We start from the raw sequence: 113,225 nt of genomic DNA on the forward strand, positions 1-113,225 counted from the left end.
GTTGACCCCCTCACCACGGGTTTCTCCCCGGCCCCCCTTGTGTTTTTTAAAAACCCAAAAACTTTCGCCCCCCCCCTGGGCCCCCGGGCGGCCCCGCCCGCCACTCCGCCATCCGATACCCCGAATCGGAGCATCGTGACAACTCGTAACAAATTAGACCAGTGGTCGTATTTCGAGGAGCGAGGTCTGGCGGAGAGGTTTGAATGCTCGTGGGTGGAGGCGCCCGACTACCGTACGGTGGCCGCCGCGCTGCGGGCGGAGAAGGACACACTCGCCTGCGACCTGGAACAGGCGCGGCGATGGTATCGCGCCTATTCAGAAGAGGACCTCGTCTGGGTGTCCGAGCAGAGCCCCGGCTGGGTCAAGATGTTCGCCGTGTCCGGACTATCCCCTTGGCGCGCCCTCCCTTCGCTCCCGCAGCCCGGCGGGCGGGCCTACCACCTGTCCTACTACGCGGGCGAAATCACCGAACCGATCTATTTCAACGGGAACGAGTGGGAGGACACCGTCCCCGACGATCACTGGGACCGTCCCAGACAGGAGGGAGCAGATCTCGTCGGCTCTCCCGTTATCGCCCAGGAGATGAACTTCTACCTCGCCGCGCTGGCCTACACGACCGGCCGCTTCATCGACAACACCTGGTTCACCACACCAGGACTGCTCTGCCGCATCTCGAAAGGTACCTGGCCCCCGTGACCGACCAGTGGGAACACCTGCGCGGCGCCGGACTGGGCCGCGGATTCACCGGCACCTGGGTCGAGTCAGGCGACACCGATACCGTGGCCACCCTGCTCGGCGCCGACCTTACCTCCCGCCAGGACTGCGACCTCGCCACCGCCATGGCCCACTACCGGCCGACGGCCTTCACCGAACGCATCTGGACCGGCCCCCACACCGACGACTGGACCCACGCCCTGACCATCAGCGGCCCGCCCCCGGTGACCACCAGCCTGACGGAAGCGGGCCTGCGTTTCCTCCAGATCCGCACCTTGGACACCCATGTCCATGACCTCCTGTACGGCGATGGCATCACGACCGCCCGGGCGACTCAACGCTGGTACGGCGAGGTCATCACCGACCCCGGCTCCATGATCGAACCGTACCTCCGGGAAGCCGGACCACCCACACACATCCCGGAGACCGTGCACTCCGGATCCTCGGCCACCGAACCCGAAGACCACGGACGGACCTGCCTGAAGTCCTATCTTCTAATCGCTGGGCGCATAAGCGGCCGCTTCATCGACCGTGAATGGCTAAGCGAAAGAAGAAGCCTCTACACCGTCCAGTTGCGGGCTTGTAACCCGTAACGTGCAAAGCTGGTCTTGGTTGCTTCACCTGATGCGGCTCGGGCACAGTGAATGCTTTTCATCCTCACGCTGCCTGCGCAACTCGGTTGTTCTGAAGGACTGCGATGGCCTTGCACAGGTGACCGGCCTTGCTGGGGCTGCAGCGGAGTTGCGGAGGAATTTCCAGCTTTTGAGCTGGGCGTTGGCGCGTTCGCCGGGGCCTGCGCCTGCCGATAATTACGTCCACCCAGGTCATGGCTTTGAGAGGGCTTCTCGTGGCGTACGCGAGTCCGGTCACCAGGGAGACGGAAGCGCGTACGGCAGGATGATCCGCTGTGCTTCTTCGCCTGGCCTACCTCACCGTCACGAACACATTCGCCGCGGCTGCGGTTGCTCCCCATGAGCGATCGGGACAAGGACGTGGAGATACTCGCCCTGCGGCACCAGATCACCGTCCTTGAACGCCAGCTAGGCGCCGACACCAGAGTGAGATTCGCTCCGGAAGACCGGGCCTTTCTCGCCGCTCTCCTGGCCTCGCTGCCCCGCGAGGTCCTGCGTCGGCTACGGCTCCTCGTCCGGCCGGACACCGTCCTGCGCTGGCACCGCGATCTGATGCGACGGCGTCACGCCCGCACCTGCCGACCGAAGCGACGGTGGGCGCCCGCCCACCGTCCGCTCCATCCGCGCTCTCATCCTGCGCCTGGTTCGGGAGAACCCCGGCTGGGGCTATCGGCGGGTGCACGGCGAGCTCACCACGCTCGGCATCAAGGTCGCACCGTCCACAGTGTGGGAGATCCTCAAGCAGGCCGGTCTTGATCCGGCGCCCGAGCGGGCGTCCACCACCTGGGCCGACTTCCTGCGCTCGCAAGCCGACGCCCTGCTGGCCGCCGATTTCATCGAAACCGTCACTCTCAGCGGGCAACGCCAGTACATCCTGGCGGTCATCGAGCACGCCACCAGGCGCGTCCGGGTGCTCGGCACCACCACTCACCCAAGCGCGACCTGGGTCATCCAAGCGATCAAGAATCTCGTGATGGATCTGGACGATGCGGGCTGCCGGGCGCGCTTTCTGCTCCGAGACCGGGATGGGAAGTTCCCGGCCCTCATGGACGAGGTCCTCGCCGAGGCCGGCATCAAGACCGTGCTCATCGGCATCCAGATGCCGCGCATGAACTCGATCATGGAGCGATGGGTGCAGTCCTGCCGTCACGAGCTTCTCGACCGCTGCCTGATCTGGAACGAACGACATCTTCTGCACGCCCTGCGCGAGTACGAATACTTCTACAACCAGCACCGAGCCCACCAAGCTCTGAACCAAGCGGCCCCGCTGCGCACCGTGCCCGATCCGATCACGGATCCAGAGCGAATCATCGACCTGAATATCCGCCGACGAGACCGGCTCGGCGGCGTCCTCCATGAGTACTCACAAGCGGCTTGACCTGCATGGATGGAATTTTCGGCAGGCGCAATGTTCCGTGAAGAGTGGCACAGGGCTGCTTCGGGCCGCCTCCCGCTGCCTACAGGACGACCAGGCCGATCATGCAAAAGACCAGGTCAACCCGTGGATTGCCTGGTCTCGATGGCGCGCCCTGCAGGATTCGAACCTGCGACCGTCGGATTAGAAGCAAGATCCTTTAGTGTCGCGGAGTGTCATTTGATGCTAGTTCGTGCCACCTCTGCGTACATAGCGTGTCAGACGGTGCCGGGCCCTGACGACGCGTGACGGGGCATACGAGCACGCACCGAGCACGGCTGACGCCCTAATTCGATCATCATAGGTGGCGCCACGCTGAGACCGCCCCCAGCGCAAGCCGACACTACGTACAGATGACGGTCAACGTGCTCGGCGCGTGCTCTAACGCCTGGACGCTCCATCGCATGCCCCCAAGCAGGTCGTTGGCGGCGCAGTTCTGATTGATCATCAGGTTGTCACCGATGTCGATGACCACGGTCGCCGCGTCGACGTCCCACATCGAGGGAGCGCCGCTCAAGGCATCTGGCGAGCGCGCAGCCGACCCGCACTTGACCTCGAGGCTGAAAGGCGGGAGTTACGGAGGCTTGAGAGTCAGGCTGGTGGCAGCGGTGAAGCGAGGTTGGCCAGGCTGCGCTTGAGCGCTGACCAGACCTGCTCCACCAGGTTCAGCTCCGGCGCGTAGGCGGGCAGTTGGAACACAGTCGGGCAGGAACGGCGGGGCTGGATGCAGGCGGCCATCGCCTTGGACAGGTGCCGGCAATCGTTGTCCCACACCAGCACGATGGCACCGCGAAACTGGGCGAGTGCGGCATCCAGTAGACCGGCGTACTGACGGGGGCCAAAGCCTTCGACCTCACCGGAGCGGCCGCGTTGCAGCAGCGTCCGGAATATCAGCCGGGTGCGGCGCCTGGGCTTGATGCAGATCAGCCCGGCCATGCTCACCCGCCCATAGCGCTTGTGGAGTTGGCCCGGTTTGGTGGACACCTGATCTCTGGGGAACCCTGGTTCCCGGAAGAAGGAGTCTGCTGTGCCGAACAACTATCCGCCGGAGTTTCGCCGGCAGATGGTGGAGCTGGTGCGCGCGGGACGGACGCCGGAGGAGTTGGCCAAGGAGTTCCAGCCCTCCGCGCAGTCGATCCGTACCTGGGTGCGTCAGGCTGACCTGGATGACGGCCGCCGTCAGGACGGGCTGACCAGCGCCGAGAAGGAGGAGCTGGACCGGCTGCGGCGCGAGAACAAGATCCTGCGCGAGGAGAAGGAGATCTTGCGTAAGGCCGCGGTTTTCTTCGCGCGGGAGACGGATCTGCCGAGATGAAGTTCCGGCTGATCCATGCGGAGAAGGACCACCACGAGGTCTCCCTGCTGGCCCGGGTGCTGGGTGTGTCGCGCCAGGGCTACTACGCCTGGGCCGCTCGCCTGCGGCGTGGCCCGTCGGCACGGGCCCGGCGCGACGCCGAGCTGACCCAGCAGATCCAGCGGCATCACCAGGCTTCGGATGAGATCTACGGTGCGCCGCGCATCCACGCCGACCTGCGCGAGATCGACGGGGAGCGGGTGGGCCGCAAGCGGGTGGCCCGGTTGATGCGCGCCGCCGGGCTGGCCGGGGTGAGCAGGCGTAAGGGTTGCCGCACCACCATCACCGACCACCGTGCTGCATCCGCGTCCGACCTGGTCAAACGCCGGTTCACCGCCGATGAGCCGAACCGGGTCTGGACGGCCGACATCACGTACGTGCCGACCTGGCAAGGCTTCGTCTACCTGGCGGTGGTGCTGGATGTGTTCTCCCGCCGGATCGTCGGCTGGGCGATGGCCGATCACATGCGCACCGAACTGGTGACCGACGCGCTGGCAATGGCGATCCACCAGCGCCGCCCGCAGGCCGGGGTGATTCATCACAGCGATAAGGGCAGCCAGGGCGGATTCAACTGGTCGTCGCAACACCTTGATCCCCGAGGAGGGGTGTTGTGGCGCAGGGAAGAGCACGTGCGGCGCTTCAGGCCGGTCGTCCGCCGCTTCAATCACCGGGACGGCCGCCGGTCAATCGGCGACAGGAGCGGCAGTGTTTCTGGCGGTTGATCGCCGAGGGGCTGCAGAGCGAGGCGGCCGCCGTCGCGTGCGGCGTGTCGATGCCGCTGGGACCGCGGTGGTTCCGTGAGGGTGGCGGCATGCCGCCGATCAGCCTGGACCCGCCATCGGGCCGGTACCTGTCCTTCGCCGAACGCGAGGAAATCGCCATCCTGCGGGCCCAAAAGTGCGGGGTTCGGGAGATCGCCCGCAGCTTGGGGCGGGCCCCGTCGACGATCTCGCGGGAGCTGCGACGCAACGCGGCTACCCGCGGCGGCCGCCTGGATTACCGGGCCTCGGTCGCGCAGTGGCACGCCGACCGGCAAGCGCGCCGGCCCAAGCGGTGCAAGCTCGCCATCCACGATCGGCTCCAGCAGTACGTTCAAGACCGGCTCGCCGGCCACGTAACCAGCACGGACGGCAGCATTGTGCCAGGCCCGCAGACCCGCTGGATGGGACGGCGCCATGGACGTCGCCAGGACCGGCGCTGGGCGACATCGTGGAGTCCGGAGCAGATCGCCAACCGGCTCCCCATCGACTTCCCCGAGGACGACACGATGCGGATCTCGCACGAGGCCATCTACCAGGCCCTCTACATTCAGGGCCGGGGTGCGCTGCGCCGCGAGCTGACGGCCTGTCTGCGCACGGGCCGTGCGCTGCGGGTGCCCACGGCCAGAACTCGCCAGCGCGGGAAGAACTTCGTCACCGAGGAAGTATTGATTAGCCAGCGGCCCGCCGAGGTCGCTGACCGAGCCGTGCCCGGGCACTGGGAAGGCGACCTGGAGCGCCACGAGGCGCCATGCAACCGAGCGGAGGTGAAAGGACTCCGCCGCTGTGCTGTCGCAGCAGCGTAGCGAAGCTGGGGGCAGGCTGATCCGGGGAACGCCGGTGAGGCTGGCAAGCAGCCCCGACAACGACGGGACGGGCCAGTACTACCGGATGGCCTGGGCCCGGCAAGCGAGACGGGAAGGTGGACGAGAGGAACCAGCGCTGTCACGCCCCTTAAATTTCCCGCCAGCTCGAAATCCGGTGGATCTGGGCTGGATCGCGGTGCGCACCCGTCCCCTCATCACGGGGCGGGGAACTCCTGGGCCGGTATGGAGGTCGCCGGTCGGGAGGCCACGGTGAATGTCTGCGGCGTAGCCGTGGCGAGATCGCAGGGGTATAGCTGGCCACCTCACCCGACGATCGGTTCATGGTGAACGTGGGAACCACCCTGGGGTTCCCGTCTGCGCCCGGCCATCCAGGCCGGGTGCAGCGGGTTGGCGCGTTGTCCGCCGACGGCCGCGGGGTGGGGCGGAGGACCCGTAGTAGTCCGGGCCGGGGAAAGCCCGTGCACATGTCGAAGGGGTCCAGCGGGTTCATGCACGCAACGTACTGCAAGGGACGGAGACGCTGGTGAATACCGGTGAGCCATGGCCCGACCCGTTCTGGGCGGCGCTACGGGTACGACGGATGCAGGCCAAGCTGCACCTGTGGGCGACCAACGATCCTGGTCGCCGGTTCGATGATCTGTACAACCTCATTCATCACCCGGATTTCCTCGCGGTTGCGTGGGAGCGGGTGAGCGGCAACAAGGGCGCGCGCTCGCCGGGAGTGGACCGGGTTATCCCGGCTGCTATCGGCGGCGAGGCCGAGGTCACGGCGTTCCTGAATGATATGCGTGAGCAGCTCAAAGCTCGCACGTTCACTCCGTTGCCGGCCCGGGAGCGTTTGATTCCCAAGGCCGGTTCTCCGGGGAAGTTCAGGCGTTTGGGCATCCCGTCCGCGATGGACAGCCTCGTGCAGGCGACCCTTGTGCTGGTGCTGGAACCGATCTTCGAGGCGGACTTCAAGCCGGTCAGTTACGGTTTCCGCCCGAAGCGTCGGGCTCAGGACGCGATCGACGAGATCCACGCTTTCGGCTCCCGGAACTATCACTGGGTGTTCGAGGCCGACATCGCGGCGTGCTTCGACGAACTGTCGCACTCGGCGATCCTGGATCGGGCGCGGCAGCGGATCGAAGACAAACGGGTCCTGGCCCTGGTCAAGTCCTTCCTCAAGGCGGGCATTATGTCCGAGGCGGGGCAGGTCGAGGGAACGGCATCGGGCACGCCGCAGGGAGGCATCGCCTCGCCGCTGCTGGCCAATATCGCCTTATCGGCGCTGGATGAGCACTTCTGCGCCAAGGACGACCACGGCACCCGGTGGCAGCGAGAGAAGCACCGCAAGAACGGCGGGGCCTACTACCGGATCATCCGCTACGCGGACGATTTCGCGATCATGGTATGCGGTTCCAAGGCTCACGCGGACGCGCTCTGGGCGGAGGTCTCCGACGTGCTCGCCCCGCTGGGGCTGCGCTTATCGGAGTCCAAGACCCGCGTGGTCCACCTGGACGAGGGGTTCGACTTCCTGGGTTTTCACATCCAGCGACGCACCAAGAGGGGAACCGGGAAGAAGACCGTCTACACCTACCCATCAAAGAAGGCACTGCTTTCGATCATGGCGAAAGTGCGGGCGCTCACCGGCAGATCACGGCACCTGACGCTCGAAGCCTTGCTGCGCCAGCTCAACCCGGTGCTGCGGGGATGGTGCACCTACTTCCGGCACGGGGTCTCCAAAGCGACGTTCCACTACCTCGACGCCTACGCCTGGCGTCGGGTTGCGGCATGGCTGCGCAAGCGACACCTCGGGATCATCTGGAAGGAGCTCTACCGGCGCTTCCTGACCGGCAGGCCAGGCAACCGACCGGCGGAGAACGGGATCGTCATGTTCGACACCATGCAGGTCGAGGTCACTCGTTACCGATGGCGCGCGAACAACATCCCGACACCATGGACGAGCCTCCTGGAGGCAACAGCCACCAGCTGACACGGGGACTCGTGGAGCGCCGGATGCGCGGAAACGCGCATGTCCGGTGCGGAGGGCGGGCCGGGGAAACGGGCCAGGAGAGATCCAGGAACCGCGCCCCGGTCCGACCCCTACATCATCGGCCTGGACCGCTCCGCGATCGGCACGCTGGTGGAGCGCACCACCAGATACACCATGCTGCTGCACCTACCCCCGATGGACGGCCACGGCGACGGCCCGCGAGCCAAGAACGGCCCGGCGCTGGCCGGGCACGGCGCGCAGGTCGTCCGCGACGCCATCGCTTCCACCATCATCACCCTGCCCGAACATCTGCGCAGGTCACTGACCTGGGATCAGGGATCGGAGATGGCCCAGCACGCCCAACTCCGCATCGACACCGGTCTGGAGATCTACTTCGCCGACCCGCACAGCCCCCTGGCAACGCGGCACCAACGAGAACACCAACGGCCTGCTTCGCCAATACTTCCCCAAGGGAACCGACTTGAGCAGGCACGCTCGAAGCGACCTCGACGCCATCGCCGCCACCCTCAACGCCCGCCCCCGCAAGAGTCTCGGCTGGAGAACCCCGGCCGAAGCCTTCAACGATCATCTAAACTCGCTCCTGAACAGCAGCGTTGCGACGACCCCTTGAACTCAAGCAGTACACCTCGATCGCCTTCGGCCAGCGGTGTGAGCAGGCCGGAGTGCGCCCGTCGACAGGGCGGACCGGGACGTGCTTCGACAATGCGATCACTGAAAGCTTCTTCGCCTCGCTGGAGTGCGAACTCATCGACCGGCGCACCTTCCACACCAGGTCAGAAGCCGAACGGGCCGTCTTCAGCTATATCGAAGGGTTCTACAATCCACGCCGCCGCCACTCCGCCAACGGCTACTTCAGCCCCGCCGAATATGAACGCCGCCACGCGCTCAAGAACGCCCAAGATCTCGACTATGCTGCCGCGTAGTCGCAAGCCCTGATGTGTCTACTGAACCGGGGCAACTTCACTTGACCCGCATGAATGCAATTTTCGGCAGGCGCAGATTCATCGAGATCAGACAACGCATCTTATTTATGGGCCCTACGGGCTTCGTTGCGTACATCACCAGCCACTGATTAAGCTCCTCGCTCCGCAGGGATGAGGGGAAGCGAGGTATCGCAGTCCGATACTTCGAGAATCAGAACCGCGCAGTCTCTTATATCCTCGACATCATCAAGATAATTGGCTTCATTTGGCCGAAGGCTTGCGAATGTCACACTCCCCGTATATAGGTCATCGTCTCGAGAGTCATCAACGCGACAAATTGAAATGTACGCCTCCATTGGCGGATGACCGGTCATTGTTCTCAGCCCAAAGAGCGCCATTCTAGCGAACGCATATCCCCTCCTGGCAAGCTCCCTTGCGCGCTGGACACCAGTACTCGAGAGGTCGATATCTGGTATCCCGCGACCGTTAACGCTGGCCTCATATCCGGCCACATCGCCAGGAGAACAATGAGGACCGAAGTAGCTCGATTTGAAGGATCTGAGCAACCAGGCACCCGTTTCATCGCGCATCCATCCTTCACGAAGAGATGCCCAATAGGCCTCAGGAATATCTTCCAGTGAAGCGCCTTCCAGAATCGCCTCCGTGGCAATATCACCGAACATCGAATTATAGCGCATTCATAAACTCCGATCGAAGATTCTCTGACCAACTCGACGGATCAGCATATCTCGCCAAGCGTGGCGAGGCCTTTAGCGATCCCTCTCCGAAATTCCGGAAACTTCTTCTCAAGCTTTTTTTTCAAACTACTTGGCATCCCATCGAACTCTCCAGTCTCAAAATTGTACAGATACTTCGCCTCAGTCGCTTGGTCTTGGAAGTGGATTTGTCCTGCCCGTTGACCTGGATTTGGATTCTCGACATCGATCCTATAAGGGCCATGCAGCCAAGTCGTCCTACTTGTAACTTTGGTGCCATTGGCGCCAATCATGCCGGGATCGTCATTGTGGACGAGGACGTTAACGTCCCCTACTCCGACATGGTAGGTATGGATGTCGGCGATGGACAGGTTGTAAACCTTTTGTGTTGCAGTCCATCGCTTCACATGGGCAACTTGAATCCATGTGCCAGCAGCGGTACGCAACCACGATCCCGGCTCAAGGTAGGTTGCGTCGACCCAATTCCGCAGGGAAGGCACCCAGAAGGGATGACCACTTGTCGCTACGATTGATGCTTCACTTGCCCCAGCCTCAGGTTCACCATGGAGAGTGATCTGAACCAGGTGTTTCACGCCAGCGCCGCTAATTGTGTTGGTGACTTCTTTTGCCACCGTCTTCCCGTTTACAGGATCTGCGGCTAGGACATAATCGCCGATCTGAATCTCTTCGATGGGCTTACGATTGCCATCAGCCATAAGTACAAGAGTTTGTGCAGCGAAACTATTGCAGGCTTTAGCCGCACCACGTAGGGCACTGACGACCTTCGGGAAGAATTTCGCGAGCTTGCCTATTCCCTTGGCAGCAGCTCCTCCTGGCAGTAAGTTGACGATCATCATCAGGCACGAGATTCCCCCCTGCGCGCTGCAGGCTTGTACGTCTCCCCAGAAGAAGTCGCTAACTCCCTTGAGAAGTGTCCAGAACCATTTGCCTTCAGCCGTCAAATCATTTTGATATTGCACTTTGAGCGCTGCAAACTCATCCGCTTTGATCCCTAGCTCATGCTGCCATTCCTTACACCAATACTTGGTTGAATCACTAAGCATATCGGCGAAGCATGTGTTGTAGAACGCTTGAGCTTTAATCACCGCTTTCGCAGCATTACGCAAGGCTTCACATTGCTCTTTAGACGTTCCGCCCGGACACTTTGATTCACCGACGGACTTGTCCGCAAGTAACTCGCCCTTCGAATTCACCTGGACGTGCGGGTCTTTGAGCCAGGACCAAATGGCCTCTGACTGTTCTACACTGAGCCCGTTCTCGTAGATGGCGTTGATAAGATAGTTTATTTTATTTTCGCCGGCTTCAAAGAATCCCTTCGGCAGGTACATCCCATTGGGCAGGTGACCCCTTCTTTTCATGTCTTCTTTGGTCATGACGAGAAGGAAGCCGTATTCGACGTTGTCAGTGCAGGTGATGCATGGGCCGTATACGCCGCCGGACCAGTCGTGTCCCAGGGTGTTGCCGGTGGTGCCGTTGCGGTTGTAGAGGTCTTCGAGTTCTCCTGGGCGGGCGCTGGCGGAGGCGGGGACGGCGGAGTGGCCGCTGGGGTCGATTCCGGTGAGGGGTGAGGCGTTGGCGTAGGTGTAGCGGTTGGCTTGGACGGAGGGGCTGGGTTCCAGCGTCATGGTGTCGCGGCTGGTGAAGGTGCCGGTGCCGGGCTGGTACCAGCGGGCGTGCATGTTGACTTTGCCGGTGTCCGGATCGGTGTATTCGCCCTGGTAACCAAGGTTGCTTCCGCTCCCGGTGTGGGCGGTGGTTTCGCCGAAGGGGTCGTAGGCGGTGGAGCTGGTCAGGGCGGTGCCGGTGTGGGTGGCGACGAGGTCGCCGTGCAGGTCGCTCATCGCGGCGACGGCTGGCGCGGTGCCTTCTTGGATGCCGAGGAGGGCGCCGAAGGGGTCGCGGCTGTATTTGGCTTGGATGCTGCCGTTGGCGCTGATGGCGGCAAGGTCGTTGCTGAGGCCGGCGTACAGGTGGGTCTGTCTGGTGGTGCCGGTGATGCGAGAGGTGACGCGGTCGAAGGGGTCGTAGGCGTAGAGGCTGTCGCCGTCGGCGATGAGCCGGTCGAAGGCGTCGAAGGTGAGCTGGGTGGTGGTGCCGTTCTTGGTTTGGGAGGCGAGGGTGCCGCGCGGGGTGTAGGTGTAGTCGGTGCCGTCGCCGGTGGTGAGGCGGTTGCGTTCGTCGTAGGTGAAGGTCTTGTTGCCGGCCTTGGTGCGGTTGCCTGCGGCGTCCCATTCGTAGGCGGTGGTGGTTCCGCCGGGGGCGGTCCAGGAGGTGAGCCGGTTGGCGTGGTCGTAGGTGTAGGTGTTGGTGCCGGCGCCGGCCAGGCCGGTGGTGGTCTTGGTGGTGAGGTTGTCGTCGAGGTCCCACCCGTAGGTGATCTTCGCCAGCTCGGTGCCGGTGCTGCTCTTCAGGGTTTGGGAGGTGTTGCGGCCCAGGTCGTCGTAGCCGAAGGTCTGGGTGTTGGCGGGGTTGGCGGAGGTCAGGCTGGTGACGCGGTTGGCCTTGTCGTAGCCGTAGGTGTAGGTGCGGCCGGTGACCGGGTCGCCTGCGGTGGCCAGGCGGCTGGCGTCGTCCCAGGTGAAGGTGGCGGTGCCGGTGGCGTCGACGCGCTGGGTGAGGTTGCCGGCGGCGTCGTACGTCATGGTGGTGGGCGGTTGCGTCGGCTGGGTGAGTTTGGCCAGCAGGCCGCGGTCGTTGTACTCGAGGGTGGCCTCGCCTGCGGTGGTGAGCCTGCCGGCGGGGTCGTAGCCGAAGGTGCGCTGGGCGGTGGCCGCGCCGCCTCCGCTGCCGTCCTCCTGGGTGAGGCGGCCGAGATGGTCGTAGGCGCGGGTGATGGTCACGCCGCCGGGCTGGCGGATGCCGGTGTTGTTGCCGGCCTGGTCGTAGATGTAGGTCCAGGTACGGTCGGCTTCGTCCGGGTGCTGGCTGGTGGCGGGTTCGGTGACCTTCTCGACGAGGTCGAGGCTGTTGTAGGTGGTCCAGGTGGTGTTGCCGCGGCCGTCGGTCAGCTTGGTGCGGGCGCCGGCGGCGTCGTAGCCGAAACGGGTGACGATCTCCTGGCCTGCGGAGACCGGTTCGGTGAGCGTGGTGAGCCGGTTCAGCGCGTCGAAGCTCTGCTGGACGGTGTGCTGTTCGGCCGATGTCTGCCTGACCGGGTTGCCGGCCAGGTCATAGCCGACCTTGACCGAGCGCAGCACCGTACCCGGGTCGTTGACGCTCGCCAGCTTGAGGTCTTTGACCTCGGTCGGCCGTCCGGCCAGGTCGTAGCTGGTCTCGGTGGCGGCCAGGGTGGCGTCGATGACCCGCAGCTGGCGGCCGGCCAGGTCGTAGGTGCCGCGGGTGGTGTTGTTCGCGGGGTCGGTCGTGGCGGTGACCTCGCCGGCGGCGTTGGGCGTGTAGGTGGTGGTCTTGCCGCGCGGGTCGACGGTCGTGGTGAGCATGCCGGCGTTGTTGTAGCTCATCGTGGTCGTGTGCGCGACCGTGGCAGGCAGACGTTCGATCGTCCGCTCGGCGACCTTGCGGCCGAGGTCGTCGTAGTCCGCTTCGACCCGGGCGCCGTTGGGATCCACGCTGGCTCGTTGCTCGCCCGCCTCGTTGTACTCGGCGATCCACACACCGCCCGGCCCGGACGGACCGGGATCGGTCTGGCGCACCGCATTGCCGAGCGCGTCGTAGTCCGTCGTGGTGGTGTAGCCGCGAGGGTCGGTGGTGGAGACGCGGCGACCGGCCGCATCGTAGGCGTGCGTGATGGACGGGGTGAGCGCCGTACCGCCGGGAGGGGTGTAGGCGGGCATCGTCAGCTTCACCGCGCGACCCGCCTTGTCAAAAGCGGTCGTGACGGTACGGCCCTCGGCATCGACGGTGTGCGTCTGGTTGCCGAAGGTGTCATAACCGGCCCGGGTCGTCGGACGGACAGCCGCCGTGTCCGTGCGCGCCTTGTCCACCTGAACGCTGGGCGCCTTGGTCTCGATCAAGCGGCCGAGCGCGTCGTAGGTGCTGGTGGTGGTGTAGTCGGCCGCGCTGGCGCCGTCGGCGTTGCCGCGCGGATCGATGACGGCGACGGGCAGGCCGCGGTCGTCCACCGTCCAGCTGGTGATCACGTCCTGATCGCCGTTCTCGATCGTCTCCCGGGTCTTGATGCCGGCCGCGTTGTAGGTGTAGCTGGTGCTTTCCTCGCGAGTGCTGCCCGCCCCGGTGCGCAGCACCTTCGTGGTGAGGTTGTTGGCGTCGTAGGTGTAGGCGGTCTTGCGCTTGACCCCAGACGGATCCAGGGTGGACGAGGTCAGCCGACCGGCCGCGTCGTAGACGAAGTCGGTGCCGGTGACTCCGCCCCCGGTCACCTTCTTGGTGAGGTTCCCGGCCTCGTCGTAGCTGTTCTCCTCCAGCACCACGTCCACCGGGCTAGAGCCGCCGTTGAGTTTGGCGTCGTCAGCGGTCGCCCGATAGAGCAGGTCGCTGTCGTGATAGCTGTAGGCCGTTCTGCGGCCCATCACGTCGACCTTCACGGCCAGACGGCCCGCGGGGTCGTAGGTGTACGACTCCAGTACGAGGTCCTTGGCCGGTGTCGGGTTGACCGGGCTACCGGTCCAGTTCTTCAGCATCACCGTGGCCGGCTCGCCGCGCTCGGTGTAGGTGAAGGCGAGGACCGAGCCGACTTCGTTGGTGACGCTCGACTCCAGACCGAGGCTGTTCCAGGCGGTCCGGACCACGCCGCCCTCAGCGTCGGTGACACTCTCCTCGCGGCCGTGCGCATCATAGGTGTAGGTGATCGTGCGCGCCGCATCGCCGCCGGTCAGGTCCGTGACCGTTCCCGTCAGCTTGCGGCCGTCGGCGTCATAGGTGTACGTCGTCCTCGCCGTGTGCGTGACATTCGTGATCTCGTTCTTCACGCCCGGCGCCGTCTGAGTGGCCAGCCGGCCGGCCGTGTCGAAGGTGAAGCTGGTCTTGACGCCGCCGGGGTGGGCGTCGGAGATCTGGGTCTGGGAGGTGACGCGGCCGAGCGCGTCGTGCTCGTAGGCGGTCACCAGGCCGGCCGGGTCCGTCTGCTCGGCCAGGTCGCCCGCGGCCGTGTAGCGGAGGGTGGTGCTGTTGCCCTTGGCGTCGGTACGGGTCTTGACCAGCCCGGCCGGGGTGTTGCCGCCTCCGGCGGCGGGTTCGCTGCCGTCGGTGTAGGCGGTGCTGGACGAGCGGCCATTGGGGAAGTCCGGCGTGGCAGGGGTGGTCTGCTTGGTCTGCTCGCCGAAAGCGTTGTATTCGTAGGTGGTGGCGTAGGTGTTGTCGCTGGCGGAGGAGGAGCGGCCGTCGCGGAAGGCGGTGACCCGGTCGTTGCGCGGGTCGAACTCGTCGTCCTCGTTGACGTGGTAGTTCCAGTAACGCTCGTTGATCGATTGGGCGCCGGGGACGGGGAAGAAGCCGCCGCACGACAGGGGTGGTTCCTTGTCGTCGTTGGCGCCGCGGCATTGCCCGGAGTAGAGCAGGTTGCCGCGTTCGTCGTACCCGGTCAGCGCGAAGATGTTGTTCGGATTCTTCACCCAGGACGGGTAGCCGTCGGCGTCGTAGCCGTAGGTGGTCTTGTGCCCGAGTTGGTCGGTATAGGCGGTGATGCGGTAGCCGCGCCAGGCATCGTGCTCCAGCTTGACGTCCTTATTAGCTGGATCGGTCAGCGTGACGATCGAGGAGCCGGTCTCGCGGTCGATCTCGCTCGGTTCGCCGATCTTGTGCAGGCCGCCGTGCTCGTCGGTATGCGTCAGCAGCCGGTCCCTGCGTCCGTCGTAGGTGTTGTCCGCCCAGATGCGGCCTGACGGCAGGGTGATCTTCGACAGCAGATGCGGTGCGGCCAGCCGGGCCGCGTAGTGCTTGCTCACATCCGCCACGCCGAGCGGGCGGTCGTAGAGGGCCAGCTCGTCGATCTGGCCGGTGAACCCCCACTGGGTGTAGGTCAGGTCACCGGGGCCGAGCGGTTTGCTGGCCGGCCAGCCCGTGTGGGTCAGGCCGTGGCCGATCGTGGTGTAGGCCATCCAGTTGTGGTCGATCTTGCCGTTCAGCGACCCGACGGCGGTCCCGTCCAGATACAGCGTCTGGCTGTTGCCCGACCCGGCCAGCACTGCGTGATGCCATTGCCCGTTGTTCACCGCCGCCGAGGTGGTGATGGGAGAGACGATCATGTCGCCGGCGGAGTTGCGGGCACGCCACTGGCCGCGCAGCTTGCCGTCGGTGCCGACGTACAACACCGGCGCTCCATCCGGCGGGAACAGCGTGCCGGTCGGCGGGGGCGGCTCCACCGCGGTGTAGGCCAGCACACCCGAGGAGGTGGTCTTGAACCACAGCTCCAGCGACAGCTGATCGTCCAGACGGGGGATGACGCTGTCCGGCAGCTGGACGAACGACTGCCCGGACAAGCCGACCGCGGTGTCCGTCGAGCCAGCCAGCGCGCCCTGCTGTTCGAAACTCAGCCCGCCGTAGTCGGCCCTTCCGGCCCCCCACCCGAAGTCACGCAGCAGCAGGTCGTCCCCGTCCGGCACGCAGAAGATGGGGTTGATCTCGCAGTTCGGATCGGTGGGCGTAGGAGTGGGAGCGGGCGCGGTGTACGGGTCGCCCAGCCGCCAATAGCCCACCGGCTCGTCGTCCTCGACCAGGCCACGGTATTGCGAGCCGGTGCTGTAGGTGTAGGTGGTGCAGTTCGGCGCAGCCCCCGGCCGGCACGCGGTCGCCAGCTTGTCCCCGTCATAGGTGTAGCTCCACCGAAGTGGCGCGCCGTCGACCGCGTCCGTGGCCACGTCGGACACGTGCCCGCCGCTCCAGGTGAACGTCAGCGACCGGCCGCCTGTCCCGGTCACTGTGGCCAGCTTGCCGTCGCTGCCGTAGCTGAGTTCCTGCGCCCGGCCGCGAGCGTCCACCACTCTCGTCAGCCGGCCTTGTGCGTCGAAGTGGTAGACGGTGGAGCTCTTGTCCATCAGCTTCCACCCGCCGGCCGGCACCACGCCCAGCGTGGCATGCATACCCGGCGGCGGCTGGAAGGTGCCGTCCCCCTTGGCGCCGAACCGCAACCGGCGCCCATCGGGGTAGGTCACCAGCAAAGTGGCGCTCGACTCGGCCACGATCCGCATGTCGAACCGGGTCGACCAGCCGGCACCGAACAGGCTGTCTCGCCGCGCGTCCATACTGTTGTACGTGCGCACCACCGACAACGCCGGCCCCGCCGACGGCACCGAGGCGTCGACCACCGTGGAGGTGTAGTTACCCGACACGGCCTGGAACTCCTGACCGGCCTGGTCCCGCGTGGCCAGCTGCGAACCGATCGCCGGCTGCCGCACCCCGGTCACGAACGTGCGATACGCCGAGGTGACCGAGGCCCCGCTCGCATCAGTGACCGCCACCTTCCAGGCGAAGGTCGCGCCCCACTTCAACTCCCCAGCCGGGACCGTCCACGCATGCACCCCCGGCGCCAGCTGCCCGGACGACGCCACCGGCCCATGCCACGTGCCATCAGGATCCTGCCGCAGACACCACAGATCGAACTCCGCCTCCGAAACCACCCGCGGATCATCTGTCGGAGCCTGACAAACCGTGAAGTCATACCGGTACGGCGCCCTGCCACCCTCCGCATGCGCCCGCAGCGTCGGCGTCGCCGGCACCGTCCTGGCACCGTTCAACGGCCACATGTCCGTCACCCTCGGCGCGGCCGCCACCGCCGCGTCCTGCGCCTCAACCCGCACCGCACCCGGCGGCAACCGCCGCCCATCAGCACGCGCACTCTGCACGGCCAGCCTGCTCTGCGAACGCGGAGCCCAATCCGGCTCATTCAGCCCTGCAGGCGGCCTCTTCTTCCCAACGTCACGCTTGCCCTGCACCGCAGGCGAAGCCATCGTCACATCCGCAGACACCACCGACGGCAAACCTTCACGGCCCACCCCCCTCTGCTGGGGTGGGGTCTGCCATATGCCTTGTCCAGTTACGGCTGCCACGCTCTGGGAACCGGCCACAGCAGGCAACGCGACTGCCTGCACCAGCCCCGGCAGCAGCGCCACCAACACCACAACCCGCGCGGCTAACCAACGACGACCCGAACGATTCCACGCCAAATACCGGCGCATACGCCGTCACGCTCCCTAACCACAACGAGGACACCCACCACGGGGGGCGCCAAACGTCGCTCCACCCCACCCGGCGGGCCGATCCCGACTCGTGCGGCTCAGGAGCACTTGATCAAACGGACAGAGCGTAACTTTTGTAAGATCACCCGACAAGAGCGACTTCAGTGATCGAAAAGAACGGAATGCGACGTTCCTGAACCGTGCGGTAACAGCGCGGCCAAAACCCCTGAGCTGTTGGTATCGAGCGGCTGTGCGGTCTCTCCTGGTATCCCGCAACCAGACTCTTCATCCGGCGTCGATCAAGTGTGAGCAAAGCAGTCGTCCACAACCTCGCTTAAGACCACCGTTGGATCACGCCGCCGCGCCTGGCTCCATCACGAGGCCATCACAATCCGTGCTCATACGGAAACCCTCCGACATGAAAGTCCGATGTCCCATCAGACAAGAGGGGGCTAGAAGATGAACAGCACCCAACCGGGATAAGCCGTCATCGACGTGGAAACCACAGGCCTGCGTCCGTCATGGCACGACCGGATCATCGAGGTCGCCGTCGTCCTGCTCGACCCGACCGGACGCATCACCGCCGAATGGGGCACCCTGGTCAACCCCGAACGCGACCTGGGACCACAGCGCATCCACGGCATCACCGGCGCCGACGTCCGCCACGCGCCCGCCTTCAAAGACATCGCTGGCACACTCACCGACCTCCTGCGAGGCGGCGTCCCCGTGGGCCACAACCTCCGCTTCGACCTTGGGTTCCTGCACTACGAATTCGCCCGGACCGGTCCCCCGATCCCTGACCTCGACACCATCGGCGTCTGCACGATGACCGAGGCCCTGCGCTTCCTGCCCGCCGCCCCCCGTACCCTCGCCGGCTGCTGCGCCGTCGCCGACATCCCGCTCGACGGTCACCACGACGCGCTCATCGACGCCCGAGCCACCGCCGAACTGTTACGCCACTACCTCAAGATCGCCCACCCCGACTCACCATGGACCCACCTCCTTCGCACCGCCACCACACTCCCCTGGCCGACCATTCCACACACCGCCACCACCCCCGTCCGACGAGGCGTGTCCGCCGAACGCGACACCCACTTCCTCGCCCGCATCCTGGATCGGCTACCACGCGCCTCCGACACCATCCGCACCGACCCCTACTTCGCGCTGCTCGACCACGTCCTGCTCGACCACCACATCTCGGCCACCGAAGCCGACGCCTTGATCGCCATGGCCGCCCAACTCGACCTCAGCCGCACAGAAGCCATCCGCCTGCACCACGAATACCTGAACGCGCTCGCCCAAGCCGCCAAAGCCGACGGCATCGTCACACCCACCGAACGCCACGAACTCGGCCTCGTCGCCACCCTGCTCGATCTCCCACCGACAGCGGCCGAAACCGCACTGGCCTCAAGCCACGCACCCCACCACCCCTCCACCGCCGGCTTCCGTCTCCAACCCGGTGATCTCATCGTCTTCACCGGCGAAATGACAGGCGGGCGAGAAGCATGGGAGGAGCAGGCACGCCAGGCCGGCTACGTCCCCCACTCCAACATCACCAAACGCGTCCGACTGCTGATCGCCGCCGACCCCGACTCGATGTCCGGCAAAGCCCGCGCCTACGGCATCCCCATCGTCACCCCGGACGCCTTCACACGCATGAGCACCTCAGCCGACCGCCAGAACCTGTAGCACGCCTCGCCATGCCATCCCCACCGAATGAGCTTCTCCCATATCCTGAATACTTGACCTGACCGATCGCGTGCCCTCATAGCTACGTCCGTGCTGGGGGCAGCCCGTAGCGGCTGACGGCCAGGTACGTCTCCGGCGTCGCTGCTTCGAGAAGCCCCTCGTCGCTTTCCAGGTCGAGTTCTGGCTCCTGGGGACGGCGCAGCAGATCACTCCAGTCGCTTGTCACTCCCCGCTCGTAGGCGTCGCGTAGCCGGGGGCGCAGCCAGGGGCGGGCCTCCTCTTGCTGCTCGCGGAAGATCCGCCGCTGGGTGAGTCTCTGTTCTTCCTGAGCCTCGTCGCTGAGTTCCTGGACATCGGGCGACTGGTCCTCGGCACGCAGTCCCGGGGTGCGCTGGGCGATAGCAAGATCTTCCTCGCGAAGGCGCTCGCAGGCGGCGAACAGCTTCCTGGACATGCCGAGGCGAACCTCCGTTCCGGGGATGCGGCAGGTGAGGAAGTCATCGAGGCCCATGGAACGGATACGGGCGCGAAGAGTATGCCGCTCGGTGCGGGGCGCAGCTCTGCGGGCTTCGGCTCGCATGGCATGGGTGAGGTCGTCGTCTTCCAGGGGCGTGGTCAGCCCGGTGCGCCGCTGGCGGGACGCGCGATCGGCGGGAACGGGTACGGTGCGCAGTTGCGAGGCGGGAGCGGAGCGCAGCGCCAGGTAGGTGAGCATTTGGGCGCGGGCCGCGCCGATGAGCGCGTCGTCGCTGTCGCCGAGACGGTCTTCGAGATTGCCCGGGCCGACCCCTGGCTCGTCGCCGAGGTCGAATCCCGCTGGGGTGAGCGGCGACTGTCCGGCGTGCCGGTAGTGATCAATGGTGAGGAAAAGATCGTCTCCGGGCCGCACGGACGCTCCGACCAGGACAATTCGATGGGCGTACGAGCTGAGGATCTTGCTGCCGGCAGCCAGTTGCGCCCACCCCTTGCGGAGCGCGCTGAGGCCCACGTCGCCACCCTTGGCCTCGATCAGCCAGTACCGGCCCTCTGCCTGGTGCCGCCCCCATAGGTCGGGCAGCCTCACCTTCGGATCCTTGAACGTGCTATGCAGAGCAGAAATCGGGCCGCCCAGTTCGAGATGCTCTGTCTGATCGAGGCCCAGCAGTGAGCGGCAGGCCCACTCGGTCATCGTCATACCCAGCCGGTAGGCAGCCGCGTTCTTCGCGCTGCGCTCAGTGCCGTACGCGTACACCGGGTTCAGAGTCAGGCGCCGGCCCTTGGTGCCTCGTACGGGATACTGAGGCTGGACGTCGTGCATGCCGAGATAGGCGTACAGCGGAGAAACCCGGGCGACGAGTTCCCCGTGCGCATACCGCGGCTGATTCTGCAGGTGCGGGGTAACGTCGCGGCCAACCTCAACGGCGGCCTTGATGATCTCCCGCCAGGTGGTGGTCGAGACGTACCAGCCGTCGGTCGCCGGGAACCCGCCCGACCCCGCCCACGGCTTGTGCACGGCCGTCCGCCACTGCCTCCTAGGCTTCCTCGCAGGCCCGTTACGGAAGAGAACCGGTACGTCGAAGCTGTCGTCATAGGTAAGCGGTGGCTCATCGGGAACGTGCGCGGGGATCATATAGATCACTCTGGCACGGCTGGATCGCTTCCGGCGCCGGGTAGAGAGTTCCCGGCGAGAGCCATTCAGTTGGCCTTGGGAGTAGGTGTGGAGCTCGAGACCTCGAGCACTTCAAGCGCAGAACCCTTCCTCCGGTAGGAAGTAGGGACTGTGGGGCATCGAATGGCCGTTCGGGTCACCCGAAGATCACGTATCACGATTTTGTCGATGGCTTACGCCGTCACTCGGCGTCTATTGCCTTAGGTGACCACCACCAGGTCGTGCTGAACGCCGGTAGCACCCCTCGCCGCCCTGACCGACTCGCCCAAACAACGAATCGACCCTTCTGAAGGTCATCGAAGCCTGTCTGCCGTTTGAACCGCCTGCGCAACGTCAGCCAGTCGCAGAACGCCCTGAAAGCCCGCCAACAGGCCGTCGACTGTACGACGAGCTGACCATATACATACCTGAGGTCACCCCGATCGAGTTCGAGCCCTGGCTGGCTTGTCTGTCATCGCCCACCGTGGGGGTGGAGGTGGGACAGATGCCAAAGACTCGTGTGCAGGTCAGCAGGCGATGCGGCTGTGTGGATGCGGAAACGGGACGTCAGCGAGGGGTGACGTGTCCGCGTCTGCCGATGGATGACGATCACGGCAGCTGGTATTTCTCGGTCCAGGTGCGCGGTCTGGACGGGCAGCGACAGCGCGTCCGTCAGGGTGGTTACGCCGACCCCGAGGAAGCACAGGCGGCAGGCCGAGCCGTGGCCACTGCCGACCGCGACGGCGCGGGAGCCGCCGGATGCACGCTCGGGCAGTGGCTGACCCGCTGGCTGGCCACCAAGGACGCCCTGCGGCCGTCGACTCGGCAGGGCTACGCTGCACATATCCGTCTCTACCTCATCCCCCAGTTGGGACGGATCCTGCTCCAGCAGCTCACCTCCCGCGACGTCAACGGACTGCTCGCGACGCTCGCGTCCCGTCCCTCGCCGACCGGCCGCCGATTGTCACCCGACACCGTGGTGCGAATCCACGCCACCTTGCGGACCGCGCTGAACGCCGCGATGCGCGCCCGGCTGATCCCCATCAACCCGGCCAACGGCGGCGAACTCCCCCACCCCCGGCGACCGCATCCAGTCGTCTGGACCGCCGGGCGGACCGCCCGATGGCAGCAAGCAGGAGAACGTCCGGCGGTGGCGGTCTGGACCGAACAACAGCTCGCGACCTTCCTGGCCAGCGTCGCGCAGGACCGCCTGTATGCCGCCTGGTGGCTGGCCGCGCTGCGCGGCCTGCGCCGCGGTGAGCTGGCCGGGCTGCGCTGGACGGACGTCGACCTGCAGGCCGCCGAGCTGACGGTGACGCAGCAGCGGGTGCACGCCGACGGCCAGGTCGTGGTCGGGCCACCAAAGAGCGCCGCTAGCTGCCGGGTGGTGGCCCTGGACGCGGAGACCGTACGGGTGCTGACCCGGCACCGCGAGCGGCAAGAGGAACTGAGCGCAGCAGCCGGCACCCGCTGGCAGGACTCGAAATACGTGTTCACCACCACGGACGGCGCGCCGCTACGGCCTGATTACCTCACCGGCCGGTTCCGCCGGCTGGTGGCCGCCTCCGGACAACCGCCGGTCCGGCTGCACGACCTGCGACACGGTGCCGCGACGCTGGCGCTGGCCGCGCACACCGATCTGAAGGTGGTGCAGGCCATGCTCGGGCACGCCAGCATCGTGCTCACCGCCGACACCTACGTCTCGGTGCTGCCCGAGGTGGCCCACCAAGCCGCCCGGGAAACGGCCCGACTGGTGCTGCGAGCAGCCTCCAAGCTCGACCAAGGGCTCAGCGGCTGACTCAGCTTTGCCTCATATTTGCCCCATGCCGCGCCAGTGAGCGGGCGCGGCTGGAGTTTCCGCTGGTGAAGTGGCGCGCCCTGCAGGATTCGAACCTGCGACCGTCGGATTAGAAGTCCGATGCTCTATCCAGCTGAGCTAAGGGCGCTCCCGCCTTATTGTGCATGATCCGGCGACATGTCACGTACATGTTTTCGTCGTGTCAGTCTGTCAGGCCGGTCACACCCCACATGAACAGCGTCCCCAGCACCTTACGGGGCCAGGACGTCGAGGGTGGGCGCGGTGGCGGGCGTTGCCGTAGAAGGAGATGATCTTGTACGGGTGGAAGCCGTCCGTGAAGTCGTGAGCGACTACTCCTATCGTCACGGTGACGGTCAGGGGCGTGTCCGTCTGGTGGGCGGCGCCGATGGCGGTTCCGTCCAGGAGGCTGTGGGCGATCAGGGCTGAGCCGGCTGTGAGGTCGACGTCGGCGTGGTGGTGGCGGTGGGTGGCGTAGTCGGTTTCGGACCGCATCGGCCGGCACCGCCGCCTTGTCCTCGGCTTCGCCGTCGGCGTCATGCTCGGCGTGGCGACCAGACCGCAGAGCTGGGTCATTAGGAACGTTGCCGGTGGCAGCGGGAGCGGCGTGAAGCGCCAGGCTGGCAAGGGCGCGGGGGCGACGGGGAGGGTTGGAAAAGGCTGGGCGGACGCGGGGCGAATGGGTCTAAGCTATTTCGCCATGGTCGCGACGCTCCTGCATGAGATTCCCCTGCAGGGCGGGGACGTGACAGACGGGGTGGTGCGCGTCGGTGACACCGTGCGCAGACCGGCCAGTACGTCGACGCCCGCCGTGCACGCCCTGCTCAGACACCTGGAAGCGGCCGGGTTCGACGGCGCCCCGCGGGTTGTGGGGATGGATGGGCTCGGTCGGGAGATTCTCACCTATCTGCCTGGTACGACCGGGTTGCGGGTTGAGAGTGTGAGTGATGAGGCGTTGGCGGGGCTGGCGCTGCTGGTGCGGCGGTTCCATGATGCTACGGCCGGGTTTCCGCTCACGATGGAGGGGTGGGAAGGGGGGTCTAATGATGATGCGGCGCCGGAAGTGATCGGGCATTGTGATTTAACGCCGGATAATGTGATTTTTCGGGCCTCGGCCCCGGCCCGGACCTCGTTCGAGTCCGCGTCCTCTTCGGGCTCGGGCTCCCTGGCGGCGGCGGGTGGTGGGCCGTACGCGATGATTGACTTTGATTTGGCTCGGCCTACTACGCGGCTGTTCGACATCGTCACTACTCTGCGGCATTGGGCTCCTATTGCTGATCCCGTTGATCGGGCTCCGCTGCTGCGTACGGTTGATGTGGGTGCGCGGTTGCGGTTGTTCTGTGACGTTTACGGGGTTTCTGCTCGTGAGCGGCGGCGGCTGCTCAGCCTGGCCAGGCTGCGGTTTCATCGTTCGTACGCCGTCATGCGCACCCGCGCCACGGCCGGAGGGAACTGGGCGAAGATGTGGGCGGGTGGCGCCGGGGCGCGGATCCGGCGGGCGGCCGCATGGCTGGATGTGCACGAAGATGAGCTTCATGCCCATCTGGTATGACCCTCTGGGGCTCGCCCTCGGCGTTGCCCTCGACCGGCTGATCGCCGATCCGCGTAGTTCCGTCCATCCTGTTGCGTTGTTCGGGCGGGGCGCGGCGAAGCTGGAAGCATCCCTGTACAAGGACGATCGGGCCCGGGGGGTGTTGCACGTCGCCGTGTGTGTCGGTGGTTCGGCTGCGCTGGGTGTGGTGGCGATGCGGTACGCGCCCAATCGGGTCGTGCGTACGGCCGTGACCGCTGTCGCGACCTGGGCGGTGCTCGGGGGCACGACGCTCGCCCGGGAGGGCGACTACCTGGCCGATGCGCTTGAGGGTGCCGATCTGGAACGCGCCAGGGCCCGGCTCCCCCACCTGTGCGGCCGTGACCCCAGCCGGCTGGACGCGGCCGAGGTGGCGCGGGCTACGGTCGAGTCGCTGGCCGAGAACACCTCGGACGCCGTCGTGGCGCCGCTGTTCTGGGGGGCCGTGGCGGGGGTGCCTGGGTTGCTGGCGTACCGGGCGATCAACACGCTGGACGCCATGATCGGGCATCACTCCCCCAGGTACGAGCGGTTCGGCTGGGCCGCCGCCCGGCTCGACGACGTCGCGAACTACGTGCCGGCCCGGCTCACCGGGGCGCTCACCGTGCTGACCGGGCCTGATCCCGGGCAGGCGCGGGCCGTGCTGCGCCGGGACGGGCACCGGCATCCCAGCCCGAACGCGGGGCGGTGCGAGGCCGCGTTCGCCGGCGCGCTCGGGGTGCGGTTGGGTGGGACGAACGTGTACGCGGGCAGGGTGGAGGAGCGGCCGACGATGGGGGACGGCCCCAGGCCGGCGGTCAGGGACATCCGGCGCGCCGTGCGGTTGACGCGGGCGGTGGGGTTGGCGGCGGCCGGGGTGGCCGTGGTCACCGCCTGGGCCCTCCGTCGGAGGTCACCGACGGGCTGACGGCCCGGGCGCTGCCCGCACGTCCGTGAAACGGTCCCCCCATGGCGCCGTTTCTTCACCACCACTGTCAGCCCTGCCGGCGCGGCTCACATGATGCGGTTGAGGTTGAGGGTGAGCCAGATCACGAACAGCGCTATGACCGTGATTCCGATCATCGACTTCGCCGCATTGTGCGCGACGACCTTTCTGGCCGTCACCTGCTTGGCGCTCTGCTTCCAGACCTGACGCATGATGATCATGTTCTGGAAGCGCCGCCCCAGGGCGAAGACGGCGAGCCCGATGAGAATGAAGAGAATGACGCGTCCATCGGCAGGTTCCACGGAGATCCCCCCTCGTGGTCCTTGATCTGCTAATCCCCCCGAAAGATATGAGAACACAGAATACTCGGCCGACAGCGGTTTGTAATTGCCTTTATCGCTCGAGGTCGACCACGATCGGCGCGTGATCGGACGGGCCTTTCCCCTTGCGGGCCTCGCGATCGACGTACGCCGACCGCACCTGCCCGGCCACGTCCGCGCTCGCGTACACCAGGTCGATGCGCATGCCCTTGTTCTGATGGAACATCCCGGCCCGATAGTCCCAGTACGTGTAGGGATGCGGGCCTTTCATCGGTGTCGGCACCACGTCCGTCAGGCCGAGGTCGCGCAGCTCGGCCAGGGCCCGCCGTTCGGGGGGCGTGACGTGGGTGGAGCCTGCGAACAGGGCGGGGTCCCACACGTCGGCGTCCGTCGGCGCCACGTTGTAGTCGCCGCAGGCCACCAGCGGCCCGGCGGCCAGCTCGGGGGCGAGGGCGTCGCGCAGGGCGGCGAACCAGACGAGTTTGTACGCGTAGTGGGGTGAGTCGACGGTACGGCCGTTGGGCGCGTACAGGGACCACACCCGGATCCCGCCGCAGGTCGCGCCGATGGCCCGGGCTTCGGGGCGGGCGGCGCCGGTGCTGTCGAGCTCGCCGAAGCCGGGTTCGCCGGGGAAGCCGAGCGTGACGTCCGTCAGCCCGGCTCTGGACAGGAGCGCGACGCCGTTCCAGCGTCCGTCGCCGTGGGCGGCGGCGGTGTAGCCCAGCTCGCCCACCTCCGCCGCGGGGAACGCCTCGGCGGCGCACTTGGTCTCCTGGAGGCACACGATGTCGGGCCGAACCGCGGCGAGCCATTCGAGCAGGCGGGGCAGCCGTGCCTTGACCGAGTTCACGTTCCAGGTAGCCAGGCGCATTCCCCTAGCCTGCCACCGGCCCGGCCTGTGCATGGGAGCCACCCCGCGCTGAGGGGCTGTCGGCCGCCAGGCGGCTCAAGCGGACGACCGGCGGACGACCGGGATCCTGGCTCCGTCTTCGAGCACGTCGACGGGCCGAGCACGCGGATGTCCATCCCGACCCGACCCCAGTGCGTCAGACCGCCTTCATCAGCGCCAGGGAGACCTCTTCGAACAGGCCGCCGACGCCCTGGTCGAGGGCGGCCTTGGCGTGCCGCGCGGCGTCCAGGGCGTTGCCCGCGGCGCTGGGCGAGTCCTCGACGACCATGCGCAGCTCCAGCTCCAGCGGGGAGGCGCCGAAGCCCACGCCGTCCAGCCGGATGTAGGCGACCTTGCGATCGTCCATGAAGGGCAGGTATTGAGCGCTGACGTGGGTGGGCGTCCCGGCACCGGTGGACTTGGTGGCCTTCTTGCTCTTCATCCGCTCGGCGTCCTCCAGGTTGACGAAGTCCATGTTGCCGCCGGCCAGCAGCTGGTGGCCGGCGGTGAGGTGGACTCCGCTCGCCGTCAGGGCCTCGACCAGCGCCCGGTGCACCAGCGTCGCGCCGAACGAGCTCTTCAGGTCGTCGCCCACCAGCGGCAGCCCGGCCGCGGCGAAGCGGGCGCGCCATTCCGGCGAACGGGCGAGCACGGCCGGCATGCAGTTCACGAACGCGCATCCGGCCTCGACGGCGGCCGCCGCGTACAGCTCGGTGGCCCGCTGCGCGCCGGTGGGCAGGAAGTTCAGCACGACGTGGCTGCCGGTCCGCCTGAGGTGGGCGGCGACCTCACCCGGCGTGGCGCCGCCGCGCGGATCGATCAGTCCGGCCGAGCCGGGGCCCACGCCGTCGGCCAGGATGCCCTCGGCGACGGGCACGCCGAGAAGCGGCACGCCGGCGAACCTCCTGGCGTTGTTCGGCTCGGCCCAGATGGCCTCCGACAGGTCACGGCCGAGCTTGGCGGCGCCCACGTCGAAGGCAGCGGTGAAGCGGACCTGGGAGACGGCGTAGCCCGCGCAGACGGGGTTCGTCAGGCCGGGGGCGTCGCCGTCGCGGTAGTGCTCGACGCCCTGGACCAGGGAGGAGACGCAGTTGCCCACGCCGATCACGGCGACGTTCACGCTAGTCATGCCCTGTATTGGATCAGGGGCGGCGGGCGCGCTCCAGCTCGACCCCGACCGTGATCTCGTTGCCGAGTCTGCGGCCGAGGAGCAGGTCGAGGTCGTCGCCGCTCCAGAACCTGCCGGGGTCGTACCAGTTGGGGCGGCGCCCGGCGGGCAGCAGGCCCATCTCCTCGTAGGTGACGGCCACCACCTCGGCGCAGTAGGCGCGCTCCAGCGTCTCGTCCTTGCGCGTACGGCGCGGCACGCGCCCCCTGGCCCAGCGGGCGGCCAGCCTGGCGGTGGAGGGGAACGGGGTGCCGTCGAGCCGGGCGACCGTGCGCAGGACGGCGTCCTCCATCTCCTGCGTGGCCTCCGGCTCCAGCTGGCGCAGCCAGGCGCGCTGGTCGTAGCGGTCGGCCCACGTCGTGACCGCCGCGCGCAGGTCGTGCAGCTGCACGCCGCGATGGTGGGTGCCCGACCACAGGTCGAGCAGAGACTTGCCCAGTTCGGCGTGCCACATCATGGGCGGCAGGTCCTCGATCACGATGGCCATGCCGACGTGGTTGACCGGGCTGTTGGTCATCGTCTGGATGGCGCGGTCGGGCACGGAACGCCCGCGGAAGACCCACAGATCGCCGGTTCTGGTCACCTTGACGGCTTCGTCGAGAGTCAGCACAGGGCTAGCCTAGGCAACATGCGCTGGTGGAAGATGCTCGGTCTGGCGGGAATCATGGGTGTGGCGGCGACGGGCGTGGTCATCGCGCGGGCCGAACGGCGCCGGCGCGCGTACACGCCCGAAGAGATCAGGGCCCGGTTGCGGGAGCGGGTGGAGAGCCCGGCGGAAGGTTCTCAGCCCGACGGCTTGAGGTCGTAGACGAAGACGACGTCCGGATAGGCCGGGTTGTCGTCATATCCCTGGATGCCGCCCAGGAACGCCCGCCGTGACTTGACCACCCAGGGCAGCGCGGCGGCGGCCCGCTCGTCGAGCACGCGTGCCGTGGCCTGCTCGTACACCCGCTGCGCCGCGGGCTTGTCGGTCACCGTCAGCTCGGGCACCGTGTCGAGCATGGCGTCGAGGCGGTGGTCGTTGAGGTAGGTCAGGTTGAACTCGGGCGGGTTCGCGGCGCGGAAGACCTGGCCGAAGTAGGAGTAGCCGTCGGCGTAGTCGGGCCACCAGTACATGACGAAGATGTCCTGGCCGCGCTTCTTGCCCCGCTCCCACTGCGCGTTCCAGTGCATGCCCTCGGCCTTGAGGGTGACGTTGAGCGGGCGCAGCGCCGCGCGTAGCCGCTTGGCCAGCACCTCCTCGTCGGCCTCGCCCTCGCCGTAGGTCATCCGGAGCCGCAGCGGCGCGCCGCCGGGGCCGTAGCCGGCCTCCTGCAGCAGCCGGGTGGCGCTCTCCAGGTCCTGCTCGGGCACCCGTCCCGGCACGTGGCCGAGCAGCCCTTCCGGGATGACGCCGCTGGCCGGCGTCACGGAGCCCTTGAGCGCCTTGACGATGCCGCGGTAGTCGATGGCGTACTGCACCGCCTTGCGCAACCTGATGTCCTTCATGGGGCCGGTGGCGGTGTTGAACAGCATCATGGCCGTGGTGAACGAGGGCCGGTCGGAGGTGCGGATGCCGGGCGCGGCGCCGGCCTGGGCGAACAGCTTCGGGTCGAGCCGGTCCGTGAAGCTCGCCTCGCCGCGCTGCAACATCCGGTACGCCCGTTCGGGGTCGGGCACGACCCGGTACTTGACCGTGTTGTAGTGCGGCCGCTCGTTCCACCCGCCCCAGTACCCGTCGTACGCCTTGAGCGTGAGCTCGTCCTCCTTGCCCTTGTTCCACTTCGCCACCGTGTAAGGACCCGACCCGGCGTCCCTGCCCTGCGCGAGCCACTTGCCGAGGTCGGGGGCCGCCTTGGTGTCGTAGATGTAGGCCGCGTACCCGGCGGAGGCCACCAGGTCCAGCGGAACGGGGTACTTCAGTGCGAACGTCACCGTCAGCGGCCCCTCGACCCGGATGGACGAGACGGCGTCCCAGATGTAGGAGGCGCCGGTCTTGGCGCGCATCGTCCGCTCGATCGAGGCCTTGACCGCCTCGGCGTCCAGCGGGTTGCCGGTGTGGAACGTCACGCCGGAGCGCAGGGTGAAGGTCCAGCTCCTGCCGTCGGCCGTGGAGCGCCATCCGGTGGCCAGGCGGGGCGCCGACTTCTTGGTGACCGGGTTCCAGAGCGTGAGGGTCTCGTAGACGTTCTGGAAGGCGATGATCTCGTTCGAGTAGGAGCGGGCGGGGTCCCACTCGGTGATGATGTCGGTGTTCTTGACGTAGACGAAGGGCGACTCACCGACCGGGGCCTGGCGCACCTCGGTCGGCGATGAGCAGGCCGCGAGCAGCATCGCCGCCAGGATCGACACCAGGACGGACGCGGGGGCCGTTGAGACTCGCCGGCGCAACGCATCTCCCTCTGTCGCCGATGTACCCGGGAAACCTACTCCAAGATCGAGGCCAGAGGGACTCGTGTGTCCAAAAGTCCCGAAAAATTGGGCATTCTGGTGATCCAATTGCTATCCTCGGGGCTTGTCCCGTCCGGGGTTGCCAGCTTGGGACCAACCGGAGTGAGGTGCCATGGGTCGTAGCCGAACGATCCGGATGAAGATCATCGGACTACTACTGGTGCCACTGGCCTCCATGGTGGTGTTGTGGGGGGTCATCACCGCCGTCACCGCGAGCGAGAGCTTGGAGCTGCGTCAGTACAAGACCGTCTGGACGAACCTGCGCCTTCCCGCGTACAAAGTGATCACCGAGATCCAGCGCGAGCGCCTGATCTCGGCCAGGTTCCTGCGCAACAGTGCCGACAAGCCCGCCGTGGCGGCGCAGCGCCTTCGCACCGACGCCGCCCGGGACGCCTTCAAGCAGCTTTCCGTCAAGTCCAAGGACAGATCAGAAGAGATCCGCACACAGGTGGACGCGGTGTACACGCAGATAGACAGGCTCGACGCGGTCCGAGGTGAGATCGACACGGGCCTGTCCGACCGTCTGCACACCGTGGAGGCCTACAACGCGATCATCGACACGCTGTTCGGCCTGCACCGGCGGGTGGCCATGATCGACGACATCCCGATCTACGAGCAGTCCCGCGTGACCATCGACATGAGTTACGCCAAGGAGCTGCTGACCAGGGAGCAGGCGCTCGGGCTCGGCACGGTGACCAGAGCCGAGCGCAGGCTGTTCACCCAGATCACGGGCAACCGGCGCTTCCTGGTGGACCAGAGCCTCGGCGAGCTCGACCCGGCCCTGCGCGACCCCCAGGTCGTCCTCATCACCTCCCCCGCGTATCAGCGGCTGCGGATGATGGAGGACCAGATCATCGCCGGCGGCACGCCGCAGGGCTGGCTGTCCACCACCGAAGGCCTGGCCAGGTCGTTCCAGGAGGCCCAGCTGCGGGCCAGCACGACGCTGAACGAGCGCGCGGAGCCGGTGGCCGATGAGGTGCTGTCGCGGGCGTTCCTGCTCGCGGGCACGGCCCTGGCGCTGGTGATCGTGTCGATCGGGTTCTCGCTGCGCATGGGCAACCGGCTGTCCGAGGAGCTCGGGACGCTCCGGCTGGCCGCCCTGGAGGTGGCCCAGGAACGGCTGCCGCACGTGGTCGCCAAGCTGCGCAAGGGCGAGACCGTCGAAGTGCCCGAGGTGTCGCTCACCAGCACCACGGTCGAGATCGACGACGTGGGCAAGGCCTTCTCCACCGTCCAGCAGACCGCCGTCGAGGCCGCGGTCGGCCAGGCGCAGCTCAGCGAGGGCGTCGGCCACGTCTTCAGGAACCTGGCCAGGCGCAGCCAGACGCTGCTGCACCGCCAGCGCATCCAGCTCGCCGACATGCAGCACCGGGCCACCGACCCGGGCCAGCTGGACGACCTGTTCAAGCTCGACCACCTCACCACCCGCATGCGCCGGCACGCGGAGGGCCTGATCATCCTGTCGGGCGCGACGCCGGGACGCGGCTGGAGCCGTCCCGTGCCGCTGCTCGACGTGGCCCGCGGCGCGGCGGCCGAGGTGGAGGACTACCAGCGGGTCGTCGTCGAACCCATGTCCGGCCAGCGTCTGGCCGGCCCCGTGGTCGGTGACGTGATCCACCTCATCGCCGAGCTGATCGAGAACGCCACCGTCTACTCCCCCGCGCACACCTCGGTCTTCGTCCGCGGCGACGCGGCGGCCCGGGGCTTCGCCTTCGAGGTCGAGGACCGCGGGTTCGGGATGAGCGAGGAGCAGCTGGCCGAGTACAACGAGCGGCTGGCCAGCCCGCCGGAGTTCGACCTGGCCGACAGCGACAGGCTCGGCCTTTTCGTCGTTTCCCGCCTGGCCGCCAGGCATGACATCCGCGTGACGTTGCGCGGTTCACCATATGGAGGGACCACCGCGATCGTGTTGATCCCGGAAGAGCACGTGGCAGAGCCAGAGGACGAGGCCCCGAGGGCGGCTCAGCAGGAGTCCGAGCGCCCCATGCGGGTGGTGCGAAGTGACTGAAGAACGCTGGCTGGACGAGGACGCCGGTCCCATCGTTCCGGCCTACCTGCTGACCAGGGGCCGGACGGTGCCCGCGAGCGAGGCCATCGACCTCATCGCGGTGATCATCACCGCCGGCGGCCTGGCGCCGCCGCGCGGCCTCGACCCCGAGCATCTGATCATCCTGCAGAAGTGCACCCAGCCCACGCGGCTGGTGGACGTGGCGGCCGAGCTGAACCTGCCCATCGGGGTGGTCCGCGTGCTGGTCGGTGACCTGCACGCGCAGCAGCTCGTCCAGGTCGAGCTGCCGCCGCCCGCCCCCGACGCCAAGGTGCTGCTGGAAGTGATCAGCGGGCTGAAGGCCCTGTGACGGGCCCAGTGACAGGTCCCGTGACGGCCCCGCGGTTGAGATATCCGAACCCGGCCGCGAAGAGCGCGGCCAAGACGCCAGCCCCGGCGGCTGCCCCGAAGACCCACTGGTAGCCGCCGGCGCCCGGCCGCGCCGCCAGGATGGCGGCGATCACCGCACCCGCCGTGCTGCCGCCCACGATGCGCACCAGAGCGTTCACCCCGGAGGCCAGGGCCGTCTTGCCCTGGTCCACGTGCTCGACGGCCATGGTGCCCAGGGCCGCGTATCCGACGCCGAGGCCGACGCCCATGAGCGAGGAGGCCGCGTACAGGTGCCAAGGGCTGTCGTTCTCGAAGATCAGCCACAGCGCGGCCAGCCCCGTGACCAGTGAGCCCGTCGCCACCATGGACGCGGCGGGCAGCCGGCGCATCAGCCGGCCCGCGAACAGCGAGATCACCAGCATGAACAGCGTGCTCGGCAGCAGGTAGAGCCCGACCTGCAGGGTCGTGGCCGAGAAGCCCACGGGAGCCTGGGCGAAGCTGGACATGCCGGTCAGCAGGGTGAAGAAGGAGAACCCGAGCAGCATCGAGGACACCGTCGCGCCGACCGTGCCCCTGTGCACCAGCATCGCCATGTCCACCAGCGGCTCGGCCACCTTCAGCTCGACCGCCACCCATCCGGCCGCGAGCACGACCGCCGCGCCGAACAGCCCGAGCACGCCGGGCGAGGTCCAGCCCCATGAGCCGCCCTCGCTGATCCCCAGCAGCAGCGCCACCAGCCAGGCGGCGAGCAGCGCGGCCCCGAACAGGTCGGGGCGGCCCTTGACGGGCGGGGCCGCGTCACGGACGAGGAAGGCCACGACGATGCCGGCGGCCAGCGAGAAGCCGCCGATGATCCAGAAGACCAGGTGGAAGTCCCCGTCGGCGAGCCCGGCCAGGATCATGCCGCCGCCGCTGCCGAAGCCCATCGTCGCGCTGAGCACGCCGACGCCGGTCGCGAACTGCGCGCGCGGCAGCGCGTCGCGGACCACTCCGATGGACAAGGGGACGAGCGCGGCCACAGAGCCTTGCAACACCCGGGCCACGATCAGCCAGGGCAACGAGGTGGCCATGGCCGCCATGACCGAGCCGGCCACCAGGAACGCCAGGGCGCCGAGGATCATGCGGCGCCTGCCGTACATGTCGCCGAAGCGGGAGAGCAGCGGCGTGGACACCGCGCCGACCAGCAGGCTCACCGTGAGCGTCCAGCTCACGGCGGTCAAGGAGGTGTTCAGCTCCCGTTGCAGCACGGGAAGCAACGGCACCACGGCGGTGTTCTGCATGGCGGCGATGGAGGCCGCGACGGACAGCGCGACCACCGCGGGCCAGGGATTTCTCTTCAACGTCTCACGTGCTGCGGGCACGACGACTGTCGCCATGACGGCTCCTTTGGATAACTTAGGTAAGTAATCGAGAACCGATAATACATACGTAAGTTAGGTAAGCAAGCGGATGGACGAGGATCTGCAGACGACGGTGAGCGCCTTTCGCCGGCTCGTCACCATGCTCAACCGCGGCAAGACGCATGAGCGGCTGACCGAGGCGGCGGGCGTCCGGCTGGACCGGCCGGACGTCCAGATCCTCGTCAACCTGCTGGAGGCCGGCGAGCCGCGCAGGGTCGGAGCGATCGCCGACAGCCTCCAGGTGGAGAGCCCGCACGTGACGCGGCACGTCGCCGCGCTGGAGCAGCGCGGCCTGGTCGAGCGGGTACGCGACCCCGACGACGGCCGGGCCTGGCGCATCACGCTCACGGACGAGGGCGCCGTGGCGGCGGACCGGTGCCGCCGGGTGACCAACGACTGGCTGGGCGCCGCCGTGGCCGGCTGGTCCGGCGCGGATCGGGCCGAGCTGAGCCGGCTGATGAGCAAACTGGCCGACGACCTCCAGGACCACCTGAAGGCCCGTCAGGTGATCAGGTGAGGACGTCCTCCGCACGGTGGCAGGCCACCTGACGTCCCTGGACGTCCCTCGGCTCGGGCGCCACCTCGCACTCGGGCGCGGCCAGCGGGCAGCGCAGCCGGAACGGGCAGCCGGTGGCCGCGGGGACGGCCTCGGTCCTGCCCTTGGCCTCGGGCGGGTCCCCGCCCAGCTTCGGTACGGCGTCGCGCAGGGCCCTGGTGTAGGGGTGGGCCGGGTTCGCCAGCAGGTCGGACGTGGGGCCCGACTCGACGACGCGGCCCGCGAAGAGCACGTGGGAGGTGCGGCAGAGCCGTTCCACCACGGCCAGGTTGTGCGTGATCAGCAGGCGCTCGGTCTCCAGGGAGGCCAGCAGGTCGAGCACCCTGGCCTGGACGGTGACGTCGAGCGCGCTGGTGGGCTCGTCGAGGATGAGCAGGCGTGGGCCGACGGCCAGGGCGCGGGCGATCACCACGCGCTGGCGCTGGCCGCCGGAGAGCTCGTGGGGGCGGCGGACGGCCAGGGCGGGATCGAGGCCGACCTGTTCGAGCAGGTCGGGGACGCGGGAGCGGGCGGCGCGCGGGAGGGCCTCGGCGATGGAGGTGCCGACGCGCATCCGGGGGTCGAGGGCCTCGGCCTGGAAGACGGGCTGGACGTCCTTCCGAAACTTCCTCATGTCCGCTTTTTTCAGTGTTTGGTCGCCGTACCAGATATTTCCGGAGATGGGGCTCAGGAGGCCCAGGAACGCGCGCGCCAGCGTCGTCTTGCCCGAGCCGCTCTCCCCGATCAGCCCCACGCCGCCCTCGGTGATGTCGATGCTCACGTCGTGCACCACCGGGCGGCGGCCGTACCCGAGCGTCACCCGCTCGGCCCTGAGCTCGGCCCTCGGCTCGGCACTGAGCTCAGCCCTGGGCATGGTCACGGCAGCGCCTCCAGCAGTTCGCGGGTGTAGGGGTGGGACGGCTCGGCCAGCACCTGGGCGGCGGGGCCCGACTCCACCACCGCGCCGTCCTTCATGACCAGCACCCGATCGGCGATCGTCGAGACGAGGGCCAGGTCATGGGAGACCAGTAGCAGCGCGAGGTCCCGTTCTGCCCGCAGCCGGCGCAGCACGCCGACCACCTCGGCCTGTACGGTCACGTCCAGCGCGCTGGTGGGCTCGTCGGCCAGGATGACCTCGGCGCCCAGGGCGATGGCCAGCGCGATGGCGAAGCGCTGGGCCTGGCCGCCGGAGACCTCGTGCGGATAGCGGCGCAGCAGCTCGCGGTCGAGCAGGACCGCGTCCATGGCCCGCGCCATGGTGCCGGCCACGTCCTTGACGCCGTGCAGCTTGAGCGCGCGGCGCATCAGGACGCCGAGGCGGGTGGCGGGGCTGAGCGCGGCGTGCGGCGACTGCATCACCAGCGCCGCCCGCGCGCCCCTGAGCTCGCGCAGCGCGCGCGGGGCGGCGGTGAGCACGTCCACCCCGCACACCCGTACTTGTCCCGATATTTCGGCATTTTGGGTGAGGCCGAGCAGCGAGAGCAGCGTCGTGGACTTGCCCGAGCCGCTCTCCCCCACGATCGCCACGCACTCGCCCGCGCCCACGTCGAGCCGCGGCACGTCGGCCACCACCCGCCCGCCGTAACTGACGCGCAGGTCGCGTGCCTCGATCAGGTGCCCTGTCACTTGACCGCCCTTCGCGGGTCGAGCGCGTTGCGCAGCCCCTCGCCGAGCACGTTGAACGCGAACGCCGTCACCAGGATCGCCAGCCCAGGGAAGGTCACCACCCACCAGTTCGTGGTGAACAGCGTCTGTCCCTGCTGCACCATCAGCCCCCATTCGGCCGTCGGCTCCTGCGCGCCGAGCCCTAGGTACGACAGCGCCGCCGAGGTCAGGATCACCCCGCCCGCGTCCAGCGAGAGCTGCACCAGCACCGGCGTGAGCGAGTTGGGCAGCACGTGGCGCAGGATGATCAGCGGCGCGGGCACGCCGAGGCAGCGGGCCGCGTCCACGTAGGGGCGGGTGGCGATCGAGGCGGCCATGGAGGCGGCCAGCCGCGTGTACCAGGGCCACCAGGTCACCGCGATGGCCAGGATCACGGTGTTCACGCCGGGCTGCAGCACGACCGCCAGGGCCAGGGAGAGCAGCAGCGCGGGGAAGGCCAGGAAGACGTCCGTGACGCGCATGATCACGTCCCTGATCCAGCCGCCCGCGTACCCGGCTACCACGCCGAGCGTCACCCCGGCCACCGCCGAGACGGCCAGCACGGCCACGGCGATGAACAGCGAGGTGCGCCCGCCGTACAGGATCCTCGTGAGCACGTCGCGGCCGACCTGGTCGGTGCCGAACCAGTGCGCGCCGCTCGGGGGCAGCAGCCGCTCCAGCGGCCTCGGGTCGTCCACCGGGTACGGCGCCAGCCATGGCGCGAGCACCGCCGCCAGCACGACGACCACGATGAGCACCGCCCCGAACGCGGCGAACCGGTCGGGGACGCGCGGCAGCGTGCGGCGCAGCGGCTGTGTTTCCTGTGTCTGTGTCTCCGTGGTCATCGTGTCCTGGCCCGGGGGTCGACGAAGCCCTGGAGGATGTCCACGACCAGGTTGGCCAGGACGTACACCAGGGCGACCAGCAGGGTGACGCCCGCGATGGCCGGGGTGTCCAGCGAGCGGATGGACTCGGCGGCGTAGCGGCCCAGGCCCGGCCAGTTGAAGACGGCCTCGACGAGGAAGCCGTTGACGATCGCGTACGCGAAGACGAGCGCGATCAGCGACAGCACGGGACCGAGCGCCGGTCGCAGCGCGAACCTGGTCAGAATAGACGTCTCACCGAAGCCCAGCGCGCGCTCCAGCCTGGCGTGGTCCTGCCCTGACTCCTCGATGAGAGCGGCCCTGGTCATCTGCGCGATGACGCCGGTGGGATAGGCGGCCACGACCAGGGCGGGCAGCACCAGGTGTTCGAGGGTGCTGGTGAAGATGGGCCAGTTTCCGGTGATGAGGGCGTCGACGACGGTGATGTTCGTCCAGAGGGTGAGCGGGCTGGTGGTGTCGAGCGCGGAGTCGTACTCGCCGGCGATGGGGAACCAGCCGAGGTTGCTGGCGAAGATCGTCTGGAGGGCCAGGGCCAGCCAGAAGACCGGGACGGAGACGGCCAGCATGCTCCCGAACCGCACCCCAAAGTCCGGAAATTTCGTCTTATAGCGGGCGGCGAGTACGCCGAGCGGAATGCCCAGAACAACCGCGATGAGCAGCGCCGTACCGACGAGTTCGAGCGAGGCGGGAAAGGCGAGGTAGAGGTCGTCCCGCACGGGCTGCCGCGTGCGCAGGCTGACGCCCCAGTCGCCGGTCATCAGGTCGCGCACGTACGTGAGCAGCTGCGCCGGCAGCGGATCGTCGAGCCCGAACCGCGCGCGGGCCTCGGCCAGCTGCTCGGGCGTGGCCTTCGGCCCGGCGAAGGCCACCGCGGGATCGCCGGGCACGAGCCGCATCACCGCGAACGTGAGCACGACCACGCCGGCCACGACCAGGAGGGCCTGGCCGAGGCGGCGGGCCAGATAGCGCAGCATCGTCAGGAGGCGCGGGTCAGGTCGTAGAAGAAGACGACGTTGGGATAGGCGGCGTTGTCCTTGTAGCCCTGGACGTCAGAGGAGAGGGCGCGCTGGTATTTCTGCACGTAGGGCACGGCCACCGCGGCCTGCTCCTGGATGATCTTCTGCTGCAGCGTCTCGTACTCCTCCACGGCCGCCATCCGGTCCGTGGCCGTCAGCTCGGGGAGCTTGTCGATGGTCGCGTCGATCTCAGCGTTCTTCAGGTAGGAGAGGTTGAACTGCGGCTTGTCGGCGCTCTTGAACACGTTGAGGAACCAGGAGTAGGCGTCCGGATAGTCCGGGTACCAGTACATGACGAAGACGTCCTGGCCGCCCTTCTTGCCCAGGTCCCACTGCGCGCTCCAGTTCATCGGCTTGGCCTGGAGGGTCACGTTCAGCTTGCTGAGCGTCGAGCTGAGCAGCGTGACCAGCAGCTTCTGGTCCTCGTCACCGATGCCGTACGTGAGGCTCAGCTTGAGCTCCTTGAGGTCGGGCCCGTAGCCCGCCTCGGCCAGCAGCGCCTGCGCCTTGGCCAGGTCCTGCTTGGGCTCCATCCCGCTGACGTGGCCGACCAGGCCCTGCGGCACCAGGCCGCTGGCCTTCTGGCCTGCGCCCTCAAGCGCCGCCGCCAGGCCGTCGTAGTCGATGGCCAGTTGCAGCGCCTGCCTGACCTTGACGTCCTCCGTCGGGCCCGCGGCCGTGTTGAACAGCACCAGCAGGTTCTGGAACGACGGCGACTCGGCCGTGCGCACCGACTCCGTGGTCTGCGCCTGCTCGAAGAGCTGCGGGTTCAGCCGCTCGACGAAGTTCACCTCGCCCTTCTGCAGCAGTTGCCAGGCGGTGGTGATCTCGGGCGTGACGCGGAAGGCGACCTTCTTGTACTGCGCCGGCTTCCAGCCGCCCCAGTAGTCATCGAACGCCTTCAGCGTGAGCTCGGTCTCCTTGCCCTTCTGCCAAGTGTCGATCGTGTACGGCCCCGTGCCGGCGGTCTTCTTGCCGTCGGCGTCCACGGCGTCCACGTCGTAGATCCAGGCGGCGTAGCCGGAGGCGGCGACCAGGTCGAGCGGGGCGGCGTACTTCAGGGTGAACTTCAGCGTGCTCGCGTCCACCGCCTCGATCTTGTCGACCGGGTCCCAGATGTAGGCGGCGCCGCCCTTCTTGTCGATCGTCCGCTCGATGGCCTTCTTCGCGGCCGTGGCGTCGAACGTGGCGCCGGAGTGGAACTTCACGCCCTGCCGCAGCTTGAACGTCCACTCCTTGCCGTCCTTGGCCGAGGTCCACTCGGTGGCAAGGCGCGGCGCGGCCTCGTGGGTCTCGGAGTCGTACCTGGTCAGGCCCTCGTAGATGTTCGACAGGGCGATGATCTCGTTGGAGTAGGAGGTGGCCGGGTCCCAGTCGGTGACCACGTCGTGGTTGGGCGCGTAGACGAAGGTGCTGTCGTTGGCCTGCCCGCCGGCCGGGCTGCCGCTGCCGCTCGTCTGCGGCTGGGGTGTGCCGCCGGCGCCGCGTACCTGGCCGCCCGCGCACGCGGACGCGGTCAGGGCCATGAGACCGGCTACCCCGGCGACGAGCAGACGCTTGTGCCAGCGCATGGTGGGGGATCCTTTCGGTGGGTCACCGGGCGAGGGGTCCGGCTGCTTTGACGTGTACCCGCACGGCGGGCTCGGAGAGGTAGCTCAGCGGCACCTCGAGAAGGTCCACGATCTCGACTCCTGAGGGGTCGGCCCCGGCCGCCACGGCTCGGGCCCGCGCCTCCTCCTTGACGCTTTCGATCGCTTCTGTCCTGCTATCTCCCGCTGGCAAGATCGTATCCACTCTGCCGCTCGCGAGCGCGATGGCGGCCCCCACGGCGTTGGCCACCTCCGCGTGCTCGGGGCGGATCACCGTGCTCGCCCCGGTGATGTGATCGGGCAGCAGGAACGCCCCGCCCCCCACCGCCACCAGCGGACGGTCACTCCGGCCGAGCGACATGCGGTCCACGGCGTCGGCCACCATGTCGTCGGCGACCGCCAGCGCCCTTTGCAGGATGTCGGCGATTCCTTCCGACATGTCAGATTCGAGCCGCTCGCGCCACCCCTCAGCGCCCGCCGGGACGCGGCCCGCCGCCACCGCCGCGTCCGTCATCGTCGCCGTCGTCCCGCCGAAGACCAGCGACTCGCGCCCGATCCGGTAGCCGACGGAGTCGGGCCCGACGCCCCCGCTCCGCGCCACGGTGCCGCCGCCGAGGGCGATGGCCAGGATGTCGGGCATGCGGAAGTTGGTCAGCACGCCGCCGATCTCGACCGCCGCCGCCGACTCCCTCGGGAAGCCGCCCATCAGCACACCGAGGTCGGTGCTCGTGCCGCCCACGTCCACCACGATCGCGTCCGGCACGCCGGACAGGTAGGCGGCGCCGCGCAGCGAGTTCGCCGGGCCTGAGCCGATCGTGGAGACGGGCAGGCGGGCGGCGTGCTCCAGTGTCATGAGCGTGCCGTCGTTCTGGGCCAGGTACGGCCGCGCCCCGAGTCCTCGTTCGGCCAGGGCCGTGACCAGGGCGTCGGTGACGTGGGCGGCGACGCCGTACAGGGCGGCGTTCAGCACGGTCGCGTTCTCGCGTTCGAGCAGGCCTAGCGAGCCGATCTCGTGGCTCACCGAGACCGGCAGGCCGTACTCGGCGCGGACCAGGTCAGCGACGGCCCGCTCGTGCCCGTCGTCGGCCGGGCTGAACACGCTGGTGACCGCCACCGCGTCAGCCTGCACGCCGTCGAGGAAACGGCGTACGGCGTCCAGGTCCAGCGGGCTGATCTCCCTGCCGTCCACGTAGTGGCCACCGGGCACGATCGCCTCACCGGCCGAGACCACCTTGCGCAGGTCGTCGGGCCAGTCGGAGAGCGGGGGCACGGAGGTGGTGGCGGGCGCGCCGAGCCGCAGCACCGCGACCCGGCCCAGCCCGCGCCGCTCCAGGATCGCGTTCGTGGCGTGCGTGGTGCCCAGCATGACACGTGTCACGCCGGCCCGGTCCTGGACCTGCTCCAGTACGGCGTCCAGGGCCGCGCGCAGCCCGTCGGTCACCTCGGGCGTGGTGGGCCGCTTGGCCTTGGCGAGCACCTGGCCGTCCGGCCCGAGCACCACCGCGTCGGTGTTGGTCCCGCCGACGTCGATCCCTATCCGCAGGTCAGGCACGCGCCATCAGCTCCTCGACGGGTACGTAGTCCAGGTCGTATCCGAAGGCCGCGGGCCCGGCCGTCTCCAGCCCCTTGGGCGTGCGCCAGAGCGGGTCGCAGGGCCAGGCGAGCACCGTGACGCGCTGGCCGTAGCGCAGGCCCTCCGTCTGGACGGCGGCGGCGGTCTCGGTGTCCACCACGGTGATCAGGTCGGGGACCATGGCCAGCGTCCGGCCGTCCTCTTGGGCGACCAGGTTCTCGTTCTGCAGCTCCAGCGCGAGCCGGCGGCCCCGGTCGTCGCCCGTGCCCTCGATCGTGGCCGTGCCCCGGACGAATCCGCCCGTGGTGCGGCGTTCCACGTCGGTCAGCTTGCCGGTGATCAGCCGGGCGGCGCCGAGGCGGTCCTGGAGCGCTTGGAGCGGGTCGGCCGCGCCCTGCGTGGCCCGGCCGATCTCCAGCGCGCGGGTGACCGTACCCTCGATGACCGCGCCCCTGGCCCGTCCGGCGGTGAGCACGTAGTCGGCCATCAGCGCGTGCGAGCCGGCCGCCACGCAGACGGCGCGGGCCAGGCGCTCCGACCAGAGCCCGTCCACCGGGCGGATCGTCACCACGTTGCCCGCGACGTCCGACATCACCACGAGGTCGGCGGGAAGCCCCGCCACGTACATCGAGACCATCTGGACCTCGGGGAACGCCCGGCCCATGCCGTCGGCGTCGAGCAGCGGCACCCCGAGCTGGGCGGCCCAGGCCACGGGCGCGACCCCGTTGGCGCCGCCGATCTCGGAGGACATGATCGCGCTCGGCCGGCGGCCGAAGATCCGCTCGATCTCCTCGACGATGCGCCTGGGCTCGTCCTCGCCGTGGATCATCTCGTGGCTGACGGTCGGGGCCCCGATGCCGGACAGCGGCACGACCAGGGCGTCGTCGTCCAGGTCGGCCAATCGGGTCAGCGGCACAGGACCGTGCTCCCTGATGGCCCGTACCGCCGCCAGCGAACCCGTGCGCACGTCTCCCCCGCCGCCCGTGCCCAGAACGGCACATCCCCGGGCGAGCGCCGCGATGTCATTCGCGTCAATACTCATAAGACTCATATGACGCCACAACCAAGCACATACCGCCCCACCCGCGCCAGTCCGCGTACGTGCGAGTATGGGCAGATGCGGATATCGGTGGCCGCCGACGGCAAGGACGGCGTGGCCGAGCTGGTGGTGTCGGAGCTGCGCGAGCGCGGGCACGAGGTCGTCACCCACGGCGCGCTCAACGACGGCGAACGCGACGACTGGGCGTGGGCCTGCGAACTGGCCGCGAGAGACGTGAGCGAAGGGCGAGCCGAGCAGGCGGTCGTCTGCTGCTGGACCGGCACCGGCGCGTCGATCGCGGCGAACAAGGTGCGCGGGGTGCGGGCGGCGCTCTGCGTCGACGCCTACACCGCCGACGGCGCCCGCAGGTGGAACGACGCCAACGTGCTGGCGCTCAGCCTGCGGCTCACGTCCGAGGTGGTGCTGAAGGAGATCCTGGACGCCTGGTTCGGCGGCCGGCCGAGCGCCGACCCCGCCGACGTGGCCAACGTCTCCCACCTCGACGACATCTGATGGGTGAAGCGGCGCTGACTTCGTGCCGCTTGGTGCCATGGCCGGGTTCGGCGTACCGGCGTACTCCCATGAGGAGCCTCAGAGGGCGGAAAGGTATCCAAGACCGTCACAGCAGAGCCAGCGAAATCGTCGGTCCCGCCCTTTAGGGTGCTGGGCATGACCGACGTGCTGCCCAGTGTGCTGTTGCGTGGCGGGCTTCCGTGGCGGCGCGCCGCCCCCGGCGTTCCGCTCGACATCCTGGTGCGCGACGGGCGCATCGACCAGGTGGCGCCGGCTCTCGACGCGCCCGGGGCCACGGTGGTCGACGCCTCCGGGCAGCTCGTCCTGCCCGGCCTGGTCGAGGCGCACTGCCACCTCGACAAGACCCTCTACGGCGGCCCGTGGGTGCCCCACTCCGCCGACGACACGCTCGCCGGCCGCATCGGCAACGACCTGCGCCGCCGCGCCGAGCTGGGCGTGCCGAGCGTGGAGCGGATCGCCGCGCTGCTGGCCGCCATGAGCGCGGCCGGCACCACCCACGTCCGCACCCACACCGACATCGACCCCGAAGTGGGTTTACGCGGCGTGGAGGCCGTGCGCGAGGCCGCGGCGGGCTCCCTCGTCGAGGTGCGCCAGGTGGCCTTCCCGCAACACGGCCTGCTCACCAACCCGGGCACGGCCGAGCTGCTCGAAGAGGCGCTGAAGAGCGGGGTGGAGGCGGTGGGCGGGCTCGACCCGGCGGGCATCGACCGCGACCCGGTCCGCCACCTCGACCTGATCTTCGGCCTGGCCGGGCGCTACGGCACCCACCTCGACCTCCACCTGCACGACGGCGGCACGCTCGGCGCGTGGGAGCTGGAGCTGATCATCGAACGCACCGCGGCGCTCGGGCTGGGCGGCCGGGTGGCGGTCAGCCACGCCTACGCGCTGGGCCAGCTCGACGAGGCCCACCAGGACCGCCTGGCCGAGGGGCTGGCGCGGGCGGGGGTGGCGATCGTGACCGCCGCCGTCTACAGCTTCCCCGTGCCCCCGGTGAAGAAGCTGCGGGCCGCCGGGGTCACCGTGGCCTGCGGCCACGACGGCATCCGCGACCTGTGGGGGCCGTACGGCAGCGGCGACATGCTCGAACGGGCGATGCACGTCGCCTACCGCAGCACGTTCCGCGCAGACCACGACATCGAGCTGGCGCTGGAGGCGGCCACCCACGGCGGGGCGCGGGCGCTCGGGCTGGAGGGCTACGGCCTGTCCCCCGGCGACCGGGCCGACCTTGTCGTGCTCCCCTGCGGGAGCCCGGCGGAGGCGGTGGTCGTTCACCCTGCGCGCACTCTGGTCATGAAGGACGGCGTCGTCCTGCACAATTGACCGGCGGGACCATCGAAAGGCAGGCAAGTGCTCTCTATTTCCCAGCGGATCGCGGCCGAGCTCGGCGTACGCGACGGGCAGGTTCAGGCCACGGTCGAGCTGCTCGACGGCGGCGCGACCGTGCCCTTCATCGCGCGATACCGCAAAGAGGCCACCGGCGCCCTCGACGACGCGCAGCTGCGCACGCTGGAGGAGCGGCTGCGTTACCTGCGCGAGCTGGAGGAGCGCAGGACGGCGATCCTGGAGTCCATCGAGTCCCAGGGCAAGCTCGACGACGAGCTGCGCGAGCAGATCATGGCGGCCGAGACCAAGGCCAGGCTTGAGGACATCTACCTGCCCTACAAGCCCAAGCGCCGCACCAAGGCGCAGATCGCCCGCGAGCTGGGCCTTGAGCCGCTGGCCGACCAGCTCCTCGCCGATCCCACGCTCGACCCGGTGACGACCGCCAAGGGCTTCATCGCCGAAGGCGTCGCCGACGAGAGCGCGGCGCTCGAAGGGGCCAGGGCGATCCTGATCGAGCGCTTCGCCGAGGACGCCGACCTCATCGGCGGCCTGCGCGAGCAGTTGTGGACCCGTGGCCGGCTGGTGTCGAAGGTGCGCGAGGGTAAGGAGGAGGCGGGGGCCAAGTTCTCCGACTACTTCGAGTTCGGCGAGCCGTTCACGAAGCTGCCCTCCCACCGGATCCTGGCCATGTTCAGGGGCGAGAAGGAGGAGATCCTCTCCGTCACCCTGGAGCCCGACGACAGCCCCGACTACGAGCTGCGCATCGCCTCCCGGTTCGGCGTCTCCGACCAGGGCAGGCCCGCCGACAAGTGGCTGAGCGAGACCGTGCGCTGGGCCTGGCGCACCCGCATCCTCGTCCACCTCGGCATCGACCTGCGGATGCGGCTGTGGCAGGCGGCCGAGGACGAGGCGGTGCGGGTGTTCGCGGCCAACCTGCGCGACCTGCTGCTCGCCGCTCCGGCCGGCACCCGGCCCACGATGGGGCTCGACCCCGGTCTGCGTACGGGCGTGAAGGTCGCCGTCGTCGACGCCACCGGCAAGGTCGTCGAGACCGCCACCATCTACCCCCACGAGCCCAAGCGGCAGTGGGACCAGTCGCTGGCGGTGCTGGGCGCGCTCGCCCAGCGCCACGGCGTCGAGCTGATCGCCATCGGCAACGGTACCGCCTCCCGCGAGACCGACAAGCTGGCCGGCGAGCTGGTCAAGCACATGCCCGGGCTCACCAAGATCGTGGTCTCCGAGGCGGGCGCCTCGGTCTACTCCGCCTCGGCCTACGCCTCGCAGGAGCTGCCCGAGCTCGACGTGTCGCTGCGCGGCGCGGTCTCCATCGCGCGCCGGCTCCAGGACCCGCTGGCCGAGCTGGTCAAGATCGACCCCAAGTCGATCGGCGTCGGCCAATACCAGCACGACCTGGCCGAGTCCAAGCTGTCCCGCTCGCTCGACGCGGTGGTCGAAGACTGCGTCAACGCGGTGGGCGTCGACGTCAACACGGCCTCGCCGCCCCTGCTCACCCGCGTGTCGGGCATCGGCGCCACGCTCGCCGAGAGCATCGTGCGCCACCGCGACTCCAACGGCCCCTTCCGCACCCGTTCGGCGCTGAAGAACGTGCCCCGGCTCGGGCCCAAGGCGTTCGAGCAGTGCGCGGGCTTCCTGCGCATCCCGGGCGGCGACGACCCGCTCGACGTCTCCAGCGTGCACCCCGAGTCCTACCCCGTGGTGCGGCGCATCCTGACCTCGGCCAAGACCGACCTCAAGTCGCTGATCGGCAACACGGCGGCGCTGCGCTCGCTCAAGCCCGACGAGTTCACCGACGACAAGTTCGGCCTGCCGACGGTCACCGACATCCTGCGCGAGCTGGAGAAGCCCGGCCGCGACCCGCGTCCCGCCTTCAAGACGGCCACCTTCAAGGAGGGCGTCGAGAAGATCTCCGACCTGGCTTCCGGCATGATCCTGGAGGGCGTCGTCACCAACGTCGCGGCCTTCGGCGCGTTCGTCGACATCGGCGTGCACCAGGACGGGCTCGTCCACGTGTCGGCCATGTCGCGTAACTACGTCAAGGACCCGCGTGACGTGGTGAAGCCCGGCGACATCGTCCGCGTCAAGGTCCTCGACGTGGACATCCCGCGCAAGCGCATCTCCCTGACCCTGCGCCTGGAAGACGAGACCACCGCCCAGGGCGGCGGCGACGGCTCGCGCAGGGGCTCGGGCGCCCGCCGAGGCGGCGACGGTCCCGAGAGCCGCGGCGACGGGGGCCGCAGCCAGGGTGGTCGAGACGGTGGGCGCGGTGAAGGCGGCGGCCGAGACGGCGGACGCGGCCGCGGCGACGGTGGCGGCGGACGAGGCGACAGCGGCCGTGACCGTGGCCGTGATGGTGGCCGCGGTCGTGGCGACCAGCGAGGCGACGGCGGCGGACGGGGTCGTGGCGACGGCGGGCGAGGCCGCGGCGACGGCCCGCGCCGCCAGGACCGCCCGGCCCCGACCGGCGCCATGGCCGAAGCCCTCCGAAAGGCGGGCCTGGGCGGCGACAACCGCTAACAGCCACAGCCCAACACAGCACGCGCGTGCCCGCCGGCCGAACTGAGCCGCCGGGCACGCGCCACCCACCCCTGACCAGCCGTGGCAGCAGCCAGCGAGCACCGCCACCCTGGTCAGAGGGGAAGCGGCGCACGCCACCCACCCCAGCCGGCCAACGCATGGACCAACCACCGCCCTGGCCGCCCGGCGCAGGAACGGCACGTCTCACCACCGACCCAGCCAGCCGGCACACCGAGCAGCTACCACCCCAGCACCACGATCCGGCCGATAGGCGACAGGCGCCACTCGCCCCCTCGCCCAGCCGACGCACCGACCGGCTGGCTCCCGCCTGGTCGCCCTGGGTGCCTGAGCCGGCTACAGAGGGGCAGCCCACCCACCCCAGTCAGCCGGCGCACCCACCGGCCCCCGCCCCATCACGCTGGCCCGGCGAAGAAGTAACGGGCCCAGCCAGCCGACATAGCGGCCAGCCACCGGCCCATCTGCCCAGGACCGGTGGATGGGGTGGCCTGTGTCGCTCAATCGCTCAGGTCGGCGCAGAGCCAGCCGGATATGTGCAGACGAGCACGCACTGCCCGGAGTGCTGGCCCTTCCTCCGGAGGAGTGGGAGGTCGGTCGGAGACGTGTGATCAACTGCGCTCAACCCTGCCGGGAGGGCCCCGTGCGTCCGCTGGGGCGGTGAGGATGGGCGGTACGGTGCAAGGGTGAGCACGACTGCGTTCGACACGGCGATCACTCAGGCCCGCGACCTGCTCAGGTGGCGTTCTCCCCTGCGCACCGAGCTCTGGGCGTCCAGGCTCATGGCCGAGTTGGAGGAGGCCGGGGAGGCGGAGGCGTTCGCGCGGCGAGCAGCGGAGGACGGTCGCCTGGAGGCGCGTCTCGCGGTGGCGGCCATGGCGGTGCTCGATCATCCGGGCGAGACTCCCGTCGAAGACAGCGGCGAGGGTGGCGGTGAGCTGCCCGGGTGGGTGCGGCGGATGGGGCGCGTGACCTGCGAGGGCGCCTGGTACGGCAAGGCCGATCCCTACGGTGAGCAGGTTCTCGCGGTCCTGGCCTTCCGTTACGAGAACGGCAAAGAGCCCCACATCCTGGTCACCGGCATCGACCAGCCCCACGGTGGCCTGGCCGTGGACGCGCTGGTGGAGGAGTTGAAGTTCCTCGACGATCTGGGCCTGCGGGAGGCGGAGCCGGGGGTGGTGGCGGGCCGGATCCTGGACGCGTTCGAGCTGGGTGATCGGCTCATGGGCGCGGAGGTGGCGGAGACGTTGCCGGCGATCCGGCCGCTGGCGGTGGCCCGCGCCCGGTCCGTGCCCGGTCTCGTACGGGGTGGCGCTCCCGACGGTGCCATGGCCGCGTTCCAGGACCTGCCGGACTTGCCAGGGGCCGAGGAGGCGTTCGGGAAGCTGACCGAGTTCGTCGGGGATCGGCCGCTGTGGTGGAGTCCGGGAAGGGTGCGGCAGTTCCTGACGTCGTGGCTGCCCAGAGAGGCGATCCTGTCGCAGGAGGCGATCGAGGCCATGCCGGAGGTCGTCAGGGCGTGGACCCGGCACTGCGGCGACCAGCCGGCCGTGCTGCGCCAGATCGACGAGGACGCACCCCGCCTGCCCGCCCTCATGGCCGACGCCTCCTTGGCCGGCCTGGGCAAACGCCTCGCCCAGCAGAACCTCCCCGAATAGGCGTCCCTACGACCTCGGTACCCCGACGGCGCGACGTCGTCGTCAGGGTCAGAAGGCGTAGCGGATGCGGCAGTACGGGAGGCGGGTCCCCAGGAGGTCCGTGAGGGCGTTGACGTAGCGGCCCTTGTGGCCGGTGCGGTAGCGGACGTTCCAGCCGCCTGTCTGCGAGCGTTTGGCCTGCTGCAGGTCCGGGCGCCAGAGCACCTCCTCGGCCTTGGGGTGCCAGCCCAGGTTGACCTCGTGCAGTCGGTCGTTGTGGGTCAGGAAGATCACTTCGGCGGCCAGTTGTTCCCGGGCTTGCGGGCTCAGCCCGTCGTCCAGCTGGGTGAACAGGTCGGCCCACGACTCCAGCCAGCCGTCCCGTACGACCACAGGGCTGAAGTTGACGTGTACCTCGTAGCCGGCGGCGACGAAGTCGGAGATCGCGGCGATCCGGTCGGCGATCGGGGAGGTGCGGATGTCGAGCAGCTTGGAGTCGGCGGCGGGCATGAGGCTGAACCGAATCCGGGTGCGGCCGCGCGGGTCCCAGTCCAAGAGCTCCGGGTTGACGTATTTGGTGGCGAAGCTGGCCTTGGCCTCGGGCAGGTCGCGGAAGAGCTCCACGAGGTCGCGGACGTTGCGCGAGACGGTGGCGTCGAGGGAGCAGTCGGAGTTCTCGCCGATGTCGTAGACCCAGGCGTGCGGGTCCACCTGGTTGGGCTCGGTCTTGGGCCCCTGGCGGCCGGCGTGGCGGCGTACGTAGCCGAGGATCTGCTCGATGTTGGCGAAGACCGTGATCGGATTGCTGTAGCCCTTGCGCCTGGGCACGTAGCAGTAGGCGCAGGCCATGGCGCATCCGTTGGCGGTCGAGGGGGCGATGAAGTCGGCCGAGCGGCCGTTGGGCCGGGCCGTCAGCGACTTCTTGACCCCGAGCACGAGCGCCTCGGTCTTGATCCGCACCCAGCGCGCCACGTTGGTCTCGTCGCCGTAGAGCTCGGGGATGCGGTGGTGGCTCTCGATCTCGACACGTTCGGCGGCAGAGTATCGGGCCAGGATCTCCTGCCCGCGCGGCAGCTCGGCGGCGGCGGGCTCGACGTAGATGCGGCGGATGTCCAGCAGATTGTTACGAGAAGTGAGGTTCATGTTACTCCTCGTCTCAGGCTACCTGCTCTGTTCGGCTGGGCACGCGTAGGCGGTTCTGGAGGCCAGGGGCCAGGTCTCGACGGGGGTGCCGCAGCGCCGGCAGCGTTCGCGTTTGTAGACCCAGCGTTCGTCGGGCGCTGTCGGGTCGCTGATCACCTGACCGGCGTCGCGTCCCATGGCGAGGTGCTTCACCGCCGTCTGCCACAGGCGCAGGGCCGCCGGTTCGTCCACGTCGCGCCGGCTCGGGTGCAGGCCGGTCAGGTAGAGCAGTTCGGCTCGCCAGGCGTTGCCGATGCCGGCCCACACGCTCTGGTCGAGCACGGCCGCCCCGACCGGTCCCTTGAACGCGGTCAGCCGCCGCACCGCCTCGCCGGAAGAGGCGTCCGCGCGCAGCGGGTCGGGGCCGAGCGAGGCGCGCAGTGCCGCCACGGCGTGCGCGTCGAGGGGTTCGCAGCGGGAGGGGGCGATGAGGTCGTACGCCACCTCGTCCGTCGCCAGCCGCAGCCGGGTGCCGACCCGGGGTTCGGTGGCCGGGTCGTCGTAGCGCAGGAAGATGCCGCGCATCCCCAGGTGGACGTGGATCGCCAGGGGGACGTGGATCGCCATCCCCGAGTCCGGGTTCGGGTTCGAGTCTTCGTGCTCGTCGTCGTCGAAGTGGTACAGGAGGTGTTTGCCCACGGCCTCCACGCTCGTCACCGTCCGTCCGTCGTAGGGGCGCGCGTCGAAGCGGCCCTGAGGGCCGGACGCGTGCACGACCCGTCCGGCGAGGTCGGCGTCCTGGGCGTCGGCGTAACGGTGGATGAGGTGTCCTTCCGGCATACCCGGGCATCTACCCCGTGAGCTGGGCGGACGCGCTGGACAACAGCATGTCCAGTGCCGTCGGGTACGCGCTGTCGTTCATCGTTGCCACCAGCAGCGGCGCGGTGGCCGCGATGTTGGGGTGGGTACTGGCGGGCAGGTGGGCGTACGTGTCGCGCCACACCTCCTCATCGGCTTCCCGGGCCGCCTTCGGCAGGGCCAGGGTGGCGGCGTCGAGGATGGCGAAGGCCAGGCTCTGGTCGATGAAAGCGTGATAAATCCGGACCGCGTCCGCGTCGCGAAAGCCGGCCCCGCGCACGATGCCGAGGATCGTCTCGTCGCCGGCCACCTCGTTGGTCCGGCCGGTGACCCGGCTGGCGGTCAGCACGGCGGCCTGCGGATGGGCCAGGTAGGCGTGGTGGATGCGCAGGCCGAGGTCGCGCAGGTCGGCCCGCCAGTCGCCGGTGGCCCGCCAGTCCTCCATGGCCTGGCGGAACAGCTCGTCCGCGATGGCCAGGATCAGATCGTCCATGCCGCGGAAGTACCGGTAGACGGTGCTGGCGTCGGCACCGAGCGCGAGGCCGAGCCGGCGGGCGCTCAGCCCGTCGGCACCGTGCTCGCGCAACATCCGCAGCGCGGTCTCGACGATCAGCGCGTGCGTCAGCACCTGCCCCCGCTTGGTGGGACGGCGCCGCCTGCGGGCCGCCTCCGGCACCACTCGCTTGGCCACGAAGGCCCCTCCTTATGCCAACACCATTGACGTTGAACAGCCTACGGCCGTTGGATGGTCAGCACACCCCGAAAAATCATCTCAAAAGGGGATTTATCGTCATGCGTATCCTCCTCGTTGGAGCCGGCGGCGTGGGAACCGCCATCACCCGGATCGCCGCCCGCCGCCCCTTCTTCGACCACATGGTGGTCGCCGACTACGACCTGCCCCGCGCCAAGGCCGCCGTGGCCGCGCTCGGCGACCGGGCCGAAAGGTTCACCGCGGCCAAGGTGGACGCCGCCGACGCGCGCGCCGTCACCGCGCTGCTGGCCGAGCACCGCTGCGACGTGCTGCTCAACGCCACCGACCCGCGTTTCGTGCTGCCCCTGTTCGAGGCGGCGCTGGCCGCCGGGGTCGACTACCTCGACATGGCCATGTCGATGTCCAGGCCGCACCCCGACCGCCCGTACGAGGAGGTGGGCGTCAAGCTCGGCGACGAGCAGTTCGCCCGCGCCGCCGAATGGGCCGAGCGGGACCGGCTGGCGCTGGTCGGCATGGGCGTGGAGCCCGGCCTGGCCGACGTCTTCGCCCGTTACGCCGCCGACGAGCTGTTCGACGAGATCGAGGAGATCGGCATCAGGGACGGCGGCAACCTGACCGTCGACGGCTACGACTTCGCCCCCTCCTTCTCCATCTGGACCACGATCGAGGAGTGCCTCAACCCGCCGCTCGTCTACGAGAAGGAGCGCGGCTGGTACACCACGGAGCCGTTCAGCGAGCCCGAGATCTTCGACTTCCCGGACGGGATCGGCCCGGTGGAGTGCGTGAACGTCGAGCACGAGGAGGTCGTGCTGGTGCCGCGGTGGATCCCGGCCCAGCGGGTGACCTTCAAGTACGGCCTCGGAGAGGAGTTCATCGGCACGCTCAAGACCCTGCACGCGCTGGGCGTGGACCGCACCGAGCCGGTCGCCGTCATGACCGACCGCGGCGAGGCCCGGGTGTCACCGCGCGACGTGGTCGCCGCCGTGCTGCCCGACCCGGCCGCGCTCGGCGAGCGCATGCACGGCAAGACGTGCGCCGGCACCTGGGTGAAGGGCGTCAAGGACGGCCGGGCGCGCGAGGTGTACCTCTATCACGTGGTCGACAACGAGTGGTCGATGCGCGAGTACGGCTCCCAGGCGGTGGTCTGGCAGACCGCGGTCAACCCGGTGATCGCGCTGGAGCTGATGGCCACGGGCGTCTGGAAGGGCGCGGGCGTGCTGGGGCCCGAGGCGTTCGAGCCGGAGCCGTACCTGGATCTGCTGGTCGAGTACGGCTCACCATGGGGTCTGCGCGAGCAGTGAGGGGGCCGGGGTCCACCGGTGAAGGCGGGCGCAGGATCATGGGAGGCAGCGAACCGAACATCGGAGGTTTCCCTTGAGCATCGCCGACGATCCCGACCGCGCACCGGCCCGATCCCACCTGTACGCCATGGGCCTGTCGGAGGAGGAGATGCGCCGGCCCGTGGTCGGCATCGCCTCCACCTGGACCGGCACGATGCCGTGCAACCTGAACCACCGCGACCTGGCCGTCCAGGTGGCCGAGGGCGTGCGCGCGGCGGGCGGGCTGCCCATGGAGTTCAACACGATCGCCGTCTCCGACAACCTCACCATGCACACCCCCGGCATGCGTGCCTCGCTGATCAGCCGCGAGGTCATCGCCGACTCCATCGAGCTGATGGGCCGCGCGCACGGCTTCGACGCGCTGGTGGCCATCGTCGGCTGCGACAAGACCGTACCGGCCGCGATCATGGCGCTGGCCAGGCTGGACGTGCCCTCGGTGATCCTCTACAGCGGCAGCATGCTGCCGGGCCGCTGGCGCGGAAAGGACGTCACCATCCAGGACATGTGGGAGGCGCTCGGCGAGCGCGAGGTCGGCCGGATGAGCCAGGCCGACCTCGACGACCTGGCCAAGCACGCCTGCCCGGGTGCGGGCACCTGCGCCGCCCAGTACACCGCCAACACCATGGGCACCGTCGCCGACTTCCTCGGCCTGGCCCCGTTCGGGATCGGCGACATCCCGGCCACCGTCCCCGACAAGGGCGCCGCCGCCCGCCGCGTGGGCGAGATCGCCATGCGCGCGCTGGCCGCCGACGCCCGCCCCTCCAAGGTGGTGACCGCCGACGCGCTGCACAACGCGATCGTGTCGGTGGCCGCCATGGGCGGCTCCACGAACGCCGTCCTGCACCTGCTGGCCATCGCCCGCGAGGCCGGGCTGCCGCTGGAGATCGACCGGATCGGTGAGGTCTGCCGCCAGGTCCCGATCATCACCGGCCTCAAGCCCAGCGGCGGCGACGCCACGGCGCTGGACCTGTGGCGGGCCGGCGGCACCTCCCTGGTGGTCCGCCGCCTGCTGGAGGCGGGGCTGCTGCGCGAGAACGTCACCCTCGTCGACGGCCGCACCCTCGCCGAGGTCGCCGCCGACGCCCGCGAGACCCCGGGCCAGACCGTGGTGGCGGGGGCCGACCGGCCGTTCAAGCCGCGCGGCGCGCTGGCCATCCTGCGCGGCTCGCTGGCCCCGGGCGGCTGCGTGCTCAAGCTGGGCGGCAAGGACGACTTCCGCCACGAGGGCCCGGCCCGGGTCTTCGACTCCGAAGCCGACTGCTACACCGCCATCCAGCAGGGGCGGATCGTGGCCGGCGACGTCATCGTGGTCCGGTACGAGGGCCCGGCGGGCGGGCCCGGCATGCGTGAGATGTTGTCGATCACCGGCCCGCTCGTGGGACGCGGGCTCGGCACCTCGGTCGCCCTGGTCACCGACGGCCGCTTCAGCGGGGTCTCGCACGGGCTGGTCATCGGGCACGTGGCGCCCGAGGCGTACCACGGCGGGCCGATCGCGCTGGTCCACGACGGCGACACGGTCGTGATCGACAGTGCCGCCGGCACGCTGGACCTGCTCGTCCCCGAGGAGGAACTTGCCGCGCGCCGCGCCACCTGGCAGCGTCCCGAGCGGCCGGTCGAGCGCGGCGTGCTGACCAAGTACGTGGCCAGTGTCGCCTCCGCCTCCGACGGCGCCGTCACGGCCTGAGCCCTGGACCGGACACGGGGCGCGGGCGGCTATGCTGCGCAATGACGTATGCCGCCCTCACCCTTGAAGGAGACTTCCGCGATGTACAAGGAGTTCGCTGTCGAGGCCGTGATGTGGGTCGTCCCGGTCGTGGTGCTGATCGGGGTAGCGCTCCTCGTCACCGCGTGAGCACTTGGGGGCCCGGCCGTCGCCGGCCGGCCCCCACACTCTCTCAGCGGTAGTAGCGGTAGGCGACGCTGGTCCTGGCGTAGCGGTTGAAGCTGGCCCAGCCGTCCAGGTAGTTGTTCCACTTCTGCGACAGCGCCCTCGTACGGACGGTGCAGGCGGCGTAGCGGACCTTGCGCGGTTTGATGGTGCCGACGTAGTCGTAGCAGCTGCCGACAGACCTGCCGTTGACGCTGAGCCGGGCGTTGAGCTTGACGCGGTAGAGGTACGTGCGGGAGATGTTCGTGATCCGGACGTTGATCCGGCACGTGTCCTTGCATCTGCCGAAATAGACCTTGGTGCGGATCAGCTGACGTGCCGCCGTCGTGGCGGTCCCCGCCGCCGAGGCCGAGACGGACACCGGTGTGAACGACGCAGCGGTGGTCGATGCGGTGGTGGACGCGCCGGCGGGTGTGGCCATGAGCGATGTCGCGGCAGCGGCCACTAAGGCCGCGCCGGCGAGGCGCTGGAACATTGTGCCCCCAGAGTCGAAACGGCCGCTTCCCCCTCTTGGCAGCGACCCGTGTCCCTTCGACTACTATCAGGCGCTCGAGTAAAATAGTGCACGACGCGCAAGATTCGATATCGAACGGTTATCCGCTTATATCGGCTTTATGCGCGCAAGTATCCGCCGCCTCAGGAGGCCCACGCCAGCAGCGGACTCCCTTCCCTGAGCCGCCGTAACGCCTGTTTCTCCAGCTGACGAACCCGCTCCCTGGTCAGGCCGAGCCGCTCGGCGATCTGGGTGCAGCTCTGGGCCTCCTGCCCGGCCAGGCCGTACCGGCAGCTGATCACGAACGCCTCGCGCGGCGGCAGCGTCGTGACCAGCGCGCGCAGCTCCGCGCCGAGCGCGCGGCGCTCGGCGAGCTCCTGCACCTGCGGCCCCTCCTCGTCGGCGATCATGTCGCCGATCCGGCTGTCGCCGTGCTCCCCCACAGGCAGGTCGAGGCTGACGGTCTCCTGGCCGAGCCGGCGCAACGCCGCCACCTGGGCCGGCGACCGCTCGGCCACCGCGCCCAGCTCCGCCTCGGTCGGCTCGCGGCCCAGCTCGGCGGCCAGCCGCCGCTCGACCCTGACCAGCCGCGACAGCTCCTCCGCCATGTGGATGGGCAGCCGCACCGTACGGCTCTTGTCGTGGATGCCGCGCTCGATCGCCTGGCGGATCCACCACATCCCGTACGTGGAGAACTTGTATCCCCGCGTGTAGTCGAACTTCTCCACGGCCCTGATGAGGCCGAGGTTCCCCTCCTGGATGACGTCCGGCAACGGCAGCCCCCGGTAGGAGTAGCGCCTGGCGGCGGCCACGACCAGCCGGAGGTTGGACCTGATCAGCAGGTCCTTGGCGCGCCGCCCGTCACGTGCGACGCAGTGGAGTTCCGGCGTGCCCTCACCACGCCCGATCAGATGGCCCGCGTACAGGCCTGCCTCGATCCGCCGGGCGAGGTCGACTTCCTCCGCGGCGGAGAGCAAAGGGATTTTGCCGATCTGCTCCAGGTACATGCCGAGCAGGTCGGGCTCGTCGGCCGACATGCCCGGGCACTACCCGGTAAACGGCGGCGGATTCCCCTCTTCGTTGAGTTCGGCGATGGCCAGCTCGGCCGTGGAGCGGATGTCGAAGAACTTGTCCAGCGCGGTGATCGCGAACAGGTGCTTGCACCTGCCGTTGAGCCCAGACAGCAGCAGCCGGCCGCCCGAGGCGGTGACGGCCTTGTGCAGGTAGACCAGGACGGAAAGGCCCGATGAGTCGCAGACGGCCACCGCCTGCATGTCGATGACCAGCATCGGGGGCTGGGTGAGATCGAGCGCCTTGGTGACGCGATCGCGAACCTCGGCCGCCGACCCGAAGTCGAAGTCCCCCGTCAGCCGCGCGATGACGCAAGGTCCCTGGAGCCCGAGGCTTATCGACAAGGCCTGCTCCGAAGTCACCCAGCTCCACCTACCCGCGTTGCTTTCCCGATCCGACCACTTTACGAGAAGTAGCGCTTCGGGTTGAACACCAGCATCTGCTCAATCTGGCCATCGGTCACACCCGAGTCCAGCAGTGCGGCCAAAACGTCGTCGTGAATGTGATCGTAGCGCCAGTTCGGCGCGAGCGTGCTGCGGGTCTCCTCCCAGTCACCGCCGAAGTAGTCCATGAAGCAGGCCGCGTCATGGCTGAGGACCATGCGGTCGGCGTAGCCGCGCCCGCACAGCGCGGCGATGGTCGCCACGCGCTGCGCCGTCGGATTGTAGACGTCGAGGCCGAACCGGTCCATGCCGAGGATCGCGCCGGTGTCGGCCAGGCGCATGAGGTAGTCGAGGTCGTTGCTGTCACCGGCGTGCCCGACGACCACTTTGCTCAGGTCGACGCCCTCCTTGGCGAACAGGTCGAGCGCGAGGAGCCCGGTGCGCTCGGTGGAGTTGGTGTGCACGGTGATGGGCGCTCCCGTACGCACGTGGGCCTGCGCGACGGAGCGGCAGATGCGCTCGACGCCGGGCGTCAGCCCCTGCGCGTCCACGGCGCACTTGAGGAAGGCCGCCTTGACGCCCGTGTCCGCGATGCCCTCGGTCAGGTCGCGGACGAAGTCGTCGATCATCGGGTCGGGGCGGTCGATGATCAGGCCCGGGCCGCGGAAGGCGTAGGTGTGGGGCAGCTCCTCGAAGACGTAGATGCCGGTGGCCACGATGAGGTTGAGGCCGGGCACCTGCTCGGAGACGCGGAGAATGCGCGGGATGTGCCGGCCGAGCCCCCACACCGTCGGGTCGACGATCGTGCGCACGCCCTTGGCGGCCACCGCGCGGAGCTTCGTGACGGCGTCGGCGACCCGCTGCTCCTCGTCCCACCAGGCGCCTCTGCCGTAGTTCTCCAGGTGCTCGGTGGCCGTCACGAAGACGTGTTCGTGCATCAGCGTCTGCCCGAGCTCGCCGACGTCGACGGGGCCGCGAAGGGTCTCGACCATGGACATGCGCGCCTCCATACCGGCTGGTCGGTGTGCGCCAAACTAAGCTCCCACCGACCCGCCGTCAACAGCCACGCCGCACGCCCTCGCCAATGTCAGCCCGCCGGGCGGGCGTGGCGGGGGAAGAGCGGGTCGGGGCGGGTCAGCCGGTCGGCGCCGACCGCCGCCGCCACGCGCGCCGCCGCGCCCGGCAGGAACGGCTCCAGCTGTACGGCCAGTTCCCGGCACGTCCGCACCAGCGTGCCCAGCGACGTCTCCCGCTCCCGCCCGGACTGCTGCCAGGGCCTGGTCAGCTCGACATACTTGTTGGCCTCCTCGACGAGCGTCCACACGGCGAGCGCCGCCCGGCGGAAGTCGAAGTCGGCCAGCGCCTCGTCCACCGCGCCGTCCACCCGCGCGAGCGGCTCTCCCTCGTCGGGTACGTGGCCGTCCAGGAAGCGGACGACCATGGTGGCGACCCGGCTGACCAGGTTCCCCAGGCCGTTGGCCAGGTCCTCGTCTGCCCTGGCGACCAGGCGCGCCTCGGTGAAGTCGGCGTCGCCCACGCGCGGCACCTCGCGCAGCAGCCACCACCGCACCGCATCGGTCCCGTACGCCGCCACGAGGGCGGCCGGATCGGCGGCGTTCCCCGACGACTTACTGATCTTGCGGCCGTCGGCCGTGAGGTAGTCGTGCACGAAGATCGCCGTGGGCAGCGGCCGCCCGGCGGACAGCAGCATGGCCGGCCAGTACACCGCGTGGAACCGGATCACCCCCTTGCCCACGAGATGCACCTTGCGCGGCTCACGCACCCACCACCGCTCGTAGTCCCCACCGTCCAGCGTGGTCCCGCCGCCGTCCGGCCTGGTGCCGCCGCCGTCCAGCGCGGTGATGTAGTTGGCCAGCGCGTCCCACCACACGTACACCACCTGGGCCGGATCGCCGGGCACCGGGATCCCCCACCCCCTGGCCCGGGCGGCGGAGCGGGAGACGCTGATGTCGTCGAGTCCGGCCGCGACGAAGGCCAGGACCTCGTTGCGGCGCGCGGCGGGCTCGATCCGCAGCCGCCCGCTGCTGATGAGGGCGAGCAGCTCGTCCTGGTAGCGCGAGAGCCGGAAGAACCAGTTCTGCTCGGAGACGCGCTGCAGCGGCGCCTCGTGCCCGTCGGGACAGGGCCCGTCCGGGTAGAACTGCTCGCAGCCCACGCAGTAGAGCCCCTCGTAGTGGCGCTGGTAGAGGTCGTGTGCGGTCTCCCGCCAGATGCGCTCGACGCCGTCGCGATGCCCCGGATGCGTGCTGGTCCTGATGAAGGAGTCGAACGACAGGGCGAGCGGCCCGCGCAGGCCCTCGAACGCGGCGGCGTTCCTGTCGACCAGCTCGCGCACCGGCACGCCCGCCGCCTCCGCGGCCAGCACGTTCTTCAGCGAGTTGTCGTCGGTGCCGGTCTGGAACCGCACCGGCTCACCCCGCCGCCGGCGGTGCCTGGCCAGCACGTCGGCCTGGACGAGTTCGAGCGCGTGGCCGAGGTGGGGCCGGGCGTTGACGTAGGGGATGGTGGTCGTGATGTACAACGGATGCCTCCCGAGGGGCCCCGGACACGACGAGAGGCCCCGGCTAGCAGGGCCTCAACGTGGACGTGGCGGTGGGACCCCTAGGGGGTCATCATCACCGCGCGGTTCGTCATGAGGACATCGTACGCCGTCGCCGCACCGCGTAGATCACCCATCCCACGGCGAACACCGCCAGCCCGGCCAGCACCGACGTGAGCGGCAGCGTGGCCGCCAGCACCAGGCACAGCACCAGCCCCAGCACGGGAACGACGCGCGGCGGCGCCCCCTCCTCGCGGCCGAGCGTGAGCGCGGAGGCGTTGGCGACGGCGTAGTAGACCAGCACGCCGAACGAGGAGAACCCGATCGCCCCGCGCAGGTCGGCCACCAGCAGCAGCACGATCACCGCGGCGCCCACCGCCAGCTCGGCCCGCCTCGGCACCTGCCGCACCGGGTCCACGGCGGCCAGCACCCCGGGCAGGTCGCGCTCGCGCGCCATGGCCAGCACGGTGCGGGAGACGCCGAGCAGCAGCGCCAGCAGCGCACCGAGCGCCGCCACCGCCGCGCCGACGGTCACGACGGGCGTCATCCAGCCGAACCCGGCCTCCCTGACCAGGTCGGACAGCGGCGCCGCGGACCTGGCCAGCAGCTCCGGCTTCAGCGCGCGCAGCGCGGCCAGGGCGACCAGCAGGTAGACGACGAGCGTGATGGCCAGCGCGATGCCGACGGCCCTGGGGATGGTGCGGGCGGGATCGCGCACCTCCTCGCCGAGTGTGGCGATCCTGGCGTATCCGGCGAAGGCGAAGAACAGCAGCCCGGCCGCCTGCAGCACACTCCATAAACCCGGCTCGACCAGCGTCGGCTCCGGCGTGTAGGAGAACCAGCTCACCACGTCGTCGCCCGCCAGCCCGGCCACGACCACCCCGGCGAGCACGGCCAGCACGAAGACCACGATCGCCCGCGCCAGGCCGGCAGAGCGGCGCACCCCGAACAGGTTGAGCACCGTCAGCACGACCACCGCGGCGACGGCGGCCGGCCGTTCGCGCCCCGGCAGCACGTAGGCGCCGAACGTGAGCGCCATGGCCGCGCAGGAAGCGGTCTTGCCGACCGTGAAGCCCCAGCCCGCGAGGTAGCCCCACAGGGGGCCGAGGCGGCGCCTGCCGTAGACGTAGGTGCCGCCGGACTCGGGGTAGAGGGCGGCCAGGCGGGCCGAGGAGGTGGCGTTGCAGTAGGCGACGACGGCGGCCAGCGCGAGCGAGACCAGCAGCCATTCGCCGGCGGCCGCGGCGGCGGGGGCGAAGGCGGCGAACACGCCGGCCCCGATCATCGCGCTCAGGCCCACGACCACCGCGTCGGTGGTGCCGAGCCGGCGCGCCAGCTCCTCCGGCATCGTCCCTCGCCTCCTCCCGCCAGGAGGAACCCACTCTGCCCTATCCCACTGACAGATCCACACCAACGCCGGATGAACGTCCCGCTCAGTCGTCCTTGTCCGCGGCCGGCACCACCAGCACCGGCCGGCGCGCGTGGTGCAGCACCCGGTCCGAGGTGCTGCCCAGCAGCAGTGAACGCACCCCGCCCAGTCCTCTGGTCCCGGTCACGATGAGGTCGGCGTCCAGTTCGTCGGCCACGTCCACGATCGTCGACCAGACGGCCACGGAGTCAGGCTCGCACCGGGGCGCCGCGTCCAGCCCCGCCTGCCTGGCCAGCTCCGCCCCCTGCCGGGCCAGCGCGGACATCGCCTCGGCCACCGCCTCGTCCTCCGCGCCCGTCTGGTCGAACGTCATCATGAGCCCGGCCGAGGCGCGGGCCGTGGTCATCGCCACCCGCTCCCACACCGTCAGCACGACCGCCTGCCGCCCGGGGAACTGCCGCCCGGCGAAGGCGATGGCGGCCTTGGCGTCGTCGGAACCGTCGTACGCGATCAGAATCGTCATTTTCAGCCACTCCACAAGAGGTTCGGAACCTGACCTCTATCCCGGACGGCGGCTTTCACGCCTGCTGATCGTCAGGCCAGTGCGGGCGCGACCTCGCGCCGGGCCCGCGGCCTGAGCAGCGACAGCCCGGCCAGCGCCAGCACGCCGAGCTCGGTGACGACCACGACCCGCTGGGTGAGCCCGGCGGGGATGTCGTCGTTGCTCAGCGGGATGCCGAACATGCGCACCACGTACGGGACCACGACCAGCAGCAGGGCGCCCAGGGCCAGCGCGCTGAGGATCCGCAGCGCCTTCGCGTACGGGATCTTCGCCCTGGCCAGCAGCATCCCCGCCGCCGGCATCACCAGGAAGGCGGCGAAGGCGGCGTAGCGGTGGATGCCGCCCGACAGCGACAGCGGCACGCCCGGCCTGTCGGTGGGGAAGGCTCCGACCAGGAACATGCTCGCCCCCCACAGCAGCAACAGGGCCACGATCCAGCCGCTCGCCCCGGAGCGGCGCAGTGCCTCGGCGATCAGCGCCGAGCCCACGGCGAACAGGGTGAGCGAGGCGGGCAGCAGCCAGCCGGCCGACTGCCAGACGTACTCGCTGATCACGCTGTGCAGCGGGTCCAGGTTCGATCCCGCGTGCAAGGTGAGCATGGCGCCGCTTCCCGCGCCGATGGCCGCGAATCCCGTGACGAGCAATCCCTTCATGTCTTTTACGCTCGCGGAACGCGGCTTTTGCGAACATCGGAGATGGGCCCGAACCGGCCCTGAAGGTTCCCTTAATACCTTGGTCGGAGTACGCCCTGGGACCGGCCGCTGACCTGCGCGGACGTGACCCCGAGTAGGGCCTGCCCCCTCAGGGTGGGGACGGCTGCCCTGACCCGTTCGACGGCCGGGCGCTTACGGGCAGACGGCCGGGGTGCGCGCCGGGCGCTTACGGGCAGGGGCGGCCGGGGTCGAAGTAGACGCGGACCGTGGTGGCGCCGGCCCTGGTGTGCACGCGTACGAGATCGCTGAGCAGGTTGACGATGAGCAGGCCGCGGGAGCCCGCGGTGCGCGGATCGACCGGTTCGCGGCCCGCGAGCGGGTCGGTGATGTGGCCCGCGTCGCTGACCTCGCACACCAGCCTGCCGTCCTCGGCCCACACCCGCAGCGTGCCCGCGCCGCCGCCGTGGTCGAGGCTGTTGGCGCCCAGCTCGGCCACCGTCAGCCGGATGTCGTCGAGGCGGTCGGCGCCGAAGCCCATCGCGGCGGCCTCGCGGGCGGCCAGGCTCCGCGCCGCCGACAGGTTGCCGTTGTCGAAGCGCAGCGACACGAACGTCTCGGGTTCGTCGAGTGGCCGGTTGTGCCCCTCGATCACCAGCTCGGGCGCGTAGTCGGCGCTGTCCCATTCGCGGGAGGCGTCGCGCAGCACCGGATGGGTGCGCGCCGCCTCTTCGAGCACGTCGGAGGTGAGGCCGTCGAGGTCGTACGGGCACAGGATGGTGGCCCGCCGGCCGCTGAACGCCAGGTTGATCAGCGCCTCGTGCTGGGCGCAGGCCGGATATTCCGCCGCGCTGCGGCCCGGCCAGATCGGCTCGCCGATGATGCGCACGTGCCGGCCGGGATGCCGGTCGGCGAACTCGCGCAGGACGCCGGGGATGATCCGCCCCGGGTTGCGCCCGGCCTCCGTCATGTCGAGCAGCAGCACCTTGCCCGCCTCCGCCCCGAGCGCCGTCTCGATCAGGGCGAGATTGGCGGCGGGCACGGCGACCGCCACGGGCTCGCCCGCGGCCAGCCCCGCGCGGACGAAAACCGTGGTGGCGGCCACGTATTCGGGTGCGCCCCGGTAGAAGAGCGCCGGGTGCGCGAACGGTTTCGCCGACATCACCAACCACGCTACCCAAGGTTGATGAATTCCCGGCAATCCATTGGGGTACCTAAAGTGATGTGAAGAGAGTCCAGCTCGTTCGCCGCCCCCGTCCGGTCCGTAACCCCTACCCCTCCCTCGATCTCCGTACCCCTTCAGGGCGACGGCTCCCCTTCTGAGCCGCTCGACCTTATGCTCGGGACATGTCGGAATTGCAGATGAGAGTGTCCGACGAGGACCGGGAGCGCACCGCACAGCAGCTGCAGCGCGCGTTCACCGAAGGCCGCCTCAATCAGATGGAGCTCGAAGACCGGCTGGAGATCGCGCTGTCGGCGAAGACGTACGCGGACTTGCTGGGCCTGATCGACGATCTGCCCAGCGAGCAGCCCGCGGCCGGCGACGTGGTCGAGCTGGAGTCGAAGACCGGCAATCTCAAGCGTTCCGGCGACTGGAACGTCCCACGCCGGCTGCGGGTGTCGTCGAAATACGGCAGCATCGAGCTCGACCTGTCCGAGGCCGTCATCGCCCATCCCGTCGTGGAGATCGAGATCGACCTCACCTACGGCTCCGGCAAGATCATCGTGCCGGAGGGCGGCGTGGTGGACGTCGACGGTTTCAGCAGTGAGTGGGGCAGCGTCAGCACCTCCGGCCTGCCGAGCAGGCCACGGCCCGGCGCCTTGCGGGTGGTGATCACCGGGCGAGCGAAATACGGCGGTCTCACCGTGCGCTATCCGCGCAAACGCTGGTTCACCCATTGATGGAAGAGCGAGATGTGGTGCTCACTGGGCACCAGCACCCCGCCCTCCTTGTACGCCCGTGACGACATGCCCGGCTGGGTGCGTTCACAGGCGTCGAAGTCCTGCGCGTTGACCCGGTGGAACAGCTCGACCGACAGCGACAGGTCGGCCCCTGAGGCGATCACGTCCGGGTGGTAGAGCCAGTCGCACTCCACCACGGTCCTGTCCACGGCCATGGGGATCATGCGGTGCAGGATCACGTGGTCGGGCACCAGGTTGACGAACACCTGCGGCTTGACGGTGATCGCGTAGTAGCGCCGGTCCTGCTCCTCGGCGACGTCGGGCAGCTTGCCGAACCCCGGGCTGCCGTCCACGGTGAACCCCTCTGCCCGCGCGGCGAACTCCGCGCCGTGACCGACGTAGTACTGCGCCGCGAAGCCGCCGGCGAACTCGGGCAGCACGGCGGTCAGCTCGGGGTGGATGGTGGCGCAGTGGTAGCACTCCATGAAGTTCTCGACGAGGAGCTTCCAGTTGGCCTTGACGTCGTAGACGATGCGGCGGCCGAGCGCGAGCTCCTCGACGTGGTAGCGCTCGATGGCGGCGGGGTCGCCGAGGCGTTCGGTGGCGGCGTACATGACCTCGTCCTCGAACGAGGGCGGCTCGGCAGCCAGGCACACCCACGCGTACCCGAGCCATTCGCGCAGGTGGACGGGTGACAGGCCGTACTGGACGCGGTCGATGTCGGGCATCTTGGCCAGGTTGGGCGCGGCGGCCAGGCGGCCGTCGAGGTCGTAGGACCAGGCGTGGTAGGCGCACCTGATCGTCCGCTTGACCTCGCCCGCCTCCTCGGCGCATAAGCGCGCGCCGCGGTGCCGGCAGACGTTGAGGAAGGCACGTAAGCGCTGGTCGCGCCCGCGTACCACGATCACGTTCTCCCTGCCGACCTGCACGGTCTTGAACGCGCCCGGCTTCGGCAGGTCGTCGGCCCTGACCGCGCAGAACCAGAGATCTTCGAAGATCCTGGCCTGCTCGTCCGCGAAGATCGCGGGGTCGGTGTAGGAGCGTCCTGGCAGCGTGGAGATCAAGCTCGATGTGGTGGTCAACCGACACCCCTAGTTGCGTATTACGCACCGAGTTGCTCTATATGCGTCATAGTCGGGCGGCCTCAGGGGGCTGTCAAGAGGTAGTTGCTGTAGCGGCGCAGCAGCCTCGCGTACACGCCGCTCATGAGCCCGTCGGGCAGCAGCCCCGCGAACGGCCGCTGCATGTCGGTGAGCTCGGTCCCGGCCAGCCTGGCGGGCCTGCGCACCACCCTTGACCTGGCCTTCTCGTACGCCCGCAGGTCCCCGATCGACCCCCTGAGCACCCACGCGTCCTCCAGGGCCTGGTTGGCGCCCTGGGCCATGGTCGGCGGCATGGTGTGGGCGGAATCACCGGCCAGGGTCGTCGGACCTCTGCCCCAGACGTCGCGGATCGGCTGCCGGTGGTGGGGGAAGAAGTCGACGTCCGTGAGCGTGGCCAGGATGCCGGGCACCGGCTCGGCCCAGCCGCCGAAGCGCTCGCGCAGCCGCGGCACCACGTCCTCGTCGTCCGCCCAGAACGGCCCGCCGGGCGCCGACCGTACGTCGAACCACCACAGCAGCCGCCCCCTTCCCGCCGGGATCAGCCCGCACAGCCCCGCGCCGCCCGCGATCATCACCGCCCTGCGCAGCTCGGTGAGCGCGGTGGGCATCGTGGTGAACCCCTGCCAGGTCACGAACGGGCTCAGCGTGGCGGAGTCTTCCCCCCACAGGGCGGCGCGCACCACCGAACGGCGGCCGTCGGCGCCCACGAGCACGTCGCCGCGCACCGTGCGGCCGTCGGACAGGCGCGCCTCGGCCCGCTCGGGCGTCACGTGCTCGGCCCGCGCACCGTAGGTCACCGGGACGCCGTCGGCGAGCAGCTCGACCAGCTCGTGGCGGGCCACGTGCACGACGGGGTAGCCGTAGCGGCGCTCGGCCACGGTGAGGTCGAGGGTGAGCAGCCGCCTCCCGTCGGAGGCCCACGACTCCAGGGTCTCCAGGCGGCGGCCGACGCCCGAGCAGTCGACCTTGAGCCGCTCCAGGATGGCCGTGCTGCCGGGCCAGAGCGTGACGGAGCCGCCGGCCGTACGCGGCTCGGGGGCCTCCTCGTACACCTCGACCTCGTGTCCCGCGTTCAGCAGGCCGCGCGCCAGGGCGAGCCCCGCGACGCCCGCGCCGATGATGATTACCCTCATAACGACCCCTGATTAATGAGACTCTCAATATCAGATACTAGGAGTATCACAATGTCTGCGCGCGGTCGCAAGCCCGACCCCACGGTCGACACCCGGATCAGGCAGGCCGCGGCCGGGCTCGTGCTGACCCACGGCTTCGACTTCACCATGGACGACGTCGCGGCGGCGGCAGGCGTGGGCCGGGCGAGTGTGTTCCGCCGCTACGCCACCAAACGCGACATGCTCCTCGAAGCCATCGCGGGCCTGATGAACACGCACGTCGCCATCCCCGACACCGGCTCGCTGGAGGGCGACCTGCGCGTGGTCATCTCCGACACGCTCGCCCTGTGGCGCCTGCCCGGCCTGTCGCGCACGGCCAGACAGGTGTACGGCGAGGCCGGCCGGGACCCCGCGGTCGCCGAGCTCATCCGCACCAGCATGCGCAGCCGGATGGAGCGCTCATGGGTCGTGTACGAGCGCGCGATCGAACGCGGCGAACTCCCCCCGAACGCGGATCTGTGGATGCTCACCGACATGTTCGCCGGCTTCGTGACGTACCGGGGGCTCCTGGATCTTCCGCTGCCTGAACCGGAGGAGATCGTGCAGGTCCTGCTGCATGGCTTTACACCGAGTTGATGCCCGTGGTGTTAGCGGGGTGCAAGTGACCGTCAAGGGAGGACCCATAATGTTCCCTTCGTTAGCTCAACCTACGAAGGGCACAGAAAATGACACCCCCTCGTCGTCGCCTCGCCGTCGCGGGCGCGACGCTGACTCTTGCCGTGCTCACCACCGCCTGTGGTGCGATCGGCCAGGCCGTTGACTGCAACACCGCCGCCAACGACGCGGCCAAGATCGCGACCGAGTGGAGTTCCGCGGTCACCAAGGACGCCGCCAACGCGGACGCCGTCGAGTCCGCCTCGAAGACCGCGGAGACGAAGACCAAGGAGCTCGCGGGCAAGTACGACGGCGAAGTCGCCGCCGCGCTCAACGACCTCGCGGACGGCTTCGGCTCCATCAAGGGCGGCAACCTGAGCAGCATCACCGAGTTCAGCGGCAAGGTCAACGGCTTCACCAGCAAGATCACCGCGGCCTGCTCCTGAGTGGGCTCGCGGTCGCCGTCACGGCCTGTGGGGGGCAGGACCGCGGCGGCGGCCGCGTCGGATCCGGCGTCATCTCCGCGATGACGCCGGCCGTGGCGGGGTGAGACGTTCCGCGGCGCGCACGGGGGGTGAGCGCCGGCCGTCTCCCGCCCACGGACCCAGGGCCACCGCCTGCGAGTGAGCGCCATCGCGCTCCTCGCGGCGGTGGCCTTCTCCATGCCCACGACCGGGCCCCTGCCGGGGGCGGGGCCTGCCGGGGTGTGGCGCTTTGTGCTCTCGCGGCCGGGCTCCTTGCCCTGGGCGGTGCTACGCCGGGCCGTGGTGCGGGCGCTCGGCGCGGGCCTTCTCGTACGCCGCGTCGAACCCCGCCAGCACGGCCGGCCACGAGCCCGCGGCCGGGGGCGTGCTCCTGTTGTGCGCGGCGATCGAGGCGCGCAGCCGCGCGTCCGCGCACAGCCGCGCCACCGCCCGCGCCAGGTCGCCGAGCGTGCGCCCGAGCAGCCCCTCGGTGCCGTCCTTGACGAAGTCGGCGACCCCGCTCTGCGCCCTGGCCACCACCGGGACGCCCGCGGCCCGCGCTTCGAGCGCCGCGATCCCGAACGACTCGCGCGGCGCGGGCGCCACGAACACGTCGGCCGAGCCCAGCAGCTTGAGAATCTGCTCGCGGGTGTAGCGGCCGGGCAGCGAGACCCAGCCGGACATGCCGTGGCGGGTCAGGAAGCGCTCCATCTGGCCCCGGGCCGGCCCGTCGCCGACGATCGTGGCCCGCATCGGGATCCCGCCCGGCACGCGGGCACGGGCCGCCTGGAGGAGCCTCAGCAGGCGTACGGGCTGCTTGCGCGGCGCCAGCCGGCCCACGGCGACGATGTGCACCTCACGCCTCTTCTCCCGCGCGCCGGAAGCCCGTTCGTCCGGCCCGCCTGGAGACGGAGCTCCGCCGTCCCATCCCACGGAAGCCGGCGCCCAGCCCGACAGGTCGAGGCCGTTGGAGACCACCCGCACCGGCACCTCGGGGCCCGCGACGGCGCGGATCGGGGCCGCGGCGGCGTTGCTCACCGTGGTGGCCACCAGCCGCCACCGCTGCCAGCCGAAGGCCAGCCGCAGCAGCCAGTAGAGCAGCCGCGTCACCGGGTCCCACATGCTGTGCACGGTCACCACGCACGGCACGCCCGCGCGAAAGGCCGCGCGCACCCCCATCCACGCGAACGGCGACACCGCGCCGGTGTGCACATGCACCACCTCAGGCCGTCCCGAGGTGATCCAGCGCGTGAGATGCCCCACGCCGAAGGGGTGCACGGGCAGGTCGAACGGCATCCGCGCGACGATCCTGCGCACGCCGGGCAGCGGCTCTCCCCTGGTCGCCGTGGCCACCGAGACCTCGTGCCCGGCCTGCCGCTGCATACGTACGAGATCGGCCACCTGGACCTCGATCCCCCCGAGTCGCGGCAGGTAACAGTCGCTCACGTGAAAGATCCGCACGCCTCCCACACTAATCTGGGCGTGTGCCTCCACGTACCGCTGTGTTCTTCCACGCTCATCCCGACGACGAGGCCCTGCTGACGGCGGGCACCATGGCGATGCTCGCGGCCGAGGGGCATCGGGTGGTGCTCGTGGTGGCCACGGCCGGCGAGCGCGGCCTGGCCGAGATGGAGCCGGGCGACGAGCTGGGCGAGACCAGGCTCAAGGAGCTGTACGAGTCGGCCGCACTGCTCGGCTGCGCCCGCGTCGAGTGTCTCGGCTACGGCGACTCGGGGCTCAGCCCGAAGGGCGGCGTCGCCGACGAGCGGCCCGACAACGCCTTCATCGACGCCGACACCGAGGCGGCCGCCAAGGCGCTGGCGGCGATCCTGCACGAGGAGAAGGCCGAGCTGCTGGCGATCTACGATCCGGCGGGCGGCTACGGGCATCCCGACCACGTGCAGGTGCACCGGGTGGGCAAGCGGGCGGCCGAGATCGCCGGCACGGAGATCGTCCTGGAGGCGACGGTCAACCGCGATCCGCTGGTGCGGCTGCTGAAGCTGGCGGGCAGGTTCTACCGGTTCCCGCCGGAGTTCGACGTACGGACGTTCGAGAGCGCGTACTCGCCGGGTGAGACGATCACCCATCGGGTCAATGTCCGGAAATATACGAAACAGAAGCGGGCGTCCATGGCCGCACACGCCTCCCAGGCCAGCGGCGGCGACAGCGACCGCACGCTCGCCGTGATGCTCAAGGTCCCTCGCCCGATCTACCGCTTCGTCTTCGGCACCGAGTGGTACGTCCGCCGCGACCTGCCCCCCGGAGCCCGCCTCGGTCATCCGTTCGACCGGTGGCCGAAGTAGTTCTCAGGGTTGACGTGCGCGCGGCCGGGACCCGGCAGACTGGACCCCGATGAAGAACAGATGGCTCCAGATCCTCCTGTCGGCGGCCTCGCTCGGCCTGGCCGTGCTGCTCATGGTCTACCTGCCGCAGATCGTGCGCGTGCTGACCGGCAAGGACGTGTCCTGGGCGCAGGTCGGAGCCGTCTTCGCCGCGCTCGGCGGGGGCGAGGTCGCGCTGATGGCCGCGGTCTGGCTGCTGAGCCTGCTGGCCTACACGTTCGTGCTGACCAACTCCCTGCCGGGGCTCAACAACCTGCAGGGGCTCACGCTCAACGCGGCGGGCAGCGCGGTGAGCAACCTGCTGCCGTTCGGCGGCGCGGTGGGGGTCGCGGTGTCGTTCGCGATGACCAGGGGCTGGGGCTTCGGCAACCGGGCGATCGTGGTCATGACGCTGGTCAGCGGCATCTGGAACACCTTGTTCAGATTCGTCCTGCCGGCCGTCGGCATCATCGCGCTGCTGATGGCGGGCAAGGCGGCCAACCCGACCGTGGCCAACGCGGGCTGGACGGGCGCGGTCTCCATCCTCGTGCTCTGCGCGATCGTGGCCGCGGCCCTCTACTGGCAGCGCGCCGCCGATCTGCTCGGCAGGGCCCTCGACGGCATCACCCGGCTGCTGCGGCTCAAGCTCGACGCCTCCGGGGCCTTCCACCGGCTGCGCGCCGACACCGCGGGCGTCGTCAGGACCAGATGGCCTGGCCTGTCGCTCGGCATGGTGTTCTTCCTCGGCTTCCAGTGGGCGATCATGGCCGTCTGCATGCAGGCCACCGGCGCCTGGCCCGGCCTTGCCGAGTCGATCGCCGTCTTCGCCCTGTCGAGGGTCCTGACCAGCGCTTTGATCACGCCCAGCGGCGCCGGGATCATGGAGAGCGGGGTGGCCGCGCTGCTGATCGCGTTCGGCGTCGACTCGACTCCCGCCATAGCCACCGCACTGCTTTTCGGCTTCTGGACTTACACTATCGAGATCCCGTTCGGCGGCCTGGCACTGGGCGCATGGGCGCTCCTGCGCAGGCGCAACGGCCGGAACGCCGGCGCGGAGCCCCCGTCCGCGATCTCGAAGGCCACCTAGTGACAATCCCAAACCCCTCAAAGACCTTGTGCGTGATTCGTAGGCCCGCATAGCGTGGCGGCTGACATGGTGGCGTTCCGAGTTCTGGGGCCAGTCGAGGCGTACGAACACGACGACGAACTCGACCTCGGCGGGTTGCGGCAGCGGGCCGTCCTCGCCCGGCTTCTCGTGGCCCGAGGTCAGGTCGTGCCCGTTGACACGCTTCTCTACGATCTGTGGGACGACGACGCGGCCAAGGGCGCGCAGTCGGGTCTGCAGGTCTACATCTCCCGCCTGCGCCGGGTGCTGGAGCCCGGCCGCCCGCGCGGAGGGCCCAACCGCCTGCTGGTGACGGTCGCGTCCGGCTACGCCCTGCGCGTGGCCTCCGAACAGGTCGACGCGCTCAGGTTCGAGCAGCTCGTACGGGCCGCGGGCGAACATCTCGAAGAGAGCGATCCGCAGTCCGCCAGAGGCCGCCTGGAGAAGGCGCTGGGTCTGTGGCGCGGCACCCCCTACTCCGACTTCGCCGACCAGGCGTGGGCGGAGGCCGAGGTCAACCGGCTGACCGAGCTGCGCCTGGTCGCGCGTGAGCGGCACGCCGACACCGGCCTGCGGCTCGGCCTGCACGCCGAGACCGTGCCCGACCTGGAGGCGCTCACCACCGAGCATCCGCTGCGCGAGGAGGGCTGGCGGCTGCTGGCCCTCGGCCTCTACCGCTGCGGCCGTCAGGGCGACGCGCTGGCCGCGCTGCGCCGGGCCAGAAACATCCTGGCCGACGAGCTCGGCATCGACCCGGGCCCCGCGCTGCGCAAGCTGGAGTCCGACATCCTGGCCCAGGCGCCGGAGCTGGAGCTGGCCCCGAGCGCGCGTCCCGCGCGGCCGGCCGCGCCGGTCACCGACACCTGGCCGCCGCGTCCCGCCGCGCCGGTCGAGCCGCCGCCGCTGGAGCCAGAGCCGTTCGTCGGCCGGGACGCCGAGCTGGCCAGGCTGACCACCGCCGCCTCCCGTACGGGCCGCTTCCAGGTCGCGATCGTGACCGGGGTCGCGGGCGCGGGCAAGACCACGCTGCTGCGCCAGCTGGAGAGCAGGCTCGGCGCCGACGGCTGGACCACCGCCTCCGGCGCCTGCCCCGACTCCAGCGCCACGCCACCCGGCTGGGCCTGGGTGGAGATCCTGCGCACGCTCATCGGCATGACGGGCGCGGGCGAATACACCCAGTTACTCGCACCGCTGCTCGACGACGCCGCCCCAGACCCCGACGAGGACGAGGTGTCCGGCGGGTTCCGGCTGCACCGCGCGGTCGGCGGCTACCTGGCCGGGGTGGCGCGGCGCGGGCCCGTGCTGCTGACGCTCGAAGACCTCCACTGGGCCGACGACCAGACGCTGGCCCTGCTGCGCGCGCTGCCGAGCCTGCTGGCCACCAGCCGGGTACTGCTCGTGGTGACGTGCAGGGAGAGCGAGCTCGACGACCGCCAGTCCGACGTGCTGGCCGCCCTGGCCCGGCTTAGCCCCGTGCGCGTGGGCCTATCGGGGCTCGATCCGAAGGCCGTGGCCGAGCTGGTCAAGGCCACCTGCGTACGCGAGATCGACGAGGACGCGGTCGAGTCGATCGTCGAGCGCACCGGCGGCAACCCGTTCTTCGTCCGCGAGACCGTGCGCCTGCTCGACTCCGAGGGCGCGGCCGACCGGGCCAGCGCCACCGAAGTGCTCTCGCAGGTGCCGTCGGGCGTGCGCGACGTGCTGCGGCGGCGCATCTCGCGGCTGCCCGCCGGCGCCCAGCAGATCCTGCTGCAGGCGGCGGTGATCGGCCGCGACGTCGACCTCGACGTGCTGGTGGCGGTGGCGGTCGACGAGGACTCGGTGATCGAGGCCGTCGAGGCGGCTCTCCTGGCCGGGCTGGTCACCGAGCCGGGCCCCGGGCTGCTGCGCTTCGACCACGACCTCGTCCGCGACACGATCTACTCCGACGCCTCCCGGCTGCGCCGCACCAGGCTGCACGCCGAGGTGGGGGCGGTCATCGAGCAGCGCACGCCGTCCGACGTGGCGGCGCTGGCCCACCACTACTTCCTGGCCGACGCGGCCGACAAGGCCGTCCACTACGCGGGGCTGGCGGCCGAGCAGGCCGAGCGGCGCTTCGCCCACCGCGAGGCGGCCAGCCTGTGGGAGCAGGCCATCGCCGCGTTCGACCGCTCGCGCGGTGACGAGTCCAGGAAGGACGAGCAGAGCGGCGAGCAGCGTCCCGAGCGGACCAAGGAGCGGCTGCGGCTCATGCTGCGCCAGATCAGGGCGCTGGCCCTGTGCGGCGACATGACGGCGGCCCGGCTGCTGCGCCGCCAGGCCATGGACGCCGCGCTGCCGCTGGGCGACCTGGAGATCACCGCGAAGGTGGCGGCGTCGCTGGCCGTGCCGCACAAGGGCATGGCGCGCGACTTCACCCGCACCGCCTGGGAGATCGTGGACGTCACCGAGAAGGCGCTCATGGAGCTGCCCGAGGGTGAGCAGCGGCTGCGGGCGAGCCTACTGACCACGCTGGCGCTGGAGCTCGAAGGCTCCTCCTCGCCCGAGCGGGGCCGCCAGGCGTCGCTGGAGGCGCTGGAGCTGGCCCGGCAGAGCGGTGACCCCACGCTGATCGCGGCGGCGCTGAGCGGGCGGCTGCGGCAGTCGTACGACATCCCGGCCGTCGACACGCGGGAGAGCATCGGCAGGGAGCTGCTGGAGGTGGCCCAGCGCTCCGGGCAGATGGCCACCCAGGCGCTGGCCCACCTGGTGCTGCTGGAGTGTGCGGCGGCCCGCGGCGAGTTCGCCGTGGCCGACGAGCACGCGGCCGCGGCCGACCGCCTGGCCAGGCAATACGACCTGTCCGCGCCCGCCGCGGTGGTCGTCTGGTACACCGGTCAGCGGCTCATGATCAGCGGCGACTACGAGGGCGCCGAGCGGGCCTACCGCGAGGCGGCCAGGATGACCGCGCGGGCGGGCATGCTGGAGGGCCGCCAGGACCTGCCGTTGATCACCACGTTCTGCCTGCACCTGGTGGCCGGGCGGGCCGCCGAGACGGTCGACCTGCTGGCCGAGAAGCATCAGCAGGGCGCCAAGTGGACCCTCGACGCCTACGCCCTGGCCCTGGCCTCGGCCGGCCACGTCAACGACGCCAAGGCCGTCGCCGCGACCAGGCCGCCGGTGCGGCCCGACTTCCTCTACGAGCTGGCCATGACCTGGCGGGCGCTGGCCGGCATGCTGCTCGACGACCGCGAGCGCATGGTCGACTGCTACGACAAGCTCAAGCCGTTCGCCGACCGGGTGGCGGGCGCCGGCACCGGCGTGGTGGCGCTGTGGCCGGTGGCGCTGACCCTCGGCGACCTGGCCATCCGGCTGGGCCAGCCGGACGCGGCGCGCGAGCACTACGAGAAGGCGCTGGAGGTGGCGGAGCGGGTGGGCGTGCCGCGCTGGGTGGAGGCGGCCAGGCAGTCGGTCAGCAGTTCCCTCGGCAACGGCCGCTCCTGACCGGCCGTGCGGCCGGTCAGGAGATCATCGGGAACGAGGCTGAGTGGCCGGTCAGCAGCTCACCTGGAAGCGGTCGCTCTTGATCGGCTCGGCGCCCTGGATCTTCAGCTCGACGCGGTACCAGCCCGGGTTGCCGGTGACCCGGAGCCGCCACTGGACGGTCTGCTCGGCGGCGGCGGTGCCGTCGTGGTCGGACAGGTAGGTGCGCCAGGTCTTGGTGGCCGGGCTCCAGCGGGTCAGCCGCCAGCGGTAGGAGACGCCCCGGTCGGGGTCGGGGTTGATGAGCAGGCTGCGGGCCACGTACGACTTGACGCAGCCGGTCTGCCCGTCGGCCATGGTGTTCACCGTGACCTCGCCCGCCACGGGGGCGGTGGTGATCTCCTCGGTGACGGGCACCTCGCGGGCCGCCAGGGTGATCGTGGTGGCGGGGCCGGACGACACGGCCGCGGAGCCGGCGCTGCTGTAGGCGGAGAAGCCGACGTACGCGCTGGTGAAGGCGAGGGCCGCGATGAACAGCTTGGCGGCGTTCGTGGTTCCACTGGCCAGGACGGCTGCGCTTCTGGTCGGCATCGTCAACACCCCTTTTACTCACCCTTAGAGTGGGGCCGGGTGGTTGAGTCCTGGTTGTCGGTTGGTTGCACCCTTTGCGGAAGGCTTGCAACCCGGTGTGGCACCGGACCCACCGCTGAAATAAGGTAAGCCTGACCTAAGGATCGTGGAGGGGTGGTGGGCCGGCCATGTGGCGCGCGATGATCGCCGTCCCCGCTCCGACGGAGCCGTTCTTCCTGGGGATGCCCTACTGGCTCGTGGGCGCCATCCTGATCCTGGCCCTGTTCGGCGCGTTCCAGGTCTACTACTGGGTCGGCCGCAGGCTGGGCGAGAAGCTCTACGACTCGCGCGTCGGCGTCAGGCTCGGCCGCGACCGCATCGCCAAGATCGAACGCGTCGTCGAGCGCTGGGGCGCGCTCGCCGTCTACGGCTGCTTCTGGGTGCCCATGCTGCGCCACACGCTGCCCTGGGTCGCGGGCGCGCTGCGCGTCTCCTATCCCTGGTACGTGGTCGCCAGCGCGCTGGGCTGCCTGACCTGGGCGCCGATCTGGTGGTTCGGCCTCACGGCGCTCGTGTGGGGCTGGCTGGAACTGGCCGCGCGCTCACCGATGACGGCAGCGGTCGCGGCGGTGGCCGTGGTCGCGCTCGTCGCCTGGCTCACGGTCCGGCGCCGACGCCGCCGCCGCGCCGCCGAGGACCAGGCGCTCGCCTCCTGACCCGACCGGCGAAGGAGCCGGCCTGTGGTCAGTCCCCGGCTGCTTCGAGCAGGATCCGCGCCAGTTCGCGGGGCCGGGAGAACATCGGCCAGTGGCCGGTGTCCATCTCGACCAGCCGCCAACGCTCGCCGGCCAGCAGCTTGGCCACGTCGTCGGCGGGCTCGGCGTCGGCGAGCAAGCACAGGACGTACGTCGCGGAAGCTCGCCGAGCGGCCGGGCCAGCACGGCCGCCATGATCGCACCGTAACGGAGCCGCCCGCCGGACGACACTCTCGCTACGCGCCCTCGATCTCCTGGCCGTTCGGGTCCTCTATGGGGGCGCCGGGAGCGTTCCTGCGGACGGTTTCTATGCCGTTCACGCATGCCACCTTGCTCGGGAAGCCCTCCCCCACCGCCAGCGTCTGCCCGTTGTTCGCGATCAACGCGAACCGGTATCCGCCCTGCTCATCCCTACTGATGATGAATCTTCCTGCCATGGTGGCCTCCCCCCGCCATATCGGATCTATAAGAGATTTACCCCCATCTGATGCCGCCGCATGGACGTGTTGAGCAAACGAAGCCTCGATCTCCTGTCACCATATTGGGCATGCGTATTGCGGGTTTGATCAGTTCTGCGGTAGTCGCCGTGGTTGTGGGGGTATCCGCTCCCGCCATGGCCGCGGAGTCCCCCAAGGTGGGCGCCAAGGAGGCGTACGTCATCGATTCCGCCGGAACGGTCCACTTCGGCAGGCGGGAGACGAAGCGGGTCCCGGTGGCCAGCCTGGTCAAGGTCATGACGGCGTACGTCGTGCTGCGCGAGGCCCGGCTGAGCGACACGATCACGATCAGCGCGACCGACGTCAAGTACGCCGCCCGTGGCGGCGCCGCCACGGCGGGACTGAGGAAGGGCGAGCGGTTCACGGTCAACGACCTGCTGTACGCGCTCATGCTCCCCTCGGGCGCCGACGCGGCCAACGCCCTGGCCCGGCACTACGGCCCCGGCAAGGAGGCGTTCATCGCCAAGATGAACCGCACCGCCCGCTCGCTCGGCCTGACGAACACTCGCTACACGAACGCGGACGGCATGCCGACCCCGGCCAACGGCGGCTACTCCACGGCCCTCGACCAGGCCAAGCTGGCGCAGCGGGCGCTGGAGGACAGCACGTTCACGGCGGTCGTGGGCAGCAAGACGCACAAGGTGAGCAAGACGAAGGTGCACAGGAAGCACACCTGGACGAACACCAACAAACTGCTGTCACGGGCGGACGGGGTGCTGGGCGTGAAGACCGGCTACACGAACGCGGCGGGGCACTGCCTGCTGTTCGCCGGGGAGCGCAACGGGCGCAAGGTCGTGGGCGTCCTGCTCGACGACCAGAACGAACGCCGCTTCACCACGGCCGAACGCCTCCTCGACTACGCCGAAGAACAGATCGCCTTCGGCTGACCGGCCACGTGGCCTGATCCGGCCGGCCGGAGGTGTCCCCACAGGTGCGACAGCGAAAAGTCGTGGATCGGCGTGAGGTCGCGAACCGGTGTGGCTGGGTCAGCCGAACGTGATGCGGCCGTCGCCCTGGAGGGCGGACATGCCACGGGTGGCGCAGCCGAGGAGGGCGGTGGCGGGTGAGATGCCGCCCTGGACGCGTTCGCCCACGAGCCACCCCGCCGCGACGTCACCGGTCAGCAGGGTGTCGGCCGGGCGCTGGGCCACAAGGCGGTCGGCGCGTACGCGCAGCCTGGAGGTGCCGACGGGACGGCCGTCGGCGCCGAACCAGGTGATCACCGCCCGGCCCCTCACCTGACGGGCACTGGTGCAGGACGCCTGCGCCCCGGCCTTCACCACGGCCCAGCCCGAACGCAGGAACGCGGCCGAGCCGTCGGGCGAGGAGCACCCGGTGAGCTCCAGGTTGGCCCGCGCCGTCACCTGCCGCGGGGTCAGCCCGACCTTGGGCGCGAAGGTCACCGGCCGCCCGGCCGGCGTCGAGACGGCACACGTCAGCGCGGCGGCCGGCACGGACATCGGAGCCAGCAGCGGAGTGGCCGGCACGGACATCGGAGCCAGTGACGGGGTGGCCGACATCGGGGCCGGTAGCGGGGTGGCGGGCATCGGGGTCAGGAGCGGGGTGCTCGCCGCCGTGGCGAGTGCGACGATGCGGGCCGCGTTCATGGGTCCCCTTTCGGCTGCCTGACATTCGCACAGAGTAATCGACCGTTCACATTGTGCAGCATCGACCGGCCTCGTTCGACCCCCTCGGCGGGCGAGCGCACGGGTGCTGACCAGGGGTGCACGCCTGCCATGCTCAGTATGTGGACTTTCCCGGCGAAAGACCGCTCACCGTACATTCGGCGGGTAAGGTGAGGCCGTCACTCCCCCATTAAGGACGACCTCATGGCGGAATTCTTCGAGGTCCGCACCACGATCGGAGGCCGCGAGCAGGCGGCGGAGCTGGCTCACGGCATCCTCTTCTCCGGCCTGGCGACGTCGATCGACATCGCCGAAGCGCCGGACGCGACGCCCGGCCGCGAGGCGCCCGGCTGGCAGCTCACGTTCATCGCGACCGGCCCGCAGGTCGCCGCCCTGGAGCGGCACATCAGGCACGCCTCCCCCGACGCGCCCGTCGAGGCCGAGCCGGTCACCCACGACATCGACAGCTATCCCGACTGGCTCACCGACGGCCAGAGCTGACCGCCTTCACTCCCAGCCCCAGAGCGGCACCTCCCGCAGGGGATGGAGCTGATCGTCGGTCTCGGCGTGGGAGTTCTGCTTGGCCACCTCGGTGCCGAACTCCACGTGCGAGCGCAGGGCGGCACGGAACGGCTCGTCGTCGGGCAGGCCCGCGCGGTCGGCGGCGGCCATGTAGAGCTCGACGAAGCGCAGCCGCTGCTCCTCGGTGATGCGCAACCCCCGATGGGCGCGGATGAGCAGCGGGAACCCGCCCATTTCCGTGGAGAAGGTGTCGGGGCCGCCGAAGGTCTCCGCCGTGAAGGCGGTCAGGTGATCGACGTGGGTGGCCCGGCCCGTGCCGAAGAGCGGCTGGAGCAGCGGGTCGGCCAGCAGGCTGCGGTAGAAGATCTCGATGAACTCGTGCAGCTTGTCCTGGCCGCCCGCGTGCTCGAATAAGGTCTCCATGACTCCAGGGTCACACGCGCACCGGGGGCGGGCCAGGCTTTCTACCGACCCCGGCGCTGGAAGGCCCTGGCGCCCGTACGCTGCACCGCGGCCCTGACCAGGCCGAAGATCGCGCCCTGCACGGCCGCCGCGACGAGGACCTCCGTCCAGCCGCGATCGAGGTCCTCGGCGTCGGGGGCCTCGTCCTGGCCGGTGGCCAGCGTCCACACCCGCTTGGCGAGCGCGACCGCGAGCGCGCCGCTCACGAAGCTCATTCCCAGCGCTGTGGCCTTCTCCAGGGGTTGCATCCCATCTCCTTACGACGATGTGGTGTGTGCAGGTGCCCCGCGTCACGCTTCTAAACGCCCTCTCCGCCCCGGCGATCAGGAGGGCGGTCAGGAGGGGATCGTCCGTTCCGTGCCGGGCCGCCGTGCCGGGGCGGCGTCGAGGGTGCGGGCCAGCCAGCCTGCCACGAGGGTGAGCACGCCGGGGTCGACCGGCTGACGCAGGAGGCGGCGGTAGGAGCCGAGCGAGGGGCGCCCGGGGTCGCGGCGCAGGAGGTGGGTGAGGTCGGGCACGCGGTGGATCTCCGTACGGCCCGGCACCAGGCGGCGCACCACGTCCAGATCATCCGGGTCGACCTGGATGTCCTTGTCGCCGGTGACGGCCAGGACGGGCACGCGGATGGCGGCGAGGTCGGCGCGGGTGTCGTGGACGAACAGCTCACGCATCCACCGGGCGTTGACCGGGGCTCCGGCGACGCGGGCCACGTCCGTGCGGGTCTGCTTGATCCGGGCGATCAGGCGGCCGGCCAGGGCGGGCAGCAGCGCTCGCAAGGGGGCGGGCAGGGTCTGGGCGACCGAGCGCGCCTGCCCGCGCAGGGCGTCCTCACCCGATCGCGCGTAGCCCGCCAGGAGCACCGCGGCGCGGGCCCCGTGGTGCGCGGCCAGCGCCATGGCGTGGGTCGCGCCCTCGCTGTGACCGACGACGCCGACGGCCTCGGGCCGGATGGCGGGGTGGCTCGACAGCGCGCGCAGGGCCGCGGCGGCGTCCTGGCGGTTGCCGGTGAAGCCGGCGGCGCGCCAGGCACCGGGGGTGGCGCCGGTGCCGCGCCGGTCGTAGCGCAGGGTGGCGATGCCCGCCGCCGCCAGAGCGTCCGCGAGCGGGCGGCCGAGGTTCATGGCGGCCTTGCGGGTGTTGCCGTCACGGTCGAGCGGGCCCGAGCCGTGCAGCAGGAGCACGGCGGGGTACGGGCCCGGCCCGGCGGGGAGGGTCAGGGTGCCGGCCAGGGGGGTTCCGTCGTCCGCTGTCACCGTCATGTCGATCTCGGGCATGGCTGCGCCTTCCGATCCGATTGTTATCGATTTCGATAATGCTATCAAACATGAGAACATGGGGACATGGCAACCGCACATCATCTGCTCCATCCCGTACGACTGCGCATCATGCAGACCATGCTCGGCGCCGACGAGCTGACCACGGCCCAGCTGCGCGAGCGGCTGCCCGACGTCCCGCCCGCCACCATGTACCGGCACGTCGCCGCCCTCGCCGAGGCCGGTTTCCTGGAGGTGGTGAGCGAGAGGCGCGTCCGCGGCGTGGTCGAACGCGGTTACCGGGTCCGCGGGGACAGGTCGCTCCTGGACGCGGAGGAGCGTTCGAGCATGACGAAGGACGACTACCAGCGCGCCTTCGCCCTGTACAGCGGCGCTCTGATGGCCGACGTCGACCGCTATCTCGCCCGCGACGACGCCGACCCCGCCCGCGAGGGGCTGCTGTGCCGTCAGGCCGCGGTCTGGCTGACCGAGGAGGAGTGCGCCGAGCTGGCCGCGGAGATCGAGGAGGTGGTGACCCGCCGCACGAGCACCGGCCCAGGCGACGGCCGCACCCGCCACCTCGTCAGCCTCACCGTGGTCCCCGACAAGTCCGCGAACGAGCCCGCGGGCGGGTCCCCGGGCGGATCCGGCGACTGACGAGCGCGGCGGCCTCAGGCGGCGGTCAGGTGGACCGCATGAGCCCATGGCAGGCGATGGCCGCCGCCGCGACGACGTTCAGCGAGTCGACCCCCGCCGCCATCGCCTCCGCGCTCATCGGGATGCACACCGCCTCGTCGGCCTCCTGCAGCCAGTGGGAGGACAGGCCGTCGCCCTCGGAGCCCAGCAGCAGCGCCACCCGTTCGGACAACGAGACCGTGTCGAGCGGGGTGGCCGTCTGGTCCGGGGTCAGGGCGAGGGTCTGGAAACCGGCCTTGCGCAGCGTGGACAGCCCTTCGAACCAGTCGTCCATGCGCGCGTACGGGATCGAGAAGACCGCGCCCATCGCGACCTTCACCGCCCTGCGGTAGAGCGGGTCGGCGCAGCGCGGCGACAGGACGATGCCGCCGACCCCGAGCGCGGCGGCGCACCTGAAGATCGCCCCCACGTTGGCGTGGTCGACCAGGTCCTCCAGGACGAGCAGGCGGCGCACACCGCCCTCCAGCAGGGTCTCGACGGCGGGCAGCGGCAGGCGTTCCATCGAGGCCAGGGCGCCGCGGTGGACCGGGAAGCCCGCGATGGCGGACATGGTCGCGTCGTCCGCCACGTAGACCGTCGCGTCGCCGAGCACGTCCTCCAGGGACGCCAGCCAGCGGCGGGTGGCCAGGACGGAGCGGATCGGGTAGCCGGCGCCGATGGCCCGCCTGATCACCTTCTCGCCCTCGGCGAGGAACAGGCCGCGCTCGGCCTCCAGGCTCTTGCGCAGCTCCACGTCCCTCAGCCGGGTGTAGTCGGTGAGGCGCGGGTCGTCGGCGGCGGTGACGTACTCAAGCACCTTCCGATACTGCCATGCGCCGCCTGACCTGCCAGACGAGCGCGTAGCAGACGAGCACCAGGCAGAGGCCGATCACGGTGCCCGCGCCCGTCTTGGTGATCACACTGGCCAGGCCGAACTTCGGGTTGGGTGCGTCCACCAGGGGCCAGAGGAGGGCGCCGGCCACGATGCCGGCGGCGGAGCCGGCGAGGACGGTCAGGCGGGTGCGGGCGGAGACGCGCAGCCGGTCGGGCACGGGCGCCGCGGGCATCCTGGACAGCCCGCGCCAGGCCCACCACACCACCAGGGTCAGGCCGATCGCCGACGAGGTGTACTGCAGGAGGCGGAAGAGCCTGATCACGCCGAAGACGGAGACGGAGAGCCACGCGCCCCACTCCGCCGGGCCCGTGGAGTGGGTGAAGCTGTCCCACAGCACGTGGGTGGCGGCTCCGGCCACGGCTCCCGCGACCATGGGGAGCGGGCGCGGGCGCTCGGGGGTCAGCAGGGCGGCGCGGCCCGCCAGCGCGGGCGGGAGGAGGGAGATCAGGGGGTCGCGCAGGACGAGGTGGAAGAAGGGGAGCAGGATCAGGACCGCGAGCGGGTCGATGGTGACCACGCCGAGCCAGGAGTGCCAGTCGGTGTAGTCGGGCAGGAACGGCAGGAAGATCGGCAGGTCGGGGACCATCGCGCCCATCGCCAGTGCCCAGGGATCGACGATCCGGCGCAGCCGGGACGACGCGATCAGCGGTACGACGGCGGCGATGTGGCTGGGCGTGAACGGCACGAAATCCCCCCGGATCTCCACTCACCTAAGCATTCGGTGATCATTCGGCGATCAAAGGCTCATTATGCGGCCGAAGCTTGACCTTCCTTTGCCACCGCCGTGCGAGGTCACGGAGTGCGATGGGTACGGTACAGATCGCTGTCGACGGCCGGATAGCCGGGAGTTCGGGGGTTCATGGTGCCTGATCAGCGAATTCATGAGCATCCGGCCGCGTCAGCCGAGTGGCTGCGGGCCGCGCGGACCGCTCGTTCGCTCTCGGTGGCCACGCTGGTCTGGCTCGGCGTGGAGAGCACGCTCGGCCTGGCGGCGGGGCTGGCCGCGCATTCTGTCGCGCTCATCGGCTGGGGCCTGACCGCGCTGGTCGAGGCGGTGGCCAGCCTGATCGTGGTGTGGCGGTTCACCGGCGCCCGTACGTTGTCGTCCAGCGCCGAGAGCACCGCGCGGCGGCTGGTGGCGCTGAGCTTCTGGCTGCTGGCCCCCTACCTGATCCTCCACGTCGCGCACGACCTGGACGCGGGCCACCGGGCGGTGCCGAGCGCGCTGGGGATCGTGGTGACGTCGCTCAGCCTGGCCGGCATGCCGGCGCTGGGTCTGGCCAAGCGGCGGCTCGGCCGGCGGCTGGCCTCCGCGGCCACCGCGGGCGAGGGCACGCAGAACCTCATCTGCGCGGCCATGGCGGCGGGCGTGCTCGCGGGTCTGTGGCTCAACACGATGGGCCTGTGGTGGGTGGATCCGGTGGTGGCGGTGGTGCTGGCGGTGGTCGCCGTACGAGAGGGAAAGCGCGCCTGGGGTGGTCACACTTGTTGCCATTGACCGCCACGCTCGGTAATCGCCGCACCAAAAGGGCTGTTTTGCCACACAGACCGCACCGAGTATCGTTCCCGGAGTATTGCGGAGCAACTCCCGCTAGGGTCTCCGGAAGGTCTCAAGCAACCTAAGAGGACATCGTGGGGCGACACCGCACAGACGAGCTCGACGACGGCTACCGGGCCAGCGAACCCCCTCCCCGCAGGCGGTCCAAGAACAGCCGCGGCAGAGTGCTCGTACCGCTGGCCGGAGCGGTCGCCATGGCCGTGCTCCTCGGTGTCGCGGCCTTCGTCATCTTCAACCGGGACCACGACTGCTCGGCCGGCAAGCTGCCGCTGCGCGTGGTGGCCACCCCGGACATCCAGCCCGCCCTGAACAAGATCGCCGGCACCTACAACAAGGCCATGCACTCGATCGACAGCAAGTGCGTCGAGGTGTCGGTGGCCAAGGAGGCGGCGGCCAGGACCGCGAACGCGCTGGCGGCGGGCAAGGCCAAGGCCGACTTCTGGGTGGCCGACTCCAGCCTGCTCATGGAGAGCATGCGCGCGATCTCGGGCAAGGACACGCTGCCGCAGGTGGAGGGCTCGATCGCGAGCTCCCCCGTGGTGCTGGCGGCGGCGAAGGCGTCGGCCCAGAAGCTGTCGGGGGCGCTGCAGCCGAGCTGGACCGCCATGGTCTCGGCGGCGAACGTGGCCAACGTGGACGGCCCCGGCAGGAAGGTGCGGGTGCTCGCGCTCGACCCGCAGAAGAACTCCGCCGGCCTGGCGGCGCTGCTGGCCGCGGCCGGCACGGCCAAGGAGGCCGGCCAGGACAAGGCGCTGGTGGGCGCGCTCAAGGAGCTGTCGGGCCAGCTCGCGCCCGACTCGACGGCGCTGCTGGCCAGCCTCACGGTCAAGTCCGGCAGCAGGGTGCCGGTGGGCGTCACCACCGAGCAGGCCATCCACGCGCACAACGTCAAGAAGCCCGAGGCCCCGGTGGTCGCCCTCTATCCCAAGGAGGGCACGCTCAGCCTCGACTACCCCGTCACGATCCTGACCAAGGACACGGGCGTGCTGAAGGCCGCGACGGACTTCAAGCAGGAGCTCTCCTCGGAGTCGGCCAAGAAGGTCCTGCGCGCGGCCGGGTTCCGCAGCGCGGACGGCAAGGCCGGCGACGCGCTGTCGGAGGACAAGGGCTTCACCCCCGAGGCCCCGGTGGCGCTGGACCCGCCGGACGGCGCGACCGTGGGGCGGATGGTCCAGACCTGGTCCAGGCTGAACCTCGGCACCCGCCTGCTGACCCTGCTCGACGTCTCCGGGACGATGGCGCTGCCCGTGCCCGGCACGGGCATGACGCGCATGCAGGCGATCAACAAGATCGCCGCTGAGGGCCTCGGGCTCTTCCCCGCCGGATCCGAGATCGGTCTGTGGACGTTCTCCACACACCTGGACGGAAAGGGCAAGGACTGGAAGGAGAACGTCCCTGTCGGGCCGCTCAGCGAGTCGATCAACGGGGTGCTGCGCAAGGACGTGATGGGCAGGACGCTCGCCCAGATGCGGGCCAAGGCCACGGGCGACACCGGGCTGAACGACACGGTCAAGGCCGCCTACGGGCAGCTGACGAAGACGTACCAGCAGGACAAGGTCAACACGCTGCTGATCCTCACCGACGGCGCGGGCAACGACGACCCCGACGGCGGCGTGAAGAACGCCGAGATCATCCAGTACCTGAACAAGACCTACAACCCGAAGCGGCCGATCTCCATCCTGCTCATCGCGTTCGGGCCGGACGCCAAGAAGGGCAAGAAGCAGATGGAGACCCTGGCCAAGGCCACGGGCGGCGAGGCGTACATCGCCGAGGACATCCTCCAGGTGCGCGACTTCTTCCTCCAGGGCATGGAGCGCCGCCTCTGCACGCCGAACTGCGACGGGTGATCCGCCCCCTTCATGCCCATTGGGCATGAAGGGCGAACCGGCCTGTTGACGGCCGCGTCCTCTCCGCGTGGGGCCGAAGCGCCTGTGCTACCCGCGGGGAGGGAATCCGTGCCTGGATGGCCGACCATCGATCGTGCCGCCGATCAGCAGCTCGTCGAAGCTCTGAGCCGGGGTGAGAGCGATGCTCCCGCCAAGCTGTACGACTCCTACGCCGAGCGGCTGCACGACTACGCCTTCTTCCTCTCCCGGGCCGACGACCTGGCCGCCGACGCCGTGCACGACGCGCTGGTCACCGCGCAGCAGTGCGTGGGCCGGCTCAAGGACCCGGCCAGACTGCGGCCCTGGCTGTACGCGCTGACCAGGTTCCAGGTACGCGCCAGGCTGGCCCGCCGCAGCGGCACCCCGGCGGGCGGCCTGCCACTGCCCGAACCGGACGAGCACGAGGACCCCGAGCTGGCCGACCTGGTCCACGAGACGCTGGGCGAGCTGAGCGGCGGCGAGCGCGAGGTGCTCGAACTCTCGCTGCGCCACGACCTGACCCCGTCGGAGGTCGCCGCGGTGCTCGGCCTGACCTCCCGGCAGGCGGCGGCCAGGCTCGGCCGGGCCCGCGACCAGTTGGAGATCGCCGCCGCGGCCGTGGTGCTGGCCAGGGTCGGCCGGGCGCACTGCCCCGACCTGTCGGCGATGGTGGACTCCTGGGAGGGCCCGCTCACCCCGCTGCTGCGCCGGCGGCTGTCGGGGCACATCGGCGGGTGCGAGGTGTGCACCGAGCGGCGCCACCGGCAGGTCTCCGCCGCGCGGCTGCTGGAGATGGTGCCGGTGGCCTACCCGAGGATCTCGCTGCGCCGCCGGGTGATCGACACGTGCGTCAAGCCCGAGCTGGACCAGACGCGCGTGCTGATCACCGACCTGGGCGACAACTTCGACCGGACCGGGTTCCCCGTGCCGGCCGACCGGCGCACGCGCCGCCGCCGGCCGCGCCGCATGGGGCCGCTCGTGCTGGCCGGCGTCTGCCTGCTGGCCGCCACGGGAGCCGTGGTGGTGATCAACGGCGGTGAGTCCTCCGACACGACCACGCTGCGTCCGCTCCCCTCCCCCACGCTCCCCGCCGAGGAGAGCCCGGCGCCGTCGTTCGAGGAGGAAGAGGAGCCGGATCCGACGCCGACCCCAACACCGACGCCGACGCCGAGCCGGACCCGCACGCCGGACGCGCCGCCGGCCGCCACCCGGCCGAGCACCAGACCGGCCACGGGACGCTCGGCTCGCCCCGCTCCCACCCGGCGCAGGGCGGCGCCCGCCGCCAGGCTGGGCGCCTCGTGCCCGGACGGGATCGACGGCGCGGCCAAGATCGGGCTGAGCGCCCGCAACGCCGCCGTCTCCTGGGTGGCCACGGCCTCGCAGGGGCTGGACGTGTTCCCGGCCAGCGGGTCGATCAGGCGGGGCGCCTCGGTGACGCTCATGGTCACGGTCGTCGACCCGAGCGGCTCTGGCAGCGGCCGCGTCGCCTTCACCTCGAACGGCGGCACCGCCACCTGCTCGCTCTCCTGGCGCGGGCAAGACGCCCCGAGCGCCTCCGACCCGCCCGGTGACGAGCCGTCGGTCACCGGGGAGCCGACCTCGGGCCCCGATTCACCCGACCAGGAGCTGCGGACGTCCTCGACGAGCGAACCGCTGCACGACTGATGTGCAAAACGGGTGGAAACTCACAGTAGATCCACAGGATTGATCGACAAATAGGCATATATCGGGCCCTGAGTCGAAGATCCTAGGCCACATAGGGCATCCTGGTGTGCTTGGGGACGGCGTCGGGGCAGACGATCTCTTGACCGTGTGTTTAACGTCACACGAAGAAGTCTCCGCCTGCGGTAAACCGGAGTGCGTCGCCAAGCGTCGGCATTGACGTGTCCACGCGCGGATTGGTCCCATGAACTGCGATCAAACGCGCTCGACCAGTAGGAGCGGGAGATAAACAGGAATGCTCAAGCAGCATCGCAGAGCGCTGGCCTGGCTGGTGGCGCTCGCCTGCATAGCGGGGGCGGTCATCGCGCTGTTCGACATCGAGACGCCGCTGCGCCCGTTCCTGATCTCCCTGTTCCTTCTGGTGGTTCCTGGGGCGGCAGTGGTGGGACTGTTGCGTGATCGTGATCCCCTTGCCGCACTATCAGTAGGAGCCGCCGCGAGCCTCGTACTGAACGTGCTCCTAGCCGAGGCCATGCTGCTCTTCAACGCGTGGTCACCCCGAGCCGGCGTCGCGACGGTCGCCGTGCTCGGAGGGTTCATGTACGTGCTTCGCGTGTTGTACCGGGGGAAGAACATGCAGACCGAACAGGGGGCCAGGGCAAGGTGAACATCCAGGTAGTTCGGCCGGGAGAGCTCGGAGACTCCGAGCGGGCCCGATGGCGTGAGCTGCAGAAGGCCGACCCGAGTCTGGACAACCCGTTCCTGTCGGTCGAGTTCGCCGTGGCGATGGACCGCTTGCGCGACTACGTGAGGGTGGCGGTCATCTCCGATGGCGGCGGCATCAAGGGATTCTTCCCGTACGAGCGGCACAGCTTCGGCATCGGCAAGCCGCTCGGCGGCTTCCTGACCACGTGCCACGGGTTGATCGCGGAAAAGGACCTGCGGCTCGACGCCAAGGCCCTGCTGCGTGCCTGCAAGCTCAGCGTCTTCGACTTCGACCACCTGGTCGCGGGGCAGCCGACGTTCGCCCCTTACGAGACCGATGTGCGGCCCGCGCCGGTGATGGACTTCACGGCCGGCTTCGACGCCTGGCTCGAACAGGTCAAGACCAACTCGCCGAAGAACCTCAAGACCGTCCGCTACAAGGAGCGGAAGTTCGGCAGGGAGCAGGGCGGGCTGCGCTTCGAGTGGTCCTCGGCCGATCCCGAGGTGCTGCGGACCCTGCTCAACTGGAAGTCCGACCAGTACCGCAGGACCGGACGGGTCGACAGGTTCGCCCAGCCGTGGATCGTCGAGCTGACCGACATGATGCATGCCGAGAACTCATCGGACTTCGCGGGCGTCCTGACCATGCTGTATGCCGGGGACGTCCCGGTGGCCGGGCATTTCGGCCTCCGTACGGCGACCACGCTTGTAGGGTGGTTCCCCGCCTACGACACCGAGTTCGGCCGCTATTCGCCGGGCATCGTCCACCATCTCCAGATGGCCGAGGCCGCCGCGAACGCCGGTCTGCACATGGTCGACATGGGCAAGGGCGGCAAGGAGTACAAGGACTGGCTCAAGAGCGGCGTCCTGTATGTCGCCGAGGGCCGCATCTCAAGACCGTCCCCGGCGGCAACGGTTCACTGGATGGGCCGAACTCCTTTCAACAAAGCCCGAACAATTGTCATGGATCGGCCGTCTCTCTATAGGGCAGCCGACCGTGTACTCAAGGGTTTCGGTCGGGTGCGCAGTTCCATGCAGCAACAGGAGTCACCCAACACGTAACCCAGCAGCAAACGGAGCGCCCGCGTTCCGCCCCAGAAAGACCCCCGGCACAGCACACCCTCACACGCACAGGACCCTCCGATGCACCGTTCGCCGGCTTCGCCATTCCCGCAGCACCCGGGGATGACACCGTCCGGTTCGCACCGTAGGGCCCCGGAAGGATTTCCCTCGCCATGAGTCCCGAGATCACCAAGCACAACGGCAAGGTTCACTCCTCGCCCCTCCGCTCGATGCCGCCGCCTTCGAGCTTCACCCCCGTGACGCCGCACCTGGCCATCTCACCGACGGTCAGCGTGGTCGTCCCGGCCATGAACGAGGCCGAGAACCTGCCCCACGTGTTCGCCACCATCCCGCAGTGGGTGGACGAGATCGTGCTCGTCGACGGCAACTCCGTGGACGACACGGTGGCCGTGGCCAAGCGGCTGCGGCCCAACGTGAAAGTCGTGACGCAGACCGGCAAGGGCAAGGGCGACGCCCTGTCCGCCGGCTTCGCCGCGTGCACCAGCGACATCATCGTGATGATCGACGCCGACGGCTCGACCGACGGCCGCGAGATCATCAACTTCGTCGGGGCACTCGTGACCGGCGCCGACTTCGTCAAGGGCTCGCGCTACGCCGCCGGAGGCGGCAGCGACGACCTGACGATCAACCGGCGGCTCGGCAACAAGGTGCTCACCGGCATCGTCAACGTGATGTACCGCACCCAGTACACCGACCTGTGCTACGGCTACAACGCCTTCTGGGCCCGCCACCTCGACACGCTCGACCTCGACTGCGACGGCTTCGAGGTGGAGACGCTGATGAACGTGCGGGCGGCCAAGGCCGGGTTGAAGGTGCACGAGGTGCCGAGTCACGAGCGCAACCGCATCCACGGCGAGAGCAACCTTCACGTCGTACGAGATGGCTTCCGCGTGCTCAAGACCATCCTGAAGGAGTGGCGTCGCCAGCCCGCTCCCCCTCAGCCTGAGCCCACCGCCACTCCCGCCGCTGACCGAGGCGTCGCATAAAAAAGAGGACCGTTGTGAACACGTCTGTTGTCATCTGCGTCTACACCGACGAGCGGTGGGAGGACATCAGGCAGGCAGTCGAGTCGGTCGAGAACCAGACACGCCCGGCACACGAGCTGATCCTGGTGGTCGACCACAACCCGGACCTGCACCTCAAGCTCAAGCTTGAGTACCCGCAGGCCATCGTGGTGGAGAACACGCACGAGCAGGGGTTGTCAGGAGGCAAGAACACCGGTGTGGCCACGGCCAACGGTGAGATCGTGGCCTTCCTCGACGACGACGCGGTCGCCGACGCCGGGTGGCTGGAGGCTTTGGAGGAGGGCTTCCAGGAACCCGGCGTGGTGGGCGTCGGCGGCCGGACCGACCCCTTGTGGGCGTCGGGCCGGCGGCCGCGGTGGTTCCCGTACGAGTTCGACTGGACGGTCGGCTGCACCTACCGCGGCATGCCCGCGGTCAGGGCGCCGATCCGCAACGTCATGGGCGGCAACGCCGCCTTCCTGCGTGACGCCGTGTCCGAGGTGGGCGGGTTCCACAGCGGCATCGGGCGCAGCGTGCAGGGCCGCAAGTCGCGCCCGCTGGGCTGCGAGGAGACCGAGTTCTGCATCAGGCTGAGCCAGCGCAGACCGGGCTCGGTGATGCTGTTCGAGCCGCGCGCCGTGATCGGGCACAAGGTGTCCACGGCGCGCGAGCGGTTCGCGTACTTCAGGTCCAGGTGCTACGCGGAGGGGCTGTCGAAGGCGCTGGTGACGCGCGAGGTCGGCACCCAGGACGGGCTGTCCAGCGAGCGGGCGCACGCGCTGAAGACGCTGCCGCTCGGCGCGCTGCGCGGGGTCGGCGAGGCGCTGCGCGGCGACGTGGGCGGGCTCGGCCGGGCCGCCGCGATCGTGATCGGGCTGGCCTGGACGACCTGGGGTTACGTCGTCGGTTCCGTACGGCTGAAGGCGGCACGATCATGATCCGCGTACCGATCCTGATGTACCACTCGGTCACCGACGCGCCCAACGACGAGACCAGGCCGCACGCGGTGCGGCCGGGCGACCTGGCCGAGCAGCTCGCCTACCTGTCCGAGAGCGGCTTCACGCCGCTCACGCTGGGCGACCTGGTGGCCTCGCTGAACAAGAACAACGGCCGCTCGGTGCCGGACAAGCCGATCGTGGTGACGTTCGACGACGGCTACGCCGACTTCCACAGCCACGCGCTGCCCCTGCTCGAACGCTACAACTTCCCCGCCACGGTCTTCCTGACCAGCGGCTGGGTGTCCGACGCGGGCAAGGACGCCGCTGGCAGGGCCCTCGACGACATGTTGTCCTGGGGCCAGGCCCGCGAGGCCGCCCAGACCGGCATCGAGATCGGCGGCCACAGCCACAGCCACCCGCAGCTCGACCAGCTCCGCATGGAGGACCTGCGGCAGGAGTTGCGCAAGAACAAGGGCCTGCTGGAGGAGAAGATCGGCGCGCCGGTCGCCACCATGGCCTACCCCTACGGATATTCGAGCGCCCGCGTCCGCCGCGAGGTGCGCAAGGCCGGCTACTTCGCCGCCTGCGCCGTGAGCAACACGATCGCCGCCGACCGGCACGACATGCTCGCCATCCCCCGGTTGACGGTCGGCAAGGGCACGACCATCAACATGTTCAAGCGCGCCGTGGAAGGCAACGCCGTACCCCTCATCTACCTGCGCGAGCGCATCCTCACCAAGGGGTACGCGGTCGTGCGCAGGACGAGGTACGGGCTGCAGCGGGTGCGCGGAAATGTCTAGCGTCTGGGCGAAGGTCCGCACCGACCTGCGTAACCCGCTGTTCCGGCAGGGCTACGCGCTCATGGCCAACACCGTCGTCACGGGCGTGCTGGGCATGGGCTACTGGCTGCTGGCCGCCCACTTCTACACGCCCGAGGAGTTCGGCCGCGGTCAGGCGGTCATCACGGCGATGCGGCTGTTCGCGTCACTGACCGCACTGGGGTTCGTGGGCGCGCTGGCCCGTTTTCTGCCGGTGGCGGGCCGCCGCACGCCCGAGCTCATCCTGCGCGGGTACGGCCTGGCCGCCGCCACGGGCGGGGTCGCCGCGCTCGGCTTCCTGCTGACGCTGCCGCTGTGGGGGCAGACGTACCAGGTGCTCGGCGGGTTCGGGCCCGGGCTGTTCTTCCTGGCCTCCGTCGTGGTGTGGGCCGTGTTCACGCTGCAGGACGTGGTGCTGACCGGGCTGCGCCGGGCCACGTTCGTGCCCATGAACAACCTGATCTTCGGCCTGGTCAAGATGGGGCTGCTGGTCGCCCTGGCGGGGGCTCTGCCGTCGGGCGGCGTCTTCGTCTCGTGGGTGATCCCGACCGCGCTCGCGCTGATCCCGGTCAACTGGCTGATCTTCGGCGTCGTGGTGCCCCGGCATCTCAAGCAGGCCGCCCCCGTCCACGAACCGCCCCGGCTGCGGGAGGTCGGCCGGTTCCTGGCGGGCGACTTCCCCGGCACCCTGTCGATCCTGGCGATCGTCTACCTGGTGCCCGTCGTCGTCGCCACGCAGGTGGGCGAGGCCACGTTCGGGCGCTTCTCGATGGCGCACACGCTGGCCAGCATGATCGAGCTGCTGGCCATGAACATGGCGGTGTCGCTGACCGTCGAGGGCTCTTTGGATCGCGCCAAACTGGCCGAGAACTGCCAGCGGGCGCTGCGGCGGGCCTTCATGATCGTCACGCCGATCATCACGGTGGCGATCCTCGGGGCGCCGCTGATCCTGCGCATCTTCGGCTCGGAGTTCGCCGAGGAGGGCACGACGCTGCTGCGGCTGATGGCGCTGGCCGTGCTGCCTCGGGTGCTGATCGAGGTCTATCTGAGTGCGCTGCGGGCGCAGAGCAAGGCGCGCACGCTCGCCGCCGTCCAGATCGGGCTGGCGGTGGCGGTGCTGGTGTCCACCCTGGCGCTGTTCCCGTACTTCGGGGTGAACGCGGTGGGGTACGGATTGCTCCTCAGCGAGGTACTCGTCGCACTTTTGATCTTCGGAAATCTTCGCAAAATTCTCAAGTACGGCGAAAGCGGTAGGCCGACTGTCACCCAGGGGTCGTCCGGGGCCGCATGATGGTCAACGTGAGGCAACGGGACGGCGATGGCATGGCAACCGGGGGCACCGGCTCTCCGGACGTGCGCGGGGACGACGTACGTGAGGACGTGCGCGCGGACAAGGAGGAGTCAGACGTGCCCTTCGATCCGGAAGCTACGGGAGTCATCCCGAAGCTGACGTTCGACCCTCCGCCCGCGGGCGAGGGTTCCGGCGCGGCTGACGACTCCCCCAAGAGCACCGCTGCCTCCTCCGAGAGCACCGCCGGTTCTTCCGGCGACACCGACTCCTCCACGAACCCTGCCAACGCGCCCAAGACCGCCACCGGCTCTTCGGGGAGCGCCACCGGTTCTCCGGGAGACTCCGCCGGCCCTTCGGGGAACTCGGCCGGCTCTTCTGGGCACTCGGCCAGCTCGTCGGGGGGCTCCGGCGGTCCTTCCGGCGGGCCCGCCGACGACGGTTCCGAGGCGAGCGCCGACCAGACCACGGCGATCCGGCTGCCTTCGCCGCTGCACATCGGCCAACCGCCCACGGGGCGGGCCGGCGACGACGGGGCGGTTCCCACCCGGCCCGGGCTGCGCTCGCAGCCGCCCAGCGGGCCTCAGACGGCCGGTGGGAAGCAAGGGGCCCTTGGGGCTCAGGCGACCACTGCGACGAAGCCAGGCGCGCCTTCAAAGCCGTCCAGCACCCCTCAGCCAAGCGGCCCCCAGCCCTCTGGCCCTCAGCCGTCCGGCGACGCTGAGCCGACCGGCGGTTCCCGTCCCGCCACCGGCCCGAAGCCGGAAAGCCCGCGCCCGCCCGGCGGCACCGGCACCAAGCCCGGAACGCCCGCCAAGGGCACGACTCCGGCACAGGCACGGCCGAGCACGGCGAGCCCCGTAGCCGGCACCCAGCCGATGAAGGTCCAGCCCACCGGCACGTCCGCCACCGGCACTCCGGCTTCTGGCACACCGTCCACCGATGCTCCCGGCACCCCAGTCGCCGGTGACCCGGGCAAGGCGGGGGCTGCCGGGGCGGCGCCCGCTCAGGCCGGGCCTGGTGCCGGAGGTGCGGTCGCGGGGGTTCATCCGTCCGGTGGGCCCGCGACCGGAGCAGCCCTCGGTGGTGCGGCACCCGGCAGCGCAGGAGCCGGGGCGGCGCACAGTCTCAAGGATCTGGTGCGGCCGGCCACCGCGCCGCCGCCCGGCGGGGGTGCGCCCGCGCAGAGTCCGCAGGGGGCGCCGGTTCAGGCCGGACCTCCGCCGCAGGGCGAAGCGCAGGGGCGGCCGCAGGGCAAGACGCAGCAGGCCCCCGCGAAGCCCGGGACGCTGCGGGCGAGGGCCGGGGCGCTGATCGCGAGTGCGCCCAAGTGGCTGCCCGTGCTGCTGACCCTTGAGGGCCTGGTCATGTACATCCTCGCGCTCAAGGTGCCCCCGGGCCCCCTGCGCGGGGTCAACCCGGCCGACATCGACGGACTGGGCCTGATCTCGGCGCTGCCGACCTCGGCGTTCATCGCCATCCTGATCATGCTCGTGTCGTTCTTCGTCACGGTCTCCCAGAGCACGGACCGTAAGTTCCTGCTGCTGTTCCAGATCGCCGCCATCACGTTCGCGCTGCACGGCGCGGGCGCCCTGGTGGCGGAGGAGCCGCGCTTCCCGACGGCCTACATCCACGCCGGTTTCGTGGAGTTCATCGGCAGGACCGGCGAGACGGCGATCAACATCGACGCCCGCATGGGCTGGCCGGGCTTCTTCGCGTTGTTCGCGTTCGTGACGAAGGCCGCCGGCATCAGCGACATGACGACGATCCTGCAGTGGACGCCGCTCCTGTCCAACCTGCTCTACCTGCTCCCGTTCGTGCTGATCCTGCGTCAGGTGGTGGCCACCACGCGGGCCAGGTGGTTCGCGGCGCTGCTGTTCGTGCTGGTGCAGTGGATCGGTCAGGACTACTTCTCGCCACAAGGCTTCACCTTCGCCCTCTATCTGGCGTTCGTGGCGATCCTGTTGCGCTGGTTCGGCCGGGTGGAGACGCGGACCAAGCCGGTCCCGCCGAAGGGCCTGCGCAAGTTGCTCGGCAAGCTGGACGCGATGACGCCGGGCGAGCTGGCCAACACGGGCACGTTCAGGGCCGACAAGCTGCTCATGCTGATGATGCTGATCGCGCTGTTCGTGGCGTCGGTGGCCTCGCACCAGATCACGCCGTTCATGATGCTCGGCGTGGTGACGGCGTTCCTGATCTTCAAGCGGACCACGCTGACGTGGGCGCTGCCGTTCTTCCTCGGGCTGATCGTGCTGGCCTGGATCAGCTACATGACGGTGGGCTTCTGGGCCAGCCAGATCGACACGATCTTCGGCGGCCTGGGCAACATCCTGGCCAACCTGCAGAGCAACACCGGCGACCGGATCGAGGGCAGCGACCCCGCGCACGCGCTGGTGCTGCAGGCCCGGCTGGGCATCCTCGCGGCGATCCTGGCCTGCGCGGCGGCCGGGCTGTTCCGGCGGCTGCGGCGCGGGGTGTTCGACCGGTCGGCGCTGATCCTGCTGTGCGTACCGGTGCTGGCGCTCGGCCTGCAGAGCTACGGCGGCGAGATCGGGCTGCGCATCTACATGTTCGCGCTGCCGGGCGCGTGCCTGCTGGCCGCGTACGCGTTCTTCCCGAACCTGCCGGCCGACAGCGCGGACGTGCGCGAGGAGACCGTGCCGCTGCGCAAGCGGAACGTGCGCTTCAACCCCGAGCTGACCAAGAAGATCTCGCTGGTGCTGGCCGCCTGCTTCGCGATCATGTTCGCGATGGCGTTCTTCCTGGCGCGGTACGGCAACGAGAAGTTCGAGCGGGTCACCACCGGCGAGGTGGCCGCGCTGCACTACGTCTACGACCACGACAAGCCCAGCGCGAAGGTGCTCTACCTGGTGCCGAAGGAGGGCCCGGAGGTCACGCCGACGCTGCCGTGGGGCGAGCGGGACGTGGAGCGGGTCAACTTCGCCGAACAGGCGCTGGTGTTCAAGGACCCGTCGCGGATCGACAACGCCGTGGAGAAGCTCAAGACGCAGCCGCGTAACTCCTACCTGATGGTGAGCCGCGGCCAGGTGAGCTATCTGCAGCTCAACGAGGGTTTCCCGGAGGACTGGGGCGAGCGCTTCCGTGCGGCGCTGGACAAGTCGCCGGACCTGAAGAAGGTGCTCTCGAACGAGGACGCGGCGCTCTACACCTGGAAGAAGTTCGTCAGGGGCACCGAGATCCCCGAGCCGAACCCCTACAAGGGGCGCGGCGACCCCACGACGCCGTGGACGCCGGTCGGCATCGCCGCACTCGCCGTGACCTGGCTCACTCTCTTCAGCTACGAGATCATCCGGCTGAACGGCCCGACCCGGGCGCCGAGGGCGCGCAAACGCCTGCTGTTCCTGGCGGTGCCGGCTTTCGCGATCGCCCTCGCGGTGATCGTCGAGCGGTTCATCTACATCGCGCAAAATAACTGAATTCACAGGAAACACTCAGGTTGTGCGGGATGATGTCCCTCGATGAGGACACAGGGGACATCTCCCGCCAGGCCGGACGCACCACTCGCGGCAGCGAGGATCGCCTCCGTCGACGCCTTACGGGGTTTCGCGCTGTTCGGCATCCTCGTCGTGAACATCGCCTTCCTGGCCTCCGGCTACCGGATGGCCGGGCTGGCGGAGCCCGCGTTCGACTCGTCCCTCGACTGGGGCGTGCGGTGGGTCGTGACGCTGCTCTTCGAGAACAAGTTCTATCTGCTGTTCTCTTTCCTGTTCGGTTACAGCTTCACGCTGCAGGTCGACTCGGCCGCGCGCCGGGGCCTGCCGTTCACGCCGATGTTCCTGCGCCGGCTGGCGGGGCTCGGGCTGCTCGGGCTGGCGCACGCCGTGCTGCTGTTCCCCGGGGACATCCTGACCACGTACGCGGCCGTGGGGCTGGCCCTGCTCCTGTTCCGCGCGGTCAGGCCCAGGACGGCGGTGCTGCTCGCGGTGGCGCTGACGGTGCTGCTGGCGCTCGGCTTCGCGCTGCTGGCGGTGCTGGCCACGAGCGGGATGGACATGTCGGGCCGGGTCGCGGACGGGTCCGCGCAGGCCGCCGCGTCCGACTCGGCCCTGGGCGGGGCGTTCTGGGACATCGTCTCCGAGCACCTCAGGAAGCTGTCGCTGATCATCGTGGCCCGCGTGTTCTTCCAGGGACCGGCGGTGCTGGCCGCGTGCCTGATCGGGCTGGCGGTGGGCAAGCTGGGCGCGCTGCGCGACGTGCGGGCCTACACGGGGACGCTGCGCCGGCTGCAGTGGACGGGGTTCACGGTCGGGCTGGCCGGCGCGCTCTACTACACGCTGTCGGCCTGGAACGGCGCGGCGCACAAGTTCTGGGGCGAGGCGGTGGACCTGGTCACTGCTCCGCTGCTGGCGGCGGCGTACGCGGCGACGTTCCTGCGGCTGCTGCCGTACCTGCCGCGGCTCGGGCGGGCGCTGGCGGCGCCGGGCCGGATGGCGCTGTCCAACTACCTGGCGCAGTCGCTGATCTGCTCGCTCATCTTCACCGGGTACGGGCTGGCGCTGATCGAGCGGGTCAGCCCGCCGGTGGAGGTGCTGATCGCGCTCGGGATCTTCGCCCTCCAGGTCGGCTACAGCCGGTGGTGGCTCAAGGGGCATCGCTACGGGCCGGTGGAGTGGTGGCTGCGTTACCTGACGTACTGGCGCAGACCCGCCGATCGTACGGGCGGAAGCAGCGGCACGGGAGGCGGCGAGACGGGCGGCGCCAGGCGCGGGCGGCACGGGGCGCCGACGAAAATGGCATGACCGCGGCGGCGTGAGCTGGAACAATGGCGCGGCATGCGCCACCTACCCCTCTTCGGCCTGCGCCTGACCACACCCCGCCTGGAGCTGCGGCTGCCCACCCTCGATGACCTCGACGAGCTGGCCGATCGCGCCCTGGAGGGCATCCACGACCCTGAGCGGATGCCGTTCTTCGTCCCGTGGACGGAGGCGCCCGCCGACGAGCTGCCGGCCAATCTGATCCGTTACCACCTCGGCGTCATGTCCCGGTGGCAGCCGGACGACTGGTACTGCAACTTCGCTGTCGTGCACGAGGGACGGGTGATCGGGGTCCAGGACCTCTCGGCGCGCGGGTTCGCGGTCACCCGCCACGTGAGCACGGGCTCCTGGCTGGGCCAGGCCTACCAGGGCAAGGGGCTCGGCACGGAGATGCGCGCCGCCGTCCTGCACCTGGCCTTCGCAGGGCTGGGCGCGCTGACGGCGGGCAGCGGCGCGTTCGTCGACAACCCGGCCTCGCTGGGCGTCTCACGCAAGCTGGGCTACCGGCCCGACGGGGTGTCGGTGCACGAGGTCCGCGGGCGGCGGGCCGTCGAGCAGCGGCTCCGGCTCGAACGGGACGAGTTCACCAGCCCGGTGCCGGTGGACGTCAAGGGCCTTGAGCCCTGCCTGCCCCACTTCGGCCTGAGCCCGGCGAGCGACGCCGACCGGCCCGAGCCGAGCTGACCGGACGACGCTGACCGGACGACGCCGATCGAGCCCGGGGTTGAGGAACGGGCGGACAGCCGTTGGCGGTGAAAAGGATCTTGATTGCGGTGAGGTGAGGCTGCTCTTGGCAGCTCATCATGGGCAAGACGCTGCCCCTTTTCTCGTACTTGGTCTGGCCCCCCAGTAGGGCGGGTTGTGCGGGTGGTGGTCGCCGATGCCGTCCGGTGTTCGACGTGGACGCTGAAGCCCAGAGCTTGACGTTCATGCCCGGTCATGGACCATGATCGGGTATGAACGCCTTAATCCGGGCGGCCCTGGTGGGGGCCGTGATCGGGATCGGGGAAGCCGCCCTGGCGCAGGTGGATGACGACATCCTCGTGTTCCTGGTGATGCTGGCCATGCCCTTTCCCGCGGGGATGCTGCTGACTCTCTGGGGCCGGCTGCCCTTGTGGTGGCTGATCTCGATCCTGGGACCGGTCTTCGTCGTCATGGGCTTCATCGCGGTTCCGGTCCCGCCTGCCGAGATCGCGGAGATGGGCGGGTGGAGCAGCCTTCTGGCCTTCATGGGGATAGGAGCGGCCGGCTACCTGTTCGCCGGGGCCACGGCGCTGCCGCTGGGCACGGTGACGCGCCTGGCCACCATCGGGACGGTCCTCGTCCTCGGCATCGCCGCCGTCCTGGGAGACAGACCCCTCTCGGCGCTGGTCGCCGCACAGACGACGGCGCGTGAACACGTGCCCGTCATCGCCGCCGACCAGCCGGAATACCGTCTCGACTCCGTCGAGGAGGAGGAAGGGATCCTCTTCCTCCACTACGAGCGCCGGCGCGATGGTCTGGAGGTGGCCGTCACCGTCCAGGCACCTTATGGGCTGACGGCCGGGCAGGCTTGCGGCTCCGGGGTGCGGGGCGCGTGCGAGGAAGTAGCCCCGGGAATCTGGGGCGATCACGTGGACCTGGGCTCGACGATGGTCACCGTGCGGGGGAACGCGCTCGTGGAGGTGACGGGCGAGCTGGCGACGAAGGACGACCTGCTCCCGGTGCTGCGGAACATGCGCCCGATGAACGCGTGGGAGCTGGCCTGGCTGGCGCTGAAGGACAGCTCCTACGACCTGGGGATGATCGTCGCGGAGTGAGGCGTCCGGGGGCGTCCCGCGCGGCGGTGTCGTAGGACAGCGGATCGCCTGGCCGGCGACAGCTCGTCGAGCTCGGCCAGAAACGCGCGGACCGGCGTCGCGGTCAGCTCGGCGAGTTCTTCGCCGTGGTGGGGGCGAACGCGATCAGGTCGCCGCGGTAGGCGCGCCGGGTGTGCGCCGACTTCCCGGCATTGGCCAGGTCGGTGAGGAAGTCCTCGAGGTGCCGGGCGAGCACGGTAGCGCCATATCGGTCGCGATCAACTCATAGCGATTAATGCGCTACAAGTGAGGATCTTTCAGTCCTAAGCGTGTCTTGATCCTTCTCAGCGCCAACGGCTGTCCGCCGGTTCCTCGACCCCGGGGCCGGGCCGAACTGAGCGGTGATGCGGGCGGGCCCTGTCAGGCCCGCGCCGATCCCGGACGCCGGGTCAGGCGCCGCCGCGTCCCGACCACTTGATCTCGTACGGCGCCAGCGTGACCTGACGCCCGTCCACGGTCGCCGTGACGTCCTCGCCCGTGGTGTTCACCATCACGGTCTGCCGCTCCTGCGCGATGGCCTTGACCTTCGGATTGGAGGACTCCACCTCCTGCACCCGCACCCCGGAGGGGAACCACTTGGTGAAGCCGCTGAGCAGCCCCGCCATCGGCAGCTCACCGCCCACCTTGGGCCCCCAGAGGCAGCCGGCGCACTCGCCCTTCCCCTTCAGCTGGGGGTTCCAGTACAGGGCCGTGGTGACGCCGCTCTTGGCGAACTCCATCAGCGCGCTCGCCTGCACGGCCGTGCGCTTCGCCTCGCTCCACTGCGAGTTCTCCGGCTCGACGTACCACTCGGCCCACCACACCGGCAGGTCGTCGCTCTTCTGCCGCAGCCAGGTGGTGATGGCGCCGAACTTGGCCTGGGCGCCGAAGTCGTCGGGCACGTTGCCCTTGTCGTTCGTCATCGACGCCCCGTCGACGACGATGAAGTCGGCGCCCTTCTTGTGCTCGATCCAGTACTTGACGGCTTCGAGCGCCCGCTGGTCGACCGAGCCCCAGGGCCCGCGCAGCTCCGACGGCCCGCCGCGGGCGGCGTTGCTCTCGATCGGGATGTAGGGGCCCCCGACCTTGATGTCCTTGCTGACCTTCTTCAGCGCCGTGTAGACCTTGTTGTACATCTCGGTGTACGCCTCGGCGTCCCACCGGTTGGTGGTCGGGTCCCAGAAGCCTTTGAACTCGTTCCACACCATGTAGTGCTTGACCGTCGGGTACTGCTTGGCCACCCGCGTGGCGAGCTTGGCGAAGTCGTCGAAGTGCTCCCGCTCGGGCGCGACCGTGTGGTTCTTGTTCCAGTCCGTACGCCCGGCCTGCCCGCCCTTCATCCAGTCGGGCGCGCAGCAGAGCGTGATGATCGGCACGCCCCTGGACGACGACATGAACGTCAGCCGCCGGTCGAGGTCACGGAAGTTGAACTGCCCAGGGCTCGGCTCGGGGTTGCCGACGCCCCAGCCCATGATGTGCTGGTTCTGCAGCATCGGGACCCGGCCCAGCACGCCTCTGGCCTCCTCCACGACGCCTTGCGGCTCGTTGTCGGCGCTGTACTGCGTGTGGGTGATGCCCCAGCGCGGCCAGTTGGACAGCGCGGGCGGCTGCTCCAGCTGGGGCGCCGGCTCGGTGGGCACGTTGGTGGCCACCTCGCTGCCCCTGAACTCGCCGCGGGCCTTGGTGCGCAGGGCAGCGTAGACCATGATGCCCGCCACCAGGACGACCGCGAGAATGCCGGCTCCAAGTGCGATCGGCCACGGCGATCGTCGGCGCGCGTGCCGGCCGTCGGTCGGTATCACTGAACGCTCCTCATCCTCGCGAGACGTTAGGGAGGATCACGAACCTACAAGATTCGCAAAGGTAGAAGGGGCCGGGCAGCAGCCCGGCCCCTTCTACGGTAATAGTCCCGCTTGCAAGGCACTTGCCGTCAATCTGCACGTGGAGGTCGCTGCCCGCCCGCCGGGCCAGGCACCCCGGCGTAGCGGTACGGCACCGGCTGGCGGCCCGGCTGGACGATGAGGAGGGTCCCCGGGGTCTCGGAGTAGAAGGCGGTCTCGACGGCGGCGGCCACGTCCTCGGCGGTGAGCAGGGGGAAGCCGGCGTTGACGAACATCTCCCGCGATCCGGCCACCAGCGGCGTGTCGGTGAAGCCGGGGCACACCGCGCCGATGCGGACGCTCTTGGCGGCCAGCGGCTCGGCCAGCGCCCTGACCAGGCCCACGACGGCGTGCTTGGTCATGGTGTAGATCGGGTCGCCCGAGAAGCCGACGAGCCCGGCCAGCGACGCGGTGACCACGACCGCGCCGCCGCCCGAGCGGGTGAGCAGCGGCAGGCCGGCCCGCACGCCGAAGACCACGCCGTCGACGTTGACGCCGACGACCTGGCGGTAGCGTTCGAGGTCGAAGTCGGCCAGGTCGACGCCGCCGCTGACGCCGGCGTTGAGATGCATCAGGTCGAGCCGCCCGAAGCGGCTCTCGGCCAGCGCCACGGCCTCCAGCGAGGCCTCCTCGGTGCTGACGTCGGCCGCCAGGAAGGCGCCGTCCACCTCTTTGGCCAGCCGCTCGACGCCCTCGCCGTCGCGGTCGACGAGGACGCACCTGGCGCCCCCGCCCGACAGACGCCGGGCCACGGCGGCCCCGATGCCGCTCGCCGCTCCGGTGATCAGTGCAACTGTGCTCATGGGCGCTCCTTGCGGGGGTCGGAACCCGTGGTCGAGGCGTTCAGTGCTGGTCGAGCATGCGGTGCGCGCGGGAGATCAGGGTGGGCACGGCGGATCCGATGCGGTCGAATCCCTCTCCCACGGTCTTACCCTGCCGGAAGCGGGCGTGGATACCCTCCACGATGACGGCCAGCTTGAAGTTGCCGAAGGCCACGTAGAAGCCGAGGTCGGAGATCTCGCGCCCGGAGACCTTCGTGTAGTGGGCGGCGAACTCGGCGGCGCTCAGGAAGCCCGGCGCCACGGTCACGTCGCCGGCCACCGGGATGCGGGCCCGCTCGTCGTCACCGCGGTCGTGCCAGTAGGTCAGGGTGAGCCCGAGGTCGGCCAGCGGGTCGCCGAGCGTGGACATCTCCCAGTCGACCACGGCCGTGATCTCCAGGTCGCCGAGCCGCAGCAGCGTGTTGTCCAGCCGGTAGTCACCGTGCACCAGCGTGCCGGCCGCCTCGGCGGGCAGCCGCTCGCGCAGGCGCTCCACGAGCCGGTAGTAGTCGGGCAGGTCGGCCGTCTTCGACCGCTCCCACTGCTGGCACCAGCGGTCGAGCTGGCGCGCCATGTAGCCCTCGGGCCGGCCGAAGTCGCCCAGGCCCACCTCGCGGTAGTCGACGGCGTGGATGGCGGCCAGCACCTCGGCCAGCCGCTCCGACAGGCGGCGGGTCTGCTCGGGCGTCGGGTCGCCGAGCTGCTCGCTCTCGCGTACGGCGACGCCCTCGACGTACCCCATGAGATAGAACGGCGCCCCGATCACGTCCTCGTCGGCGCAGAACGCGACCGGCTCGGGCACGGGCACCGGCGTCGGCGCGAGCGCCGAGATGACCCGCCACTCGCGTCGCATGTCGTGGGCGGTGGGGAGCACGTGCCCGAGGGGCGGCCGGCGCAGCACGAGACGGCGCTCCCGGGCCTCGACCACGTAGGTCAGGTTGGACCTGCCGCCCGAGATCAGCGCGACGGACTGCGGCTCGCCGGCGTCGGGCACGTTACGGCCCATCCACTCGACCAATCGGGGGTGGTCGATGCCAGGTACGGTCATGAACACACATTAGAACGTCACTCGGTCCTGAACACCACCTGGGAGTTGTGTAACGTTCCGGACCTGCGGCTATACCACAAGGCGAGATCCTTTAATCTGGCTGTAGAACACCCCCCGCCCACGCCGGACGAAGAGTGCATGCCGACAGTAGGAGCCCATGCGCATCACCCTTGCCCTGCCTCGCGAACTGGGCCCGACGGAAGTGACCCGATGGCGCGCACTCCAGGAAGCGCACGCCGCCTTCGACAATCCCTTCCTCTCCCCCGAGTTCACGCTCACGGTGGGCGAACTCCGCGATGACGTCAGAGTCGCCGTCGTCCACGACGGCCAGGAGATCGTGGGTTTCTTCCCGTTCGAGCGACATCCCCTGGGCGTCGGCAAGCCCGTCGCCTCCGGGCTCACCGACGCGCAGGGGCTGGTGCACGCCAAGGACGTGCACATCGACCCGGTCCGGCTGATCAAGGCCTGCGGGCTGTCCGTCTACGAGTTCGACCACCTGGTGGCCGGTCAGCCGCTGATGGGCGAGCATCACGAGCGGCATCCCTCGCCGATCATCGACCTGCGCGACGGCTGGGAACGTTACACGGAGTTCCTGCGCCTGCACTCCGGCAAGACGTACAAGTCCACCCTGGCCAAGTCGCGCAAGCTCCAGCGCGAGGCCGGGCCGATGCGCCACGACTACGCGACCACCGACCTGGCGCCCCTGCGCACGCTGCTGGGCTGGAAGACCGATCAATACCGGCGCACCGGCCGCACCGACAGGTTCGCCCACAAGTGGATCGTGGAGCTGGTCGAGCGGCTGCTGGCCACGCAGTCCGAGAGCTTCGCCGGGGTGCTGGACATGATCTACGTGGACGACCGGCCGGTGGCCGGCCACTTCGGCATCCGCACCCGCACCACGCTCGCGGGCTGGTTCCCCGCCTACGACCCGCAATACAGCAAATACTCCCCCGGCCTCATCCACCACCTGGCGATGGCCGAGCGGGCCGCCGAGTCCGGCATCGAGATCGTCGACATGGGCCGGGGCCAGAAGGAGTACAAGGACAAGCTCAAGAACGGCGAGCTGGAGGTGGCCGAGGGGCGCGTGGCCAGGGTGGGCGTGGCGGCCGGGGTGCACTGGCTGATGCGGGTGCCCGCGCGCAAGACCCGCGCGACGGTCATGGCCAATCCATTGCTGCTCAAAACTGCTGACAAGGCGTTGAAAACGTACGGAAGACTGCGTACTGTCCTACAAGGGTGAAACGCATCGCAGAGCGCACAGGCCGTCACTGCCTGTCGCTACCGTCCAACCGGCTCGGCCTCTACCTGGCGCTACGCCACTGGTGCCGGCCCGGTCAGCGGCTGCTGATGTCCCCCATCTCCGCCGACGAGATCCTCTTCCTGGTGCTCGCGGCCGGGCTGCGCCCGGTGATCGCGCCGCTGTCTCCCCGTGACGGCAACATCGACGTCGCCCGGGTGGATCTCGGCGCGGTCGACGCCGTGCTGACGACCAACCTGTACGGCCTGCCCGACGACGCCCCCGCCTTCGCCGGGAAGATCCTGATCGAGGACGTCGCGCACGCGATGGAGACCGACCTCGGCGGACGGCCCCTCGGCACCTTCGGCCAGGCCGGGGTGTTCAGCCTGTCCAAGCACCCCGGCGCGGGCTCGGGCGGCGTGCTGGCCGTGGAGAGCCAGGCCGATCTCAAGGCGCTGACCCGCGCCCGTGACGAGTTGCTGACCCGCGGGTCCCTGCGCGCCGACCTGCTGAGCGTGGGCACGTCCATGGCCCGGCAGGCGGCGCTCAAGCTCGACCTGGTGCGCCCCGCGCTCAAGCTCATGCGCCGTCTCGGCCTCCAGGAGCCGCGTGAGGGCTTCCGCATCGCGCTGGCCGCGCCGGAGCTCGAACGGGCGCTCAAGCAGATCCCCTCGCTGGCGCCCTTCGACCCCTGGGTCCACGCCGACCTGCACCTCTACCGCGCCCGCCGGGGGCGGGTGGCCCGCTGGTACCAGGCGCGGCGGGTGGCCAAGGTGCCCCGCGACCGGGCGCGCCGGCTGGCGGGCGTGCAGCGCCTGGCCGAGCTGCCCACGGTCGCGCCGGCCGTGCTCGACGACCTGCGGCGGCCGCTGTTCCGGGTGCCGCTCCTGGTGCGCGACAGAGACGCGGCCATCGCCGAGCTGGAGCGGCACGGGGTCTCCACGGGCTACCTGTACGACCCGCCGTACGACGACTACGCCCCCGCCTTCACCGAGCACTCCCCCGACCCCGCACCCGCGCGCTGGTGGGCCAGGCACGTGCTGCCGGTGGACCCGATGTACACCGCCCGCTCCCTGCCCGTCCTGCGCCTTCTGGAGCCGCCTACGGCCGGCCCGCACGGATGAGGGCGGCCAGGATCTTGCAGCCCCGCCTGACTTCGGGGAGCGAGGCGGAGCCGTACCCGATGACCAGGCCGTGCAGGCGCGTGCCGGCGTGGTGGTGGCGCTCGGTGGAGTCGAGCAGCACACCCTGCTCCCCGGCCCGCGCCACGACGACGGGCACCAGGGGCGCGGGCAGCTCGGCCAGGACGTGCAGCCCGGCCGTGTCGCCGCGCAGCCGGCAGACCGGGCCGAGGAGCTCGACGACGGCGGCGCGGCGGCGCGCGTACTCCAAGCGCATCCTGCGCAGGTGCCGGTCGATGTCGCCGCGCTCCAGCAGGGTCGCCACCGCCTGCTGGACGGGCCCGCTGGTGCGGTCGCCCATCGCGCGGCGCAGCTCGGCGAGCCGGCCGACCAGCCCGGCCTCCCCGACCAGCCAGCCCACGCCCACGTCGGACGCGAGGATCTTGGACAGCGTGCCGAGCAGCACCACCCGCTCGGGGTCGAGGCCGTAGAGCGCGGGCAGCGGGGCGACGTCGTAGCGGAACTCGGCGTCGTAGTCGTCCTCCACGATGGTCGCGCCCGTGCTCCGCGCCCAGGCCAGCAGGCGCTCCCTGCGCGGGATCGGCAGGCGGCCGCCCAGCGGGTACTGGTGGGCGGGCGTGGTGTAGAGCACGCGCAGGTCGGACGGCAGCGTGTCGACGATCACGCCGTCGGCGTCGACCGGGCAGGGCACCACCTCGGCGCCCCTGACCCCGAACACCGTGCGCGCCACGTGGTAGCCGGGGTCCTCCACGCCGGCCTTCGCGCCGGGGCGGAGCAGGGCCAGCGCGCACAGGTCGAGGCCGTTGCCGGTGCCCCGGGTGACCATGATGTTCTCGGGGCCGACGGCCATGCCCCTGGCGCGTCTGAGGTGCTCGGCGAGCAGCTCGCGCAGGCGTGGCAGGCCGTACGGGTCGGGGTCCGCGCTCGGCGGCAGGTCGGCGGCCCGGCGCCAGGCCCGCTTCCAGGCCGCCCGGTCGTAGTCGCGCACCCAGGGCCGGCCGGCCGTGAGGTCGATCACGTCCGCCGGTGGCGGCGGCGGGGCGGGCGCGGACACGCCGCGCTCGGCCGGCGCGGGCGGGCGCGCCGGCTGCTCGATGTCGGCCACGAACGTGCCGGAGCCGTGCCGCCCGTCCAGCCATCCCTCCGCGTAGAGCTGCTGGTACGCCTCCGTCACCACGGTCCTGCTGACCGCGAGCTGGGCCGCCAGGCCGCGGGTGGACGGCAGCCGCTCGCCCGCGGCCAGCGTGCCGTCCAGCATGGCGTGGCGCAGCCGGCCGGCGAGCTGGGCGGTGAGCGGTTCGTCCGCCTCGCGCGAGAGCGATATGGGCAGGTCAACGTGGTTGCGCATGGAAGTGGTCTCTACGAAGGGGTGGATAGTGGCCCTACAGCGTAGGTCCACTTCCTGGCTACGGTCGAATCATGCTCTCCACCACTCCCCGTACGACGCTGGGACGCTCGAAGGAGCGTGGCAGCACCGACCGTGACGACCTGTACGAGGTGCTCGACACCGGCCTCGTCTGCCACCTCGGCGTGATCGTGAACGGCCACCCCATGGTCGTGCCGACCGGCTACGGCCGCATCGGCGAGACCCTCTACCTGCACGGCTCCACCGGTGCCTTGTCACTGCGCGCCGGCGAGGGCACCGAGGTCTGCGTCACCGTCACCCACCTCGACGGCATCGTGCTGGCCCGCTCGATCTTCCACCACTCCGTCAACTACCGCTCGGCGATCGTGTACGGCCGGGCCACGCTGGTGACGGACGAGGACGAGCGCATGGAGGGGCTGCGGGCGCTGGCCGAGCAGCTCGCGCCGGGCCAGTGGGACTACGTGCGCAAGCCGAACCGCAAGGAGCTGGCCGCCACGGCGGTGCTGGCGCTGCCGCTGGACGAGGCCTCGGTCAAGATCCGCAGGGGCGGTCCCGTGGACGAGGAGGAGGACTACGACCTGCCGGTGTGGGCCGGGGTGTTGCCGCTGGTCACGTCGTGGGGCGAACCCGAGCGGGATTCGGTGCTCCCAGAAGGTATCGATACGCCTGTTCACATCCTCCATCGGGAGTAGTTCCATGAATCCGGTACCACCTGGAAAACCCCAGCCCTTGATCACGCGTCTCATCAGGTGGGCCGGCTCCTGATGGGAGAGCGGATATGCAGTGGAGTGCTCCCGGTTACACGGAGATAAAGCAGCTCGGGGCGGGTGCCAGCGGGCGCGTCGTCCAGGCTGTGCACGACGACACCGGGGTCAGGGTGGCGATCAAGTACCTGTCCGAGGAGTTGCGGCGTGATCCGGCCGCGCTGGCCAGGTTCCAGTCGGAGGCGCGGCTGCTGACCACGCTGCGCGATCCGAACATCGCCACGATGTGGGAGTACGTCCAGGACTTCGGCGGCGCGGCCATCGTGATGGAGCTGGTCGACGGCGTCTCCCTGCGGGCGCTGCTGCGCGAGAACGGCACGACCGAGCCGGAGGCGGCGCTGGTCGTGCTCAAGGGCTCGCTGCTGGGGCTGGCCAAGGCGCACGAGATGGGGCTGGTCCACCGGGACTACAAGCCGGAGAACGTGATCGTCCGCGACGACGGAGCCAGCAAACTGGTCGACTTCGGCATCGCGGTCAGGCAGGGCACGACGGTGCAGCCGGAGGGGACGCCTCCGTACATGGCGCCCGAGCTGTGGGAGGGGCAGCCGGCCTCGCCGGCCACCGACGTGTACGCGGCCACGGCCGTCTTCTTCGAGTGCCTGACGGGGCACCGGCCCTACCGCTCCACGGAGCCGAGCGTGCTCGGCTACCAGCACGTGCACGCCCCCGTGCCCTTCCTCGACGCGCCGGAGCCGGTGCGCGAGCTGGTGCGGCGCGGGCTGGCCAAGGATCCGGCGCGGCGGCCCGACGGGGCGATGGCGTTCGTGGCCGAGCTGGAGGCGGTGGCCAGGGCGGCGTACGGGGAGGACTGGGAAGAGCGCGGCAGGCGCCGGCTGGCCGCGCTCGTGGCGCTGCTCGCGCTGCTGTTACCGACTCCGCAGACCGCCCCCGCGCCCGAGGTGGCCACGTCGCTGGCCAGGACGGTCTTCCGCGGCCTGCGCTCGAACACGCGGCGCCTGGCCATGGGCGGCGCGGTGGCCTCGGCGGCGGCCGTGGCGGTGGTGGTCGTGCTGGTCAACCGGCAGCCGCCGCCGGAGACGCCGGTCGGAGCGGCGGCGGCGGTGCCGCCCAGCCTGGTCGAGACGGCGCCGGTCGCCGCACCGACGTCCGATCCGCCGTCGGAGCCAGAGCCCGATCCGAGTACTGATACCGATCCCGACGTCGATCCCGCCGCCGAGCCCGGGACCACGCCGCAGGCCGTCCCGCAGGACCCGCCAGGAGCCGACGACCAGGATCCGGACAGGCCCGGGACCCGGCCGAGCAGCACGATCACGCCGACTCCCACCCCAACGCCCACGCCCACTCCTACGCCGACCCCCACTCCCACCCCGACCCCGACGCCGACGCCGACGCCGACGCCGACGGAGCCGAGCACGCCGCCGGCCCCCTCGGTGCTGGGAGTGAGCGTGGGCGGCATCACGCTCGGCGACGACGACGTCGCCCGCAGCACGGTCACGTTCCGCACGAACGGCCCCGGCGCGGTCACCGTCACCGCCACCTGGGCGGCGCGGGGCGCGGACGGCACCGTCCAGCGCCTGCGCCTCAGCGGCGCCACCTCCTACACCCGCACGCTGACCTGGCGGATCGGCGAGCGTCCCTGCGGCAGGACGGTCACGTTGAGCGTCGCCACGTCACCTGCGGCCCCCGGCGGCACCAGGACGGCCTCCCTGTCCGTGCCGGCCTGCCCGGTCAGGGTGAGCGCCCTCAGCGTCGCCCTCGGCCTGCCCGAGGCGCCAGGACGCACGGCCACCGCCCGGGTCAGGCTCACCGCGAGCGGCACCGGCGCGATCCCGGTCGAGGCCAGGTTCGCGGTGGACGGCGAGGCGGTGGGCACCCGCGAGGCCACCCTGTCCGGCCGCACCTCCTACTCCAGGGCCTTCACCCACACGTTCAGGTCCCGTCCCTGCGGCTCGACGCTGTCGGTGCGAGTGAGCGCGGGCGGCAGGACCGACACGGCGCGGGTCTCGGTGCCGTGCCCGCCGCAGGTGCGGCAGGTGGCGATCGTCGAGGCGGGCGCGGGGGGCGGCGGGATCACCGCGCAGGTCAGGGTCACCACGGCGGGCACCGGTCCGGTACGGCTCACCGTCAGGCTCGCGGCCGGCGAGGGGGCCGACACGCAGGCGGTGACCCTGTCGGGCGATACCTCCTACAGCCGCTCGTTCACCTACCGGGCCAAGCTGCCCTGCGGCTCGAAGTGGTCGGTGACGGCCGCCACCGACCCGGCGGCGGCCGGCGGGGGCGACAGCCGTAGCGGCGCCACTCCGGCGTGCCAGGAGGAGGAGCCGCCCAAGGAGCCGCCGAGCGACAAGCCGGTGGAGAAACCGCAGGACACACCCAGCGAGAAGCCGCAGGAGCCCGCGAAGGAGACGCCGCGAGCGACGCCGAAGATCACACCGAGGCCCGACTCTCCCGGTACCGTTGGGTGACATTTCCCCGCCTGTCTGAATAACGGTAGCGGGAAAGCGGCTCCCTCTGGTTAAGCTACGGACCGTTTGATGAGGGTGGGGGCCCTAGTTACTCCAGAGGAGAACCGTTATGTACGGTGATGGACCGTGGGGGGTCCCGGGCTACACCGAGGTCCGCGAGCTGGGCTCGGGGGCCGCAGGCCGGGTGGTCCTGGCCAGGCGTGACTACGACGGCGCCGAGGTCGCCATCAAATACCTCAGTGACGAGCTGAGATCCGACGTCGGGTTCGTGGCCAGGTTCCGCCACGAGGCCAGGCTGCTGGCGACGCTGCAGAGCGCGTACCACGCCAGGCTGATCGACTACGTCGAGGCCGGGCAGGGCGCGGCGATCATCATGGATCTGATCAACGGGGTGTCGCTGCGCGAGTTACTGCGCTCCGAGGGGCCCACAGGGCCTGAGGCGGCGCTGACGGTGCTCAAGGGCTCGCTGCAGGGTCTCGCCTCGGCGCACGCCATCGGGGTCGTGCACCGCGACTTCAAGCCCGAGAACGTCATGGTGCAGCGCGACGGCACCACCAAGCTGGTGGACTTCGGCATCGCTGTCAGGACCGGCGAGCACGCGAGCGCCGCGGGCACGCCGCCGTACATGGCGCCCGAGCAGTGGGCCGGCAAGCCCGCGGGGCCGGCGACCGACGTCTACGCGGCCACCGTCGTGTTCTTCGAGTGCCTGACCGGCACCCGCCCCTTCCGCGCCCCCAACCTCGCCGCCCTGGCCCACCAGCACCAGGCCGTGGCCCCGCCGACCGAGGAGATCCCCGGGCAGCTGCGCGACCTGGTCGAGCGCGGCCTGGCCAAGGACCCGGCGCAGCGGCCGCCGTCGGCGGAGGCGTTCCTGACCGAGCTGGAGGCCGTCGCGGCGCAGGCGTACGGGGACGACTGGGAGGAGCGCGGGCGCCGCCGCCTGGCCGCGCTCGCGGGCATGCTGGTGCTGCTCTTCCCGAGCGCGCTGGAGGAGCCCGCGCAGACGGAGACCGCGCTCGCCGAGACGAGCTTCGAGGACCCGCCGAGCCTTCTGAGCAAGCTGCCCGTCAAGATCGCCCTGGCCACGGTGACGGCGGGCGTGCTCGTCGCGGCCGTGGTGATGTTCGTCAGCACCGGATCCGAGGAACCGGTGCTCCAGGCGCAGACCACCGAGGTCACGCCGACCGCCTCCGAGCCCGATCCGGCCGCCGAGGAGACTCCGGAGGACGTGCCCGACGAGGCCACCGAGCAGCCCGAGGAGCCCACTCCGGAGGAGAGCACCTCCGCGCCGGTCCCGACGGCCACGAGCAGTGTCGCGCCACCGGTCGTGCGGCCCACGGCAACCAGGAAGCCGACCCCCACCCCGGCGCGGACGCCGGTCAGGACGCGGAAGCCGACCCCGAAGCCCACCACCGCGAAGCCCACGGCGACCGACACCGAGGAGCCCGAGCTGAACGGCGACGTCTACCGCCCCGACGGCGAGCGGCCTCCCACCCCTGACGCCCCGAGCTCCACGCCTCCGACCAGGCGGCCGGACCCGATCCCCGAACCGACCACGGCCTCGCCCACCCAGGGCGAGCCCAGCCCCACGAGAGGCGACGGCGGCGCGACGGCGACCGGGGGCGGTCAGGAGCCGCCACGCGCCGAGCCTGAGGTGCCACGGGCCGCCGGAGGAGGCGCCGCAGGCGCGTTGCTCGCGCTCGGCCTGATGACGACGGGCGCGCTACCGGTCACACTTGCGGTGAGGCGCCGTATGGCGGGACGTCACAGAAGGAAGCGCTAGACGCGCCCGGGGGGCAGGCGGCGATGAACAACCCTGATCACGGTATCGCCGGATTCCGGCTCACCGAGCACACCTGGATGACCGAACTCGGCAACTGGATCGACGCCATCTCGCCCGACGGCCGCAGGGCCGGCGCGCTGCTGTTCGATCCCAAGATCGTCGGCCTGCCCGGCGTCCGCGACCGCGTCGTGCAGGCGGTCATGACCGACCAGCGGCTCGTGCTGGCCGGGCTGAGCGGGCTGATCCCGGTGGCGGACGTGGTCGCGGCGGGCGAGCAGGTGTGGCTGCTCACCGCGCAGGCGGTCAGCCCGACGCTGGCCGACCTGCTCGCGGCCGGTCCCGTCGATCCGGGCGGGGCGGCCTCCGTCCTGGTGGAGACGGCCCAGACGCTGCTCGCGCTGCACTCGGCCGGGGTCACGCACGGCTCGGTGCATCCGGGCACGGTGGTCGTCACGTCCGAGGGCGTCTCGCTGCTGTCGGAGCGCGGGCTGTCCGACGCGATCAGGGCGCGGGTCTCTCCGCGCGAACGGGACGCGGCCGGCTGGGCGTCCCTGGCCCGCGGCCTCGGCGCCTCCGCCGGCCGGCAGGCCCCCGAGGTGGCCGCGCTGTTCGAACGGGCCGCGAACACGGCCGGCACCCTGGGCCTGGCTGCCGCCCGCGATCTGCTGGTCAACGAGCGCGGCACGCTGCCGGGCGGCCGCATCAGCAGGGACGCGCTGGCCGCCGCTGCGCGGGGCAGATCGGCGTTCGCTCAGGCGCCGGCGTACGGGCGGGCCTCGGTGGCGCCGCCGGTCCTGCCGCCGAACAGGGACGAGGGCGACATCGTCACGCTGCTGCACGTCCCCGGCCGTTCGGCGGGACCGGTCCAGTTCGGGCCGGGGGTCGGGACCCAGCCGCAGCAGAATCGGCAGGAGACGGAGGCCGAGCGGATCTGGCGGGCGGGGCGCGACGAGGCGGCCACCGTGCACCGGCCCGGCGGGCGGGCCGACAAGGTCGCGCGAGCCCGGCGGCGGCGCACGATCCTGTCGGCCGTCGTGTTCGCGATCGTGATGGCGGGGGCCGTCCTGGCCTGGCTCAAGCTGGGGACGGGGCCGGACCTGGCGGTCACGTCGGTGAACGTGACGGCGCCGAAGAAGACGCAGGGCTGCGATCGCGCTGTGGTGATCACCGGCACGGTCGTCACGAACGGGGCGCCGGGCGAGATCACCTACGAGTGGCGGAAGAACCTGGACAAGGAGGTCGTCAAGGGGACGTTACGCACGCAGGCCGACAAGACGTCGTACACGGTGCCGCTGCGGTGGACGCTGCGGGGCAGGAGCAATGTCAAGGCCACGGCCACGCTGCGGATCCTCACGCCTGGGCCGGTGCGCTCGGACAAGGCGACATTCTCCTACAAGTGCTGACGGGCTCGTACAAGTGCTGACGGGCTCCTGCGAGGGGTGACGGGACGGCCGCGCTGAGACCGTCCGATCGAGCTCAGCAATGCATATCAAAGCGGTTCTTACTAATCTGGCGAACATGACCACGCAGACCCCCGCGGGCTGGTACCCCGACCCCTACGGAGAGCCTCAGCTCCGCTGGTGGGACGGCAGCCAGTGGACGGACGCGCTCCATGCCCAGGAGCCGCCGGGCCGGCAGCCGGCGTCCGGACCCCAGCCGCAGCCCTCCTCCCAGCCGTCCGCCCAGGCCCCGACACAGGCGTTCCCCCAGCCCCAATCACAGCCCCAACCCCAACCGCAGACCGGTCCAGGCTGGGCGGCGACGCCGGCGAACCCCACGCTGCAGTTCGGCCACCCCACCTACGGACAGTCGGCCTACGGCGCGCCCGGCGGGCCCGCCCAGCCGTCCATGCAGCCGCCGCCAATGCAGCCGTCCATGCAGCCCCCCACGCAGCAGCAGTGGGGCGGGCCACTGCCGGGGCCCGGCTACCCGCCGCCGCCCAAGCAGGGCAACCCGCTGCCGTGGGTGTTCGGCGGCCTGGCGGCGCTGGTGGTGCTCGCGCTGATCGTGGTGGCCGGGATCTTCTTCATCAACCGGGACAGCACGCTCGTCGCGTCGCCGCCCAGCGAGACGGCGGAGCCGCGCTTCCCCACCGAAGATCCTCCGTCCCAGGATCCCCCGTCCCAGGATCCGCTGCCGAGCCAGGGAGCCGAGTTCCCGCAGCCGGTCGACGGCGTGATCACCGACCCGCGCAGCGGACTGGCCTTCAAGGTGCCCAGCGGCTGGCAGGTGGCCGCGGTCAACGAGGTCAACAGCGGCAGCCCGGCCGAGCAGCAGTGGACGGCCGCGGTCAAGCAGGACGCGCAGGAGAACTACGATCGCGAGGCCGACTGGATCGGCAACGTCTTCACGGGCGTGCTCAACGAGCTCTACCCCTACTCCGGCGTCTCGGGTCTCGGCGACACCGCCAAGGCCGTCTTCGTGGACTTCACCACCCATTACTACGCGCCCGCCCACGAGAGCAAGATCGTCGCGGACAAGGCGATGAAGGTCGGCGACAAGGACGCGTGGCTGTTGCAGTTCGAGCTCGACTTCACCAAGATCTCGGAGGAGAAGGGCTTCAAGTGGAAGAAGGAGAACGGGGCGATCGTGCTCGTGGACCGGGGTGACGGGCAGAGGCCGGCCATCGCGTACGTCTCCGTTCCCGACAATCTGGGCACCGACGTGGTCGAGCAGGTTCTCGGCTCGCTCAAGCCCGCCTGAGCAATAGCACTAGGCTGGTGGGGTAACAAGCGGGCGGATTGCTCCGAGCCGCTGGGCGAGGAGATCGAATGAGTGACGTGCTGGTCTGGATCGACTGTGAGATGACCGGGCTCGACCTGGGGCGAGACGCGCTCGTCGAAGTGGCGTGCGTGATCACCGACAGCGAGCTCAACCAGCTGGACGAGGGCGTCGACG

The 113,225-nt window shown here is 70.0% G+C and carries 100 protein-coding genes, 1 tRNA gene and 3 pseudogenes (1 of these 104 running past the window's edge); 54 read left to right on the forward strand and 50 right to left on the reverse strand.

What is annotated here, in order from left to right:
• Positions 1-213: 213 nt before the first annotated feature.
• The 3 genes from AB0C27_RS24845 to AB0C27_RS24855 all read left to right on the forward strand — a co-directional run bounded on the left by AB0C27_RS24845 (position 214) and on the right by AB0C27_RS24855 (position 2,724).
• A complete protein-coding gene (locus tag AB0C27_RS24845; protein WP_357847916.1) occupies positions 214-696 on the forward strand; it encodes a hypothetical protein in 483 nt (160 codons plus the stop codon).
• The gene (locus AB0C27_RS24850) at positions 693-1,307 is read left to right on the forward strand and encodes a hypothetical protein (protein ID WP_357847918.1); all 615 of its coding nucleotides are present in this window, start codon (positions 693-695) and stop codon (positions 1,305-1,307) included. The genes AB0C27_RS24845 and AB0C27_RS24850 overlap by 4 nt, the downstream gene beginning before the upstream one ends.
• Positions 1,308-2,022: 715 nt before the next feature.
• Complete coding sequence (locus AB0C27_RS24855) at positions 2,023-2,724, forward strand: integrase core domain-containing protein (RefSeq protein WP_357847920.1); 702 nt, start codon at positions 2,023-2,025, stop codon at positions 2,722-2,724.
• A 379-nt stretch (positions 2,725-3,103) separates the two neighbouring features.
• Here AB0C27_RS24855 and AB0C27_RS24860 read toward each other — a convergent pair whose 3' ends face one another.
• Both AB0C27_RS24860 and AB0C27_RS24865 read right to left on the reverse strand, forming a co-directional pair.
• Positions 3,104-3,259, reverse strand: coding sequence for a hypothetical protein (locus tag AB0C27_RS24860; RefSeq protein ID WP_357847922.1), 156 nt, complete (start codon positions 3,257-3,259; stop codon positions 3,104-3,106).
• A gap of 92 nt (positions 3,260-3,351) precedes the next feature.
• Positions 3,352-3,696 carry a transposase gene (locus AB0C27_RS24865; RefSeq protein WP_357847924.1) on the reverse strand — a complete coding sequence of 115 codons (345 nt, stop codon included), beginning with the start codon at positions 3,694-3,696 and terminating at the stop codon, positions 3,352-3,354.
• 91 nt (positions 3,697-3,787) lie between these two features.
• Here AB0C27_RS24865 and AB0C27_RS24870 point away from each other — a divergent pair, with 91 nt between their 5' ends.
• The 6 genes and pseudogenes from AB0C27_RS24870 to AB0C27_RS24895 all read left to right on the forward strand — a co-directional run.
• Complete coding sequence (locus AB0C27_RS24870; RefSeq protein ID WP_357847926.1) at positions 3,788-4,075, forward strand: transposase; 288 nt, start codon at positions 3,788-3,790, stop codon at positions 4,073-4,075.
• On the forward strand, positions 4,072-4,836 hold the full coding sequence (locus AB0C27_RS24875) for an IS3 family transposase (RefSeq protein ID WP_357847928.1): 765 nt from the start codon (positions 4,072-4,074) through the stop codon (positions 4,834-4,836). Before AB0C27_RS24870 ends, AB0C27_RS24875 begins: the two co-directional genes overlap by 4 nt.
• Positions 4,837-4,925: 89 nt before the next feature.
• Positions 4,926-5,606 (forward strand): annotated as a pseudogene (locus AB0C27_RS24880) (helix-turn-helix domain-containing protein); the annotation flags it as partial.
• A gap of 673 nt (positions 5,607-6,279) precedes the next feature.
• A complete protein-coding gene (ltrA, locus tag AB0C27_RS24885; RefSeq protein WP_357847930.1) occupies positions 6,280-7,674 on the forward strand; it encodes a group II intron reverse transcriptase/maturase in 1,395 nt (464 codons plus the stop codon).
• Positions 7,675-7,788: 114 nt separating this feature from the next.
• Positions 7,789-8,305, forward strand: a pseudogene (locus AB0C27_RS24890) (IS30 family transposase); the annotation flags it as partial.
• 7 nt (positions 8,306-8,312) lie between these two features.
• A pseudogene (locus AB0C27_RS24895) lies at positions 8,313-8,618 on the forward strand (IS3 family transposase); the annotation flags it as partial.
• 149 nt (positions 8,619-8,767) lie between these two features.
• On the opposite strand, the gene AB0C27_RS24900 reads toward AB0C27_RS24895, so the two are convergent.
• Positions 8,768-9,301, reverse strand: coding sequence for a hypothetical protein (locus AB0C27_RS24900; RefSeq protein WP_357847932.1), 534 nt, complete (start codon positions 9,299-9,301; stop codon positions 8,768-8,770).
• Between the two features lie 56 nt (positions 9,302-9,357).
• Complete coding sequence (locus AB0C27_RS24905) at positions 9,358-17,115, reverse strand: RHS repeat-associated core domain-containing protein (RefSeq protein ID WP_357847933.1); 7,758 nt, start codon at positions 17,113-17,115, stop codon at positions 9,358-9,360.
• An 828-nt stretch (positions 17,116-17,943) separates the two neighbouring features.
• Here AB0C27_RS24905 and AB0C27_RS24910 point away from each other — a divergent pair.
• Positions 17,944-19,137, forward strand: a complete 1,194-nt coding sequence (locus tag AB0C27_RS24910) for an exonuclease domain-containing protein (protein ID WP_357847935.1) — start codon at positions 17,944-17,946, stop codon at positions 19,135-19,137.
• A gap of 82 nt (positions 19,138-19,219) precedes the next feature.
• On the opposite strand, the gene AB0C27_RS24915 is transcribed toward AB0C27_RS24910, so the two are convergent.
• Positions 19,220-20,746 (reverse strand): hypothetical protein, encoded by a 1,527-nt coding sequence (locus AB0C27_RS24915; RefSeq protein ID WP_357847937.1) that lies wholly within the window; start codon positions 20,744-20,746, stop codon positions 19,220-19,222.
• A 616-nt stretch (positions 20,747-21,362) separates the two neighbouring features.
• Between AB0C27_RS24915 and AB0C27_RS24920 the strand changes: the two genes are divergently transcribed.
• A complete protein-coding gene (locus tag AB0C27_RS24920; protein WP_357847939.1) occupies positions 21,363-22,562 on the forward strand; it encodes a tyrosine-type recombinase/integrase in 1,200 nt (399 codons plus the stop codon).
• A gap of 71 nt (positions 22,563-22,633) precedes the next feature.
• Here the strand turns inward: AB0C27_RS24920 and AB0C27_RS24925 are convergent.
• Together AB0C27_RS24925 and AB0C27_RS24930 are read right to left on the reverse strand one after the other, a co-directional pair.
• Positions 22,634-22,710 (reverse strand) — tRNA-Arg (locus AB0C27_RS24925).
• Between the two features lie 71 nt (positions 22,711-22,781).
• Positions 22,782-23,075 carry a hypothetical protein gene (locus AB0C27_RS24930; protein ID WP_357847941.1) on the reverse strand — a complete coding sequence of 98 codons (294 nt, stop codon included), beginning with the start codon at positions 23,073-23,075 and terminating at the stop codon, positions 22,782-22,784.
• 205 nt (positions 23,076-23,280) lie between these two features.
• Between AB0C27_RS24930 and AB0C27_RS24935 the strand changes: the two genes are divergently transcribed.
• A complete protein-coding gene (locus AB0C27_RS24935; RefSeq protein WP_357847943.1) occupies positions 23,281-24,132 on the forward strand; it encodes an aminoglycoside phosphotransferase family protein in 852 nt (283 codons plus the stop codon).
• A complete protein-coding gene (locus AB0C27_RS24940; protein ID WP_357847945.1) occupies positions 24,116-25,057 on the forward strand; it encodes a cobalamin biosynthesis protein in 942 nt (313 codons plus the stop codon). The genes AB0C27_RS24935 and AB0C27_RS24940 overlap by 17 nt, the downstream gene beginning before the upstream one ends.
• A gap of 86 nt (positions 25,058-25,143) precedes the next feature.
• Here the strand turns inward: AB0C27_RS24940 and AB0C27_RS24945 are convergent, their stop codons facing one another.
• The 4 genes from AB0C27_RS24945 to AB0C27_RS24960 all read right to left on the reverse strand — a co-directional run bounded on the left by AB0C27_RS24945 (position 25,144) and on the right by AB0C27_RS24960 (position 28,059).
• A complete protein-coding gene (locus AB0C27_RS24945) occupies positions 25,144-25,377 on the reverse strand; it encodes a hypothetical protein (protein WP_357847947.1) in 234 nt (77 codons plus the stop codon).
• 91 nt (positions 25,378-25,468) lie between these two features.
• Entirely contained in the window at positions 25,469-26,266 is a 798-nt protein-coding gene (locus AB0C27_RS24950; protein WP_357847949.1) for an exodeoxyribonuclease III, read from the reverse strand.
• Between the two features lie 175 nt (positions 26,267-26,441).
• A complete protein-coding gene (locus tag AB0C27_RS24955; protein ID WP_357847951.1) occupies positions 26,442-27,413 on the reverse strand; it encodes an inositol-3-phosphate synthase in 972 nt (323 codons plus the stop codon).
• 13 nt (positions 27,414-27,426) lie between these two features.
• Positions 27,427-28,059: a hypothetical protein gene (locus AB0C27_RS24960; protein ID WP_357848881.1), complete on the reverse strand. Its 633-nt coding sequence runs from the start codon at positions 28,057-28,059 to the stop codon at positions 27,427-27,429.
• A 21-nt stretch (positions 28,060-28,080) separates the two neighbouring features.
• Here AB0C27_RS24960 and AB0C27_RS24965 point away from each other — a divergent pair, with 21 nt between their 5' ends.
• The gene (locus tag AB0C27_RS24965; protein WP_346112229.1) at positions 28,081-28,260 is read left to right on the forward strand and encodes a hypothetical protein; all 180 of its coding nucleotides are present in this window, start codon (positions 28,081-28,083) and stop codon (positions 28,258-28,260) included.
• On the opposite strand, the gene AB0C27_RS24970 is transcribed toward AB0C27_RS24965, so the two are convergent.
• Positions 28,236-29,822, reverse strand: a complete 1,587-nt coding sequence (locus tag AB0C27_RS24970; protein ID WP_357847953.1) for an ABC transporter substrate-binding protein — start codon at positions 29,820-29,822, stop codon at positions 28,236-28,238. The genes AB0C27_RS24965 and AB0C27_RS24970 overlap by 25 nt on opposite strands.
• A gap of 196 nt (positions 29,823-30,018) precedes the next feature.
• Here AB0C27_RS24970 and AB0C27_RS24975 point away from each other — a divergent pair, with 196 nt between their 5' ends.
• Both AB0C27_RS24975 and AB0C27_RS24980 read left to right on the forward strand, forming a co-directional pair.
• A complete protein-coding gene (locus AB0C27_RS24975; RefSeq protein WP_357847955.1) occupies positions 30,019-31,890 on the forward strand; it encodes a nitrate- and nitrite sensing domain-containing protein in 1,872 nt (623 codons plus the stop codon).
• On the forward strand, positions 31,883-32,239 hold the full coding sequence (locus AB0C27_RS24980) for a DUF742 domain-containing protein (protein ID WP_106249159.1): 357 nt from the start codon (positions 31,883-31,885) through the stop codon (positions 32,237-32,239). Before AB0C27_RS24975 ends, AB0C27_RS24980 begins: the two co-directional genes overlap by 8 nt.
• On the opposite strand, the gene AB0C27_RS24985 is transcribed toward AB0C27_RS24980, so the two are convergent.
• Positions 32,217-33,635: an MFS transporter gene (locus tag AB0C27_RS24985; RefSeq protein ID WP_357847957.1), complete on the reverse strand. Its 1,419-nt coding sequence runs from the start codon at positions 33,633-33,635 to the stop codon at positions 32,217-32,219. The two genes, AB0C27_RS24980 and AB0C27_RS24985, sit on opposite strands and share 23 nt — an antisense overlap.
• 73 nt (positions 33,636-33,708) lie before the next feature.
• Between AB0C27_RS24985 and AB0C27_RS24990 the strand changes: the two genes are divergently transcribed.
• Positions 33,709-34,176, forward strand: coding sequence for a MarR family transcriptional regulator (locus AB0C27_RS24990; protein WP_357847959.1), 468 nt, complete (start codon positions 33,709-33,711; stop codon positions 34,174-34,176).
• Here the strand turns inward: AB0C27_RS24990 and AB0C27_RS24995 are convergent.
• Genes AB0C27_RS24995 through AB0C27_RS25025 form a run of 7 tightly spaced genes read right to left on the reverse strand, consistent with a single transcriptional unit; the run spans position 34,169 to position 41,942 of the window.
• The gene (locus AB0C27_RS24995) at positions 34,169-35,068 is read right to left on the reverse strand and encodes an ABC transporter ATP-binding protein (RefSeq protein ID WP_357848884.1); all 900 of its coding nucleotides are present in this window, start codon (positions 35,066-35,068) and stop codon (positions 34,169-34,171) included. The two genes, AB0C27_RS24990 and AB0C27_RS24995, sit on opposite strands and share 8 nt — an antisense overlap.
• A gap of 2 nt (positions 35,069-35,070) precedes the next feature.
• A complete protein-coding gene (locus tag AB0C27_RS25000) occupies positions 35,071-35,820 on the reverse strand; it encodes an ATP-binding cassette domain-containing protein (RefSeq protein ID WP_357847961.1) in 750 nt (249 codons plus the stop codon).
• Complete coding sequence (locus tag AB0C27_RS25005; protein ID WP_346112198.1) at positions 35,817-36,683, reverse strand: ABC transporter permease; 867 nt, start codon at positions 36,681-36,683, stop codon at positions 35,817-35,819. Before AB0C27_RS25005 ends, AB0C27_RS25000 begins: the two co-directional genes overlap by 4 nt.
• A complete protein-coding gene (locus AB0C27_RS25010) occupies positions 36,680-37,696 on the reverse strand; it encodes an ABC transporter permease (RefSeq protein ID WP_357847963.1) in 1,017 nt (338 codons plus the stop codon). Before AB0C27_RS25010 ends, AB0C27_RS25005 begins: the two co-directional genes overlap by 4 nt.
• A gap of 2 nt (positions 37,697-37,698) precedes the next feature.
• Positions 37,699-39,309: an ABC transporter substrate-binding protein gene (locus AB0C27_RS25015; protein WP_357847965.1), complete on the reverse strand. Its 1,611-nt coding sequence runs from the start codon at positions 39,307-39,309 to the stop codon at positions 37,699-37,701.
• A gap of 22 nt (positions 39,310-39,331) precedes the next feature.
• On the reverse strand, positions 39,332-40,879 hold the full coding sequence (locus AB0C27_RS25020; RefSeq protein ID WP_357847967.1) for a hydantoinase/oxoprolinase family protein: 1,548 nt from the start codon (positions 40,877-40,879) through the stop codon (positions 39,332-39,334).
• Positions 40,872-41,942 (reverse strand): DUF917 domain-containing protein, encoded by a 1,071-nt coding sequence (locus AB0C27_RS25025; protein WP_357847969.1) that lies wholly within the window; start codon positions 41,940-41,942, stop codon positions 40,872-40,874. Before AB0C27_RS25025 ends, AB0C27_RS25020 begins: the two co-directional genes overlap by 8 nt.
• Positions 41,943-42,017: 75 nt before the next feature.
• Here AB0C27_RS25025 and AB0C27_RS25030 point away from each other — a divergent pair, with 75 nt between their 5' ends.
• The 4 genes from AB0C27_RS25030 to AB0C27_RS25045 all read left to right on the forward strand — a co-directional run bounded on the left by AB0C27_RS25030 (position 42,018) and on the right by AB0C27_RS25045 (position 48,004).
• Positions 42,018-42,452: an RpiB/LacA/LacB family sugar-phosphate isomerase gene (locus tag AB0C27_RS25030; protein ID WP_357847970.1), complete on the forward strand. Its 435-nt coding sequence runs from the start codon at positions 42,018-42,020 to the stop codon at positions 42,450-42,452.
• 156 nt (positions 42,453-42,608) lie between these two features.
• On the forward strand, positions 42,609-43,793 hold the full coding sequence (locus AB0C27_RS25035; protein WP_357847972.1) for an amidohydrolase: 1,185 nt from the start codon (positions 42,609-42,611) through the stop codon (positions 43,791-43,793).
• Positions 43,794-43,820: 27 nt separating this feature from the next.
• Positions 43,821-46,331, forward strand: a complete 2,511-nt coding sequence (locus AB0C27_RS25040; protein WP_357847974.1) for a Tex family protein — start codon at positions 43,821-43,823, stop codon at positions 46,329-46,331.
• A gap of 701 nt (positions 46,332-47,032) precedes the next feature.
• Positions 47,033-48,004, forward strand: coding sequence for a hypothetical protein (locus AB0C27_RS25045; RefSeq protein ID WP_357847976.1), 972 nt, complete (start codon positions 47,033-47,035; stop codon positions 48,002-48,004).
• Between the two features lie 48 nt (positions 48,005-48,052).
• Here AB0C27_RS25045 and AB0C27_RS25050 read toward each other — a convergent pair whose 3' ends face one another.
• The 3 genes from AB0C27_RS25050 to AB0C27_RS25060 are packed head-to-tail and all read right to left on the reverse strand — an operon-like array spanning position 48,053 to position 50,654.
• Positions 48,053-49,126: a spore photoproduct lyase family protein gene (locus AB0C27_RS25050; RefSeq protein WP_357847978.1), complete on the reverse strand. Its 1,074-nt coding sequence runs from the start codon at positions 49,124-49,126 to the stop codon at positions 48,053-48,055.
• An 18-nt stretch (positions 49,127-49,144) separates the two neighbouring features.
• Positions 49,145-49,945: a DNA-formamidopyrimidine glycosylase family protein gene (locus AB0C27_RS25055; RefSeq protein WP_357847980.1), complete on the reverse strand. Its 801-nt coding sequence runs from the start codon at positions 49,943-49,945 to the stop codon at positions 49,145-49,147.
• A 10-nt stretch (positions 49,946-49,955) separates the two neighbouring features.
• A complete protein-coding gene (locus AB0C27_RS25060; RefSeq protein ID WP_357847982.1) occupies positions 49,956-50,654 on the reverse strand; it encodes a TetR/AcrR family transcriptional regulator in 699 nt (232 codons plus the stop codon).
• Positions 50,655-50,755: 101 nt separating this feature from the next.
• Between AB0C27_RS25060 and AB0C27_RS25065 the strand changes: the two genes are divergently transcribed.
• Positions 50,756-51,976: a saccharopine dehydrogenase C-terminal domain-containing protein gene (locus AB0C27_RS25065; RefSeq protein ID WP_357847984.1), complete on the forward strand. Its 1,221-nt coding sequence runs from the start codon at positions 50,756-50,758 to the stop codon at positions 51,974-51,976.
• Between the two features lie 73 nt (positions 51,977-52,049).
• On the forward strand, positions 52,050-53,699 hold the full coding sequence (locus tag AB0C27_RS25070; protein WP_357847986.1) for a dihydroxy-acid dehydratase: 1,650 nt from the start codon (positions 52,050-52,052) through the stop codon (positions 53,697-53,699).
• Between the two features lie 211 nt (positions 53,700-53,910).
• Here AB0C27_RS25070 and AB0C27_RS25075 read toward each other — a convergent pair whose 3' ends face one another.
• From AB0C27_RS25075 to AB0C27_RS25115, 9 genes are all read right to left on the reverse strand, one after another.
• Positions 53,911-54,324: a hypothetical protein gene (locus tag AB0C27_RS25075; protein ID WP_357847989.1), complete on the reverse strand. Its 414-nt coding sequence runs from the start codon at positions 54,322-54,324 to the stop codon at positions 53,911-53,913.
• A 215-nt stretch (positions 54,325-54,539) separates the two neighbouring features.
• Positions 54,540-55,433, reverse strand: a complete 894-nt coding sequence (locus AB0C27_RS25080) for a sigma-70 family RNA polymerase sigma factor (RefSeq protein WP_357847990.1) — start codon at positions 55,431-55,433, stop codon at positions 54,540-54,542.
• A 9-nt stretch (positions 55,434-55,442) separates the two neighbouring features.
• On the reverse strand, positions 55,443-55,829 hold the full coding sequence (locus AB0C27_RS25085) for an STAS domain-containing protein (RefSeq protein ID WP_106249128.1): 387 nt from the start codon (positions 55,827-55,829) through the stop codon (positions 55,443-55,445).
• A 41-nt stretch (positions 55,830-55,870) separates the two neighbouring features.
• A complete protein-coding gene (locus tag AB0C27_RS25090) occupies positions 55,871-56,848 on the reverse strand; it encodes a phosphotriesterase-related protein (RefSeq protein WP_357847992.1) in 978 nt (325 codons plus the stop codon).
• A gap of 89 nt (positions 56,849-56,937) precedes the next feature.
• Positions 56,938-58,392: a methionine--tRNA ligase gene (locus tag AB0C27_RS25095; RefSeq protein WP_357847994.1), complete on the reverse strand. Its 1,455-nt coding sequence runs from the start codon at positions 58,390-58,392 to the stop codon at positions 56,938-56,940.
• A 109-nt stretch (positions 58,393-58,501) separates the two neighbouring features.
• Positions 58,502-59,758, reverse strand: coding sequence for an APC family permease (locus tag AB0C27_RS25100; RefSeq protein WP_357847996.1), 1,257 nt, complete (start codon positions 59,756-59,758; stop codon positions 58,502-58,504).
• A gap of 85 nt (positions 59,759-59,843) precedes the next feature.
• Positions 59,844-60,302, reverse strand: coding sequence for a universal stress protein (locus AB0C27_RS25105; RefSeq protein ID WP_346113100.1), 459 nt, complete (start codon positions 60,300-60,302; stop codon positions 59,844-59,846).
• 71 nt (positions 60,303-60,373) lie between these two features.
• Positions 60,374-60,994 (reverse strand): DUF998 domain-containing protein, encoded by a 621-nt coding sequence (locus AB0C27_RS25110; RefSeq protein ID WP_346113099.1) that lies wholly within the window; start codon positions 60,992-60,994, stop codon positions 60,374-60,376.
• Between the two features lie 226 nt (positions 60,995-61,220).
• A complete protein-coding gene (locus tag AB0C27_RS25115) occupies positions 61,221-62,153 on the reverse strand; it encodes a sensor histidine kinase (RefSeq protein ID WP_357847999.1) in 933 nt (310 codons plus the stop codon).
• A gap of 185 nt (positions 62,154-62,338) precedes the next feature.
• Between AB0C27_RS25115 and AB0C27_RS25120 the strand changes: the two genes are divergently transcribed.
• A complete protein-coding gene (locus AB0C27_RS25120; RefSeq protein ID WP_357848001.1) occupies positions 62,339-62,893 on the forward strand; it encodes a DUF1707 domain-containing protein in 555 nt (184 codons plus the stop codon).
• On the opposite strand, the gene AB0C27_RS25125 is transcribed toward AB0C27_RS25120, so the two are convergent.
• Together AB0C27_RS25125 and AB0C27_RS25130 are read right to left on the reverse strand one after the other, a co-directional pair.
• Positions 62,863-63,975, reverse strand: coding sequence for an aromatic ring-hydroxylating dioxygenase subunit alpha (locus AB0C27_RS25125; protein WP_357848003.1), 1,113 nt, complete (start codon positions 63,973-63,975; stop codon positions 62,863-62,865). The genes AB0C27_RS25120 and AB0C27_RS25125 overlap by 31 nt on opposite strands.
• Before the next feature lie 62 nt (positions 63,976-64,037).
• The gene (locus AB0C27_RS25130; RefSeq protein WP_357848005.1) at positions 64,038-65,129 is read right to left on the reverse strand and encodes an NAD(P)/FAD-dependent oxidoreductase; all 1,092 of its coding nucleotides are present in this window, start codon (positions 65,127-65,129) and stop codon (positions 64,038-64,040) included.
• Positions 65,130-65,180: 51 nt separating this feature from the next.
• On the opposite strand from AB0C27_RS25130, the gene AB0C27_RS25135 reads away from it, so the two are divergent.
• Both AB0C27_RS25135 and AB0C27_RS25140 read left to right on the forward strand, forming a co-directional pair.
• Positions 65,181-65,744: a TetR-like C-terminal domain-containing protein gene (locus AB0C27_RS25135; protein ID WP_357848007.1), complete on the forward strand. Its 564-nt coding sequence runs from the start codon at positions 65,181-65,183 to the stop codon at positions 65,742-65,744.
• Between the two features lie 89 nt (positions 65,745-65,833).
• Positions 65,834-66,208 carry a hypothetical protein gene (locus AB0C27_RS25140; protein ID WP_357848009.1) on the forward strand — a complete coding sequence of 125 codons (375 nt, stop codon included), beginning with the start codon at positions 65,834-65,836 and terminating at the stop codon, positions 66,206-66,208.
• A gap of 306 nt (positions 66,209-66,514) precedes the next feature.
• Here AB0C27_RS25140 and AB0C27_RS25145 read toward each other — a convergent pair whose 3' ends face one another.
• On the reverse strand, positions 66,515-67,687 hold the full coding sequence (locus AB0C27_RS25145) for a glycosyltransferase family 4 protein (RefSeq protein ID WP_357848011.1): 1,173 nt from the start codon (positions 67,685-67,687) through the stop codon (positions 66,515-66,517).
• A 23-nt stretch (positions 67,688-67,710) separates the two neighbouring features.
• Here AB0C27_RS25145 and AB0C27_RS25150 point away from each other — a divergent pair, with 23 nt between their 5' ends.
• The 3 genes from AB0C27_RS25150 to AB0C27_RS25160 all read left to right on the forward strand — a co-directional run bounded on the left by AB0C27_RS25150 (position 67,711) and on the right by AB0C27_RS25160 (position 73,114).
• Entirely contained in the window at positions 67,711-68,529 is an 819-nt protein-coding gene (locus AB0C27_RS25150) for a PIG-L family deacetylase (protein ID WP_357848013.1), read from the forward strand.
• A 49-nt stretch (positions 68,530-68,578) separates the two neighbouring features.
• Positions 68,579-69,634 (forward strand): lysylphosphatidylglycerol synthase domain-containing protein, encoded by a 1,056-nt coding sequence (locus tag AB0C27_RS25155; RefSeq protein WP_357848015.1) that lies wholly within the window; start codon positions 68,579-68,581, stop codon positions 69,632-69,634.
• Between the two features lie 66 nt (positions 69,635-69,700).
• Positions 69,701-73,114 (forward strand): BTAD domain-containing putative transcriptional regulator, encoded by a 3,414-nt coding sequence (locus AB0C27_RS25160; protein WP_357848017.1) that lies wholly within the window; start codon positions 69,701-69,703, stop codon positions 73,112-73,114.
• 51 nt (positions 73,115-73,165) lie between these two features.
• Here AB0C27_RS25160 and AB0C27_RS25165 read toward each other — a convergent pair whose 3' ends face one another.
• Positions 73,166-73,684: a hypothetical protein gene (locus tag AB0C27_RS25165; RefSeq protein WP_357848019.1), complete on the reverse strand. Its 519-nt coding sequence runs from the start codon at positions 73,682-73,684 to the stop codon at positions 73,166-73,168.
• A gap of 167 nt (positions 73,685-73,851) precedes the next feature.
• Here AB0C27_RS25165 and AB0C27_RS25170 point away from each other — a divergent pair, with 167 nt between their 5' ends.
• Complete coding sequence (locus AB0C27_RS25170) at positions 73,852-74,379, forward strand: VTT domain-containing protein (RefSeq protein ID WP_357848021.1); 528 nt, start codon at positions 73,852-73,854, stop codon at positions 74,377-74,379.
• A gap of 28 nt (positions 74,380-74,407) precedes the next feature.
• On the opposite strand, the gene AB0C27_RS25175 is transcribed toward AB0C27_RS25170, so the two are convergent.
• The gene (locus tag AB0C27_RS25175) at positions 74,408-74,557 is read right to left on the reverse strand and encodes a hypothetical protein (RefSeq protein ID WP_357848023.1); all 150 of its coding nucleotides are present in this window, start codon (positions 74,555-74,557) and stop codon (positions 74,408-74,410) included.
• 97 nt (positions 74,558-74,654) lie between these two features.
• Positions 74,655-74,855, reverse strand: coding sequence for a DUF1508 domain-containing protein (locus AB0C27_RS25180; RefSeq protein WP_357848025.1), 201 nt, complete (start codon positions 74,853-74,855; stop codon positions 74,655-74,657).
• A 176-nt stretch (positions 74,856-75,031) separates the two neighbouring features.
• Between AB0C27_RS25180 and AB0C27_RS25185 the strand changes: the two genes are divergently transcribed.
• Entirely contained in the window at positions 75,032-75,802 is a 771-nt protein-coding gene (locus tag AB0C27_RS25185; protein ID WP_357848027.1) for a serine hydrolase, read from the forward strand.
• A 99-nt stretch (positions 75,803-75,901) separates the two neighbouring features.
• Here AB0C27_RS25185 and AB0C27_RS25190 read toward each other — a convergent pair whose 3' ends face one another.
• Positions 75,902-76,522 carry a hypothetical protein gene (locus AB0C27_RS25190; protein ID WP_357848029.1) on the reverse strand — a complete coding sequence of 207 codons (621 nt, stop codon included), beginning with the start codon at positions 76,520-76,522 and terminating at the stop codon, positions 75,902-75,904.
• 222 nt (positions 76,523-76,744) lie between these two features.
• Here AB0C27_RS25190 and AB0C27_RS25195 point away from each other — a divergent pair, with 222 nt between their 5' ends.
• Positions 76,745-77,041, forward strand: coding sequence for a hypothetical protein (locus AB0C27_RS25195; protein ID WP_357848031.1), 297 nt, complete (start codon positions 76,745-76,747; stop codon positions 77,039-77,041).
• A gap of 6 nt (positions 77,042-77,047) precedes the next feature.
• Here AB0C27_RS25195 and AB0C27_RS25200 read toward each other — a convergent pair whose 3' ends face one another.
• The 3 genes from AB0C27_RS25200 to AB0C27_RS25210 form a co-directional block, all read right to left on the reverse strand.
• Positions 77,048-77,485, reverse strand: a complete 438-nt coding sequence (locus AB0C27_RS25200) for a group II truncated hemoglobin (RefSeq protein ID WP_357848033.1) — start codon at positions 77,483-77,485, stop codon at positions 77,048-77,050.
• A gap of 41 nt (positions 77,486-77,526) precedes the next feature.
• Entirely contained in the window at positions 77,527-77,772 is a 246-nt protein-coding gene (locus tag AB0C27_RS25205) for a DUF4235 domain-containing protein (protein ID WP_346113078.1), read from the reverse strand.
• An 87-nt stretch (positions 77,773-77,859) separates the two neighbouring features.
• Positions 77,860-78,798: an alpha/beta hydrolase gene (locus tag AB0C27_RS25210; protein WP_357848035.1), complete on the reverse strand. Its 939-nt coding sequence runs from the start codon at positions 78,796-78,798 to the stop codon at positions 77,860-77,862.
• Positions 78,799-78,864: 66 nt separating this feature from the next.
• Here AB0C27_RS25210 and AB0C27_RS25215 point away from each other — a divergent pair, with 66 nt between their 5' ends.
• Positions 78,865-79,434, forward strand: coding sequence for a helix-turn-helix domain-containing protein (locus AB0C27_RS25215; protein WP_357848037.1), 570 nt, complete (start codon positions 78,865-78,867; stop codon positions 79,432-79,434).
• Positions 79,435-79,459: 25 nt separating this feature from the next.
• Here AB0C27_RS25215 and AB0C27_RS25220 read toward each other — a convergent pair whose 3' ends face one another.
• Positions 79,460-80,269: an RNA methyltransferase gene (locus tag AB0C27_RS25220; protein ID WP_357848039.1), complete on the reverse strand. Its 810-nt coding sequence runs from the start codon at positions 80,267-80,269 to the stop codon at positions 79,460-79,462.
• Positions 80,262-81,053, reverse strand: coding sequence for a DUF4184 family protein (locus AB0C27_RS25225; RefSeq protein ID WP_357848041.1), 792 nt, complete (start codon positions 81,051-81,053; stop codon positions 80,262-80,264). Before AB0C27_RS25225 ends, AB0C27_RS25220 begins: the two co-directional genes overlap by 8 nt.
• 153 nt (positions 81,054-81,206) lie before the next feature.
• Between AB0C27_RS25225 and AB0C27_RS25230 the strand changes: the two genes are divergently transcribed.
• The 9 genes from AB0C27_RS25230 (at position 81,207) to AB0C27_RS25270 (ending at position 91,271) form a co-directional block, all read left to right on the forward strand.
• A complete protein-coding gene (locus AB0C27_RS25230; protein ID WP_357848043.1) occupies positions 81,207-81,845 on the forward strand; it encodes a hypothetical protein in 639 nt (212 codons plus the stop codon).
• 134 nt (positions 81,846-81,979) lie between these two features.
• Positions 81,980-83,752, forward strand: a complete 1,773-nt coding sequence (locus AB0C27_RS25235; protein WP_357848044.1) for a substrate-binding domain-containing protein — start codon at positions 81,980-81,982, stop codon at positions 83,750-83,752.
• Between the two features lie 108 nt (positions 83,753-83,860).
• Positions 83,861-85,435 carry a sigma-70 family RNA polymerase sigma factor gene (locus tag AB0C27_RS25240; protein ID WP_357848046.1) on the forward strand — a complete coding sequence of 525 codons (1,575 nt, stop codon included), beginning with the start codon at positions 83,861-83,863 and terminating at the stop codon, positions 85,433-85,435.
• Positions 85,436-85,727: 292 nt separating this feature from the next.
• Positions 85,728-86,099: a hypothetical protein gene (locus AB0C27_RS25245; RefSeq protein WP_106249078.1), complete on the forward strand. Its 372-nt coding sequence runs from the start codon at positions 85,728-85,730 to the stop codon at positions 86,097-86,099.
• Positions 86,096-87,199: a GNAT family N-acetyltransferase gene (locus tag AB0C27_RS25250; RefSeq protein WP_357848049.1), complete on the forward strand. Its 1,104-nt coding sequence runs from the start codon at positions 86,096-86,098 to the stop codon at positions 87,197-87,199. The genes AB0C27_RS25245 and AB0C27_RS25250 overlap by 4 nt, the downstream gene beginning before the upstream one ends.
• A gap of 173 nt (positions 87,200-87,372) precedes the next feature.
• Entirely contained in the window at positions 87,373-88,206 is an 834-nt protein-coding gene (locus AB0C27_RS25255) for a glycosyltransferase family 2 protein (RefSeq protein WP_357848051.1), read from the forward strand.
• A gap of 14 nt (positions 88,207-88,220) precedes the next feature.
• Positions 88,221-89,162: a glycosyltransferase gene (locus tag AB0C27_RS25260; protein WP_357848053.1), complete on the forward strand. Its 942-nt coding sequence runs from the start codon at positions 88,221-88,223 to the stop codon at positions 89,160-89,162.
• The gene (locus AB0C27_RS25265; RefSeq protein WP_357848055.1) at positions 89,159-89,962 is read left to right on the forward strand and encodes a polysaccharide deacetylase family protein; all 804 of its coding nucleotides are present in this window, start codon (positions 89,159-89,161) and stop codon (positions 89,960-89,962) included. The genes AB0C27_RS25260 and AB0C27_RS25265 overlap by 4 nt, the downstream gene beginning before the upstream one ends.
• Positions 89,955-91,271, forward strand: coding sequence for a hypothetical protein (locus tag AB0C27_RS25270; RefSeq protein ID WP_357848057.1), 1,317 nt, complete (start codon positions 89,955-89,957; stop codon positions 91,269-91,271). Before AB0C27_RS25265 ends, AB0C27_RS25270 begins: the two co-directional genes overlap by 8 nt.
• A gap of 700 nt (positions 91,272-91,971) precedes the next feature.
• Here the strand turns inward: AB0C27_RS25270 and AB0C27_RS25275 are convergent.
• Positions 91,972-92,208, reverse strand: coding sequence for a hypothetical protein (locus tag AB0C27_RS25275; RefSeq protein WP_357848059.1), 237 nt, complete (start codon positions 92,206-92,208; stop codon positions 91,972-91,974).
• Positions 92,209-92,407: 199 nt separating this feature from the next.
• On the opposite strand from AB0C27_RS25275, the gene AB0C27_RS25280 reads away from it, so the two are divergent.
• From AB0C27_RS25280 to AB0C27_RS25295, 4 genes are all read left to right on the forward strand, one after another.
• Positions 92,408-94,705: a hypothetical protein gene (locus tag AB0C27_RS25280; protein WP_357848061.1), complete on the forward strand. Its 2,298-nt coding sequence runs from the start codon at positions 92,408-92,410 to the stop codon at positions 94,703-94,705.
• Positions 94,706-94,747: 42 nt separating this feature from the next.
• Positions 94,748-96,028: a DUF418 domain-containing protein gene (locus AB0C27_RS25285; protein WP_357848063.1), complete on the forward strand. Its 1,281-nt coding sequence runs from the start codon at positions 94,748-94,750 to the stop codon at positions 96,026-96,028.
• A 33-nt stretch (positions 96,029-96,061) separates the two neighbouring features.
• Positions 96,062-96,727: a GNAT family protein gene (locus AB0C27_RS25290; protein WP_357848065.1), complete on the forward strand. Its 666-nt coding sequence runs from the start codon at positions 96,062-96,064 to the stop codon at positions 96,725-96,727.
• Positions 96,728-96,999: 272 nt separating this feature from the next.
• Positions 97,000-97,842 (forward strand): hypothetical protein, encoded by an 843-nt coding sequence (locus AB0C27_RS25295; protein ID WP_357848067.1) that lies wholly within the window; start codon positions 97,000-97,002, stop codon positions 97,840-97,842.
• A gap of 103 nt (positions 97,843-97,945) precedes the next feature.
• Here the strand turns inward: AB0C27_RS25295 and AB0C27_RS25300 are convergent, their stop codons facing one another.
• The 4 genes from AB0C27_RS25300 to AB0C27_RS25315 all read right to left on the reverse strand — a co-directional run bounded on the left by AB0C27_RS25300 (position 97,946) and on the right by AB0C27_RS25315 (position 101,609).
• Entirely contained in the window at positions 97,946-98,077 is a 132-nt protein-coding gene (locus AB0C27_RS25300; RefSeq protein WP_357848069.1) for a hypothetical protein, read from the reverse strand.
• 193 nt (positions 98,078-98,270) lie between these two features.
• Positions 98,271-99,662: a xylan 1,4-beta-xylosidase gene (locus AB0C27_RS25305; protein ID WP_357848071.1), complete on the reverse strand. Its 1,392-nt coding sequence runs from the start codon at positions 99,660-99,662 to the stop codon at positions 98,271-98,273.
• 128 nt (positions 99,663-99,790) lie between these two features.
• Complete coding sequence (locus AB0C27_RS25310) at positions 99,791-100,543, reverse strand: SDR family NAD(P)-dependent oxidoreductase (protein WP_357848073.1); 753 nt, start codon at positions 100,541-100,543, stop codon at positions 99,791-99,793.
• Positions 100,544-100,583: 40 nt separating this feature from the next.
• Positions 100,584-101,609: a phosphotransferase family protein gene (locus AB0C27_RS25315; protein ID WP_357848075.1), complete on the reverse strand. Its 1,026-nt coding sequence runs from the start codon at positions 101,607-101,609 to the stop codon at positions 100,584-100,586.
• Positions 101,610-101,766: 157 nt separating this feature from the next.
• Here AB0C27_RS25315 and AB0C27_RS25320 point away from each other — a divergent pair, with 157 nt between their 5' ends.
• Positions 101,767-102,849 (forward strand): GNAT family N-acetyltransferase, encoded by a 1,083-nt coding sequence (locus AB0C27_RS25320; protein ID WP_357848077.1) that lies wholly within the window; start codon positions 101,767-101,769, stop codon positions 102,847-102,849.
• Entirely contained in the window at positions 102,846-103,970 is a 1,125-nt protein-coding gene (locus tag AB0C27_RS25325; protein ID WP_357848079.1) for a DegT/DnrJ/EryC1/StrS family aminotransferase, read from the forward strand. Before AB0C27_RS25320 ends, AB0C27_RS25325 begins: the two co-directional genes overlap by 4 nt.
• On the opposite strand, the gene AB0C27_RS25330 is transcribed toward AB0C27_RS25325, so the two are convergent.
• A complete protein-coding gene (locus AB0C27_RS25330) occupies positions 103,948-105,336 on the reverse strand; it encodes a PLP-dependent aminotransferase family protein (RefSeq protein ID WP_357848081.1) in 1,389 nt (462 codons plus the stop codon). The genes AB0C27_RS25325 and AB0C27_RS25330 overlap by 23 nt on opposite strands.
• Before the next feature lie 71 nt (positions 105,337-105,407).
• Here AB0C27_RS25330 and AB0C27_RS25335 point away from each other — a divergent pair, with 71 nt between their 5' ends.
• From AB0C27_RS25335 to orn, 6 genes are all read left to right on the forward strand, one after another.
• Positions 105,408-106,046: a pyridoxamine 5'-phosphate oxidase family protein gene (locus AB0C27_RS25335; protein WP_357848082.1), complete on the forward strand. Its 639-nt coding sequence runs from the start codon at positions 105,408-105,410 to the stop codon at positions 106,044-106,046.
• Positions 106,047-106,132: 86 nt separating this feature from the next.
• Positions 106,133-108,544 (forward strand): serine/threonine-protein kinase, encoded by a 2,412-nt coding sequence (locus AB0C27_RS25340; protein ID WP_357848084.1) that lies wholly within the window; start codon positions 106,133-106,135, stop codon positions 108,542-108,544.
• A 109-nt stretch (positions 108,545-108,653) separates the two neighbouring features.
• Positions 108,654-110,327, forward strand: a complete 1,674-nt coding sequence (locus AB0C27_RS25345; protein ID WP_357848086.1) for a protein kinase — start codon at positions 108,654-108,656, stop codon at positions 110,325-110,327.
• A 23-nt stretch (positions 110,328-110,350) separates the two neighbouring features.
• The gene (locus tag AB0C27_RS25350; protein WP_357848088.1) at positions 110,351-111,730 is read left to right on the forward strand and encodes a hypothetical protein; all 1,380 of its coding nucleotides are present in this window, start codon (positions 110,351-110,353) and stop codon (positions 111,728-111,730) included.
• 115 nt (positions 111,731-111,845) lie between these two features.
• Positions 111,846-113,030: a DUF2510 domain-containing protein gene (locus AB0C27_RS25355; RefSeq protein ID WP_357848090.1), complete on the forward strand. Its 1,185-nt coding sequence runs from the start codon at positions 111,846-111,848 to the stop codon at positions 113,028-113,030.
• 68 nt (positions 113,031-113,098) lie between these two features.
• On the forward strand, positions 113,099-113,225 hold the beginning of the coding sequence (orn, locus tag AB0C27_RS25360; RefSeq protein WP_346111927.1) for an oligoribonuclease. Its footprint extends 467 nt past the window's final position; the window shows 127 of its 594 coding nt (coding positions 1-127); it begins with the start codon at positions 113,099-113,101; its stop codon lies beyond the right edge, outside the window.

Source organism: Nonomuraea sp. NPDC048882 (assembly GCF_040649755.1).
Taxonomy (GTDB): domain Bacteria; phylum Actinomycetota; class Actinomycetes; order Streptosporangiales; family Streptosporangiaceae; genus Nonomuraea; species Nonomuraea maheshkhaliensis.

Excerpts from the sequence above, each read along its gene's own strand:
- AB0C27_RS25335 (WP_357848082.1), top strand. The coding sequence starts at position 105,408 with ATGCTCTCCACCACTCCCCGTACGACGCTGGGACGCTCGAAGGAGCGT.
- AB0C27_RS25130 (WP_357848005.1), bottom strand. The coding sequence starts at position 65,129 with ATGAGGGTAATCATCATCGGCGCGGGCGTCGCGGGGCTCGCCCTGGCG.
- AB0C27_RS25315 (WP_357848075.1), bottom strand. The coding sequence starts at position 101,609 with ATGACCGTACCTGGCATCGACCACCCCCGATTGGTCGAGTGGATGGGC.
- AB0C27_RS25205 (WP_346113078.1), bottom strand. The coding sequence starts at position 77,772 with ATGCAACCCCTGGAGAAGGCCACAGCGCTGGGAATGAGCTTCGTGAGC.
- AB0C27_RS25195 (WP_357848031.1), top strand. The coding sequence starts at position 76,745 with ATGGCGGAATTCTTCGAGGTCCGCACCACGATCGGAGGCCGCGAGCAG.
- AB0C27_RS25190 (WP_357848029.1), bottom strand. The coding sequence starts at position 76,522 with ATGAACGCGGCCCGCATCGTCGCACTCGCCACGGCGGCGAGCACCCCG.
- AB0C27_RS24935 (WP_357847943.1), top strand. The coding sequence starts at position 23,281 with ATGGTCGCGACGCTCCTGCATGAGATTCCCCTGCAGGGCGGGGACGTG.
- AB0C27_RS25200 (WP_357848033.1), bottom strand. The coding sequence starts at position 77,485 with ATGGAGACCTTATTCGAGCACGCGGGCGGCCAGGACAAGCTGCACGAG.
- AB0C27_RS25330 (WP_357848081.1), bottom strand. The coding sequence starts at position 105,336 with ATGCGCAACCACGTTGACCTGCCCATATCGCTCTCGCGCGAGGCGGAC.
- AB0C27_RS24920 (WP_357847939.1), top strand. The coding sequence starts at position 21,363 with ATGGATGACGATCACGGCAGCTGGTATTTCTCGGTCCAGGTGCGCGGT.
- AB0C27_RS25025 (WP_357847969.1), bottom strand. The coding sequence starts at position 41,942 with ATGAGTATTGACGCGAATGACATCGCGGCGCTCGCCCGGGGATGTGCC.
- AB0C27_RS24990 (WP_357847959.1), top strand. The coding sequence starts at position 33,709 with ATGGACGAGGATCTGCAGACGACGGTGAGCGCCTTTCGCCGGCTCGTC.
- AB0C27_RS24995 (WP_357848884.1), bottom strand. The coding sequence starts at position 35,068 with ATGCCCAGGGCTGAGCTCAGTGCCGAGCCGAGGGCCGAGCTCAGGGCC.
- AB0C27_RS25340 (WP_357848084.1), top strand. The coding sequence starts at position 106,133 with ATGCAGTGGAGTGCTCCCGGTTACACGGAGATAAAGCAGCTCGGGGCG.
- AB0C27_RS24860 (WP_357847922.1), bottom strand. The coding sequence starts at position 3,259 with ATGTGGGACGTCGACGCGGCGACCGTGGTCATCGACATCGGTGACAAC.
- AB0C27_RS25350 (WP_357848088.1), top strand. The coding sequence starts at position 110,351 with ATGAACAACCCTGATCACGGTATCGCCGGATTCCGGCTCACCGAGCAC.
- AB0C27_RS25010 (WP_357847963.1), bottom strand. The coding sequence starts at position 37,696 with ATGCTGCGCTATCTGGCCCGCCGCCTCGGCCAGGCCCTCCTGGTCGTG.
- AB0C27_RS25255 (WP_357848051.1), top strand. The coding sequence starts at position 87,373 with ATGAGTCCCGAGATCACCAAGCACAACGGCAAGGTTCACTCCTCGCCC.
- AB0C27_RS25135 (WP_357848007.1), top strand. The coding sequence starts at position 65,181 with ATGTCTGCGCGCGGTCGCAAGCCCGACCCCACGGTCGACACCCGGATC.
- AB0C27_RS24950 (WP_357847949.1), bottom strand. The coding sequence starts at position 26,266 with ATGCGCCTGGCTACCTGGAACGTGAACTCGGTCAAGGCACGGCTGCCC.
- AB0C27_RS24965 (WP_346112229.1), top strand. The coding sequence starts at position 28,081 with ATGCGCTGGTGGAAGATGCTCGGTCTGGCGGGAATCATGGGTGTGGCG.
- AB0C27_RS25295 (WP_357848067.1), top strand. The coding sequence starts at position 97,000 with ATGAACGCCTTAATCCGGGCGGCCCTGGTGGGGGCCGTGATCGGGATC.
- AB0C27_RS25090 (WP_357847992.1), bottom strand. The coding sequence starts at position 56,848 with ATGTCCATGGTCGAGACCCTTCGCGGCCCCGTCGACGTCGGCGAGCTC.
- AB0C27_RS24900 (WP_357847932.1), bottom strand. The coding sequence starts at position 9,301 with ATGTTCGGTGATATTGCCACGGAGGCGATTCTGGAAGGCGCTTCACTG.
- AB0C27_RS25110 (WP_346113099.1), bottom strand. The coding sequence starts at position 60,994 with ATGAAGGGATTGCTCGTCACGGGATTCGCGGCCATCGGCGCGGGAAGC.
- AB0C27_RS24940 (WP_357847945.1), top strand. The coding sequence starts at position 24,116 with ATGCCCATCTGGTATGACCCTCTGGGGCTCGCCCTCGGCGTTGCCCTC.
- AB0C27_RS24975 (WP_357847955.1), top strand. The coding sequence starts at position 30,019 with ATGAAGATCATCGGACTACTACTGGTGCCACTGGCCTCCATGGTGGTG.
- AB0C27_RS25120 (WP_357848001.1), top strand. The coding sequence starts at position 62,339 with ATGTCGGAATTGCAGATGAGAGTGTCCGACGAGGACCGGGAGCGCACC.
- AB0C27_RS25015 (WP_357847965.1), bottom strand. The coding sequence starts at position 39,309 with ATGCGCTGGCACAAGCGTCTGCTCGTCGCCGGGGTAGCCGGTCTCATG.
- AB0C27_RS25005 (WP_346112198.1), bottom strand. The coding sequence starts at position 36,683 with ATGACCACGGAGACACAGACACAGGAAACACAGCCGCTGCGCCGCACG.
- AB0C27_RS25035 (WP_357847972.1), top strand. The coding sequence starts at position 42,609 with ATGACCGACGTGCTGCCCAGTGTGCTGTTGCGTGGCGGGCTTCCGTGG.
- AB0C27_RS25075 (WP_357847989.1), bottom strand. The coding sequence starts at position 54,324 with ATGGCCACACCCGCCGGCGCGTCCACCACCGCATCGACCACCGCTGCG.
- AB0C27_RS24875 (WP_357847928.1), top strand. The coding sequence starts at position 4,072 with ATGAAGTTCCGGCTGATCCATGCGGAGAAGGACCACCACGAGGTCTCC.
- AB0C27_RS25160 (WP_357848017.1), top strand. The coding sequence starts at position 69,701 with ATGGTGGCGTTCCGAGTTCTGGGGCCAGTCGAGGCGTACGAACACGAC.
- AB0C27_RS25310 (WP_357848073.1), bottom strand. The coding sequence starts at position 100,543 with ATGAGCACAGTTGCACTGATCACCGGAGCGGCGAGCGGCATCGGGGCC.
- AB0C27_RS25185 (WP_357848027.1), top strand. The coding sequence starts at position 75,032 with ATGGCCGCGGAGTCCCCCAAGGTGGGCGCCAAGGAGGCGTACGTCATC.
- AB0C27_RS25270 (WP_357848057.1), top strand. The coding sequence starts at position 89,955 with ATGTCTAGCGTCTGGGCGAAGGTCCGCACCGACCTGCGTAACCCGCTG.
- AB0C27_RS25285 (WP_357848063.1), top strand. The coding sequence starts at position 94,748 with ATGAGGACACAGGGGACATCTCCCGCCAGGCCGGACGCACCACTCGCG.
- AB0C27_RS25210 (WP_357848035.1), bottom strand. The coding sequence starts at position 78,798 with ATGCCCGAGATCGACATGACGGTGACAGCGGACGACGGAACCCCCCTG.
- AB0C27_RS25055 (WP_357847980.1), bottom strand. The coding sequence starts at position 49,945 with ATGCCGGAAGGACACCTCATCCACCGTTACGCCGACGCCCAGGACGCC.
- AB0C27_RS25115 (WP_357847999.1), bottom strand. The coding sequence starts at position 62,153 with ATGTCGGCGAAACCGTTCGCGCACCCGGCGCTCTTCTACCGGGGCGCA.
- AB0C27_RS25140 (WP_357848009.1), top strand. The coding sequence starts at position 65,834 with ATGACACCCCCTCGTCGTCGCCTCGCCGTCGCGGGCGCGACGCTGACT.
- AB0C27_RS25355 (WP_357848090.1), top strand. The coding sequence starts at position 111,846 with ATGACCACGCAGACCCCCGCGGGCTGGTACCCCGACCCCTACGGAGAG.
- AB0C27_RS25105 (WP_346113100.1), bottom strand. The coding sequence starts at position 60,302 with ATGACGATTCTGATCGCGTACGACGGTTCCGACGACGCCAAGGCCGCC.
- AB0C27_RS25155 (WP_357848015.1), top strand. The coding sequence starts at position 68,579 with ATGAAGAACAGATGGCTCCAGATCCTCCTGTCGGCGGCCTCGCTCGGC.
- AB0C27_RS25290 (WP_357848065.1), top strand. The coding sequence starts at position 96,062 with ATGCGCCACCTACCCCTCTTCGGCCTGCGCCTGACCACACCCCGCCTG.
- AB0C27_RS25320 (WP_357848077.1), top strand. The coding sequence starts at position 101,767 with ATGCGCATCACCCTTGCCCTGCCTCGCGAACTGGGCCCGACGGAAGTG.
- AB0C27_RS25030 (WP_357847970.1), top strand. The coding sequence starts at position 42,018 with ATGCGGATATCGGTGGCCGCCGACGGCAAGGACGGCGTGGCCGAGCTG.
- AB0C27_RS24985 (WP_357847957.1), bottom strand. The coding sequence starts at position 33,635 with ATGGCGACAGTCGTCGTGCCCGCAGCACGTGAGACGTTGAAGAGAAAT.
- AB0C27_RS25050 (WP_357847978.1), bottom strand. The coding sequence starts at position 49,126 with ATGAACCTCACTTCTCGTAACAATCTGCTGGACATCCGCCGCATCTAC.
- AB0C27_RS24955 (WP_357847951.1), bottom strand. The coding sequence starts at position 27,413 with ATGACTAGCGTGAACGTCGCCGTGATCGGCGTGGGCAACTGCGTCTCC.
- AB0C27_RS24915 (WP_357847937.1), bottom strand. The coding sequence starts at position 20,746 with ATGATCCCCGCGCACGTTCCCGATGAGCCACCGCTTACCTATGACGAC.
- AB0C27_RS25265 (WP_357848055.1), top strand. The coding sequence starts at position 89,159 with ATGATCCGCGTACCGATCCTGATGTACCACTCGGTCACCGACGCGCCC.
- AB0C27_RS25180 (WP_357848025.1), bottom strand. The coding sequence starts at position 74,855 with ATGGCAGGAAGATTCATCATCAGTAGGGATGAGCAGGGCGGATACCGG.
- ltrA (WP_357847930.1), top strand. The coding sequence starts at position 6,280 with ATGCAGGCCAAGCTGCACCTGTGGGCGACCAACGATCCTGGTCGCCGG.
- AB0C27_RS25080 (WP_357847990.1), bottom strand. The coding sequence starts at position 55,433 with ATGTCGGCCGACGAGCCCGACCTGCTCGGCATGTACCTGGAGCAGATC.
- AB0C27_RS25170 (WP_357848021.1), top strand. The coding sequence starts at position 73,852 with ATGTGGCGCGCGATGATCGCCGTCCCCGCTCCGACGGAGCCGTTCTTC.
- AB0C27_RS24930 (WP_357847941.1), bottom strand. The coding sequence starts at position 23,075 with ATGCGGTCCGAAACCGACTACGCCACCCACCGCCACCACCACGCCGAC.
- AB0C27_RS25065 (WP_357847984.1), top strand. The coding sequence starts at position 50,756 with ATGCGTATCCTCCTCGTTGGAGCCGGCGGCGTGGGAACCGCCATCACC.
- AB0C27_RS25165 (WP_357848019.1), bottom strand. The coding sequence starts at position 73,684 with ATGCCGACCAGAAGCGCAGCCGTCCTGGCCAGTGGAACCACGAACGCC.
- AB0C27_RS25345 (WP_357848086.1), top strand. The coding sequence starts at position 108,654 with ATGTACGGTGATGGACCGTGGGGGGTCCCGGGCTACACCGAGGTCCGC.
- AB0C27_RS25100 (WP_357847996.1), bottom strand. The coding sequence starts at position 59,758 with ATGCCGGAGGAGCTGGCGCGCCGGCTCGGCACCACCGACGCGGTGGTC.
- AB0C27_RS25215 (WP_357848037.1), top strand. The coding sequence starts at position 78,865 with ATGGCAACCGCACATCATCTGCTCCATCCCGTACGACTGCGCATCATG.
- AB0C27_RS25245 (WP_106249078.1), top strand. The coding sequence starts at position 85,728 with ATGCTCAAGCAGCATCGCAGAGCGCTGGCCTGGCTGGTGGCGCTCGCC.
- AB0C27_RS24865 (WP_357847924.1), bottom strand. The coding sequence starts at position 3,696 with ATGGCCGGGCTGATCTGCATCAAGCCCAGGCGCCGCACCCGGCTGATA.
- AB0C27_RS25230 (WP_357848043.1), top strand. The coding sequence starts at position 81,207 with ATGGTGCCTGATCAGCGAATTCATGAGCATCCGGCCGCGTCAGCCGAG.